The organism is Saccharopolyspora halophila (assembly GCF_039531955.1).
GTDB classification, from domain to species: Bacteria; Actinomycetota; Actinomycetes; order Mycobacteriales; family Pseudonocardiaceae; genus Saccharopolyspora; species Saccharopolyspora halophila.
Genome location: NZ_BAAARA010000002.1, coordinates 400,693 through 511,614 on the forward strand (window position 1 = coordinate 400,693; position 110,922 = coordinate 511,614).

Annotated in this window: 112 protein-coding genes, 4 tRNA genes and 1 pseudogene (1 of these 117 only partly in view); 68 read left to right on the top strand and 49 right to left on the bottom strand. The window is 69.5% G+C overall.

All coding sequences use genetic code 11. The annotated features are described in order from the left end of the window. From fbaA to ABD289_RS04735, 3 genes are all read left to right on the top strand, one after another. Positions 1-825, top strand: the 3' portion of a protein-coding gene (gene fbaA, locus ABD289_RS04725) for a class II fructose-bisphosphate aldolase (RefSeq protein WP_344126894.1). Its footprint begins 204 nt before the window's first position; the window shows 825 of its 1,029 coding nt (coding positions 205-1,029); the start codon falls outside the window, past its left edge; its stop codon occupies positions 823-825. A 143-nt stretch (positions 826-968) separates the two neighbouring features. Then, positions 969-1,379 (top strand): DUF3151 domain-containing protein, encoded by a 411-nt coding sequence (locus tag ABD289_RS04730; RefSeq protein ID WP_344126896.1) that lies wholly within the window; start codon positions 969-971, stop codon positions 1,377-1,379. Positions 1,380-1,502: 123 nt separating this feature from the next. Then, positions 1,503-2,582 (top strand): FUSC family protein, encoded by a 1,080-nt coding sequence (locus tag ABD289_RS04735; protein ID WP_344126898.1) that lies wholly within the window; start codon positions 1,503-1,505, stop codon positions 2,580-2,582. Between the two features lie 6 nt (positions 2,583-2,588). Here ABD289_RS04735 and ABD289_RS04740 read toward each other — a convergent pair whose 3' ends face one another. The 3 genes from ABD289_RS04740 to ABD289_RS04750 all read right to left on the bottom strand — a co-directional run bounded on the left by ABD289_RS04740 (position 2,589) and on the right by ABD289_RS04750 (position 4,517). After that, positions 2,589-2,831: a hypothetical protein gene (locus ABD289_RS04740; protein WP_344126900.1), complete on the bottom strand. Its 243-nt coding sequence runs from the start codon at positions 2,829-2,831 to the stop codon at positions 2,589-2,591. Between the two features lie 155 nt (positions 2,832-2,986). Then, positions 2,987-3,625 (bottom strand): HNH endonuclease family protein, encoded by a 639-nt coding sequence (locus tag ABD289_RS04745; protein WP_344126903.1) that lies wholly within the window; start codon positions 3,623-3,625, stop codon positions 2,987-2,989. Between the two features lie 181 nt (positions 3,626-3,806). Continuing rightward, the gene (locus ABD289_RS04750) at positions 3,807-4,517 is read right to left on the bottom strand and encodes a hypothetical protein (RefSeq protein WP_344126905.1); all 711 of its coding nucleotides are present in this window, start codon (positions 4,515-4,517) and stop codon (positions 3,807-3,809) included. 103 nt (positions 4,518-4,620) lie between these two features. On the opposite strand from ABD289_RS04750, the gene ABD289_RS04755 reads away from it, so the two are divergent. Next, positions 4,621-5,907 carry an adenylosuccinate synthase gene (locus ABD289_RS04755; RefSeq protein ID WP_344126907.1) on the top strand — a complete coding sequence of 429 codons (1,287 nt, stop codon included), beginning with the start codon at positions 4,621-4,623 and terminating at the stop codon, positions 5,905-5,907. A 241-nt stretch (positions 5,908-6,148) separates the two neighbouring features. Here ABD289_RS04755 and ABD289_RS04760 read toward each other — a convergent pair whose 3' ends face one another. Next, positions 6,149-7,252: a glycerophosphodiester phosphodiesterase gene (locus ABD289_RS04760; RefSeq protein ID WP_344126909.1), complete on the bottom strand. Its 1,104-nt coding sequence runs from the start codon at positions 7,250-7,252 to the stop codon at positions 6,149-6,151. A 189-nt stretch (positions 7,253-7,441) separates the two neighbouring features. Here ABD289_RS04760 and purD point away from each other — a divergent pair, with 189 nt between their 5' ends. The 3 genes from purD (at position 7,442) to ABD289_RS04775 (ending at position 10,205) form a co-directional block, all read left to right on the top strand. Further along, positions 7,442-8,704, top strand: coding sequence for a phosphoribosylamine--glycine ligase (gene purD / locus ABD289_RS04765; RefSeq protein ID WP_344126911.1), 1,263 nt, complete (start codon positions 7,442-7,444; stop codon positions 8,702-8,704). A gap of 17 nt (positions 8,705-8,721) precedes the next feature. Next, complete coding sequence (locus ABD289_RS04770; RefSeq protein WP_344126913.1) at positions 8,722-9,888, top strand: pyridoxal phosphate-dependent aminotransferase; 1,167 nt, start codon at positions 8,722-8,724, stop codon at positions 9,886-9,888. A gap of 152 nt (positions 9,889-10,040) precedes the next feature. Further along, positions 10,041-10,205 carry a hypothetical protein gene (locus tag ABD289_RS04775; protein ID WP_344126915.1) on the top strand — a complete coding sequence of 55 codons (165 nt, stop codon included), beginning with the start codon at positions 10,041-10,043 and terminating at the stop codon, positions 10,203-10,205. Positions 10,206-10,227: 22 nt separating this feature from the next. Here ABD289_RS04775 and ABD289_RS04780 read toward each other — a convergent pair whose 3' ends face one another. Together ABD289_RS04780 and ABD289_RS04785 are read right to left on the bottom strand one after the other, a co-directional pair. Then, the gene (locus ABD289_RS04780) at positions 10,228-10,815 is read right to left on the bottom strand and encodes an HAD family hydrolase (protein WP_344126918.1); all 588 of its coding nucleotides are present in this window, start codon (positions 10,813-10,815) and stop codon (positions 10,228-10,230) included. 9 nt (positions 10,816-10,824) lie between these two features. Beyond that, positions 10,825-11,847: a threonine aldolase family protein gene (locus ABD289_RS04785; protein WP_344126920.1), complete on the bottom strand. Its 1,023-nt coding sequence runs from the start codon at positions 11,845-11,847 to the stop codon at positions 10,825-10,827. Positions 11,848-12,018: 171 nt separating this feature from the next. Here ABD289_RS04785 and ABD289_RS04790 point away from each other — a divergent pair, with 171 nt between their 5' ends. The 3 genes from ABD289_RS04790 to ABD289_RS04800 are packed head-to-tail and all read left to right on the top strand — an operon-like array spanning position 12,019 to position 13,832. Then, positions 12,019-12,534, top strand: a complete 516-nt coding sequence (locus ABD289_RS04790) for a SigE family RNA polymerase sigma factor (RefSeq protein ID WP_344126922.1) — start codon at positions 12,019-12,021, stop codon at positions 12,532-12,534. Positions 12,535-12,545: 11 nt separating this feature from the next. After that, positions 12,546-13,205 (top strand): hypothetical protein, encoded by a 660-nt coding sequence (locus ABD289_RS04795; RefSeq protein WP_344126924.1) that lies wholly within the window; start codon positions 12,546-12,548, stop codon positions 13,203-13,205. A gap of 42 nt (positions 13,206-13,247) precedes the next feature. Further along, positions 13,248-13,832, top strand: a complete 585-nt coding sequence (locus ABD289_RS04800) for a TetR/AcrR family transcriptional regulator (protein ID WP_344126926.1) — start codon at positions 13,248-13,250, stop codon at positions 13,830-13,832. Positions 13,833-13,887: 55 nt separating this feature from the next. Here ABD289_RS04800 and ABD289_RS04805 read toward each other — a convergent pair whose 3' ends face one another. After that, a complete protein-coding gene (locus tag ABD289_RS04805) occupies positions 13,888-14,217 on the bottom strand; it encodes a hypothetical protein (RefSeq protein ID WP_344126927.1) in 330 nt (109 codons plus the stop codon). A 178-nt stretch (positions 14,218-14,395) separates the two neighbouring features. On the opposite strand from ABD289_RS04805, the gene purB reads away from it, so the two are divergent. Continuing rightward, positions 14,396-15,826 carry an adenylosuccinate lyase gene (purB, locus tag ABD289_RS04810; protein WP_344126928.1) on the top strand — a complete coding sequence of 477 codons (1,431 nt, stop codon included), beginning with the start codon at positions 14,396-14,398 and terminating at the stop codon, positions 15,824-15,826. Positions 15,827-16,000: 174 nt separating this feature from the next. On the opposite strand, the gene ABD289_RS04815 is transcribed toward purB, so the two are convergent. After that, positions 16,001-16,648, bottom strand: coding sequence for a TenA family protein (locus ABD289_RS04815; RefSeq protein ID WP_344126930.1), 648 nt, complete (start codon positions 16,646-16,648; stop codon positions 16,001-16,003). A gap of 77 nt (positions 16,649-16,725) precedes the next feature. Here ABD289_RS04815 and ABD289_RS04820 point away from each other — a divergent pair, with 77 nt between their 5' ends. Then, positions 16,726-17,619: a phosphoribosylaminoimidazolesuccinocarboxamide synthase gene (locus ABD289_RS04820; RefSeq protein ID WP_344126932.1), complete on the top strand. Its 894-nt coding sequence runs from the start codon at positions 16,726-16,728 to the stop codon at positions 17,617-17,619. A 157-nt stretch (positions 17,620-17,776) separates the two neighbouring features. Next, positions 17,777-18,517, top strand: a complete 741-nt coding sequence (locus ABD289_RS04825) for a DUF2334 domain-containing protein (protein ID WP_344126934.1) — start codon at positions 17,777-17,779, stop codon at positions 18,515-18,517. Here the strand turns inward: ABD289_RS04825 and ABD289_RS04830 are convergent, their stop codons facing one another. Further along, a complete protein-coding gene (locus ABD289_RS04830; protein ID WP_344126936.1) occupies positions 18,518-19,153 on the bottom strand; it encodes an MBL fold metallo-hydrolase in 636 nt (211 codons plus the stop codon). A gap of 127 nt (positions 19,154-19,280) precedes the next feature. Continuing rightward, a complete protein-coding gene (locus ABD289_RS04835) occupies positions 19,281-19,694 on the bottom strand; it encodes a hypothetical protein (protein ID WP_344126939.1) in 414 nt (137 codons plus the stop codon). Between the two features lie 246 nt (positions 19,695-19,940). On the opposite strand from ABD289_RS04835, the gene purS reads away from it, so the two are divergent. The 4 genes from purS (at position 19,941) to ABD289_RS04855 (ending at position 25,871) form a co-directional block, all read left to right on the top strand. Further along, on the top strand, positions 19,941-20,180 hold the full coding sequence (gene purS / locus ABD289_RS04840; protein ID WP_344126942.1) for a phosphoribosylformylglycinamidine synthase subunit PurS: 240 nt from the start codon (positions 19,941-19,943) through the stop codon (positions 20,178-20,180). Next, positions 20,177-20,854, top strand: coding sequence for a phosphoribosylformylglycinamidine synthase subunit PurQ (gene purQ / locus ABD289_RS04845; protein WP_344126944.1), 678 nt, complete (start codon positions 20,177-20,179; stop codon positions 20,852-20,854). The genes purS and purQ overlap by 4 nt, the downstream gene beginning before the upstream one ends. Then, complete coding sequence (purL, locus tag ABD289_RS04850) at positions 20,851-23,133, top strand: phosphoribosylformylglycinamidine synthase subunit PurL (RefSeq protein WP_344126946.1); 2,283 nt, start codon at positions 20,851-20,853, stop codon at positions 23,131-23,133. The genes purQ and purL overlap by 4 nt, the downstream gene beginning before the upstream one ends. Before the next feature lie 572 nt (positions 23,134-23,705). Further along, positions 23,706-25,871, top strand: coding sequence for a putative bifunctional diguanylate cyclase/phosphodiesterase (locus tag ABD289_RS04855; protein WP_344126948.1), 2,166 nt, complete (start codon positions 23,706-23,708; stop codon positions 25,869-25,871). A 136-nt stretch (positions 25,872-26,007) separates the two neighbouring features. Here the strand turns inward: ABD289_RS04855 and ABD289_RS04860 are convergent, their stop codons facing one another. Further along, a complete protein-coding gene (locus ABD289_RS04860) occupies positions 26,008-27,864 on the bottom strand; it encodes a glycoside hydrolase family 15 protein (protein WP_425564569.1) in 1,857 nt (618 codons plus the stop codon). Between the two features lie 196 nt (positions 27,865-28,060). Further along, complete coding sequence (locus tag ABD289_RS04865) at positions 28,061-28,630, bottom strand: type VII secretion system-associated protein (protein ID WP_344126952.1); 570 nt, start codon at positions 28,628-28,630, stop codon at positions 28,061-28,063. 207 nt (positions 28,631-28,837) lie between these two features. On the opposite strand from ABD289_RS04865, the gene ABD289_RS04870 reads away from it, so the two are divergent. From ABD289_RS04870 to purM, 6 genes are all read left to right on the top strand, one after another. Next, the gene (locus tag ABD289_RS04870; RefSeq protein ID WP_344126954.1) at positions 28,838-29,248 is read left to right on the top strand and encodes a PRC-barrel domain-containing protein; all 411 of its coding nucleotides are present in this window, start codon (positions 28,838-28,840) and stop codon (positions 29,246-29,248) included. A gap of 277 nt (positions 29,249-29,525) precedes the next feature. Further along, positions 29,526-30,701 (top strand): S8 family peptidase, encoded by a 1,176-nt coding sequence (locus ABD289_RS04875; RefSeq protein ID WP_344126956.1) that lies wholly within the window; start codon positions 29,526-29,528, stop codon positions 30,699-30,701. Positions 30,702-30,952: 251 nt separating this feature from the next. After that, positions 30,953-31,738 (top strand): DNA-binding response regulator, encoded by a 786-nt coding sequence (locus ABD289_RS04880; RefSeq protein ID WP_344126958.1) that lies wholly within the window; start codon positions 30,953-30,955, stop codon positions 31,736-31,738. Positions 31,739-32,115: 377 nt separating this feature from the next. Beyond that, positions 32,116-32,490 (top strand): sterol carrier family protein, encoded by a 375-nt coding sequence (locus tag ABD289_RS04885; protein ID WP_344126960.1) that lies wholly within the window; start codon positions 32,116-32,118, stop codon positions 32,488-32,490. A 183-nt stretch (positions 32,491-32,673) separates the two neighbouring features. Further along, positions 32,674-34,236 (top strand): amidophosphoribosyltransferase, encoded by a 1,563-nt coding sequence (purF, locus tag ABD289_RS04890; protein ID WP_425564570.1) that lies wholly within the window; start codon positions 32,674-32,676, stop codon positions 34,234-34,236. A 50-nt stretch (positions 34,237-34,286) separates the two neighbouring features. Continuing rightward, positions 34,287-35,411, top strand: coding sequence for a phosphoribosylformylglycinamidine cyclo-ligase (gene purM, locus ABD289_RS04895; protein WP_344126962.1), 1,125 nt, complete (start codon positions 34,287-34,289; stop codon positions 35,409-35,411). Between the two features lie 486 nt (positions 35,412-35,897). Here the strand turns inward: purM and ABD289_RS04900 are convergent, their stop codons facing one another. After that, entirely contained in the window at positions 35,898-36,086 is a 189-nt protein-coding gene (locus ABD289_RS04900) for a DUF3073 domain-containing protein (RefSeq protein WP_344127167.1), read from the bottom strand. Positions 36,087-36,482: 396 nt separating this feature from the next. Here ABD289_RS04900 and ABD289_RS04905 point away from each other — a divergent pair, with 396 nt between their 5' ends. The 6 genes from ABD289_RS04905 (at position 36,483) to ABD289_RS04930 (ending at position 41,988) form a co-directional block, all read left to right on the top strand. Further along, complete coding sequence (locus tag ABD289_RS04905; RefSeq protein ID WP_344126964.1) at positions 36,483-37,655, top strand: helix-turn-helix domain-containing protein; 1,173 nt, start codon at positions 36,483-36,485, stop codon at positions 37,653-37,655. A 692-nt stretch (positions 37,656-38,347) separates the two neighbouring features. Further along, positions 38,348-38,668: a hypothetical protein gene (locus ABD289_RS04910; RefSeq protein WP_344126966.1), complete on the top strand. Its 321-nt coding sequence runs from the start codon at positions 38,348-38,350 to the stop codon at positions 38,666-38,668. Positions 38,669-38,683: 15 nt separating this feature from the next. Further along, positions 38,684-39,640, top strand: coding sequence for an ATP-grasp ribosomal peptide maturase (gene tgmB, locus ABD289_RS04915; protein WP_344126968.1), 957 nt, complete (start codon positions 38,684-38,686; stop codon positions 39,638-39,640). Further along, the gene (locus ABD289_RS04920; protein ID WP_344126970.1) at positions 39,637-40,755 is read left to right on the top strand and encodes a methyltransferase domain-containing protein; all 1,119 of its coding nucleotides are present in this window, start codon (positions 39,637-39,639) and stop codon (positions 40,753-40,755) included. The genes tgmB and ABD289_RS04920 overlap by 4 nt, the downstream gene beginning before the upstream one ends. A 191-nt stretch (positions 40,756-40,946) precedes the next feature. Continuing rightward, positions 40,947-41,825, top strand: coding sequence for a DUF8083 family protein (locus ABD289_RS04925; protein WP_344126972.1), 879 nt, complete (start codon positions 40,947-40,949; stop codon positions 41,823-41,825). 10 nt (positions 41,826-41,835) lie between these two features. Then, positions 41,836-41,988, top strand: a complete 153-nt coding sequence (locus ABD289_RS04930; protein ID WP_344126974.1) for a hypothetical protein — start codon at positions 41,836-41,838, stop codon at positions 41,986-41,988. Between the two features lie 32 nt (positions 41,989-42,020). On the opposite strand, the gene ABD289_RS04935 is transcribed toward ABD289_RS04930, so the two are convergent. The 5 genes from ABD289_RS04935 to ABD289_RS04955 form a co-directional block, all read right to left on the bottom strand. After that, on the bottom strand, positions 42,021-42,830 hold the full coding sequence (locus tag ABD289_RS04935) for a methyltransferase domain-containing protein (protein WP_344126976.1): 810 nt from the start codon (positions 42,828-42,830) through the stop codon (positions 42,021-42,023). Between the two features lie 115 nt (positions 42,831-42,945). Next, complete coding sequence (locus ABD289_RS04940) at positions 42,946-43,875, bottom strand: asparaginase (RefSeq protein WP_344126978.1); 930 nt, start codon at positions 43,873-43,875, stop codon at positions 42,946-42,948. Next, entirely contained in the window at positions 43,872-44,432 is a 561-nt protein-coding gene (locus ABD289_RS04945) for an RsiG family protein (protein WP_344126980.1), read from the bottom strand. Before ABD289_RS04945 ends, ABD289_RS04940 begins: the two co-directional genes overlap by 4 nt. Before the next feature lie 158 nt (positions 44,433-44,590). Further along, positions 44,591-45,733 carry a CAF17-like 4Fe-4S cluster assembly/insertion protein YgfZ gene (gene ygfZ, locus ABD289_RS04950; RefSeq protein WP_344126982.1) on the bottom strand — a complete coding sequence of 381 codons (1,143 nt, stop codon included), beginning with the start codon at positions 45,731-45,733 and terminating at the stop codon, positions 44,591-44,593. Between the two features lie 27 nt (positions 45,734-45,760). Beyond that, positions 45,761-46,183, bottom strand: a complete 423-nt coding sequence (locus tag ABD289_RS04955) for a Fur family transcriptional regulator (protein WP_425564562.1) — start codon at positions 46,181-46,183, stop codon at positions 45,761-45,763. A 158-nt stretch (positions 46,184-46,341) separates the two neighbouring features. On the opposite strand from ABD289_RS04955, the gene ABD289_RS04960 reads away from it, so the two are divergent. Further along, entirely contained in the window at positions 46,342-47,190 is an 849-nt protein-coding gene (locus ABD289_RS04960) for an aminodeoxychorismate lyase (protein ID WP_344126984.1), read from the top strand. A gap of 34 nt (positions 47,191-47,224) precedes the next feature. Here ABD289_RS04960 and ABD289_RS04965 read toward each other — a convergent pair whose 3' ends face one another. Beyond that, positions 47,225-47,866, bottom strand: coding sequence for a heme-binding beta-barrel domain-containing protein (locus tag ABD289_RS04965; protein WP_344126986.1), 642 nt, complete (start codon positions 47,864-47,866; stop codon positions 47,225-47,227). A 331-nt stretch (positions 47,867-48,197) separates the two neighbouring features. Here ABD289_RS04965 and ABD289_RS04970 point away from each other — a divergent pair, with 331 nt between their 5' ends. Further along, positions 48,198-48,938, top strand: a complete 741-nt coding sequence (locus tag ABD289_RS04970) for a class I SAM-dependent methyltransferase (RefSeq protein ID WP_344126988.1) — start codon at positions 48,198-48,200, stop codon at positions 48,936-48,938. Between the two features lie 177 nt (positions 48,939-49,115). Here the strand turns inward: ABD289_RS04970 and ABD289_RS04975 are convergent, their stop codons facing one another. The 7 genes from ABD289_RS04975 to ABD289_RS05000 form a co-directional block, all read right to left on the bottom strand. Next, positions 49,116-49,415 carry a DUF1416 domain-containing protein gene (locus tag ABD289_RS04975; protein ID WP_344126990.1) on the bottom strand — a complete coding sequence of 100 codons (300 nt, stop codon included), beginning with the start codon at positions 49,413-49,415 and terminating at the stop codon, positions 49,116-49,118. A gap of 28 nt (positions 49,416-49,443) precedes the next feature. Further along, positions 49,444-50,283, bottom strand: coding sequence for a sulfurtransferase (locus tag ABD289_RS04980; protein ID WP_344126992.1), 840 nt, complete (start codon positions 50,281-50,283; stop codon positions 49,444-49,446). 33 nt (positions 50,284-50,316) lie between these two features. After that, entirely contained in the window at positions 50,317-50,757 is a 441-nt protein-coding gene (locus ABD289_RS04985; protein ID WP_344126994.1) for a DUF4395 domain-containing protein, read from the bottom strand. Positions 50,758-50,867: 110 nt separating this feature from the next. Next, entirely contained in the window at positions 50,868-50,972 is a 105-nt protein-coding gene (locus tag ABD289_RS25315) for a putative leader peptide (RefSeq protein ID WP_425564564.1), read from the bottom strand. Positions 50,973-51,016: 44 nt separating this feature from the next. Further along, positions 51,017-51,448, bottom strand: coding sequence for a TlpA family protein disulfide reductase (locus tag ABD289_RS04990; RefSeq protein WP_344126998.1), 432 nt, complete (start codon positions 51,446-51,448; stop codon positions 51,017-51,019). Next, positions 51,445-52,248, bottom strand: coding sequence for an LmeA family phospholipid-binding protein (locus ABD289_RS04995; protein WP_344127000.1), 804 nt, complete (start codon positions 52,246-52,248; stop codon positions 51,445-51,447). The genes ABD289_RS04990 and ABD289_RS04995 overlap by 4 nt, the downstream gene beginning before the upstream one ends. Further along, positions 52,245-53,033, bottom strand: a complete 789-nt coding sequence (locus ABD289_RS05000; RefSeq protein WP_344127002.1) for an alpha/beta hydrolase — start codon at positions 53,031-53,033, stop codon at positions 52,245-52,247. Before ABD289_RS05000 ends, ABD289_RS04995 begins: the two co-directional genes overlap by 4 nt. Positions 53,034-53,213: 180 nt before the next feature. Between ABD289_RS05000 and ABD289_RS05005 the strand changes: the two genes are divergently transcribed. The 6 genes from ABD289_RS05005 (at position 53,214) to pstB (ending at position 59,221) form a co-directional block, all read left to right on the top strand. After that, positions 53,214-53,978, top strand: coding sequence for a winged helix-turn-helix transcriptional regulator (locus ABD289_RS05005; RefSeq protein ID WP_344127004.1), 765 nt, complete (start codon positions 53,214-53,216; stop codon positions 53,976-53,978). A 125-nt stretch (positions 53,979-54,103) separates the two neighbouring features. Next, the gene (gene mshD / locus ABD289_RS05010; RefSeq protein WP_344127171.1) at positions 54,104-55,051 is read left to right on the top strand and encodes a mycothiol synthase; all 948 of its coding nucleotides are present in this window, start codon (positions 54,104-54,106) and stop codon (positions 55,049-55,051) included. A 221-nt stretch (positions 55,052-55,272) separates the two neighbouring features. Next, a complete protein-coding gene (gene pstS, locus ABD289_RS05015) occupies positions 55,273-56,388 on the top strand; it encodes a phosphate ABC transporter substrate-binding protein PstS (RefSeq protein ID WP_344127006.1) in 1,116 nt (371 codons plus the stop codon). A gap of 207 nt (positions 56,389-56,595) precedes the next feature. Next, entirely contained in the window at positions 56,596-57,522 is a 927-nt protein-coding gene (pstC, locus tag ABD289_RS05020) for a phosphate ABC transporter permease subunit PstC (protein WP_344127009.1), read from the top strand. Then, positions 57,519-58,433, top strand: a complete 915-nt coding sequence (pstA, locus tag ABD289_RS05025; RefSeq protein ID WP_344127011.1) for a phosphate ABC transporter permease PstA — start codon at positions 57,519-57,521, stop codon at positions 58,431-58,433. Before pstC ends, pstA begins: the two co-directional genes overlap by 4 nt. A gap of 11 nt (positions 58,434-58,444) precedes the next feature. Further along, the gene (gene pstB / locus ABD289_RS05030; protein WP_344127013.1) at positions 58,445-59,221 is read left to right on the top strand and encodes a phosphate ABC transporter ATP-binding protein PstB; all 777 of its coding nucleotides are present in this window, start codon (positions 58,445-58,447) and stop codon (positions 59,219-59,221) included. Between the two features lie 72 nt (positions 59,222-59,293). Here the strand turns inward: pstB and ABD289_RS05035 are convergent, their stop codons facing one another. The 8 genes from ABD289_RS05035 to ABD289_RS05070 form a co-directional block, all read right to left on the bottom strand. Beyond that, positions 59,294-60,148, bottom strand: a complete 855-nt coding sequence (locus ABD289_RS05035; RefSeq protein ID WP_344127015.1) for a helix-turn-helix domain-containing protein — start codon at positions 60,146-60,148, stop codon at positions 59,294-59,296. Positions 60,149-60,325: 177 nt separating this feature from the next. After that, on the bottom strand, positions 60,326-60,973 hold the full coding sequence (gene phoU, locus ABD289_RS05040) for a phosphate signaling complex protein PhoU (RefSeq protein WP_344127017.1): 648 nt from the start codon (positions 60,971-60,973) through the stop codon (positions 60,326-60,328). 101 nt (positions 60,974-61,074) lie between these two features. Continuing rightward, entirely contained in the window at positions 61,075-62,412 is a 1,338-nt protein-coding gene (locus tag ABD289_RS05045) for a hypothetical protein (protein ID WP_344127020.1), read from the bottom strand. 256 nt (positions 62,413-62,668) lie between these two features. Continuing rightward, on the bottom strand, positions 62,669-63,511 hold the full coding sequence (locus ABD289_RS05050; RefSeq protein ID WP_344127022.1) for a GGDEF domain-containing protein: 843 nt from the start codon (positions 63,509-63,511) through the stop codon (positions 62,669-62,671). 367 nt (positions 63,512-63,878) lie between these two features. Further along, complete coding sequence (locus ABD289_RS05055) at positions 63,879-64,256, bottom strand: hypothetical protein (RefSeq protein WP_344127024.1); 378 nt, start codon at positions 64,254-64,256, stop codon at positions 63,879-63,881. Positions 64,257-64,298: 42 nt separating this feature from the next. Beyond that, positions 64,299-65,453: a tRNA dihydrouridine synthase DusB gene (dusB, locus tag ABD289_RS05060; protein ID WP_344127026.1), complete on the bottom strand. Its 1,155-nt coding sequence runs from the start codon at positions 65,451-65,453 to the stop codon at positions 64,299-64,301. 134 nt (positions 65,454-65,587) lie between these two features. Continuing rightward, complete coding sequence (locus ABD289_RS05065) at positions 65,588-66,223, bottom strand: superoxide dismutase family protein (RefSeq protein WP_344127028.1); 636 nt, start codon at positions 66,221-66,223, stop codon at positions 65,588-65,590. A gap of 142 nt (positions 66,224-66,365) precedes the next feature. After that, positions 66,366-66,665 (bottom strand): YrhK family protein, encoded by a 300-nt coding sequence (locus ABD289_RS05070; protein WP_344127030.1) that lies wholly within the window; start codon positions 66,663-66,665, stop codon positions 66,366-66,368. 312 nt (positions 66,666-66,977) lie between these two features. On the opposite strand from ABD289_RS05070, the gene ABD289_RS05075 reads away from it, so the two are divergent. Next, positions 66,978-67,136 (top strand): hypothetical protein, encoded by a 159-nt coding sequence (locus tag ABD289_RS05075; protein WP_344127032.1) that lies wholly within the window; start codon positions 66,978-66,980, stop codon positions 67,134-67,136. 30 nt (positions 67,137-67,166) lie between these two features. Continuing rightward, positions 67,167-67,814, top strand: coding sequence for a response regulator (locus ABD289_RS05080; RefSeq protein WP_344127034.1), 648 nt, complete (start codon positions 67,167-67,169; stop codon positions 67,812-67,814). A 6-nt stretch (positions 67,815-67,820) separates the two neighbouring features. Here the strand turns inward: ABD289_RS05080 and ABD289_RS05085 are convergent, their stop codons facing one another. Beyond that, positions 67,821-68,084 (bottom strand): PLD nuclease N-terminal domain-containing protein, encoded by a 264-nt coding sequence (locus ABD289_RS05085; RefSeq protein WP_344127036.1) that lies wholly within the window; start codon positions 68,082-68,084, stop codon positions 67,821-67,823. Between the two features lie 171 nt (positions 68,085-68,255). On the opposite strand from ABD289_RS05085, the gene ABD289_RS05090 reads away from it, so the two are divergent. The 5 genes from ABD289_RS05090 (at position 68,256) to nhaA (ending at position 74,387) form a co-directional block, all read left to right on the top strand. Continuing rightward, the gene (locus ABD289_RS05090) at positions 68,256-69,398 is read left to right on the top strand and encodes a sensor histidine kinase (protein WP_344127038.1); all 1,143 of its coding nucleotides are present in this window, start codon (positions 68,256-68,258) and stop codon (positions 69,396-69,398) included. A gap of 234 nt (positions 69,399-69,632) precedes the next feature. After that, positions 69,633-70,538 (top strand): ATP-binding cassette domain-containing protein, encoded by a 906-nt coding sequence (locus ABD289_RS05095; RefSeq protein WP_344127040.1) that lies wholly within the window; start codon positions 69,633-69,635, stop codon positions 70,536-70,538. After that, positions 70,535-71,290, top strand: a complete 756-nt coding sequence (locus ABD289_RS05100; protein ID WP_344127042.1) for an ABC transporter permease — start codon at positions 70,535-70,537, stop codon at positions 71,288-71,290. The genes ABD289_RS05095 and ABD289_RS05100 overlap by 4 nt, the downstream gene beginning before the upstream one ends. 26 nt (positions 71,291-71,316) lie before the next feature. Then, on the top strand, positions 71,317-72,525 hold the full coding sequence (locus tag ABD289_RS05105; protein WP_344127044.1) for a histidine kinase: 1,209 nt from the start codon (positions 71,317-71,319) through the stop codon (positions 72,523-72,525). A gap of 644 nt (positions 72,526-73,169) precedes the next feature. After that, on the top strand, positions 73,170-74,387 hold the full coding sequence (gene nhaA / locus ABD289_RS05110) for a Na+/H+ antiporter NhaA (RefSeq protein WP_344127046.1): 1,218 nt from the start codon (positions 73,170-73,172) through the stop codon (positions 74,385-74,387). Positions 74,388-74,437: 50 nt separating this feature from the next. Here nhaA and wzt read toward each other — a convergent pair whose 3' ends face one another. Next, positions 74,438-75,193 (bottom strand): galactan export ABC transporter ATP-binding subunit Wzt/RfbE, encoded by a 756-nt coding sequence (wzt, locus tag ABD289_RS05115; protein ID WP_344127048.1) that lies wholly within the window; start codon positions 75,191-75,193, stop codon positions 74,438-74,440. A 160-nt stretch (positions 75,194-75,353) separates the two neighbouring features. Here wzt and ABD289_RS05120 point away from each other — a divergent pair, with 160 nt between their 5' ends. Beyond that, complete coding sequence (locus tag ABD289_RS05120; RefSeq protein WP_344127173.1) at positions 75,354-75,941, top strand: TetR/AcrR family transcriptional regulator; 588 nt, start codon at positions 75,354-75,356, stop codon at positions 75,939-75,941. Positions 75,942-76,444: 503 nt separating this feature from the next. After that, a complete protein-coding gene (locus ABD289_RS05125) occupies positions 76,445-76,690 on the top strand; it encodes a GNAT family N-acetyltransferase (RefSeq protein WP_344127050.1) in 246 nt (81 codons plus the stop codon). A gap of 227 nt (positions 76,691-76,917) precedes the next feature. Here ABD289_RS05125 and ABD289_RS05130 read toward each other — a convergent pair. After that, positions 76,918-76,993, bottom strand: a tRNA-Lys gene (locus ABD289_RS05130). A 396-nt stretch (positions 76,994-77,389) separates the two neighbouring features. Between ABD289_RS05130 and ABD289_RS05135 the strand changes: the two genes are divergently transcribed. Then, positions 77,390-77,932: a GNAT family N-acetyltransferase gene (locus tag ABD289_RS05135; protein ID WP_344127052.1), complete on the top strand. Its 543-nt coding sequence runs from the start codon at positions 77,390-77,392 to the stop codon at positions 77,930-77,932. Between the two features lie 15 nt (positions 77,933-77,947). Here the strand turns inward: ABD289_RS05135 and ABD289_RS05140 are convergent, their stop codons facing one another. Next, positions 77,948-78,433, bottom strand: coding sequence for a GNAT family N-acetyltransferase (locus ABD289_RS05140; RefSeq protein WP_344127054.1), 486 nt, complete (start codon positions 78,431-78,433; stop codon positions 77,948-77,950). Positions 78,434-78,578: 145 nt separating this feature from the next. Between ABD289_RS05140 and ABD289_RS05145 the strand changes: the two genes are divergently transcribed. Both ABD289_RS05145 and ABD289_RS05150 read left to right on the top strand, forming a co-directional pair. Next, entirely contained in the window at positions 78,579-79,790 is a 1,212-nt protein-coding gene (locus ABD289_RS05145) for a cobalamin-independent methionine synthase II family protein (protein WP_344127056.1), read from the top strand. Between the two features lie 85 nt (positions 79,791-79,875). After that, a complete protein-coding gene (locus ABD289_RS05150; protein WP_344127058.1) occupies positions 79,876-80,448 on the top strand; it encodes a phosphatase PAP2 family protein in 573 nt (190 codons plus the stop codon). On the opposite strand, the gene ABD289_RS05155 is transcribed toward ABD289_RS05150, so the two are convergent. Then, complete coding sequence (locus ABD289_RS05155; protein ID WP_344127060.1) at positions 80,348-81,481, bottom strand: DUF418 domain-containing protein; 1,134 nt, start codon at positions 81,479-81,481, stop codon at positions 80,348-80,350. The genes ABD289_RS05150 and ABD289_RS05155 overlap by 101 nt on opposite strands. Positions 81,482-81,590: 109 nt before the next feature. Between ABD289_RS05155 and ABD289_RS05160 the strand changes: the two genes are divergently transcribed. After that, positions 81,591-82,208: a TetR/AcrR family transcriptional regulator gene (locus tag ABD289_RS05160; RefSeq protein ID WP_344127062.1), complete on the top strand. Its 618-nt coding sequence runs from the start codon at positions 81,591-81,593 to the stop codon at positions 82,206-82,208. On the opposite strand, the gene ABD289_RS05165 is transcribed toward ABD289_RS05160, so the two are convergent. Continuing rightward, on the bottom strand, positions 82,187-82,807 hold the full coding sequence (locus ABD289_RS05165; protein ID WP_344127064.1) for a YigZ family protein: 621 nt from the start codon (positions 82,805-82,807) through the stop codon (positions 82,187-82,189). The two genes, ABD289_RS05160 and ABD289_RS05165, sit on opposite strands and share 22 nt — an antisense overlap. A 194-nt stretch (positions 82,808-83,001) precedes the next feature. Here ABD289_RS05165 and ABD289_RS05170 point away from each other — a divergent pair, with 194 nt between their 5' ends. After that, positions 83,002-83,130, top strand: a complete 129-nt coding sequence (locus ABD289_RS05170; protein ID WP_344127066.1) for a hypothetical protein — start codon at positions 83,002-83,004, stop codon at positions 83,128-83,130. Positions 83,131-83,180: 50 nt separating this feature from the next. Here ABD289_RS05170 and ABD289_RS05175 read toward each other — a convergent pair whose 3' ends face one another. Continuing rightward, positions 83,181-84,302: a 5-methyltetrahydropteroyltriglutamate--homocysteine S-methyltransferase gene (locus ABD289_RS05175; RefSeq protein ID WP_344127068.1), complete on the bottom strand. Its 1,122-nt coding sequence runs from the start codon at positions 84,300-84,302 to the stop codon at positions 83,181-83,183. A gap of 190 nt (positions 84,303-84,492) precedes the next feature. On the opposite strand from ABD289_RS05175, the gene ABD289_RS05180 reads away from it, so the two are divergent. Further along, on the top strand, positions 84,493-85,647 hold the full coding sequence (locus ABD289_RS05180; protein ID WP_344127070.1) for an FAD-dependent oxidoreductase: 1,155 nt from the start codon (positions 84,493-84,495) through the stop codon (positions 85,645-85,647). 70 nt (positions 85,648-85,717) lie between these two features. On the opposite strand, the gene ABD289_RS05185 is transcribed toward ABD289_RS05180, so the two are convergent. Then, positions 85,718-86,548, bottom strand: a complete 831-nt coding sequence (locus tag ABD289_RS05185; protein ID WP_344127072.1) for an aldo/keto reductase — start codon at positions 86,546-86,548, stop codon at positions 85,718-85,720. Positions 86,549-86,898: 350 nt separating this feature from the next. Continuing rightward, positions 86,899-88,110 (bottom strand): MFS transporter, encoded by a 1,212-nt coding sequence (locus ABD289_RS05190; protein ID WP_344127074.1) that lies wholly within the window; start codon positions 88,108-88,110, stop codon positions 86,899-86,901. A gap of 395 nt (positions 88,111-88,505) precedes the next feature. On the opposite strand from ABD289_RS05190, the gene ABD289_RS05195 reads away from it, so the two are divergent. Further along, the gene (locus ABD289_RS05195) at positions 88,506-89,951 is read left to right on the top strand and encodes an arylsulfotransferase family protein (RefSeq protein WP_344127076.1); all 1,446 of its coding nucleotides are present in this window, start codon (positions 88,506-88,508) and stop codon (positions 89,949-89,951) included. A gap of 59 nt (positions 89,952-90,010) precedes the next feature. On the opposite strand, the gene ctaD is transcribed toward ABD289_RS05195, so the two are convergent. Further along, positions 90,011-91,702, bottom strand: coding sequence for an aa3-type cytochrome oxidase subunit I (gene ctaD / locus ABD289_RS05200; protein WP_344127078.1), 1,692 nt, complete (start codon positions 91,700-91,702; stop codon positions 90,011-90,013). A gap of 172 nt (positions 91,703-91,874) precedes the next feature. Next, entirely contained in the window at positions 91,875-92,444 is a 570-nt protein-coding gene (locus tag ABD289_RS05205) for an SACE_7040 family transcriptional regulator (RefSeq protein WP_344127080.1), read from the bottom strand. A gap of 83 nt (positions 92,445-92,527) precedes the next feature. Between ABD289_RS05205 and ABD289_RS05210 the strand changes: the two genes are divergently transcribed. Genes ABD289_RS05210 through ABD289_RS05220 form a run of 3 tightly spaced genes read left to right on the top strand, consistent with a single transcriptional unit; the run spans position 92,528 to position 97,304 of the window. Further along, a complete protein-coding gene (locus ABD289_RS05210) occupies positions 92,528-94,141 on the top strand; it encodes a carboxyl transferase domain-containing protein (RefSeq protein ID WP_344127082.1) in 1,614 nt (537 codons plus the stop codon). 11 nt (positions 94,142-94,152) lie between these two features. Next, positions 94,153-96,144 (top strand): acetyl/propionyl/methylcrotonyl-CoA carboxylase subunit alpha, encoded by a 1,992-nt coding sequence (locus tag ABD289_RS05215; protein ID WP_344127084.1) that lies wholly within the window; start codon positions 94,153-94,155, stop codon positions 96,142-96,144. A 2-nt stretch (positions 96,145-96,146) separates the two neighbouring features. Then, entirely contained in the window at positions 96,147-97,304 is a 1,158-nt protein-coding gene (locus ABD289_RS05220; RefSeq protein WP_344127175.1) for an acyl-CoA dehydrogenase family protein, read from the top strand. A gap of 58 nt (positions 97,305-97,362) precedes the next feature. Here the strand turns inward: ABD289_RS05220 and ABD289_RS05225 are convergent, their stop codons facing one another. Further along, entirely contained in the window at positions 97,363-97,941 is a 579-nt protein-coding gene (locus ABD289_RS05225; protein WP_344127086.1) for a hypothetical protein, read from the bottom strand. A 567-nt stretch (positions 97,942-98,508) separates the two neighbouring features. On the opposite strand from ABD289_RS05225, the gene ABD289_RS05230 reads away from it, so the two are divergent. The 10 genes from ABD289_RS05230 to ABD289_RS05275 all read left to right on the top strand — a co-directional run bounded on the left by ABD289_RS05230 (position 98,509) and on the right by ABD289_RS05275 (position 104,447). Then, positions 98,509-98,751 carry a hypothetical protein gene (locus ABD289_RS05230; RefSeq protein WP_344127088.1) on the top strand — a complete coding sequence of 81 codons (243 nt, stop codon included), beginning with the start codon at positions 98,509-98,511 and terminating at the stop codon, positions 98,749-98,751. Positions 98,752-99,256: 505 nt separating this feature from the next. After that, a tRNA-Glu gene (locus ABD289_RS05235) sits at positions 99,257-99,329 on the top strand. A 23-nt stretch (positions 99,330-99,352) separates the two neighbouring features. Further along, a tRNA-Asp gene (locus tag ABD289_RS05240) sits at positions 99,353-99,429 on the top strand. A 29-nt stretch (positions 99,430-99,458) separates the two neighbouring features. Then, positions 99,459-99,532, top strand: a tRNA-Phe gene (locus tag ABD289_RS05245). 521 nt (positions 99,533-100,053) lie between these two features. After that, positions 100,054-100,647, top strand: coding sequence for a TetR/AcrR family transcriptional regulator (locus ABD289_RS05250; protein ID WP_344127090.1), 594 nt, complete (start codon positions 100,054-100,056; stop codon positions 100,645-100,647). A 140-nt stretch (positions 100,648-100,787) separates the two neighbouring features. Further along, a complete protein-coding gene (locus ABD289_RS05255; RefSeq protein ID WP_344127177.1) occupies positions 100,788-101,522 on the top strand; it encodes an NADPH-dependent F420 reductase in 735 nt (244 codons plus the stop codon). A 221-nt stretch (positions 101,523-101,743) separates the two neighbouring features. Next, entirely contained in the window at positions 101,744-102,436 is a 693-nt protein-coding gene (locus ABD289_RS05260) for a nitroreductase (RefSeq protein WP_344127092.1), read from the top strand. Between the two features lie 589 nt (positions 102,437-103,025). Beyond that, positions 103,026-103,439: an Nramp family divalent metal transporter gene (locus ABD289_RS05265; RefSeq protein WP_344127094.1), complete on the top strand. Its 414-nt coding sequence runs from the start codon at positions 103,026-103,028 to the stop codon at positions 103,437-103,439. Positions 103,440-103,538: 99 nt separating this feature from the next. After that, entirely contained in the window at positions 103,539-103,988 is a 450-nt protein-coding gene (locus ABD289_RS05270) for a hypothetical protein (protein WP_344127096.1), read from the top strand. A gap of 147 nt (positions 103,989-104,135) precedes the next feature. Then, a complete protein-coding gene (locus ABD289_RS05275) occupies positions 104,136-104,447 on the top strand; it encodes a hypothetical protein (protein WP_344127098.1) in 312 nt (103 codons plus the stop codon). Positions 104,448-104,803: 356 nt separating this feature from the next. On the opposite strand, the gene ABD289_RS05280 is transcribed toward ABD289_RS05275, so the two are convergent. After that, a complete protein-coding gene (locus tag ABD289_RS05280; protein ID WP_344127100.1) occupies positions 104,804-105,442 on the bottom strand; it encodes a TetR/AcrR family transcriptional regulator in 639 nt (212 codons plus the stop codon). A 326-nt stretch (positions 105,443-105,768) separates the two neighbouring features. Here ABD289_RS05280 and ABD289_RS05285 point away from each other — a divergent pair, with 326 nt between their 5' ends. Both ABD289_RS05285 and ABD289_RS05290 read left to right on the top strand, forming a co-directional pair. Continuing rightward, positions 105,769-107,121, top strand: a complete 1,353-nt coding sequence (locus tag ABD289_RS05285) for a lipase family protein (protein WP_344127102.1) — start codon at positions 105,769-105,771, stop codon at positions 107,119-107,121. 82 nt (positions 107,122-107,203) lie between these two features. Beyond that, a complete protein-coding gene (locus ABD289_RS05290) occupies positions 107,204-108,790 on the top strand; it encodes a GMC oxidoreductase (protein ID WP_344127104.1) in 1,587 nt (528 codons plus the stop codon). Between the two features lie 327 nt (positions 108,791-109,117). Here the strand turns inward: ABD289_RS05290 and ABD289_RS05295 are convergent. After that, a pseudogene (locus ABD289_RS05295) lies at positions 109,118-109,342 on the bottom strand (helix-turn-helix domain-containing protein); the annotation flags it as partial. Positions 109,343-109,787: 445 nt separating this feature from the next. Continuing rightward, positions 109,788-110,336, bottom strand: coding sequence for a hypothetical protein (locus ABD289_RS05300; protein ID WP_344127106.1), 549 nt, complete (start codon positions 110,334-110,336; stop codon positions 109,788-109,790). Positions 110,337-110,922 lie beyond the last annotated feature (586 nt).

A 110,922-nucleotide genomic window follows, 5' to 3' on the forward strand; every position in this document is an offset into this window, starting at 1 on the left:
GTCACCGGGGCCACCGCGCTCGCCGAGTACGCGCACGTGGTCGCGGACAAGTACCCGGTCAACATCGCGCTGCACACCGACCACTGCCCGAAGGACAAGCTCGACGGCTTCGTCCGGCCGCTGATCGACATCAGCCAGCAGCGGGTCAACCGCGGGCAGAACCCGCTGTTCCAGTCGCACATGTGGGACGGCTCGGCCATCGACCTGGACGAGAACCTGGAGATCGCGCAGGAACTGCTGGAGAGCTCGGCCAAGGCCAAGATCATCCTCGAGCTGGAGGTCGGTGTCGTCGGCGGCGAGGAGGACGGCGTCGCCAACGACATCAACGAGAAGCTCTACACCGCCCCCGGTGACTACGTGAAGACCGTCGAGGCGCTGGGCTCGGGCGAGAAGGGCCGCTACCTGCTGGCGGCGACCTTCGGCAACGTGCACGGCGTCTACAAGCCGGGCAACGTCAAGCTGCGCCCGGAGATCCTCAAGCAGGGTCAGGACGTGGCTTCCGAGAAGCTGGGGCTGCCCGCCGGATCGAAGCCGTTCGACCTGGTCTTCCACGGTGGTTCCGGCTCGTTGCTGGAGGAGATCCACGAGGCGGTCTCCTACGGCGTCATCAAGATGAACATCGACACCGACACGCAGTACGCCTTCACGCGGCCGATCGCCGATCACATGATGAAGAACTACGACGGCGTGCTGAAGATCGATGGCGAGGTCGGCAACAAGAAGACCTACGACCCGCGCAGCTACCTCAAGGTCGCCGAGCAGGCCATGGCCGAGCGCGTGCAGCACGGCTGCGAGGTCCTCAAGAGCGCCGGCAAGAAGCTCTGAGGTCCGCTTCGGGAGCCGTCCGGCGCGGATGAACCCGCCGGGGACTCCTCGAGCAGCGGTCGCGAGATCTCTTCGACACGGCCCGTCCGCCCGTCCGGTGGACGGGCCGTGTCCTGTTTCCGGTACCTGGAAGGATTGGGGTCATGACGAGGAACCTGTTGGAACCGCCGGAAACGCTGCTGCCGGAGAGCCCCGAGGCGCAGAGCGCCCTGGACGCCGGTACCGATCCGGCGAAGGTCGCCGCGCAGCACCCCGCGTTCAGCGCCGCGTGGGCGGCGCTGGCGCAGGCCGCGCTCGACTCCGGCGAGCACATCGCCGCCTACGCCTACGCCCGCACCGGCTACCACCGCGGCTTGGACGCGCTGCGCAAGGCCGGTTGGAAGGGCTTCGGCCCGGTCCCGTGGCGACACGAGCCGAACCGCGGCGTGCTGCGTTCGGTCGCCTGCCTGGCCAAGGCCGCCGAGGGCATCGGCGAAACCGAGGAGTACGAGCGCTGCCGCCAGCTCCTGGAGGACAGCGACCCGGCTTCGCTGGAAGCCACCGGCCTGGCCTGACGCGCTCTTCGCGCTGCAACCGTCCTTCCGGGACGCCCGTCTCGGCGGGACGGTTCCGGCGAAAGCTGCCGGACGTTCGCCCGGTGCGTGATGATGTCGGGTGTGTGGCGGTTTCGCGAGGAGTTGAGCCGGCGGTTCCGGCGGTTGTTGCGCACCGGGGTGCCGATCGTGCAGTGCGCGGTCGCGGCCGGGGTGGCCTGGTTCCTGGCTCACCAGGTCGTCGGGCATCCCACGCCGTTCTTCGCGCCGGTGGCGGCGGTGGTCTCGCTCGGCGTCTCGCTGGGGCAGCGGATGCGCCGGTCGCTGGAGCTGGTGGTCGGGGTCAGCATCGGCGTCGGTGTCGGCGACGTGCTGATCTATCACATCGGCAGCGGTGCCTGGCAGATCTCGCTGGTCGTTGCGCTGGCCATGAGCACCGCGGTGCTGCTGGACTCCGGCGGTGTGATCGTGCTGCAGGCCGCTTCGTCCTCGGTGCTGGTCGCGACCCTGCTGCCACCGGCGACCGCGGGCGGTCCGCTGCGAATGATCGACGCGGCCATCGGCGGACTGGTCGGTTTCGCGGTCGCGGCACTGCTTCCCGCCAATCCGCTCGCCGTGGCGCACCGCAACGGGCGCGTCGTGCTGGGTGCTTTGGCCGAGGCGCTGCGCGGGGTCGCCAGCGCCGTGGCGCACGCCGACGTCGAGGCGGCCGCCGATGTGCTCGCCCAGGCGCGCAAGAGCCAGAAGTCGGTGGAGGAGCTGCGGGTCGCGCTGGAGGGCGGTCGCGAGATCGCGCGGTTCGCGCCGATCCGCTGGCATCGCCGCCGAGATCTGGAGCGCTACGAGAACGCCGCCACGCCGATGGATCGCGCGCTGCGCAACACGCGGGTGCTCGCCAGGCGGGCGCTGGCCGCGCTCCGCGACGGTGAACCCGTACCGCGGCCGTTGCCCAGCATGCTGGAGGAGCTCGCGGGCACCGTGGCGCTGTTGCGCGACGAGCTCGCCAGCGGGACGGATCCGTTGCAGGCCAGGGAATCCGCCCGCTCGGTGGCGCGACGATCCACAGTGGAGATGCTCGGCGAGGGCGATTTCTCGATGCAGGTGGTGGTCTTGCAGGTCCGCTCCATCACCGTCGACCTGCTGCAGGCCACCGGCCTGACCCGCGAGGAGGCCAACGCGGCCCTCCCGCCGCTGCACCCCGAGGACGACGATTCCGAGGGCTGAGCGGCGTCAGGGCCGGTCGAGCACCGCGGCCAGCGCGTTGTGCAGGGGATCGTGGTCGCGCGGGTCGTGCAGGGTGCAGTCCGCGGCCGACAGCCGGTACCACTCGGCCGCACCCGCGTAGCGGATCGAGACCTGCACGGCGCCGTCCTCGCACGTGGTGGCCAGCTCGAGATCGCCGGTGATGACGCCGACCTCGTCGGTCAGCACGCCACCGGGCGGGGCGGTCAGCGCGGTGCGCAGCTCCGGCATCCGAACCTCCTGATCGTCGGGACCCCAGTGTCCCGCCGCGGCGGTGGTTCCGCCGGAGCGTGACAGTTTTGCCTAAAACTGTGAGGGCTCCGCGCCCGAGATGTCCGTGCAGTTTTAGGCAAAACTGTCAGTTGGCGAAACCGCCGCGGTCGGGATCAGCAGGTCGCCAGGGCCGACTCGAGGGCGGACTTCTCCGCGTCGGTGATGGTCAGGTCGTACTTGTGCTTGGTGCCGACCCACATCGAGGCGTACGTGCAGTGGTACTCGGTGCGCGAGGGCATCCACTCGGCGGGCGTCTGGTCGCCCTTCGACTGGTTGACGTTGTCGGTGACGGCGATCAGCTGCGGGCCCTCCAGGTCGTTGGCGAAGGCCTCCCGCTGGTCCCGGGTCCACTCGGCGGCGCCGGAGCGCCAGGCGGCGGCCAGCGGCACGATGTGGTCGATGTCCACGTCGGACGGCTGGGACCAGGTCTCGCCGTCGAACGGGCTGTACCAGCTCCCCGCGGTCGGGTAGCAGTCCGAGCCGACCTCGACGCCGTCGCCATCGCGCTTGAGGACCGACTCGCGGGTGTTGCAGTTGTCCGGGCCGCTGGACCAGTGCGGGAACTCGTCGCGGCTGTAGCCGTCCATCGAGCCCTCGGGGGCGACGGTCAGCTCGCCGAGCTCGGCCTGCGCGGTGGCCGGGTCCGGAATGCCGGGCGGTTCGGCCGCGGCGGGCGCGACCAGGCCGAGGCCGAGCGCTCCGGCGAGGGGCAGGGCGGTCAGGGCGGTGCGCAGAGAACGGCTGCCGATCATGGCTACCTCCGTTTTTGGCGTTCGACGCCTCAACGATTGCCCACGCGAGTGGCGACATCAATGCCGGAGAGTGACCGGAGGGTGACCTGACGAGAACACGCCACCAAGTGAATTCACAGTTTTGCCTAAAACTGCGCGGGCTCCGCGCCCGAGATGTCCGTGACAGTTTTAGGCAAAACTGTCACGTTGCTGGTCGGGCGAGGTGGAGGTCTTCGGTGTGGCGGTACCAGACCCACTTCTGGGCGGGCCTCGGGTGCGGGACGCCGTCCCGGGTGATCGTCGTTTCGTCGAAGGCGAGCTGGAGGGCGCGGCCCCGGGCCGTTTCGGTGCGCTTGCGCAGGAAGCTCCGGCGGGTGGTGGTGACCCGGAGGCCGTCGAAGCTGACGTCGAGATTGGTGCTCAGCGGATGGGCCGAGGACTCCGGTAGCGGTGCGGCGTCGGGGTCCGGGGAGGCCACCAGGCTCAGCGCCGGACCGTGCAGGACCTGCTGGTCGTCGCAGTAGGCCTGGCCGGTGATCGGTTCGATCCGCCCCTCGCCGAGCAGGATCCCGCCCGCGTCATCGCGCAGCAGCGGCGTCGGCCGCGGCTCGCCGTCCAGCGCCCGGGAGAAGTCGCCCGCTTCCAGGCCCCACAGCCGAGCCACCGGCGAGTCGGCGACCGGTACGTAGCCGACGGCCAGATCGCCCAATCGCTCCTTGCGCAGCATCCGCAGCACCACGGCAGCCAGGTCGGCGTCGGTGCCGTGCACCACCACGCGGCCGGAGGCCTCGGCGAGCAGCGGATCCACCTCGGCGCGCCCCGGTCGCTCGGGCAACTCGTGCCATTGCGCACGGTCACCGCGAGGACGCGCTGCGCGGTCGACGTTTCCGCAGCACAATGCGGTGGTACTCACGTTTTGCTCCTGGTTTACCCTGATCGATCGGCACTTCCCGTGGTGGGAGCGGGCGAAGCGTGCGGTCACGCTGGCGACCACCCAGTCCAGGTTGGAGTTTCACATGCCGGCGATCGTGCTGATCGGCGCCCAGTGGGGCGACGAAGGCAAGGGTAAGGCGACGGATCTGCTCGGTGAGCGGGCGCAGTGGGTCGTCCGCTACCAGGGCGGCAACAACGCGGGTCACACCGTGGTGTTGCCGGACGGGCAGGACTTCGCGCTGCACCTCATCCCGTCGGGGATCCTGACCCCCGGCGTGACGAACGTGATCGGCAACGGCGTGGTCGTCGACCCCGGCGTGCTGCTCGAGGAGCTCGCCGGGCTGGAGGAGCGCGGCGTGGACACCTCGCGGCTGCTGCTGTCCGCCGACGCGCACCTGATCATGCCGTACCACGTGGCCATCGACCGCGTCACCGAGCGCTACCTGGGCAAGAAGCAGATCGGCACCACCGGCCGCGGCATCGGGCCCTGCTACCAGGACAAGATCGCCCGGGTCGGCGTGCGCGCCCAGGACCTGCTCGACGAGAAGATCCTGCGGCAGAAGGTCGAGGCCGCGCTCGACTTCAAGAACCAGATCCTGGTCAAGGTCTACAACCGGCGCGCCATCGACCCGGAAGAGGTCGTGGACACCGTGCTGGGCCAGGCGGAGAAGTTCGCGAACCGCATCGCCGACACCAAGCTGCAGATCAACCAGGCCCTGGAGCGCGGCGAGACGGTGCTGCTGGAGGGCTCGCAGGGCACGCTGCTGGACGTCGACCACGGCACCTACCCGTTCGTGACCTCGTCGAACCCGACCTCCGGTGGCGCCAGCGCCGGCTCCGGCGTGGGTCCGACCAAGATCAGCAGCGTGGTGGGCATCCTCAAGGCCTACACCACGCGCGTCGGCGCGGGCCCGTTCCCGACCGAGCTCACCGACGAGGCGGGCGAGGACCTGCGCAAGCAGGGCGGCGAGTTCGGCGTCACCACCGGCCGCTCGCGGCGCACCGGTTGGTTCGACGCGGTCATCGGCCGCTACGCGACCCGCGTCAACGGCATCACCGACTACTTCCTGACCAAGCTCGACGTGCTCTCCGGGCTGGAGACGATCCCGATCTGCGTCGCCTACGACGTCGACGGCGAGCGGGTCGACGAGATGCCGATGACCCAGACCGGGGTGCACCACGCGGTGCCGGTCTACGAGGAGATGCCGGGCTGGTCCGAGGACCTGAGCAAGGCCCGGACCTTCGAGGACCTGCCCGCCAACGCTCGCGCCTACGTCGAGCGCATCGAGGAGCTCATCGGTGCCCGCGTGTCGGCGATCGGCGTCGGCCCCGGCCGGGACGAAACGATCGTGCGTCACGAGATCGGCTGATCGAGCGCTCCGGCGCATCGCACAGGCGAAAGGCCGCCGTCCCCGGGCAGGGGGCGGCGGCCTTCACTTTGGGCGGGCGGTGCAGGGGTGGCGACGGCCCGCCCGGTCTCACGGCTCGCTGCCGGTCCCGTCGCGCGCGACGGCGCGGGTGGCCGGACCCGGCCCGCTCGGCTCCGCGCGCGGGCGGCTGAGGGGCGTCTCGGCCGTTCTCGCCGAGCGGCCTGCCCGGGTCCGCATCCGCTCAGCCCTCCTCGCGGGCGGCGACGGCGATGTCCGGGTTGTCGCTGAAGATGCCGTCGATGCCGGTGGCGAACAGCGCCCGGAAGAAGCCGAACGCGTCGCCGTAGGCGTTCGGGTCGTCCGAGGAGCGGAAATCAGCGGGCAGGAAGGTGTTCTCGGCCCGCACGGTGTAGGGCACGACCTCCAGCCCGGCCGCGTGCGCGTCGTCGACCACGGCGGTCGGTTCGGTGCGGAATTCGTCGTCGTCGACCGGCAGGACGACCTCGGTGTCCGGCCCGATCACGTCCGCGTAGCCCGCGATCTCGCGCAGCCCCTGCGGGGTGACCATGTCCTCGTAGCTGCGCGGGTCACCGGCCTCGACGAAGTCCTGCGGCGCACCGCTGCTGCTGATCAGCTGCACCAGTCGCACGTTCAGCTCGGAGTCGAGCTGCTTGAGGTTGCTCACCTCGAACGACTGAACCACGACCTTCGACTTCAGCTTGTTCAGCCCGTTCTCGTCCAGCACGTCGACCAGCCGGGGCTCCAGGGGTAGCCCGATCGAGCGGAAGTAGCTCGGGTGCTTGGTCTCCGGCGCGATCCCGATGTCGCGGCCCAGCTCCTCGGACAGCCGATCGCGCAGGTCGATGACCTCTTGCAGCGTCGGGACCTGGAAGCGGCCGTCGTAGATGGTGTTCTGCTGGCGCACCTCCGGCAGGCGCTCCGCGGCGCGCAGCGTCTTGAGCTCGGCGAGGGTGAAGTCCTCGGTGAACCACCCGGTGTGCTCGGTGCCGTCGATGACCTTGGTGTTCTTGCGGTCGGCGAACTCCGGGCGCTCGGCGACGTCGGTGGTGTTGGTGATGTCGTTCTCGTGCCGGGCCACCAGCACGCCGTCCTTGGTCGGCACCAGGTCCGGCTCGATGTAGTCGGCGCCCATCCGGGCGGCCAGCTCGTAGGAGGCCAGGGTGTGCTCGGGGCGGTAGCCGGAGGCTCCGCGGTGGCCGTAGACCTCGATCTCGGCCCGCTCCTCCGGGGGCTCCGCGGCCGCGGTACCGGTGGTCGCCACGACCATTCCCAACATGGTCAGACCGGTCAGCGATAACGCGGTCAACCGTCCTCTGATGCCCATCTGCTCTCCCGTTCCTCCGGCGGCAACGCAGCGCGCGGCCTCGTCCACCATTCCGCGCTCGATCGACCTCTCGGGCAAGGCGGATCAACCGCCGGGTGAACGCTCGACGACGGCGGCAGGGCCGCTGCACCCGCCTGGACCCGGGGGCAGCGCGCGAGTGGCTCAACGCACGCTCTACGCTTCGGCCTCGTGCGAATCCTCGTGATCGGCGGCGGCGGCCGGGAACATGCAATCGTGCTGGCGCTCTCCCAGGACCCGTCCGTGACGGCTCTGGCCTGCGCTCCCGGCAACGCCGGTACCGCCTCCATGGCCGAAGCCCTGGCGGTCGACGTCGCGGAACCGGACGAGGTGGTCAAGGCGGCCACCGAGTGGCGGGCCGACCTCGTCGTGTTCGGCCCGGAGACCCCGCTGGTAGCCGGTGCCTCGGACGCGGTGCGCGCCGCGGGCATCCCCTGCTTCGGCCCCTCCAAGGCGGCCGCGCGCATCGAGGGTTCCAAGGCCTTCGCCAAGGACGTCATGCAGACTGCGGGCGTGCCGACCGCCACCAGCGAGATCGTGGACAACCCGGCCAAGCTGGACGCCGCGCTGGCCGGTTTCGGCCCCACCTGGGTGGTCAAGGACGACGGGCTGGCCGCGGGCAAGGGCGTCCTGGTCACCAGCGACTTCGACGCCGCGCGGGCGCACGCCATGAAGCTGCTCGACGGCGGGCACCCGGTGCTGCTGGAGTCCTTCCTGGATGGTCCGGAGGCCTCGCTGTTCTGCCTGGTCGACGGCACCACCGTGGTCCCGCTGCTGCCCGCGCAGGACTTCAAGCGGGTCGGCGACGAGGACGCGGGCCCGAACACCGGCGGGATGGGCGCCTACGCGCCGCTGCCGTGGGCCCCGGACGACCTGGTCGAGACCGTGGTCCGCGAGGTCGTGCAGCCCACCGTCGACGAGCTGGCCGAGCGGGGCTGCCCGTTCTCCGGCCTGCTCTACGCGGGCTTGGCGCTGACCTCCAACGGTCCGCAGGTCATCGAGTTCAACTGCCGCTTCGGCGACCCCGAGACCCAGGCGGTGCTGGCTCTGCTGCGCACCCCGCTTTCCGAGCTGTTCCGGGCGGTGGCCGAGGGAACGCTGGCCGAGCAGCCGCCGCTGGAGTGGGAGCCGGGCGCGGCGGTGACCGTCGTGCTGGCCGCCGAGGGCTACCCGGGCAGGCCGCGCATCGACGACGTCATCCAGGGCGGCGACGCCCAGGGCGTGCTGCACTCCGGCACTCGCCGCCGCGACGACGGCGCCGTGCTCTCGGCCGGAGGTCGCGTCCTGTCGGTGGTGGCCACCGGCGAGGACCTGGCGGCAGCCCGCGAAGAGGTCTACCGGCGCGTGGACGGCGTCCACCTGCCCGGCGCGCACTGGCGCACCGACATCGCCAAGCGCGCCGTCGACGGGGAGATCCGCGTCCCGAACACCTGAGCTGGCAAGCTGTGCCCATGGCGAGTCAGCATCCCGGGCTCGGCGTCGCGTCTCGTGCCGATGTCGATCCGTTCCAGGTCATGGAGGTCCTGTCCGCGGCGGCCGCGCGGCAGCGGAGCAAGGGCGACGTGGTGTCGCTGGCCGCGGGTCAGCCTTCCACGCCGGCGCCGAAGGCGGTTCGCGACGCGGCCGCTCGCGCGCTGGAGGAGAACGCGCTCGGCTACACCGAGCAGCTTGGCGTCCACGAGCTGCGCGAGGCCATCACCGGGCACTACCAGCGGACCTACGCCCAGAGCGTCGGCAGCGACGAGGTGGTGGTGACCACCGGCGCCTCCGGCGCGTTCCTGCTGGCGTTCCTGAGCGCGTTCGAGGCCGGTGACCGCGTCGCGCTGGCCTCTCCCGGGTACCCGGCCTACCGCAACATCCTGTCCGCGCTGGGCTGCGAGGTCGTGGAGCTGCCGTGCGACGCCTCGACGCGGTTCCAGCCGACCGCGGCGATGCTCGACGAGCTGGACGAGCCGGTGCGCGGGTTGATCGTGGCCAGCCCGGCCAATCCCACCGGCACCGTGCTCTCCCGCGACGAGCTGGCCGAGCTCGCGGGCTGGTGCGAGGCGAACGGCGCGCAGCTGATCAGCGACGAGATCTACCACGGCCTGTCCTACGGGGAGCCGCTGCACACCGCGCGGGAGTTCTCCAGCGAGGCGATCGTGGTGAACTCGTTCTCCAAGTTCTGGTCGATGACCGGCTGGCGGCTGGGCTGGATGCTGGTGCCGCCGCGCCTGCTGCGCGCGGTGGACACGCTGACCGGCAACTTCACGCTCTGCCCGCCCGCGCTCTCGCAGCAGGCCGCCGTGGCCGCGTTCTCCCCGGAGGCCTACGACGAGGTCGCCGCGCACGTCGACCGCTACCGGCACAACCGGCGGTTGCTCCTGGACGGCCTCGCCGACCTGGGCATCGAGGTCGCCCCCGCCGATGGCGCGTTCTACGCCTGGGCCGACATCGGCCATCTCACCGACGACGCCAAGGACTTCTGCCGCAGGCTGCTCGACGACACCGGGGTGGCAGCGGTCCCGGGCATCGACTTCGACCCGAGCCGGGGCAACCGATTCCTGCGCCTGTCCTTCGCGGGGAGCGCGGAGGACATCACCGAGGCGCTGGAGCGACTGCGCTCCTGGCTGGGATAGGGCGGTTCCCGGCGGGACCACCGGGGTGGACGCCCCGGTGGCTTCTCCCCGAGGACCCTGATTTTTCCCGGGTATCGGCCGCGAGCAGGTCACCTACCCCGTTCACCGTGGCACGCTGGGTGCTACAGGCTCCGGCGAGTGAGGTGGTCGAGATGGTGTGGAAGGTGATCGGCGGGTTGCTGCTGGTCTGGCTCGTGCTGTCGGTGGCCGGGGTCGTGATCAAGGGCCTGTTCTGGCTGGCCGTGCTCGGCGGCGTCCTGTTCGTCGCCACGGCCGCGATCGGCTGGGCCAAGGACCGCAAGCAGATCAAGCCCTGACCGCGCCGCGGCGGCGCCGCGGTCAGATCTCCTCGATCAGGCGCTTCGCCTCCGCTGCGGATTCCCAGAGGTGCGCGTCGATGCCCGCGGCGCGAGCGGCCGCGATGTTGTCCTCGCGGTCGTCGAAGAAGGAGCAGTCCTCGGGCGCGGCGCCGAGCGCGTCGGTGAGGATCCGCCAGATCCGCGGGTCCGGTTTGGCGATCCCGAGATCGCCGGAGAACAGCAGGTGCTCGAACCACGGCGCCCACGGCTGGCGCTCCACGGCTCGACCGAACGTCGAGGACGCGTTGGACAGCATGGCCAGCGGTACGCCCTGCCCGCGCAGCTCATCGAGGAGCGCGATGGTCGCCGGGTCGGTGTTCAGCCAGCCCTCGACGTCGCGGGTGGTCAGCCGCGCGACCAGGGCGTCATCGACGGTGCGGCCGACGCGCGCCGCGACCGCTCGCCAGTAGTCCGCGTCGGGCAGCCCCTGGTCGTAGCGATCGCGCTCGGCCCAGTAGGCGCGCTCGAAATCCTCCGCGCCGACCTGCAGCAGCGCCGCCAGGGAGGGCAACTCCGCGGTCCGCCGGCTGATCACCTCGCCGTAGTCGAAAACCACCCAGCGGCCCACGCGCACCTCCTAGATACCGGCCTGCCCGATCCGGCGCAGCACCTCTTCAACATCGTCCTCGGACACGTCCCGGTGCAGCACGAACCGCACCTGCCCGCTCATCGGCACCGCCAGCACTCCGACCGAGGTTAGGCGCTGCAACGTCAGCTGCACGTCCGGAACGGCCGCCAGCAGCATGTTCGTCTGCGGCTGCGCGACCTGCCAGCCCAGCTCGGCGAGCCCGCCGGCCAGCCGCCGGGCGTTGTCGTGGTCCTCGGCCAGCGACTCCACCCGGTCCAGCGCGGTCAGCCCGGCCGCGGCGACGACGCCGCCCTGCCGGACTCCGCCGCCGAGCATCTTGCGCACCCGCCTGCCCGCGGTGATGAACTCCTCCGGGCCCGCGAGCACCGACCCGACCGGGGCACCGAGGGCCTTGCTCAGGCACACCTGCACGCTGTCCACGCCGACGGTCAGCGCCTTGGGCGGCACGTTCAGCGCGGCCGCGGCGTTCCACAGCCGCGCGCCGTCCAGGTGAACCTTGAGCCCGAGCTCCTTCGCGGCGGCGGCCAGCTGGGCGTGCTCGTGCGGGGGCACCACCGAACCGCCGGCTCCGTTGTGCGTGTTCTCCAGGCACAGCAGCGTGGTGTGCAGCGCGTCGTAGGCGGCGGTGATGCGGGCCTTGGCGCGCACCGTCTCCGCGGTCGGCCTGCCCGGTCCGGCGTCCCAGTCGAGGGGATCGGGCATGCCGCCCGCGAGCCACGCCGCGGAACCGAGCTCGTGGTTGAGCACGTGCGCGCCGTGCGGTGCCAGGAAGCGGTCGCCGCGCTTGAGGTGCAGCATCAGCGCGATCAGGTTGCCCATCGTGCCGCTGGGCACCCACAGCGCGGAGGCGGTGCCGAGCAGGTCGGCGACGCGCTCCTCCAGTGCTCGCATCGTCGGATCGTGGTCGAGCACGTCGTCGCCGACATCGGCGGCGGCCATCGCCGACCGCATCTGCTCGTCGGGACGGGTCACCGTGTCGGAGCGGAGATCGATGGGTGCCGAACTGGTCACGAACAGATCACACCACATCGGCATCGGGGCGTGGCAATGGGCTTGTGGGAGGGGGAGAGTGACTCGGGTATCAAAGACGGGCAGGATCGGGGTTTGAGATCGGCGTGCAACGGTTGAACCCGGCGATTCCGTCTTAACGAGTGCAGGCGACGAACGAGCGGAGAGTTCCGCGTGGACCAGCGCGAGGAGCAGGAGTTCGCGGAGTACTTCACGGCTCGGCGGGAGGCGGTGCGTCGGATGGCGTACATGATGTGCGGTGACTGGCACCGCGCGGACGATCTCGCCCAGACCGCGTTCATCGCCCTGCACCGGCACTGGCGCAAGGTGCGGGACAAGGGCGCGTTGGACGCCTACGTCCGCCGCACGCTGACCCGTGCCGTGATCGATGAGTCGAGGCGGCCCTGGCGACGGGAGAGGGCCGCCGAGACGTTGCCGGACTCCCCGGCGGACGCACCGGACATGGACGACTCGGTGGCGACCAGGCACGCCCTCCTGGCGGGCCTGCAGCAGGTGCCGCCGAAGCAGCGCGCCGTGCTGGTGCTGCGGTTCCTCGAAGGGTTGGACGTGGCGGGGGTGGCCGCGGTCATGAAGTGCAGCGAGGGGACCGTCAAGAGCCAGTCCGCGCGCGGGCTGGCGGCGTTGCGGGAGGCGATGGGCGATGAGCTCGGGGATCTCAGGTCCGCATAAGGGGGTGCGTGGTGGACGAGCGCAAGCTCGAGGAGTTGTTCCGGGACACGGTGCGAACCGTCCCGCCGGCGTCGTTCGACGAGCAGGACGTGACGCGGCGGTCGCGCCAGATCACCGCGCGCCGTCGGCGGGTCGCGGTCGGCGGCACCGTGGCCGCTGCGGCGGTGCTGGCCGGAGGGGTCGGCATCGGATCGCAGGTGCTCGCGCCGTCCGCGGACAACGTGGCGGGCCCGCCGCCTGCGCAGCCGACGGCCGACGCTCCAGCCCCCCGCGTTCAGGGCGGGCCGTCCGTGCTCGAGGAGCGCTCCACCGGTTGTGCGCCGGACGCGCAGCTGGTCGAGGCGGTCACCGCCGAGCTGCCCGCCGCCGCGAACAGCAGCCCCAGCGCGCCCGCGAGCTGCCCGTCGGGGGCCAAGGCCGCCGCGTTCGAGCTGCGTGACGGCCAGGCAGCCGGACAGGTGACCGTGCTGGTCAGCCCGGCAGGCGCGATGTCGCCGCAGCAGGCCGCGCCGGGTGATGAGCGGTTGCCGGACGGCGCGCAGCGCTCGGTCCGCAAGGCCCGCAGCGGCAAGCTCGTGGTGGTGGTCAGCGAACCGGACCCGTCCTCGTCTGCGCCGCCCTACGGTGCTCGCGTCGCACCGCTGGCCGGAGATTTGGCGGCGCGGTTCTGACCCGGGCGTCGAACGGCGAGCGTCCGATTAGGATCGGGCGCCATGACGGCGGCCAGTACTCCCAAGGGTGAGCGCAGGCGGCAGGCGTTGGTGGCAGCCGCCGCCGGACTGCTTGCCGAGGGCGGTTTCGAGGCGGTCCGGCACCGGGCGGTCGCCGAACGCGCCGGTCTGCCCCTGGCCTCGACCACCTACTACTTCTCCTCCCTCGACGACTTGATCAGCGCGGCCGTCGAGCACGACGGCAGGCAGGAGCTGGCGGCCGGGCGAGCGCGGCTGGACGAGCTCGCCGACCAGCCGCGGGGCACCGACGCGGTCATCGAGCTGCTGCTGGACCTGCTGCTGGGCGTGGCTTCCAGGGATGGTGGCGCGGAACCGGTGCTGCTGCGCTACGAGCGCCTGGTGGGCTCGCCGCGCCGTCCCTACCTCGCGCCGCTGATGCGTCAGATGTCCGCTGAACTGCAGGAACTCCTCGCCGAGATCTTCGAGCGCAGCGGTATGCGGGTCAGCCGCGAGCGGCTGCTCGAGCTGATCGCCCTGGTGGACGGCGCCGTGGTCAACGCGCTGATCGAATCCGACCCGGACCCGCGCTCGGCGGCGAGGCGGATGCTGGCGGCGCAGCTGGGCTGATCGGCGTCCGGAGCAGGACCGCGTCCCGATCGCTCTGCGAACGGGACGCGATTTTTCAGAAATCCCAGTTCGTCTCCGCGAAATGGCGTCCGTGCGCTTTTCGCTGGCAATCCGCGCATCTTCCGGTGACCATCTTGGTCAGCGGTTCCCGGCCGAGCGGCGTCGGCTGCGGGATCTTGACCTGTCCGTCGCACAGCGATGGAATGCTCTGACCCGCGTAGACCGCTCCGGGGCGTGAGGTGGTGGCGTGTCGAACCGTTTGACCTGTGCCGACTATCCAGAAGACGTCCTGCTGCTCCTCGGGCGGCATTTCCGTGCCCATCACGCAATCCCCCTGCGGCGAGAAGAGCCGAGTGCGAAGGCCAAGAATATGGATCGCGCTCACCGGTAGTCCAGAATTCGGCGGGTTTTTACTTCGTTCGCCGCACGGGTCCCGGGGAACGCGATCACGAAAGGTGTCGCGCGGCGACGGCGCGCCCGTGTTGGTCGGACTGCGAGGCCGGCGCCCGTCCCGGGCGACCGGCCTTCGCCGGTCCACCTCGGGGTCCCCGTATCCTGGCCGCGTGAACAAGCCCAGCATTCCCAATGTTCTCGCCGGTCGCTACGCCTCTCCCGAGCTGGCCGAGCTGTGGTCGCCGCAGCACAAGATCGTCCTGGAACGGCAGTTGTGGCTGGCCGTGCTGCGCGCCCAGGCCGATCTCGGCATCGAGGTCCCGGAGCAGGCTCTGGCCGACTACGCGCGGGTGCTGGAGCAGGTCGACCTCGACTCCATCGCCGAGCGCGAGCGCGTCACGCGGCACGACGTGAAGGCCCGCATCGAGGAGTTCAACGCGCTGGCCGGCCACGAGCAGATCCACAAGGGCATGACCTCCCGGGATCTGACCGAGAACGTCGAGCAGCTGCAGGTGCGCCGCAGTCTCGAGCACGTCCGCGATCGCACCGTCGCCGTGCTGGTGCGGCTGGGCAAGCTCGCGGGGGAGAACGCCGAGCTGGTCATGGCCGGGCGCTCGCACAACGTCGCCGCGCAGGCCACCACGCTGGGCAAGCGCTTCGCCACCGCCGCGGACGAGCTGATGGTCGCGTTCCAGCGCGTCGAGGAGCTGCTGACCCGCTACCCGCTGCGCGGCATCAAGGGACCGGTCGGCACCGGTCAGGACATGCTGGACCTGCTGGGCGGGGACACCGGCAAGCTCGCCGAGCTGGAGCGCCGCGTCGCAGGCCACCTCGGCTTCGGCAGCACGCTGACCAGCGTCGGCCAGGTCTACCCGCGCTCGCTGGACTTCGAGGTGCTGAGCCTGCTGTCCCAGCTGGCCGCCGCGCCCTCCAGCGTGGCCAAGACGATCCGGCTGATGGCCGGGCACGAGCTGGTCACCGAGGGCTTCAAGCCCGGCCAGGTCGGTTCCAGCGCCATGCCGCACAAGATGAACACCCGCTCCTGCGAGCGCGTCAACGGTCTCGCCGTGGTGCTGCGCGGCTACCTGTCGATGAGCGGTGAGCTGGCGGGCGACCAGTGGAACGAGGGCGACGTGTCCTGCTCGGTGGTGCGCCGGGTGGCGCTGCCGGACGCCTTCTTCGCCTTCGACGGACTGCTGGAGACCTTCCTGACCGTGCTCGACGAGTTCGGCGCCTTCCCGGCCGTGGTCGGCAAGGAGCTGGACCGCTACCTGCCGTTCCTGGCCACCACGAAGGTGCTGATGGGTGCGGTGCGCGCGGGCGTGGGACGCGAGATCGCGCACGAGGCGATCAAGGAGAACGCCGTGGCCGTCGCGCTGGACATGCGCGAGAAGGGCATCGAGCGCAACGACCTGCTGGACCGGCTGGCCGCGGACGAGCGGCTCCCGCTGACCCGCGAGCAGCTCGACGAGCTGTTGGCCGACCGGCTGGCCTTCACCGGTGCCGCGGCCGCGCAGGTCGACCAGGTCGTCGCCGAGGTGGACAAGATCGCCGGCCGCTACCCCGAGGCCGCGGCCTACGCACCCAGCGACATCCTCTGACCACCGGCTAACGGGTCGTTTCAGCCCGCGGCAGCCGCCGTCTCAGGTGCGGAACGCAACCGGCACCCGTCACGTACATCAGGGCCGTGGCTACTCAAGTCGCGGATCCCGCAGCCCGGCGGCGTCTGAGGTTCCGCCACCGGCACTGCCACGCAGACGGCAACCCAACACCCCTCAATCCCAGTGGGCGTTGAAGAAGTCGACCTCGCACTGCGTGGCCTGCTGAAACAACCGCAGGCAGCGAGCTCGTTCGCGTTCGTCGAGGTCGGCGCCGATCCTGTCGAGCTCCTCCCGCAGCCAGCTCACCCAGCTCTCGAAGTCGGGGTTGCTGTGCAGCTCGATCCACTCGGCGTGCACGAAGCTCTCCGGCTTCGACGGGGCGCGCTCGGCCCACTCCAGGTAGGTCCACTCGGCGACGGTGAGCACGGTGAGGATCTCGGCGTAGCTGCCGTTGTCCTTGATGTCGCGCATCAGGTCGCGGAAGGCGACCGTGGCCGGGTCCAGCTCCGGGCCGACCCGGTCGGCCTCGGCGATGCCCAGCGCGTCGAAGGAGCGCTGGAAGTAGGTGTTCTCCTCGCTGGTGACCACCGCGATGCTGCCCGCGAGCGCCAGCCGGGAGGAGAAGCGGTCGGCGCGGGCCACGGCGGCGCCGAGCAGGGCCAGGAAGTCGTCCACGAACTGGTAGTCCTGCACCAGGTACGAGCTCATGTACTCGTCGGGCATCGATCCGTCGAACAGGGCGTCGGTGAACGGGTGCTCGACGACGGCCGTCCAGTTCGGTTCGCTGCGCTCGCGGAGCCAGTCGGTGAATTTCTCTGCCACGGGAACCCTCCTACCTCGCTTGCCCCTTCATCCCACCACGTGCGAGGCGTCAACCTGCGGTGGGAGACAATCGTGGCGTGGTTGCACTCTCGGATTACCCCCAGATCGCGGCGGGCAAGGTTCGCCAGCTGCACGCCGTGGACGACGAACACCTGCTGCTGGTGGCCTCCGATCGCATTTCGGCTTATGACCACGTGCTGGACACGCCGATCCCGGACAAGGGGCGCGTGCTCACCGCGATGAGCGTGTTCTGGTTCGAGCTGCTGGCCGACCTGCTGCCCAACCACCTGGTCGCGCACGACGACCCGCGCATCCCCGGCGAGGTCCGCGGGCGCGCGCTGCTGGTCGAGCGCCTGGAGATGATCCAGGTGGAGTGCGTGGCGCGCGGCTACCTGACCGGTTCCGGGCTGCTCGACTACCAGCGCACCGGCGCCATCTGCGGCGTCGCGCTGCCGGACGGCCTCGTCGAGTCCTCCCAGCTGCCGGAGCCGATCTTCACGCCGGCCACCAAGGCCGCGATCGGCGAGCACGACGAGAACGTCAGCTTCGACGCGGTGGCGGCCCAGGAGGGCGAGGCCCGCGCGAGCGAGCTGCGCGACCTGACCCTGCGGGTCTACGCCCGCGCGGCCGAGCACGCGCGGGAGCGCGGCGTGATCCTCGCCGACACCAAGTTCGAGTTCGGGTTCGGCGCCGACGGTTCGCTGGTGCTGGCCGACGAGGTGCTGACCCCGGACTCCTCCCGCTACTGGCCCGCCGAGGACTACCGGGCGGGCGAGGTCCAGCCGAGCTTCGACAAGCAGTTCGTGCGCAACTGGCTGACTTCGCCGGAATCCGGCTGGGACCGGAGCGCCGACGTCCCGCCCCCGGCGCTGCCCGAGGAGATCGTCCAGGCCACCCGGGACCGCTACGTCGAGGCGTACGAGCGGATCACCGGCCGGAGCTTCGCCGACTGGCCCTCGCCGGAGGCCTGATCCGCGCGCTCACCCGCTCGGGCTAAGTCGCGGCGGGTCTCTTTTGCCCTGATCGCCGGGCTGTCGAGGCTTGCTGCGTGGAGCTTCGGCGGAATTGTGTTCCAGGGACACCTGGTGGTCAGGTGGCGGTCATCCCGATCAGGCCGAATGGGATGCCGTGAGCACCCCGCTCGTCGTGTCGCTGTCCGGACTGGGTGACCCGGTCCTGGACCGCTGTGCCGATTTCGCCGCGGACCTGGACCGCCGCGGCGTCCCGCTGTCGTTGCTGATCTCCCCGCGCCCCGATGACCTGGACGACCGGGATCGGCGTTCACCCGTGCTTCGCTGGGTCGCCGAGCGGCTGGGCCATCGGGACACCGTCGGCCTGCACGGGTTCGTGCGCACCTCACCGGGGTTGCGCTCGCGGCTGGCTCCGGCTTCCGGGCTGCCCGCGCACGAAGCCGGGCTGCGGCTGGTCGCGGCAGCCGCCGTGCTGGAACGCGCCGGACTGAGCACCGAGACGTTCGTGCCGCCGCGGTGGCTGGCCTCGCCGGGCACGGTCGAGGCCGCGCAGCGCCGGGGCTTCGCGGTGTGCGCGGACGCGATGACGGTGCGCGAGCTGGGCACCGGCCGGGTGCACCGATCCCGGATCCGGGTGCTGGGGCCCGGCGAGGTCGCCGAGCCCTGGTGGTGCCGCGCGCTGGTGACCGGTGCCGGGCGCGCCGCTCGCCGGGGCCGCCCGGTCCGCTTGGCGGTGGACGCCGAACTGCTGGCCAAGCCCGCCGCCCGGCAGGCCGTGCTGGACGCCATCGACCTGGCCAAGCAGAACGGCGCCCAACCGGCCACCTACGCCACCTTCGCCAGGCCGCTGCCGGACCGGATCCCGAGCCCGCGCATCCCGCCCGAGGCACAGCCGTGATCAGAGCTCGGTCGGCGTCTTCTGCGGGATGACCTCGACGGTGGTGTCGTGCGGGCTGAGCTGGTCGAACATCCGGTAGTGCAGCTGCGGGACGGACAGCACCGCCTCGTGGATCGGCACCGCAGCGCGGGGCGAGACCGCGCGCATGAAGTCGACCGCCTCGGAGACCTTCAGCCAGGGGGCGGCGGTGGGCAGGCCGAGCACGTCGACCCGCTGGTCGGGCACGTAGAACGAGTCGCCCGGGTGGTAGAAGGCGCCGTGCTCGATCAGGTATCCGACGTTGTCGATGATCGGGATGTCCGGGTGGATCACCTCGTGCGCCCCGCCGACCACGTTGATCGCCGCGCCGCCCGCTTCGAGCGCGTCGCCGGGCTTGGCGGTGGTCGCGGTCAGCCCCTTCTCGGCGACATCGGCCGCCGATCCGGGATCGACGATCAGCTGCGCGCCGGGGTTGGCCTCCAGCAGCGCGGGCAGCCGGTCCAGGTCGAGGTGGTCGAAGTGCTGGTGGGTGATCAGCACGGCGTCGAGGTCCCGCACGTCTTCGAAGCCGCTGGCGAAGGCGCCCGGGTCCAGCAGCAGCCTGGCCGACCCGGTGTCCAGCAGCACGCACGAGTGTCCGAAGTGGGTGATCTGCACGGCGATCCCTCCATGATGAGCGTTTCCGGCCACCTTGCCACCGAACGCGAGCGGCGGCGGTCCCGCAGCACCCGCCGCCGCTCGCTCCCCCCGCGATCCCTCGCGATCCCTCGTGCCGGTGGCTCGCTCAGCGCACGGTGATCGCGATCGGCTGCGGGGTGCCGCCGCCGATCCGGGCGCGGATCTCGTAGCGGCCTGGCGGCACGTCGGCGATGGTGGCCTTGGCGTGGAAGTAGCCCAGGGTGTCGTTGTAGGGCACGGCCATGCCCTCGTCGAGGCCCATCGGGTGCGGCTCGTTGCGCACGAAGGCCGCCGAGGAGATCCAGCTGACCATCTCGCGACCGTGGTCGACGGTGATGTCCAGCCGTTCCCCGGGCCGCACGGTGTAGCGGTCCGCGGTGATCGGGCTCGCGGGCGTCTCGGTGGACACCGCGGGCGCCGGAGCGGATGTGGTGCCCGCCACGGCCGCGGGCGCGGCGATGCCGGTCAGCGCGAGGCCCGCCACGGCGGCCCCGGCGAGCAGGGTCTTGAAGTTGCGCATGTCGAAAATCCCCTCAGTGGTGTTGCATTGGGCTCTCTGCCGCCCTCCGCGTTCCGTGAGACGTCCCGGCGCCCGAGAGGTTCAGACCTCATCCCGACAAGTGGCGCACATCACTGAATCGTGGTGAGCCAGGCCGCACCTGCGACCCCTATTCGGGGAGTGAATGCCCAGCTCAGTTACGCTGCGCGGGTACTGCTGGCCATCCGCCGGACCGGCGGATCTGCACGGAAACCGGGAGCAGCCCCCGTGGCCCGAGTCGTAGTCGACGTCATGCCGAAGCAGGAGATCCTCGACCCGCAGGGACAGGCGGTGGCCAACGCCCTGCCTCGCCTCGGGTTCGACGGCATCGCCGAAGTCCGCCAGGGGAAGCGGTTCGAGCTGGAGGTCGGCGACGACGTCGACGACGCCACGCTCGAGCGCATCGCCGAGACCCTGCTGGCCAACCCCGTGATCGAGGACTTCGCCGTGCGCCGGGTGGACGCATGAGCGCCAAGATCGGAATCATCACCTTCCCCGGAACCCTCGACGACGTCGACGCCGCACGGGCCGTGCCCCGCGCCGGCGGCGAGGCGGTCGCCCTCTGGCACGCCGACCACGACCTCAAGGGCGTGGACGCGGTGGTCGTGCCCGGCGGCTTCTCCTACGGCGACTACCTGCGCTGCGGCGCGATCGCCAAGTTCGCACCCGTGATGACCGAGGTCATCGACGCCGCGGGCAAGGGCATGCCGGTGCTCGGCGTGTGCAACGGCTTCCAGATCCTCTGCGAGTCCGGTCTGCTGCCGGGCGTGCTGACCCGCAACGCCGGGCTGCACTACGTGTGCCGGGACCAGTGGCTGAAGGTGGAGAACAACTCCAGCGCCTGGACCACCCGCTTCGACGCCGGTGCCGAGCTGCTCATCCCGATCAAGCACGGCGAGGGCAACTACATGGCCGACGCGGCCGTCCTCGACGAGCTCGAGGGCGAGGGCCGGGTGCTGTTCCGCTACGCGGGCGACAACCCGAACGGCTCGCAGCGCGACATCGCGGGCATCACCGACGCGCGCGGCCGGGTGGCGGGCATGATGCCGCACCCCGAGCACGCGATCGACCCGCTGACCGGGCCCACCGATGACGGCCTCGGCATGTTCCTGTCCGCTCTGGATGCACTGGTGGCAGCGTGACCGACAAGATCGATAACGTCGAGACGGCGAAGTCCGCTCCGGATACCGACCAGCCCTACGCCGAGCTCGGGCTCAAGGACGACGAGTACCAGCGGATCCGGGAGATCCTGGGTCGCAGGCCGACCGAGGCCGAGCTGGCGATGTACTCGGTGATGTGGAGCGAGCACTGCTCCTACAAGTCCTCCAAGGTGCACCTGAAGTACTTCGGGCAGACCACCACCGAGGAGATGCAGTCCAAGATGCTCGCCGGTATCGGCGAGAACGCCGGTGTGGTCGACATCGGCGACGGCTGGGCGGTGACCTTCAAGCTGGAGAGCCACAACCACCCGTCCTACGTGGAACCGCACCAGGGCGCGGCCACGGGCGTCGGCGGCATCGTTCGCGACATCATGGCGATGGGTGCCCGGCCGGTCGCGGTCGCCGACCCGCTGCGGTTCGGTCCGGCCGATGCGCCGGACACCAAGCGGGTGCTGCCGGGCGTGGTCTCGGGCGTCGGCGGTTACGGCAACTGCCTGGGGCTGCCGAACATCGGCGGCGAGGTCGTCTTCGACGAGACCTACGCGGGGAACCCGCTGGTCAACGCCATGTGCGTGGGCGTGATGAAGGCCGATGACCTGCACCTCGCGCACGCCTCGGGGGCGGGCAACAAGATCATCCTGTTCGGTGCTCGCACCGGTCTGGACGGCATCGGCGGCGTGTCGGTGCTGGCCTCGGAGACCTTCGACGGCGAGGAGTCCGGCACCGGTCGCAAGAAGCTGCCCAGCGTGCAGGTCGGCGACCCGTTCGCGGAGAAGGTGCTCATCGAGTGCTGCCTGGACCTGTACAACTCGGGCCTGGTCGTGGGCATCCAGGACCTCGGCGGCGCCGGCCTGTCCTGCGCCACCTCGGAGCTGGCCGCGGCCGGCGACGGCGGCATGCGGGTGAACCTGGACCAGGTTCCGCTGCGCGCCACCGGGATGAACGCCGCGGAGATCCTCTCCAGCGAGTCGCAGGAGCGGATGTGCGCCGTGGTGGAGCCGTCCAAGGTGGACGACTTCATGCGGGTCTGCCGCAGGTGGGACGTCGAGGCCAGCGTCATCGGTGAGGTCACCGATGGCGAGAACCTCGAGATCTACTGGGAGGACGAGCTGGTCGTCGACGTGCCGCCGCGCACCGTCGCGCACCACGGGCCGGTCTACGAGCGCCCGGTCGAGCGCCCCTCCGAGCAGGACCTGATCGCGGCCGACAGCGCGAACACCCTGAGCCGCCCTTCCACGGCGGACGAGCTGCGGGAGACCGTGCTGCGGATGGCCGCCTCGCCGAACCTGGCTTCGCGCGCCTGGGTGACCGACCAGTACGACCGCTACGTCCGCGGCAACACCGTGCTGGCCCAGCCCGCCGACGGCGGCATGCTGCGCATCGACGAGGAGACCGGTCGCGGAATCGCGGTCTCCACCGACTGCAACGCCCGCTACACCCGGCTGGACCCCTACGCGGGTGCGCAGCTGGCGCTGGCCGAGGCCTACCGCAACGTCGCCACCACCGGTGCGACGCCGATGGCGGTCACCAACTGCCTGAACTTCGGCTCGCCGGAGGACCCGGGCGTGATGTGGCAGTTCCAGCAGGCGGTGCGCGGCCTGGCCGACGGCTGCGCGGAGCTGGGCATCCCGGTGACCGGCGGCAACGTCAGCTTCTACAACCAGACCGGTAGCCAGCCGATCCTGCCGACCCCGGTCGTGGGCGTGCTGGGCACCATCGACGACGTCACCCGCCGCATCCCCACCGGAATCGGTGGCGAGGAGGGCGAGACGCTGATCCTGCTCGGCGAGACCCGTGAGGAGTTCGGCGGCTCGGAGTGGTCCCGCGTGACGCACGGCCACCTCGGCGGGACGCCGCCGGAGGTCGACCTCGCCAGGGAGAAGCTGCTGGCCGAGATCATCCTGGCCGGTTCGCGCGACGGCATGATCTCCGCGGCGCACGACCTCGCCGAGGGCGGCCTGGCGCAGGCGCTGGTGGAGACGGCCCTGATCGGCGAGACCGGCGCGCGGGTAGTGCTGCCGGAGGGCGCCGACCCGTTCGTCGCGCTGTTCTCCGAGTCGGCGGGCCGGGTGCTGGTGGCGGTCCCGCGCAGCGAGGAGCTGCGCTTCACCGACATGTGCAGCGCTCGCGGCCTGCCGTGGGCCAAGGTCGGCGTCGCCGACGCCGGTTCGAACTCGCTGGACATCCAGGACATCGCCGAGATCCCGCTCGGCGAGCTCCGCGAGGCGTGGGAGGGCACTCTCCCGGCCCTGTTCGGCTGAGCCGGTCGTGAGGGGCGTCGTCGGTCCGCGATGGCCGGCGGCGCCCCTTTTCGTCTTTTCGTCACGCACCCGCGCGGGCGCTCGCGTGCATCGGCCCGGGCGCCCGCGACAGGCCCGGCGCGCGGCGTTGATCAGCGCGGACCGGGTGGGTGGCGGTGGCCGCGTGCATCGCGATCGTGGTTGCTGTGCGTGGTGTCCTGACGCCTGATCTGGCCCGAAAGTGTGGTCAAGTTTGGCCGTCCGGCGGAACGACTGTGTTAACTTCTGACGGAGTGGTTCGTGCGACGCCTTCGCTGGTGAAGGCGCCTATTTCGGCTGATCGCGAGTTCGGCGCAACCTCTTGGGGAGGGGTGGGCGGCTAGCGTCCGGCAGAGGAGTTCCGAATCCATCCGGTCGCGGACGGTAGCGGTATTTTGGTGGTGGCCATCCCGACGGCCGCCGTTGTCAGGTGAATTCTTGCGCCAGGTGCCGTAGTTGATATTCGACCGATGGAGTCAACCGGCCGTATGCTCCGAGCCGATGGCCAGGGCGGGAGACGGACGAGTGCGACGAGGAGTGGAGGGCGCCCAGGCATGACTGGCTGGACCGCGCCGGTTCCCAGCGCTCACGAGGTGACGGCCGAGGTGAGTCAAGCGGACCGCCGACGATTCGCCGCGGTGTGGGCGCAGGCCCTGATGGGCACCAGTTATGTCCCGATGACCAGCGCCGAGGTCGAGGGCAAGCTCTACGGCTACACCGATCGCCTGGTCGACGCGCTCGTCAGCGAGTCCTTCGACGCCTCCCCGGCCCGATCCGTCGGCGTCGACCTGGTGGGCGTGCACTTCACCAGCGCCGAATCCCTCGCCCGCACCGTCGAGATGATCGGCGACGAGATCCTCGACGTCCTGCACCTGGGCGAGGACCCGGTGTGGCGCGCCCGGGTGGCCGCGCTGCAGGGCGCGCTGTGCTCCGGCTTCGTGCAGGCCTCGCGCAAGCGAACCCTCGACGAGCAGGAGGCGATCCGGCAGGCCGTGCTGGACGCCCGCGACGCCGTCGAGCAGGCGCTGCGCACCAGCGAGGCCCGGTTCCGCGCGATCTTCACCGAAGCCGCCATCGGCATCGGCATCGCGGACACCCACGGCCGCATACTGGAGGTCAACGACTCGCTGAGCCGGATCATGGGTCGCCCGGCCGAAGAGCTCCGCCGGATGCAGGTCGACGACATGATTCACCCGGACGACCCGGAGTCGACCTGGCGGACCTACGAGGAGCTGGTGCGCGGTGACCGCGACCAGTTCCGGACGGAGAAGCAGTTCGTGCGGCCCAGCGGCAAGACCGTCTGGACCGAGTTGTTCGTCTCGCTGATCCGCGACGAGAGCGGCAAACCGATCTACCAGGTGGCGTTGATCGAGGACGTCACCGACCGCCGCGAGCTGCAGGAACGCCTGCGGTACCAGGCGATGCACGACCCGCTGACCAGGCTGCCCAACCGCGCGCTGTTCCTGGAACGGCTCGGCGCGGTGCTGGAGCGGCAGCGCCCGGAAGACCGCGTCGCGTTGTGCTACATGGACCTGGACGGGTTCAAGGTCATCAACGACAGCCTCGGCCACCACGTGGGCGATTCCCTGCTGGGAGCCGTCTCCGAGCGGCTGGACTCGATCGTGCAAGGCGACGACCGCCTGGTGGCCAGGATGGGTGGCGACGAGTTCGTCATCCTGATCGAGCGCTCGGCGGGCACCGAACAGGCCATCGAGATCGCCGACCAGGTGCTGTCCGCGATGACCGAACCGATCCGCATCGACGGCCATCAGCTCACCGTCGGCGCCAGCATCGGCATCGTGGAGCGCCCGGTCGCCGACCAGACCGCCGCCGAGCTGATGCGCGACGCCGACGTGACGCTGTACTGGGCCAAGGCAGGCGGCAAGGGCGGTTGGGCGCTGTTCGACCCGGAGCGCAACGCCAACGAGGTCGCCAGGATGCACCTGTCGGCGAGCATGCCGGCCGCGCTCGAGAGCGACGAGTTCTACGTGGACTACCAGCCGCTGATCGGGCTGCGCGACGACCGCGTGGTCGGCGTCGAGGCGCTGGTGCGCTGGTGGCACCCCGAATTCGGCAGGCTGGGGCCGGACAAGTTCATCGGTCTGGCCGAGGAGACCGGGCTGATCGTCCCGCTCGGCCGCTGGGTGCTGCGCCGCGCCTGCCAGCAGGCCAAGCGCTGGCAGGACATCTTCGGCGACGCCGCCCCGTTCGTCAGCGTCAACCTGGCCGTGCGCCAGTTCAGGGACCCGAACCTGGTGGCCGATGTGAGCGCGATCCTGGAGGAGACCGGGCTCGCGCCGCACCGGCTGCAGCTGGAGCTCACCGAGAGCGCGATCATGGGCACCACCGACGAGCCGTTCAAAGCGCTGCGCGCGCTGTGGCGGATGGGCGTGCGCATCGCCATCGACGACTTCGGCACCGGCTACTCCAACCTCGCCTACCTGCGACACCTGCCGGTCCACGAGCTCAAGGTCGCGGGCTCGTTCATGCAGGGCCTGCGCGATCCCGACCAGGCCGACCCGGTGGACGCCCGGATCGTCGGCACCCTCGTCGACCTCGCGCACACGCTCGGGCTGACGGTCACCGCCGAGGGCGTGGAGACTCAGGCCCAGGCCCGGCGGGTCGCCGAGCTCGGCTGCGAGACCGGCCAGGGATACCTGTACGCCAGGCCCGGAACCCCCCAAGCCACCACCGAGTACATCTCAGACCACCTGGAATGAGTTCTCGCGCTTCATCACCCTGCGCAGGTGGTGACACTTTTGCCTAAAACTGTGAGGCCTCGGTGCCCGAAATGTCCGGACAGTTTTAGGCAAAACTGTCACCGCCCCGCTGCGCGTGGCCGAGCAGCGACGGGGTTCAGGGGTGCTTGGTCTTGATCTGGTGGGATGTGCCTCTGCGGGACTTCTGCTCGCGGGTTCGGCCGCCGTAGAGGACCGCGGCCGAGTTGACCAGGGCCAAGTGGCTGAAGGCCTGCGGGAAGTTGCCCGTGAAGCGGGAGGACACGTCGTCGAACTCCTCGGCGTAGAGCCCGACGTCATTGGCCATCTCGAGCAGCTCGGTGAACATCTTCTCGGCCTCCTGCCTGCGGCCGGTGTAGACGAGGGCGTCGACCATCCAGAACGAGCAGGCCAGGAACGCGCCTTCGCGACCGACCAGGCCGTCGATCTCGTTGGTCGACTCGGTCGTCGAGTAGCGGTCGACCAGCACACCGCGCTGGAGCTCCCGGCCGATCACCTCGACCGTGCTGCGGACGCGCTCGTCGTCACCGCTCAGGAAGCCGACCGCCGGTATCAGCAGGGTGGCCGCGTCGAGGGTCTCGCCGCCGTAGTACTGGGTGAACGCGCCGATCTCCGGGTTCCACGCGTGCTCGAGCACCTCCGCGTGCACCGCGTGGCGCAGCTCGCGCCAGCGCTCGACGGGTCCCGGCAACCCGTCCTCCTCGGCCGCGCGGACCGCGCGGTCGAAGGCGACCCAGATCATCACGCGGGAGTGCGTGAAGTGCCGATCGGGACCGCGGACCTCCCAGAGCCCCTTGTCCGGCTGCTGCCAGATCTTCTCCAGGTGCCGCAGCATGCCGCGCTGCAGCGCCCAGGACTCCTCGCTCTCCGGCAGGCTGCGCTCGCGGGCCAGGTGCAGGGCGTCCATCACCTCGCCGAAGACGTCGAGCTGGGTCTGCCGGTAGGCGGCGTTGCCGACCCGCACCGGGCCGTTGCCCTGGTAGCCCTCCAGCCAGTCGACCTCCCACTCCACCAGGTGCCGCTCGCCGCCGACGCCGTACATGATCTGCAGGTCGGCGGGATCTCCGGCCACCGCGCGCAACAACCAGAGCCGCCACGCAGCGGCCTCCGAGGTGCAGCCGAAGTCGTCGAACGCGAGCAGCACGAGCGTGGCGTCGCGCAGCCAGCAGTAGCGGTAGTCCCAGTTGCGGTTCCCCGGGATCGCCTCGGGCAGCGAGGTGGTGGGCGCGGCGATGATCCCACCGGTCGGCGAGTAGGTCAGCGCCTTGAGCGTGGCCAGCGAGCGGCGCACCTCCGAAGCGTGCGGCCCCTCGTAGTCGATCTTGCTCGACCAGCCGAGCCAGTAGTCCGCGCACTCCTGCAGCTCCTGCACCGGGGCCATCGGCCTGGGCAGGTCGTCCGGGTCGGAGGCCCACTGCATCACCCAGGACATCCGCTGCCCGGCGGACAGGTGGGTGGTCAGCTCGTGCGCGCGCTCGTTCGGGCTCGGGTGCGGCAGTTCATCCCCGCGCAGCACCACGGTGTGCGGGCCCGCGATCGCGAGGACGTACTCGTCGAGGACCGGCGCGTCGGCGCGCACGTGGCGCACCCACGGCATGGAATCGGCGTAGGCGAACCGCAGCACCCAGCGCATCTCGAGATCGATCTCGCCGGACAAGCACTCGGCGATGCGCACCACGCACGGCTGATCGTCCTGGTTGATCTCGTGCGGCGGCATGAAGTCGGTCAGCCGCAGCACGCCTCCATCGGTGTGGAAGTCGGTCTCCAGCACCATCGACGCGTCCCGGTACCGGCGGTGCACCTCGCGCACCCCGGTCGGGGCGATCTTCCAGTGCCCGTCGCCCTCGTCGCCCAGCAGCCGGGAGAAGCAGGAGGCCGAGTCGAATCGCGGCAGGCAGAGCCAGTCGATCGACCCGTCTCGCCCGACCAGCGCGGCGGTTCGCAGGTCCGATAGCAGCGCGTAGTCCTCGATCATGCCGCTCACGCCGCCGACCCTACCGGTCGCACCACGTCGCGAGCGCTTTTCAGCTCGCGCCTCCGGCGGATGCGGGCACCGCTGGTAGCGGGCCCCGCGGCGGCGGTGACAGTTTTGCCTAAAACTGCGAGGTCTCGGTGCGCGAGATGCCCGTGCAGTTTTAGGCAAAACTGTCAGCCTGCGAAGGCTGGAGCGATCAGCCGCGTTCTTGCCCGGCTTGGGTGAGCACCGCGTTCGGGATCACCGCCTGGATCGCCTCGTGCAGGTTCAGGCCCAGGTCCAGGCCGCCGAGCACATCGGGCAGCCAGCTGCCCGGCACGCGCCGGAAGCCGGGCCAGTCCTCCGGCACCCGCTGCTCCGAGGTGCACGCGGGCACGAGCGTGGTGCCGTCGGACATCTCCGCGGAGTAGACCATCCGGTCGTCCTCCTCCGGGGCGTAGAGCAGCACCTCGGCGCCCAGCACCGCGGTCGGCAGATCGTCCTCCTGGCGCTGCCCTGCCGCGATCTCGACCAGCACGCGTTCCAGATCGTTCGTCGGCTCGAGGGGGTTGGCCGACATCTCCGAAGGCACGTACTGATCGTTGAACTGGAAGTCCTCGTCGATCTCGCCCTCGGCGTCGATGCGGTACGCGCCCACGACGCCCTCCGGCGGGACATCTCCGTCCTCGGCCGCGTAGCCGGGATCGGCGATGTAGAGCCAGCTGTTCGGGTTCTGCTTGGCGTGCTCGCGCATCTGCTCGGTGATCGGCGGGTTGGACTGTGCCATGCGGTTCGGACTCCGTCTGCTTTCGTCGCGGGTGCCCGGCCGACCGGCCGGGCGCATCGGACGAGGATCCCACGGGGCGCCTTCCGGCCCGAGTGGATGGTGCGAGTGTCGACGGTCACGATGCCGCGCATTCACCCCTTTTCCGAGGTGCCGTTCTCGACCGGTCCGAGGGAGACTGGTGGACGGCCGTCGGGGAGGGGAGCACCGATGATCGGTCAGCGGGAAGCATTGCGAATGTTCGGTTGCGAGGTGTTCGATCCCGCGGGGCATCGCATCGGGATGGTCGGTCAGCTGTTCGTCGACGACGACACGGACCAGCCCGCGTGGATCACCGTCCAAACCGGACTGTTCGGCACCAACGAGAGCTTCGTCCCGCTGGACGGCGCCGCTTTCGACGGGGACACGCTGACCGTGGCGGTGGGCAAGGAAGCGGTGCGCCAAGCGCCGCGCATCGACCTCGAACAGGGCGATCTGCCGCTGGAAGGCGAGCGCTCGCTCTACCGCTACTACGGCATGACGCACGGCGTCGCGGCGATGGATCCCGACGGCGCCGATGAGTCCGAGTACGTCGAATCGGTCCGGCTCCGCCTCCGCCGCTGGGTTGCCGCCACCCGATAGGACGACGCGCTCGTAGGCACTCTCCGTTACTATTCCCGCCCCCTCGCGGGCTGGGAGAGCTGTGCCCGAAGGGTGCGTCCGGGGGCTTGCGCGGATCGCTGTTTTGGCTGCTCATTACCGGTTACTCGGGGGTAATTGGGAACGCGTTCACCCCGATGTCCGATTGGTTGGCGCAAAATCGCCAACGTCGCCCAGAAGAGTGGGCTGACTAGTTACGTTCCGCTCCGGAATCTCCGCTCGGCCCCACCCGAGCGGAACCGCTGAAGGAGGGGAACGCATGAGGAAGCTGCTCTACGGCACCGGGGCAGGGGTCGCCGCAGCCGCGCTCGTGCTCGCCGGAGCTCCCGCCGGCGCGCAACCGCAGCCGGAGCTGGCTCCGCTGGCGATGCACCCGGAGGGTGCGTCCACCGCGGGCACTCAGGACGTCTACATCGTCAACCTCAAGGACGGCATCGCCCCCAAGGGCATCGCCAAGGAGCTGGGCGTGCAGGCCCGGCACACCTACAGCGCCTCGATCAACGGCTTCTCCGCGAAGCTGAACCAGGACCAGCTGGAAACGGTCCGCGAGAGCGACAAGGTCGAGAACGTCTCGCAGAGCTACCACGTCGAGGTCGAGCCGGGAGCCAAGCCCTCGGCCGCCGGTTCGTGGGGCCTGGACCGGCTGGACCAGCCGTCCCTGCCGCTGGACGACAACTACGCCCCCGCGGGCACCGGTGAGGGCGTGACCGCCTACATCATCGACACCGGCATCGACCCGAGCCACCCGGACTTCGGCGGTCGCGCCGAGGTCGGCTTCGACGCCACCGGTGGCGACGGCATCGACAAGCACGGCCACGGCACCCACGTCGCGGGCACCATCGGTTCGAATACCTACGGCGTCGCCAAGGGCGCGAACCTGGTTGGCGTGCGAGTCCTGGACGACCAGGGCAGCGGCACCACCGAGCAGGTCGTCGGTGGCATCGACTGGGTCGCGCAGAACCACCAGGGCCCGTCGGTGGCCAACATGTCGCTGGGCGGCCCGAAGGACCCGGCGATCGATGAGGCCGCGACCAGCCTGGTCGACAGCGGCGTCTTCCTGTCCGTCGCCGCGGGCAACGAGGGTCAGGACGCGGCCAACGTCTCCCCGGCCAGCGCCGAGGGCGTGTTCACCACCGCTGCGTCCGACCAGAACGACGGCTCCGCTTCGTTCACCAACTTCGGCGAGACCGTCGAGGGCTACGCCCCCGGCGTGGACATCGTCTCCACCGTTCCCGGTGGCGGCTCCGAGGCGATGAGCGGCACCTCGATGGCCAGCCCGCACGTGGCCGGTGTCGGCGCGCTCTACCTCGCGGCCAACCAGGGCGCGGCCCCGGCCGACGTGATCTCCGCGCTGCAGGGGCAGGCGGCGACCGACGTCGTCACCAACGCTCCGCAGGGCACCATCGCCGACCTGCTGCAGATCGGCGATCTGTGATCGGTTGAGCGGGAATCGCGATCGCGGGCCCTTCCCGGCTTTGGGGAGGGCCCGCGACGCTTCTGATCAGTTCGCAAGGGGGGCGGCCTGAATCGGCTGAACGAGCGTATTCGTGGGTTCGCGGGTTCCCATCCTGCGAAAGTCGGTTCCTGCGATCGATTCAGGTGGATACGTTGCCAGCAGCAGGGGAGTCCCGTGTCCGCGGAACCGCCGCGGTTCCGCCAGGGCACATCGAGGAGGGATGTGCCGTGATGCCCGGATACACCGAGGAGCTGACCCAGTCCGCTCCGGAGGTCCCCGAACCGGGGGAATCACCGGCGGAGTCGGTCGGCCAACGAGCGGTGCAGGCGCAGGTCGCCTCCGTCGCGCGCGCAGCGCGGGCGGGCAACGGCGGGGTGCTGCAGGTCGTGCACGGCACCAAGCGGGTGGGCTGGGCCGCCTACGAACTGCAGGCGAGCGCCACGCACCTGGTGCAGGGCGTGGCCAAACCGCCCTACGTGCAGACCGGAACGCTGGACTCCCTGGAGTCGCGCAAGCTCGCCGAGGGCGTGCGCTACCAGGTCCTCTACGACCGGTCGGCGTTGGCCAGGTCGCCGCAGCTGGACATCACCACCAAGCTCGTCGCGATGGGCGAGCAGGCCAGGGTGATCCACGTGGCGCCGACGAAGCTGATCATGGTGGACAACGAGATCGCGCTGCTGCCGCTGACGGTCACCGAGACCTCGGTGGAGAGCGCCGTGGTCGTGCGCAGCTCGGCGATGCTGGCCGCGATCGCGCGCATCTTCGAGGACCTGTGGCGCTACGCCGCTCCGTTCACCGCCGACGAGGACCTCGAGGGCAACGAGCTGGGGCCGACCGAGGAGGAGCGGTGGATACTCTCGCTGCTCGCTTCCGGGGCCACCGACGACACCATCGGCCGTCTGATGGGCTTCAGCGCCCGCACCGCTCATCGGCGGGTCCGCGAACTCATCTCCCGCCTCGGCGTGGAGACCCGCTTCCAGGCGGGCATGCAAGCGGTCAAGCTCGGCTGGTTGTGAATCGATTCGGACGCCGCTCTGACAGTTTTGCCTGAGGGGATTTCCAGTGCCGTGCGCGTGGCGGTGCCGGGAGCGGAACCTGACCCGCCGTGTGGCTGCGGGATCCGCTCCTCGAGCAGCCAACCTACGCGGCGTCGCGGCGGTCCTCGCCACACGACGCGTCAGAACCCGCGGCGGCGCAGGCCGAGTCCCACACCTGATACAGCGGCTGCTGCCGTATGCTGCAATGAAGCTGTGAGGCTCCGGCGCTCGAGGTCGTGGCTGCTCGAGTCGCGGATCCCGCAGCCCGGCGGCGTCCGAGGTTCCGCCACCGGCACCGCCGCGCGCACCGCAAACCGAAGCTCCGCTGGCGAAACTGTCAGACGTACGCTCTGGGCATGGCTCGTCGTGGGGTTGATCCCGGTGAGGTGCGGGAGGCCGTGCTGGCCGTGCGGGGGTGGCTCGAGGGTGGCGCCGAGCCCTCTCGGGCCGAGAAGGCCGCTGCGGTGCGGTCGAGCCTCCGGACGTTGGAGCAGGTGGCGCCCGGCAGCAGCGTCGAGGTGCGGGTGCCGCCGTTCGCGGCCGTGCAGTGCGTCGAAGGGCCTCGGCACACCCGGGGAACGCCACCGAACGTGGTCGAGACGGATCCGCGGACCTGGCTGCTGCTGGCCACCGGTGAGCTCTCCTGGGCCGACGCGACCGCCACCGGCGCCCTGACCGCATCCGGCGCCCGCGCCGACGTGTCGCCCTGGCTTCCGCTGGTCAGATTCTGAGCGCGGATGTGTTTCTCGGCACGTGCCGCGGGGGATACTGGGCGTGATGAGATGGCCGACACGCAGCGGGCGTGGGGTCGTGAGGTTTCGACCGTCTTACACTGAGGTGTAACTCCGGTTCCGTCCTCCAAGGAGTTCTCGGTGCACACCGACCGGCCGGCTGACCCCGGCACGACCACGGACCTGCCCTTCCCCACTATCGGCACATCCGCTGAGGCCCTCGAACGCGATGTTCCCCGCGAGGAATGCGGCGTGTTCGGCGTGTGGGCTCCCGGCGAAGAGGTCGCCAAGCTCGCCTTCTACGGCCTCTACGCGCTTCAGCACCGCGGCCAGGAAGCGGCCGGCATCGCCGTCGGCGACAGCTCCCAGGTCGTGGTCTACAAGGATCTGGGCCTGGTCAACCAGGTATTCAGCGAGCAGACGCTGGCCTCGTTGCACGGGCACGTCGCCATCGGGCACTGCCGCTACTCGACCACCGGCGGTGGGACCTGGGAGAACGCCCAGCCGACCTTCCGCACGAACAACGTCGGCCGCGGCCTCGCCGTCGGGCACAACGGCAACCTGGTCAACACCGCCGAGCTGTCCGAGCGGGTGGACGCGGAGAAGGGCGATCTCGCCAACGCCTCCACCCCGGCGGGCGGCTGCGACCGGGCCACCAACGATTCCGACCTGGTCACCGCGCTGCTGGCTGCCAGGTCCGCGGACAAGAGCGTGGAACAGGCCGCGATGGAGCTCTTCCCGACCGTGCGCGGCGGGTTCTCCATGGTCTTCTGCGACGAGGAGACGCTCTACGCGGTGCGCGACCCGCAGGGCGTGCGTCCGCTGGTGCTCGGCCGGCTGGAGCGCGGCTGGGTGATCGCCAGCGAGACCGCCGGGCTGGACATCGTGGGCGCGAGCTTCGTCCGCGAGGTCGAACCCGGTGAACTGCTCGCCATCGACGCCAGCGGGTTGCGCTCCCAGTCGTTCGCCAGCCCGAAGCCCAAGGGCTGCGTGTTCGAGTACGTCTACCTGGCGCGCCCGGACACCACGATCTCCGGCCGCTCGGTGAACAGCACGCGCACCGAGATCGGCCGCCGGCTCGCGAAGGAGCACCCGGTCGACGCCGATCTGGTCATCCCGGTTCCGGAGTCCGGTACCCCGGCCGCGATCGGCTACGCGCAGGCCTCCGGCATCCCGTACGGCAACGGTCTGGTCAAGAACTCCTACGTGGGCCGCACCTTCATCCAGCCCTCGCAGACCATCCGCCAGCTGGGCATCCGGCTCAAGCTCAACCCGCTGCGCGAGGTCATCCGGGGCAAGCGCCTGGTCGTGGTCGACGACTCGATCGTGCGCGGCAACACCCAGCGCGCGCTGGTGCGCATGCTGCGGGAGGCGGGCGCGGTCGAGGTGCACGTGCGCATCGCCTCGCCGCCGGTGAAGTGGCCGTGCTTCTACGGCATCGACTTCGCCTCCCGCGCGGAACTGGTCGCCAACGGCCTGGACATGGACGGGGTGCGTCGTTCGATCGGCGCGGACAGCCTCGGCCACGTGTCGCTGGACGGCCTGATCGCCGCCACCGAGCAGCCGGGTTCCCGGCTGTGCGCGGCCTGCTTCGACGGCGAGTACCCCATCCCGCTGCCCGAGGAAGAGCAGCTGGGCAAATACCTGCTGGAAGGCGTCGACGGCACCGAACGCGGCGTGTCCGGTCCCGCCGAGCCCGTGCTTCCCAGCGGTTATGGTGCGGCGGACGCGTTGCAGCGGCCTTGAGGGGCCATCCGTCGGCGGCGTCGCCCGGCGAAACCGATCAATAGCATGAGATGTGGAGCCCAGTCGTGTCCGAAGACCTGCTCTCAGGGTCTGAGCAAGACGAGACCCCGAAGGCCACCTACGCCGAAGCGGGAGTGAGCATCGAGGCGGGTGACGAAGCGGTCGACAAGATCCGCCCGTGGGCCGAACGCGCGACCCGGCCGGAGGTGCTCGGCTCCCTCGGCGGTTTCGCCGGGTTGTTCCAGCTGAAGCTGGATCGCTGGAAGGAGCCGGTGCTGGCTTCCTCCACCGACGGCGTCGGCACCAAGCTCGCCGTCGCGCAGGCGATGGACAAGCACGACACCGTCGGCATCGACCTGGTCGCCATGGTCGTCGACGATCTCGTGGTCGCCGGCGCCGAGCCGATGTTCCTGCAGGACTACATCGCCGTCGGCAAGGTCGTCCCGGAACGGGTCGCCGACCTGGTCAAGGGGATCTCCGAAGGCTGCGTGCAGGCCGGCTGCGCGCTGCTGGGCGGTGAGACCGCCGAACACCCCGGCATGATGGCGCCGGGCGAGTACGACATCTCCGCCACCGGCGTGGGTGTCGTCGAAGCCGACGGGATGCTCGGCCCGGACAAGGTCCGCGCCGGTGACGTGGTGATCGCCATGGGCGCCTCCGGTCTGCACTCCAACGGCTATTCGCTGGCCCGTCACGTGCTGCTGGACATCGCCCGGATGCCCCTCGACGGCCACGTCGAGGAGTTCGGCAGGACCCTCGGCGAGGAGCTGCTCGAGCCGACGCGCGTCTACGCCAAGGACTGCCTGGCGCTGGCCGCCGAGACCGAGGTGCGGACCTTCGCGCACGTCACCGGCGGCGGGCTGGCGCAGAACCTGGCTCGGGTGCTGCCCGCCGGTCTCATGGCCGAGCTGGACCGCGGCACCTGGACGCCGGACCCGGTGTTCCGGATGATCGCCCAGCGCGGCAGGGTCGATCCCGCCGAGATGGAGCAGACCTTCAACATGGGCATCGGCATGGTCGCCGTGGTGACCGCGGAGGACGTGGACCGCGCCCTGGCAGTGCTGACCGCGCGGCACGTGCCCGCGTGGGTGCTCGGTGAGGTCACCAAGCAGTCCGGCGAGGAGACCGGTGAGGACGAGCGCGTCGTGCTGCGGGGCGACCACCCCCGGTTCTGAGCGCGTGATCGACACGATCGAGTGATCGGGGGCGGGAATCATCCCCGCCCCCGGTTCGTTGTTCGGGGTGCCGGCGTCGTGCGCGTGCCCCCGGGCTCCAACTATCGCCTGCTGGGAATACCGTTCGGCTGGAGCCCAGCAGCGCCATCCGCCGAGAGGCGGCCCGCACGCGCCGGCCTTTATCGTCCCGTCCCGTGATTCGCGGGGCCGGCCAGCGGGAACTGAGATCTCGTCGCCGGCTCCGCGCCGGGCCGCGAGAACCCGCGTGGGTTCGATCGCTTGGGTTCGTTCCGCGACCGGTCAGCACCTCGCCGCTTCAGCTGCGCGGCTTCGGATGTGCGAACAGACACGAGTGGCGTTGCCGGTTGGCAACGCCACTCGTGTCATGCTCTGGCCGCTCACGCACCGGGTGAACGAACGACTCGTGACGCACCTCGCCATCGAGCGAACAGCGTTGAAAACCGCCGCTCTCCGTGGAGGTGTGGGTCAGCGTCGACCGTAGTCGTAGTCGTCGTACCCGTCGTCGTACGAGTCATCGCGGTCCTCGCTGGACCACTCGCCGGACTCCGAGGACGACAGCTCGCGCTGTAGTGCCTCGATGTCCATGTCCGGGGAACTGTACTTAAGCTCGCGGGCCACCTTCGTCTGCTTGGCCTTAGCCCGGCCGCGCCCCATGGCTCGACCCCCTCGCACAGGGTGTGCGGGGCGGACAGGGGAAAGTCGGCCCCGCATGATCTCGACAACGTTTCCTGTAACTACCGTACCGTGCCGAGGCGGTTGAACGCGACGTGGTGCCCGGAGTTGGACGTCGTGTCTTGGGTGACGTGGCACTCGTACCGCCGGAGCAGGGGTCGAGGCGCGTCCGCGATCAACGGTTTCCGGTACCACGAGGTCTGCCGCCCGGACCCGAACCCACCAAAGTCCGAGAGCAGACCTGGCCACCGGGAGGACCTGACAATCCTGTCCGGGCCTCGCGGTGTCTCGGTAGCCTGATCTCGCCTCCCGCCGGAGGAAGTGCCCCTCGGGCAGCCTGGGGCCTCGGCGGGAGAGCGGCGGGGAAGGTGCACACCGATGTCCGACTTCGGGCGCGTGCTGCGAGAACTGCGCACGCAACGCGGATGGACGCAGGCCGACCTCGCCCAACGCGCGCACGTCGGGCAGCCAGCCCTCAGCAAGTACGAATCCGGCCGCAACCAGCCCAGTCCGGAGGTCGTAGACGTGCTCGCCGACGTTCTGGGAGACCAACTGCGCATCGCCGCGACCACGCTCCCCGCTCCTGGCGGTGGGGCAGCTGACGAACTCGCCGCGATCGAACTCGCCCGCCGCGTCGAAGCCTCCGACGTCGGAAGCGCCACCCTCGTCCAGCTGGAGGAGGGCTTCGACCGGATGGCCATCGCTTACCCCTCCGCCGCGCCCGTCGAACTGCTCCCGCACGTCACCGGCTACCTGGGGTACGTCTCCGATCTCCTCGATGGCCCCAATCTGTCGCTGTCGGTGCACCGCAGGTTGGTCGCGGCCGGGGCCTGGTGCTCGCTGCTGGCCGCCACCCTTCACATCGACGTCGGCCAGAACACGGCTGCCACAGCCCGTCTCGACACTGCTGCGTCCCTCGCTCGAGAAGTCGGCCACGAAGAGGTCCGGGCGTGGGTTGCCGAAACCGAGGCGTGGCGGCAGCTCACCGCTGGGAACCTCCATCGCGCCCACGACCTCACCAAATCAGCCCGCGCCATCGCCCCGGCGGGCTCCTCGATCGAGGTCCAGGCCGCTGCGCAGCAGGGGCGCGTCCTGGCACGCCTCGGCGACGCGGAGGGCACCTACCGCGCCGTCGAAGCGGTGAACTCCCTGGCAGCCGACCTGCCGGTGCTCGACGCTGACGAGCGCGAGCACCACTACCGCTACGACGGAACGAAGCGCAACGCCTACACCGCCACCACCCTGTCCTGGCTCGGCGACCCCGCAGGAGCCGGCCACGCCGAGAACGTCATCGAGCAGCTGCGACCCCAGGCCGGGAAACCGGGCCGCTGGCCCCGGCGCCTGGCCAGCGCCTACCTGGACCTCGCGCTCGTGCAGGTCAAAACCGGCGACGTGTCGGCGGCGGCCGAAGCAGCGTTGACCGCGATGCGCACCGGCAGCGTGGTTCCCTCCAACCACTGGCGCGCCGCCGAGGTCGTGCGCGCCGTCACCGGGCGAGGAATGCCCCAAGCGCGTGAACTCCGCGAGGCATACCGGAATATGACCAGCTGAGAGCCGTATGCGCGATGCGCATACGAAGCGGGGAGATTCCCGTCCCGCGCATATCGATGCGCGAACCGTGGGTGTTCGAACACGTTAAGCGCATGCCCAGATCGATTCCGGTTCGTGCTGGTGACGGACTCCAGCCCGGAGGGACGTGGACCAGCCCGGACGGGCGCGTGCACATCCGCAACGCTGGAACTTTACGCACCTACTGCGGCCAGCAAGTCGGGGCTTGCGGAACCCGGCCCGCTGCGGGCTGCGATGCCTGCGTGACGGCCAGCATCAGCGACTACGCCGGCACCCTCGCGCAGCGCTGGAGCCTCCCCCGAGGGGGTGCGCTATGAGCGCGCCGACCACCACAGCAACGGAGTGCGCCGAGGTCTGGACCGCCCACGACGGGCAGGTTCACGAGCGGTCGCCGGAGGCGCCAGCTCGAACCCTCTGCGGCCTCAACGCGGGCACCTCGAACCGCGTGGTTTCCGCACGGGCCTGCCAGGACTGCGTCGCTGCCCGCCTGGAATCCGAAGGCTACTGAGACCGCCTCGCCTGGTGCGGAGAGGCCGAATCCCTCCACGGCCTGACCCCGGCCTCGCATCAGGCGAGGCATCCACCCCGTACATCGACCGGATTGGAGGTGCCGCACAACCGACACCGCCCAGCACGCTCACGACAACGGTTCGACCAGGTGAGGAGACCTGTAGATGACCGCGATGGTCGACAACGACACGTTCACCCGCGACCCGCTGGCCCCGTACTCCGGCCAATTCCCGCTGTCCCGCACGAACGCCACCGGTGGCAACACCGACAGCCCATCGGCGCCGGGCGTGCGCCCGTGGAATCTGCGGCACACGGAGCCGGTGCGCAGGCAGCTGGGGAACCGCCCCACCGGAACCTTTGATCCGCACCTCCAGTACTCGCTGGACGCCAGCGGCGCCCCGCTGGTCGCCGCGGACCCCACCGCCCACTCGGTCTCCGACCAGGACGGCGACGAGGGCGCCAACGAGGACTGGATCAACGACTAACCAGGAGAAACGACGATGTCGATTCTGATGCTGGCCGCCGAGGACGATCACACCGCTGATGCGATGGTGCGAGCGCTGACCGACCGGGAGGTGGTCGTGCACCGGATCGACACCGCCTGGTTCCCGCGCCAGCTCCGCCTTGAGGCGGAGCTGACGCGGGGCCGGTGGACCGGCACCCTAGCCATCCCGCACCGCACCGTCGAGCTTGGCAGCGTCTCGGCGATCTGGTACCGGTCGCCGGCCGCGTACCGGTTCCCGGAGGCCATGACCGAAACCGAACGCCACCACGCCGCCATCGAGGCCAAGTACGGGCTCGGCGGGGTTCTGGCGTCGTTGCCGGTGCTGTGGGTGAACCACCCCTCGCGGATGGCCGATGCCGCCTACAAGCCCGCCCAACTCGCACTGGCCGCCGCCTGCGGTCTGGACGTGCCGGACACGGTCGTGACCAACACCGAACGCGCCGTGCGCTCCTTCGCCACCGGCGGGCCGACCGTCACGAAGCTGATGGGCATGGGCTCGCTGGTAGAGGACGGGGTGCGACGGTCGATGACCACCCAGCCCCTGACCGCCGAGGACCTGGACGACCTTCGGGGCGTCGAGCACACCACGCACCTGTTCCAGCGATGGGCGCCGAAGAGCTTCGAGGCCAGGGTGATCGTTGTCGGGCACCGGTTGAACGCCTTCGGTATCTACGCGGGCAGCGATGCCGGACACATCGACTGGCGCGCTGACTACCCCACCAACCGGTACGAGGAGATCGAACTCCCCGCCGACGTCGCCACCGGAATCCGCGACCTGATGAAACGGCTCGATCTGGCCTACGGCGCCCTGGACTTCGTGATCGGCCCGGATGGGAAGTGGACGTTCCTGGAGATCAACCCGGCCGGTCAATACGGCTGGCTGCAACACCACACCGGTGTCGATATCACCGGACAACTCGCCGACCTGCTACTGACTGGGGAGACGCCGTGAGGGACTGGAACCGCGACGTGAACCGGCTCGCTGATGAGCTCATCGCCGCCGGGAAGCTGCACTCGCCAGCGTGGATCAAGGCGTTCACGCAAGTACCGCGCCACGTGTTCGTCCCTCACTTCTGGCTCCAGGATCCGGACGGCTGGCGGCAGGTCGATGCAAGCACCGATGAGGGCTGGGAAGCCATCTACTCGAACAAGGGCCTGTTCACTGCGCTCGACGACAACAAGCTCGGCATTTCGTCATCGTCGATGCCGGGGCTGATGACGCGGATGCTGGAAATCCTCGACGTCCAGGCAGGACACCGAGTTCTGGAGGTGGGAACCGGTACCGGATACAACGCCGCGTTGTTGTCGGCCTACCTCGGCGACAGCAACGTCTACAGCGTAGACATCGAGTTCGTCGAAGCCGCCGCCAACCGCCTGGCATCGCTGGGGATGCAGCCCACCCTGGACACCCGAGATGGGCGCGAGGGCTTCGCTGAAGCAGCGCCGTTCGACCGGATCATGGCGACCTGCGCTGTCTCGACGATCCCGGCCGAGTGGATCTCCCAGCTGGCTCCAGGCGGGATGATCCTCGCTGACCTGAAGGTCAACCGGGGTGCGGGCAACCTGGTGCTGCTGCACCGAACCGGCCCGGAGTCCGCCGAGGGCAGGTTCGTGCCCGGCTGGGCGGAATTCATGTCCATGCGCACCGAGAACACCACAGCACCCACCGCGCGGTCCGGGCGCGACGACGACAAGCTGCACCACACAACCACCCGCATCACCGGCCAGCCGTGGGGCCACACCGTCCCGTGGTTCATGGCATCGTTCGAGCTACCCGCTGGTGTGCAGGTCGGCCTGCGGATTCGCGAGGGCTACACCTGGTGGACCATCACCACCCCCGACGGCTCCCGCGCCGAGGTCTGCGAAACCGGCACCGGCAACCAACGCGACGTCATCCAATCCGGCCCCTGCAGGCTCTGGGAGCCCATCGAAAACGCCTTCGCCGAGTGGGAGAACGCGGGCAGCCCGGACTGGCCCCGGTTCGGGCTCACCGTCGAATCAGGAGCACACACCGTGTGTCTGGATGACCCGACCGGCACCCACAGCTGGAAGCGGGCCATCTCCTGACAGGCACCGGCTTGGACGAGTGACGCTCAGCTCGATCAACTCGGCGAACTCAGTGTCAGGAACCCACCCACACCTTCCCTCGGTCGCCGCCGGCATTTCGGAATAGCGCACGTGGATGTCGAGCATCGCGCTCCCGGGAGTGCGCGAGTCGGGCGTTCCCGCGGGTCGTCCCGCATGACACCATGCTCGCTGTGCCAGAGTCCTTCGTCGCCTATCTGCGCGTGTACGAGCCCCTGTCGTCGTTCGAGCAGCCGCTGCGGGACGAGCTAGCGGCCGCGCTGGAGAAGGGTCCGGTGGACCCCTTCGACGCGGGGAGCTGGGAGCAGGACCAGTGGCTGCGCAGCCAGCTCGCCGCGCCGCCCCGGTTGCTCCCCGGCGAGACCGCCGAGGGCAAGGGGCAGCGGACCAGCGGTGTCCTCGAGCTCGATCCCGAGGACGTGCCCACCGGCCCGGCCGCCTCCGTCGGCCCCGGTCCGCTCGTGTGTCCGATGGACGTGCGCGGTCGCGCCGCCGCCGCGCTGGTCGGGTTCCTGGGCGACTCGGACGTCCCGCTGCGGATGGCGGCGCTGCAGGTGTCCGCCGAGACCGCCAAGAACCAGGCGAACAAGGTGGTCACCGAGCTGTCCGACAGCGCGGTGCACGTGCTCTCGGCGACCTGGACGGTGCCGCTGCCCTGGTTCGTCGTGGTCGACCCGGAGGAGCGCTGCGTGTTCTCCGAGCCGGGACGCCGGCGGGTGTGCTGGCGGGCGGCGATGGCCGACGCCCGGCGCCGGGTGGCGCGCGCGCACGCGGTCTCCCAGCAGTCCATCGGTGACGACGGGCCGACCAAGATCCTGCACGAGACCGGCCGGTGGCTGGAGCGGTTCCACCCGCACAGCGCCGTCGAGCTCGATTACGGCGGGCTGGTGAAGCTGATGAGCGACGCCGACCTCGACGCCGACAGCTCGGCCGAGGACGTGCACGCCATCGTCGACGCGATGGAGGCCGAGGACGGCGAGGAGGTCGCTGAGCTCTACGAGCGCCTCCGCGACTTCTGGGCCGAGTTCGCGGCGCGAGAACGCCACAACTGATCCACTACCGATGGACCGCGGTTTCGGTCGCGCGGCGGTGCGCGTGGCCTCGGACGCTGCCGGGCTCGGGATCCGCGACGTGAGCATGGCTCGATGCGCGGCGCTGCTGCCGTCCTCGCCCGGCGACGTCCGAGACGCCGTGCGAGCTGAGTCCCGCACCTGAGCCGGCGGCCCCGCCGCATCACGAAACATCTCCTAGGCGCGGCAGCGGATCTCGCCGTTGAGCACGGCGAACCAGCCGTCCTCGGCATCCCGCCAGGCATGCCAAGCGATGGCCAGCTCTTCGAGCTCCTCCGGGGTCGTCAGGCCGTAGCCGACGGCCTGCTCGGCGAACGAGGACCTGCGGATCCGATCGGCCCACAGGTTGCCCCACCAGCTCCGCTCCTCGGGCGTGGTGAAGATCCACGCCGAGCCGCTGCAATCCACCTCGGAGAACCCCGCCCGCAGCGCCCAGGACTTGAGCTGCTTGCCGCCGTCCGGGAAGGCCCGGTTCTCCTGCGCCACGGCCCGGTACAGCTCCAGCCACCGGTCCAGCCCGGGGTTGTCCGGCGACCACCGCATCCCGCCGTAGTCGGCGTCGCGCGCGGCCACCACGCCACCGGGCAGGCACACCCGGCGCATCTCGCGCAGCGCCCGCACCGGGTCGGTGAGGTGCTGCAGCACCTGGTGCGCGTGCACGACGTCGAACGAGTCGTCGGCGCAGGGCAGCCGGTAGACATCCGCCTCGGCGAACTCGGCGTTGTCCAGGCCTCGTTCGGCGCTGGCCGCGCGGGAGATCTCCAGCGGTGCGCTCGAGTTGTCCACGCCGAGCACGCGGCCGGGGGCGACGAGCTCGGCGAAGTCCAGCGTGATCGTGCCCGGTCCGCAGCCGATGTCCAGCAGCGTCGTACCGGGGGCGAGGTCGTCGAGCAGGTAGGCAGCGGAGTTCCGCGCGGTCCGCCAGGTGTGCGACCGGAGCACGCTCTCGTGGTGTCCGTGGGTGTAGGTGTCCGACTGCGCGCCCATCTCACGACCTTCCCAGAATGTGGAAAATCCGTATCAGGATATGAGCGTACTCAGCGGAACGGTCGTTGAGAAGGCAGCACCGCGCCGACCGGGCGGCGCGGGGGGAAGTGGCGGCTCAGGACTCCAGGGCGCCCGGCAGCAGCCGCACCGAGCCGACCGGCTCACCGCCGCCGTAGACCGGGAGCTCGGCCAGGTCGTCGAGATCCCCGGAGGCCCCGAGGTGCCGCAGCACGCCCACGGCCACCGGCAGCCGGGCCCGGTCGGCCCCATCGGAGATCTTGATCGCGGCCGCCCGGCCGTCGGGCAGCGCGAAGGCGAAGACGCCCTCGGCGCCGATCTTGGACACCAGGCCGTCCACAGCGGGCATCAGCCGGGCGTCCTCCCGGCCGGTGCCGGACACCAGCCACGGGTGCGCCCGCATCGCCTCTGCCACCGGCCGGTGCGCGCCGACCAGGTTCTGGAACACCCTGGCCAGCCCGGTCAGCGAGACGGCGAACAGCGGAGCCCCGCAGCCGTCCACCGCGGTGTTGGCGATCGGTTCGCCGGCCATCTCGGCCACCGTGGAAGCGATCGTCCGCTGCAGCGGGTGCGAGATCGCCAGGTAGTCCGAAGTGGACCAACCGTTGCGCGCGCAGGCGGCCAGCATTCCGGCGTGCTTGCCCGAGCAGTTCATCGTGACGCGCAGCTTGGCGTCCCGGGCGTCCCGCGCCGCCTCGTTCATCGGCCAGTCCGGTGGGCACCGCAGGTCGGCGGTGCTCAGCTCGAACCGCTCCAGCAGGGCGCGCACGGCGGCCACGTGCCCCTCCTCGCCGCTGTGCGAGGCCGTGGCCAGCGCCAGGTCCTCGGCGGGGAGCTCCAGGCCCGCGCGCAGCATGCCCGCCGACTGCGCGGGTTTGAGCGCCGAGCGCGGGTACATCGGGGAATCGACGTCGCCCAGCGCGAGCCGCGTCGAGCCGTCGGGGTCGAGCACCACCACGTCGCCGTGGTGCATCCCCTCCCGGAGGCCGCTTCGGACGATCTCCACGAGGGGTACCGGATGGGTCACTGCTTGTCCCGCTCCTCCGCCAGCAACTGGTCCACCGATGCCGCACCTTCCCGGTAGCGACGCGCGATCTCGGCGTTAAGCCGGTCGACCACCTGCTGCACCTCGCGGCGGCGGCCGGAGACCGAGTCCTCCTCGGCCGTGTAGGCGCTCAACGCCCGATCGAGTTTCTCATCGGACAGCGACATCACGTCCGACAGGTCCACGTCGGACACCAGTGCTTCCACGTGCCTGCGGTGCGCTTCGGCCCGGGAGGGTTCGGTGGTCTGGTACCGGCCGGAACCGTTTGCCGGGCCCACCGCGTTGTCGCTCAGGATGGCGACCAGCTGCTCGACCACCGTCGCCGACCCGTTCTCCCCGCGGCGGCGCTGCTCGGCGCGCACGATGTCGATCCGCGCGTGCAGCACCCGGCGCAGGTAGGACAGGTCGGTCTCCTCCTGGGCGGCCTCGTCCCGCAGGTCGCGCACCTCATCCAGCGCGCGCCCCTCGATTTCGCTGGCGTACTCCGGGGACAGGACCCTGTCGATGCGGCGCCGTCCACCCGGGCGGACTTCGATCACGTGGCCATCCTCCGGCAATTTGGTCGAGCTAGCCAACATTTCGGGTGATGTCGTTACGACACTGGTGCGACGCAAGCCCCAAAATCGGGGTTCCCAATGTCCCCGATCGGGCGACGGTCGTGCCCCAATGAATACCCGCTGTGTCAACCGAGGGTGATTCACCGCCCGCGCAGCCGGTCCGCGGCCACTCGGCCGGGCGGTTCGCCACTGTCCGGCGGTACCGAATCGGGGTCGACCGCGGCGGCGACGGAGCGCTCCTCCTCCGGGTCGCCCGCCATCAGCTCGGCGTCCAGCGGTGCGGAGCGCTTGAGCAGCGCGAGCGCGATGGGCCCCAGCTCGTGGTGATGCACCACGCTGCCCACGCGACCGACCCTGCGCTCGCCGTGCAGCACCGGGTCGCCGTCCTCCGGGGTCACCTCGACCGAACCGTCCAGGTGCAGCAGGATCATGCGACGCGGCGGCTTGCCCACGTTGTGCACCTTCGAGACCGTCTCCTGGCCCCGGTAGCAGCCCTTGGCCACGTGCGCGGCGGTGTGCACCCAGCCGAGCTCGGCCGGGATCGCGCGGTCGTCGGTGTCCATCCCGACGCGCGGGCGCAGCGCCTCGACCCGCAGCGACTCGTAGGCCAGCGTGCCGGACGGGCGGATGCCCGCGTCGGTGAGCTTGAGCCACCAGTCGACCAGCGACTCGCGGGGAACGAGCAGGTCGTAGGTCTGCAACGAGCGGAACGGGACGTTGCGCACGAACCCGCCACCCGGCAACCCGCTGACCGCGTACGGCGCGGAGGGCACCTCGGTGAACCCGGCCAGGATGCCTGCCGCGTCCGGCCCGATCGCCGTCAGCACCGCGAACTCGGGGGTCGCCTCGCGCGGTTCGACCTTGGACCAGAAGCGCATCGCCTCGAGGTACTCGAACAGCGTCTGCTTGCCGTCCACCCCGATGGTGGGCAGCGCGCTGGTCGCGTGCGCCCCGCGATCGGTGTCGAGGTAGACCACCTCGTCGTGGTGGGCGACCATCATGTGGCAGTCCACCCGGCCGTGCGTGTCCAGCACCAGGGCCTCGGTGCCCTGCCCGTCGGGCAGCTCGGTGAGGTGCTGGGAGAGCACGAGATGCAGCCAGCTCAGCCGCTCCTCGCCCGGCACGGCGATGACCTCGCGATGCGAGCGGTCCACCAGCACCGCGCTGCGCGCCGCGGAACGCTGCTCCGCGAACGGGTCGCCGAAATGCCATGGCACGCCGACGTCCACCGCGTCCTCCGGCGCGGGTACCGCACCCGGTAGGTCGAGCAGGGGTGAACTCATTCGACGCTCCTTGATTTCGTGTCGCGTTCAGTCGGCCTCGCGGCAGTTCCGGCAGGTGCCGGACAGCGCGAGGTGCGTGGGGTCCAGCTCGAAGCCGCGTTCGGACATCAGCAGCTCGGCAAGGTCGTCGAGCAGTTCGATGGCCACCTCGTCGATGCGCCCGCAGCGGTGGCAGGCCAGGTGCACGTGCTCGTGCTCCTCGGCGGAGTAGGTCGGCGCGCCGTGGCCGAGATGGGTGTGCCGCACCAGGCCGAGCTGCTCCAGCAGGTCCAGCGCCCGGTAGACGGTCGTGATGTTGACCGTGGCTGCCGTGCCCTGCACCTTCTTGCAGATCTCCTCGGGGGTTGCGTGCCCCAGCTCGCGCACCGCGTCGAGTACCAGCTGGCGCTGTGGCGTCATGCGCATACCGCGTTCGTGCAAGGTGCTGCGCAGCGATCCCTGGTCGCTCAATGCCGGCTCCCATGCTCCACGCTCAACGACACTTCGATCGTAACTCCGCCGGGGTGGTGCCCGGCCCGGCGCGTTCGCCGGGCGCGGCTGCCGTTCGCCGCGCGAACTTCCCCGGGGCTCTCCGGTGATCAGCGCGGTGGAGGTTCTAGGCTTCCGGCATGCGTGTACTTGCGACTCTGGACGGAAACGTCGTCGATCATCGCTCCCCGCTGTTCCGGGCCGATGACCTCGGTGTGCTGCGGGGCGACGGGATCTTCGAAACGATCCTGGTCGTGTCGCGGCAGCCGCGCGAGTTGGGGCCGCACCTGGATCGGCTGGAGCGCTCGGCGCGGTTGATGCAGCTGCCGTTGCCGGAGCGCGCGAGCTGGGAGCGCGGGGCGCAGGCCGTGATCGACGCCTGGCCGTGGGACGAGCACCCCGAGATGGGGCTGAAGCTGGTGTGCACCCGCGGCATCGACGAGGGCGACGGCACGCCCAGCGCCTTCGCGATGGGCCAGGAGGTCGGCGCCGAGACCCGCCGCAAGCGCGACGAGGGCGTCCAGGTCGTCACGCTGGATCGCGGGGTCTCCACCGATCTGATGGACCGCGCGCCGTGGCTGCTGCTGTCGGCCAAGACGCTGTCCTACGCGGTGAACATGGCCGCGCTGCGCGAGGCCGAGAGCCGGGGCGCCGACGACGTCATCTTCACCTCAAGCGAGAGCACGGTGCTCGAGGGACCGACCTCGACGGTCGTGCTCGCCCAGGGCCGCAAGCTGCTGACCACGCCGCCCAGCTCCGGAATCCTGCAGGGCACCACGCAGGGAGCGCTGTTCCGCGCGGCCGAGCAGGCGGGCTGGAGCACCGAGGTGGTCGACTTCCCCACCTCGGCGCTGTTCGAGTCCGACGGCGTGTGGCTGGCCTCCAGCATTCGCCGGATCACCCGGGTGCACGACATCGACGGCACCGCGATCAAGGTCGACGAGGCGCTGAACGACGAGATCGTCGGGCTCTACGAGTCGAACTACTGATCCGCCGCGGGCCGGTCCGTCGTCGGCGGGCCCGTCAGCCGACGACGCGGTCCAGCTTGCAGGACAACCGGGGCTGCAGCTCGTGCTCGGAAGTCGCCCGCTCCTCGACGTAGGCCAGCGAGCCCTCGACGATGCCGTAGAGGCGGCTGGCCGCGGTGACCTCGTCGCTGGTCGGCGTGCGCATGATCGCGTCGGTGCCGAAGTGCCAGGTCGTCTGCCCCTGCGGCTTGCCGAAGAACATCTCGGTGTTGCCGGTCTGGTGCATGATCAGCAACTCGATGCTGTCGTCGGGCTGCGGGCGCCAGAAGCCGTACTCGCGGAACGCCGGGCCGACGACGTTGCCGCCCTCGCCGTCGAGGCGCCAGGCGCGGCTCTCGTAGGTCAGGAACGGGCGACCGTCGTGCGCGATCGTGATCTGCTGCAGGAAGCGGTAGCTCTCGTCCATCGACGGGTGGTTGGCCTCGCCCTCACCGCGCCACACGCCGACCAGCGGCAGCAGCGCCAGGCAGGCGTCGTTCAGCGACGGGCCCATCCGCAGGTTGGCGGTGTCGCCCTCGCCAGGCAGATCGTCGAACTCCGGCATGTTGCGGTGCGCGGTGCTCTTGGCTCGTTCCGCGGCGGCGGCCACTGCGGCATCGCCGCTGCCGGGCTGCGGTTGATTCGGCGTCTCGGTCATCGCCAGTAAGGCTACAACCTGCAAAAAGACGCGTTGAAACCAGTCTGGCGCACCGGGCGCCGCCCGGATCGCGCTGCGGCACGGGCCGGATCAGTCGTTGTACAGGCGGTACACCACGTAGCACGCGAACCAGAGGGTCGCGATAGCGGCGACGCCGACGAGAGTGACCAGGCCGTAGTGCAAGAAGTCCAGGAAATCCACGGGCAAAGGATAACCGCGACCCGTGCTCGTGCGACTGTGGCGTGCGGCATGATCTGGTCCGGAAGGCGGCATCGGGCCGCTGATCACCGGCGGAGGAACCCCGCCGGGCAGGAGTGTTGACGGGAATCACATGAACTTCGAGACGTTGCGGGAACGGGCGCTGGCCTACCGGGAGGAGCTGCTCGCGCGCAAGGACGGCATCGCTCCCCCCGACTTCGGCTGGTACCCGTACGACACGATGGCCAACATCTTCCACCTGGACGCCCTGCTCAGCGGCGACCGGCGGGAGATCTTCGGCGAGATCGCGGGAACCCGGATCGCGGACATCGGTGCCGCCGACGGCGACTTCGGCTTCTTCCTGGCCGATGAGCTCGGCTGCGAGGTCGACCTGATCGACAACCCGCCGACCAACTTCAACGGCCTGCGCGGTGCGCGCCGGCTGGCCGAGGAGCTGGGGCTTCCGGTCGAGGTGCACGAGTTCGACCTCGACTCGCAGTTCGCGCTGCCCGCGGAGCGCTACGGCGCGGTGCTGTTCCTCGGCCTGCTCTACCACCTGAAGAACCCGTTCCTGGCCCTCGAGCGCCTCGCCGGGCGAGCCGAGCTGTGCTTCGTGTCCACCCGGATCGCCCAGCAGGCCCCGGACGGCACGCCGATCGCCGATCAGCCGGTCGCGTACCTGCTGGACCCGACCGAGGCCAACGACGACGCCACCAACTTCTGGATCTTCAGCGAAACCGGCCTGCGCCGCCTCTTCGACCGCACCGGCTGGGAAGTCCTCGACTTCACCACGGTCGGCTGCCAGGAGGCCTCCAACCCCAGGGACCAGGACAAGGACCAAAGAGCCTTCGCCCTCCTCCGCACCAAGCACTGACCACCCCGAATTCCCTGGAATTCGGGGTCGCGTTTTCGAGGGTTCTGGTGGGTTTCAGCTGAAGTGGGGTCGTTCGGCCGTGGGGTGTCGGGGTCGAGCGGAGAGGAAGCCGGGGTGGACGCAGAAGTGGGGGCGGGCACCACCTGGTGCCGGCCCCCACTTCTCGCGTTGAGGTGGTCAGGCGACCGCGATGTCCACCGCGTGCACGCCGGTACTGCCCGCGCTGACAGCGGACTCGCCCTTGCCGCTGCGGTGCAGGGCGCGGACCGTCCAGTCGCCGGGAGCGGCGTAGAAGCGGTAGTCGCCCTCCTCGGAGCTCACGACCTCCGCGGTGAACTCACCGGAGGAGTCGAGCAGCCGGACGAAAGCCCCGCCGACCGGCTCTCCCCCTGCCCGGACCTTGCCTGCCACGACGACCTGGTCGGTGGCTTCGTCGACAGCGGTGGCCGACTGCTGCGGTGCTCCGCATCCATCCATCACGAAACTCCTCCTCGGGTTGCCTGGCTCAGGCCTCGGACGGGTTCTCGACCGGCACGCCCACCAGCGAGCCGTACTCGGTCCAGGAACCGTCGTAGTTCTTCACGTTGGTGTGACCCAGCAGCTCGCGGAGGACGAACCAGGTGTGCGAGGAGCGCTCACCGATTCGGCAGTAGGCGATGGTGTCCTTGGAGGTGTCCAGGCCGGCCTCGCCGTAGATCTCCTTGAGCTGCTCGTCGGACTTGAAGGTGCCGTCCTCGTTCGCGGCCTTGCTCCAGGGCACGTTGATCGCGCTCGGGATGTGGCCACCGCGCTGCGCGGCCTCCTGCGGCAGGTGCGCCGGGGCCAGCAGCTTGCCCGAGAACTCGTCGGGCGAACGCACGTCGACCAGGTTCTTGTTGCCGATGGCGTCGACGACCTCGTCGCGGAAGGCGCGGATGGAGGTGTCCGGCTCCTGGGCCTTGTAGTTCGTGGCCGAGCGGTTCGGCTCCTCCTTGGTCAGCTCGCGGCCGTCGAGCTCCCACTTCTTGCGACCGCCGTCGAGCAGCTTGACGTCGCCGTGGCCGTAGAGCTTGAAGTACCAGTAGGCGTAGGCGGCGAACCAGTTGTTGTTGCCGCCGTAGAGCACCACCGTGTCGTCGTTGCTGATGCCCTTGGCGGACAGCAGCTTCTCGAAGCCCTCGCGGCTGACGAAGTCACGACGGACGTGGTCCTGCAGGTCGTTCTTCCAGTCCAGCTTGATGGCCCCGGGGATGTGGCCGCCGTCGTAGGCGGTGGTGTCCTCGTCCACCTCGGCGAACACGACTCCGTCGGTGTTCAGGTTCTCTTCGGCCCACTCGGCGGAGACCAGGACCTCTTCGCGGCTCATCGAGCGACTCCTTCGTTGATCTTCAAGGATGGTTCAGCTGGGGTCTGTAGCGGCGGGGGCGAACCGCCGGATCAGCAAGTACATCTGGCAACCGAGGCAGTAGCCGAACACCGCGTTGAGCAGCGCCGCCACCAAGGCGAAGGCGTTGGCGACGATGCCGAGCGTCATCCAGCCCGCCGCGTAGCCGACGGTGGCCACCAGGGCGAACGCGAAACCGACGCCCTGCGAGAAGCGGACGGGCGCGGCGTCCTCGCGGTCCGCCTCGCTCATCGGTCCCAGCCTCGGCTGCACGGCCTTGCGGAAGAGGGTGCCCCACGGGTTGAGCTGCAGGCCGATGAACGCGCACAGGGCGAACAGCACCGTCTGCGCAGCCATCACCCGCCAGCTGCCGGTGACCAGGCCGATGGCCAGGATCACGCTGGTCATCGCGGCGGTGAAACGCACGCCTCTGTTGTCGAGCGTCGTGACAGACATTGCGGGGCCTTCCTGACGTCTGACTGGACTTCGGCTGCCGAGTCCGTCAGGCGGATGAGCGCGCAGCGTGTCGCGACGTGGACGTGCAAGTGGTGCGCGCTACCGCCCGGTCAGTGCCAGCAACACAGGCTGCTGCCCACGCGGCAGAGATCCACCGCGCGCCTACGGGTCAGCAGTACGTGCACGTCCCGGAGGTTACCGCGAAGACCGATCACCGGGAAGCGAGTTCACTAGGTGAGATGTCCGGCGCGTCGCGGAGTCAGCTCAGGTAGGGCTGGAGGGCTTCGGTGAGCGCCTGCGGTTTCGGGACCCCGCCGACGCGGAAGAGCTCGGTGCCCGCGGAGTCCAGCACCAGGGTGGTCGGCGTGGTGTGCACGCGCAGCGGCGTGGACCAGTCCGGGTGGTCGGTGAGATCGACCTCGACGTGCTGGACGCCTTCCGTGCGCTGGGCGTAGTCGGCCAGCACGATCCGGGTGTGCCTGCACGGCGCGCAGAACGTGGTGGACAGCTGCAGCAGCGTCACCCGCGCGTCGCCGTCCGCGGGCAGGCGTTGCCTCAGCCCCTCGGGGAACTGCGCCACCGTGACCTCCGTTCCGCTCGTGCGCACGGCGCCTTGCCGGGCGCGCCACAGCAGCCCGATCGCCAGCGCGATCGGCACCGCGATGAGCAACGCCCAGACGCCCGGACTCATCCCGTCTTCACTCCGCTGCCGGTCACCTCGACGTTGTCGGCGGTGCCCTCGACCACCAGCGCGCCGCGCTCGGCGCGCACTCCGGTCGGCTGGACCTCGAAGGGCAGCATGCCCGGGTCCAGCGTGGTCTTGAACTGCTCGAGCACCGAGCGCTCGAACAGCGGCGGCAGATCGATCTCGCCGAAGGTGCTGTTGTTCAGCTCCAGCTTGCGCGGCTCGATCTTCATCTTCTCGCCTGCCAGCGACAGCACCGAGATGACCTGCACCTTGTTGTCCGAGCCCGCGATGTTGACGGTGCCGGACAACCGCACCAGTGCCTTGGTGGGGTCGTCGCCCTCGGCGAGCTTCGCGTCGGCGGGCTTGACCTTGCCGTCGTCGTCGGCGAGCGCGTCCTTGGTGGCGGGCTCGATCGTCAGGTCCTGGATGCCGATCAGCCGCGCGACGTCCGAGGCGCGCAGCTTCACCCGGGCGACCAGGTGGTCGACCGTGACCTGGTCGGCGGTGCCCTGGATGAGCTGGGCGGTGGAGACCTTCGTGCCGTGCAGGTCGGCCTCGACGCCGAGCTGGTTGAACGGGCCGACCGGAACCGCGTCGGCCTTCATCCGCACGTCCCGGTAGTCGCCCGCGGCGACCTGGGTGAGGAACGGGAACCCGTTGATCTGGACTTCCGGGTTGTCCCGAAGCTTGAGCCGCTCCGCGACGCGCTTGGACACCTGGTACTCGGCGACCGCCGCCGAACCGAAGTCCGCGGCGACCAGCAGGGCGATGACCACGACCAGGGTGATCGCGAGCTTCTTCACGCGTGGGTCCGTTCTGTCGGGTCGGATCCTTGCGGCGTCGTGGGCGATCCACGATCGGGTGGTTCCACTGTATCCATCGCCCACTCCGCGATCCGGTCCACCAACTCCGGAGTGGTCGAACTCTCCGCGTGCCGCATTCCCTCGATCGGCCAGAACTCGCCGCCACCGGACTCGCTCAGCGCCCGGGCGTCGGCCAGCGGGAAGTAGTGGTCGTCGGTGCCGTGCACGATCAGCTGCGGCACCCGCACGCGGGCGGCCAGCTCGATCGGCGAGACCGGGACCGCCGGCCAGGGCCCGGCGAGGCGGACTCCCAGCAGCCGGGCGGTGAGCCTGCCGTGCGGCTGTTCCAGCAGCCAGTGCACCCGGCGCATCGCGGGGGTGTCGCGCACGAACCAGCGGGCCGGGCCGCTCACCGACACGACCGCGTCCGGCGGGGTCCCGAGCGCGGCCTGGCGCAGCACCACGCTCCCGCCCAGTGAGAACCCGAGTGTGACGATGCGCTCGTGTCCGAGCCCGCGCAGGTGCGCCACGGCGGCGTCGACGTCCATCGCCTCGTTCGGGCCGACGGTGCTGCGACCCGCGGATCCGCCGTGCCCGCGAAGATCGACTGCCAGCACCGGCGCCCGCCGGGAGAGTCGCGAGAGGACGCGTCGCACGCTGGGCTTTCCGATGTGGTTCGTGAAACCGTGGGCGAGCACGAAAGCGGGCGCGGACGTCCCGGGACCGGGGTGCAGCGCGCCGGAGATCCGCGTGCCGTCCTCGGCGGACAAGGTGACGTGACACACGCCCGTAACAAAGGGACCGTCGCTGTTCACAATTGTGATGCCCTCCGTCGGACCTGGGTTTTTCCGCGCAGTGTCGGTTATTCTCCTAGCCATCCAAAGGCAACGGCGCCGAGTTCTTCGCACGACGTGCGCTCCCTGATTTCGCTGCCGTCGCTGCCGCCTTGGAGATGGAGGGCCCAGATGAGCTCCGAGCTACTGCTACTGACCGGTGAGTCCGGATGCGAGGCGGCGCTGCCGGGGCTGGCGCTGCTGCCGCACCGCGTGCGCGTCCTGCCCGCAGACCCGGGGGCGATCCTGTCCGGTGGCACCCACGACGCCATCATCGTCGACGCCCGCGCCGACCTGGCGGGCGCCCGCAACTTGTGCCGACTGCTGGCCGCCGGGGACGTCCCGGTGATCGCGCTGGTGAACGAGGGCGGTCTGGTGACCGTCAACCCCGAGTGGGGCGTGAACGACATCCTGCTGCCGACCACCGGTCCCGCCGAGATCGACGCCCGGCTGCGCATGCTGCTGGGCCGCCAGAACAGCGCCGCGGGCAGCGGTGACGGATCGCTGACCGTCGGCGACCTGTCCATCGAGGAAGCCACCTACACCGCGCGGCTGAAGGGCCGGGCGCTCGAGCTGACCTACAAGGAGTTCGAGCTGCTGAAGTTCCTCGCCGGGCACGCGGGCCGGGTCTTCACCCGGGCTCAGCTGCTGCAGGAGGTCTGGGGCTACGACTTCTTCGGCGGTACTCGCACGGTGGACGTGCACGTCCGGCGGCTGCGCTCGAAGCTCGGCCCGGAGCACGACTCCATGATCGGCACGGTGCGCAACGTCGGTTACAAGTTCGTCCGGCCGTCGAGCCGCACCAAGCCCTCTACCACCTCCCCGATCGCCGCGGAGGAGGCCGACGAGCTGCAGCTCGCCGAGGCCGTCGAGCAGACCGAGACGGTCGGCCGGTAGCACCAGGCCCGCAGGCGGCCCCGATCGTTCGGTCGATCGGGACCGCTTTCGCGCGTGTGGGCTCCCTCTCGCCCGCCGCGCGGCGGTCCGCGCGGCTTCGCGTGGGTACCGTCTACGGCGTGCAGCTGACTTGGCGGAATGGACTGGACGGTAGCGAAGCCTCCGAAGTGATGCGGTTGCTCGACACGACCGAGGCGGCGGACGGCGTCGCACCGGTCGGGGAGCACGTGATCCTGCGGCTCAAGGCGCATCGGGATCTGAGCGAGCAGATCGAGCCGGTGCAGGCCGATGTCCGCTCGGAGCACTTCGTGGTGCGCGACGCGGGCGGGACGCTGATCGCCTACGCGCACCTGGACACCGAGCACGAGGACGCGGCGGGTCAGCTCGTCGCCGAGCTGGCCGTGCACCCGGAGCACCGGCGCCAGGGCGCGGGCACCCGCCTGGTCGAGGCGCTGCTGGAACGCGCCCAGCTCAGCGCGGAGCCGGCCGAGGACTCCGGGCGCCTGCGGATCTGGTCGCACGGCGAACACCCCGGGGCGCTGCGCCTGGCCGAGCGCTACGGCATGCACCGGCCGCGCGAGCTGTGGCGGATGGGACGCGAGCTGGCCGAGCCGGAACTGCCCGAGGCCGATCCGCCGGAGGGCGTGTCGATCCGCACCTTCTCGCCGGGCGAAGACGAGGCCGCGGTGGTGGCGGTCAACCACAAGGCGTTCTCCTGGCACCCGGAGCAGGGCGGCATGACCGAGGAGGAACTGCGGACCAAGGAGGGCGAGGACTGGTTCGATCCGGCGGGCTTCTTCCTGGCGGTCGACGAGCGGGCGCAGCTGCTCGGCTTCCACTGGACGAAGGTTCACCCGGACGGCACCGGCGAGGTCTACGTCGTCGGGGTTGACCCGGACGCTCAGGGCGGCGGCCTCGGTCGATCACTCACAGTGGCGGGCTTGCGGCACCTGCGAGACACTGGACGTAGTCGAGTGATGCTCTACGTGGAAGCCGACAACGTCCCCGCTGTACGGGTTTACCAGCGATTGGGCTTCGGCAAGTGGGACACGGACGTGCAATTCGGACGCTGAGCGTCCGTCGCTCTGAGTTAGCGGAGAAATTGATCTTCAAGTCATCGGTCGCCCGATGGAATGTGTTCCTGCTTACTTAGCGTGCCATGTTCACCTCTCGTTCACTTCGATGCGGGGGCATGTCCACTCGTACTGCTTAATGTCTCTTTCGGCGGCAAGCACGAGCCTGCGCGGCTCACGGCCGCGCACCCGCAATGTGTTTCTTTAGCTGGAGGAACGACGTGAAGATCAAGCGGCACAGAGCTGCGTACGCCATCCTCGCCGCGGGCGCGCTCGTGCTCGCCGGCTGCGGAACGGACCAGAACACTCCGCAGGGCGGCGGCAACCCGGCGTTGGACAACCTCCAGGTCGAGTGCGGGACCAAGGACCTCTCCGCAGAAGGCTCCTCGGCGCAGAAGAACGCGATGGACCTCTTCGCCCGGGACTACGGCCAGAAGTGCGAAGGCCAGACGGTCAACTACACCAAGTCCGGCTCCGGCAAGGGCGTCGCGGGCTTCACCGCGGGTCAGATCGACTTCGGCGGTTCCGACTCCCCGCTGAGCGTGGAGGACGGCGAGGTCGCCAAGGCCGCCGAGCGCTGCGGCGGCAACCCGGCCTGGAACATCCCGATGGTCTTCGGCCCGGTCGCGATGGCCTACAACCTGCCCGGTGTGGACAACCTGGTCCTGAACCCCGACCTGATCCGCAAGATCTACATGGGCGAGATCAAGACCTGGGACGACCCGGCGATCAAGGCGCTGAACCCGGACGCCAACCTGCCGTCCATCCCGGTCGTGCCGTACTACCGCTCCGACGAGTCGGGCACCACGTCCAACTTCCAGAAGTACCTGAGCACCGCCACCAACGGCGCGTTCTCCGGCGAGGGCAAGATCTTCCAGGGCGGCCCCGGCATCGGTCAGGGCCGGGACGGCTCCGACCAGGTGGCGCAGTCGGTCGAGGCAACTGAGGGCGGCATCACCTACGTCGAGTGGTCCTTCGCCCGTAACCTGGGCCTTGGCGTGGCCAAGCTGGACAGCGGCAGCGGCCCGGTCGAGCTGAACACCAAGACCGTCGGCAAGGCCATCGACGAGGCCCAGATCTCCGGTGAGGGCCACGACCTGCGCGTGAACCTGGAGTCGATCTACGGCAACCAGGACGCGGGCGTCTACCCGCTCGTGCTGAACACCTACGAGCTGGTCTGCTCCAAGGGCTACGACCCGGAGACGGCCAAGTCCGTCAAGGCGTTCCTGAAGGTGGCGGCGAACGCGGACCCGGCTCAGCTCGAGGAGGCCGGCTACGTCGCCCTCCCGGAGAACTTCAAGAAGCGGGTTCTCGACGCCGTCAACGCCATCTCCTGAGAGTGACCTGGTTCGCGCTCTACCTGGGCGAACACTGGGTCGAACGGATTTAGTGAGAGGCTGCAACCAGCAGTGACCGACTCTACGAGAGCCGATCAGCGCCCCGCGGACACCGACAACGGTGCGCTGCGGGGCGCTTCGGCGCCTAGTCCCGGACCGGAGGCCCCCATTTCCGCTCCAGAGATCTCCGCGGGCAAGAGGTTCCGCGTGGGAGACAAGGTGTTCTCCTCGCTGGCGACCGCCTCCGGCGCTTTCGTGGTGGCGCTCATCGCCGCGATCGGCATCTTCCTGCTGATCCGCGCGGTGCCCGCGCTGCGGGTCGACGAGGTGAACTTCCTCTTCTCCCGGGAGTGGAACACCCGGGAGGCCGAAAACCTGCGTTTCGGCATCCTCGACCTCGCCTGGATCACCGTGGCCAGCTCGCTGTTCGCACTGGTGATCGCGATGCCGTTGTCCGGCGGCATCGCCCTGTTCCTCACGCGGTACGCGCCGACCGTGCTGGCCCGGCCGTTCGCCTACCTCGTCGACCTGCTCGCCGCGGTGCCGTCGGTGGTCTACGGCCTGTGGGGCTTCATGGTGCTGGGCCCGTTCCTGTCGCCGCTGGCGGCGTGGCTCAACCAGAACCTCGGCTGGATCCCGATCTTCAGCGACGGCAACATCAACCAGCTCGGTTCCGGCAAGGACGTGTTCACCGCGGGCATCGTGCTCGCCGTGATGATCATCCCGACGATCACCGGGGTCACCCGCGAGGTCTTCTCCCGCACCCCCAGCGCCCAGATCGAGGGTGCGCTGGCGCTGGGCGCGACCCGCTGGGAGGTCATCCGGACCACCGTGTGGCCGTTCGGGCGCAACGGCTTCATCGGCGGTTCGATGCTGGGTCTCGGCCGCGCGCTGGGCGAGACGATGGCGCTGACCATCATCCTCAGCTACACCAGCGCACCGCCCGGGTACAGCCTCTTCGACGGTGGTGCGACGTTCGCCTCGAAGATCGCGCTGGGTGCCGCCGAGTTCAACCACAACCTCAAGGTCGGCGCCTACATCTCGGCCGGCCTGGTGCTGTTCATCCTGACCTTCGCGGTCAACGCGCTCGCCCGCTGGATCGAGAGCTCCGCCAGCGCTAAGGGGAAGTCATGAGGACCGACGCTGCGGATCTGGAGCAGCTCGCCACACCGCCCGCGTTCCAGAGCGTCGGACTCGGGCGGAAGCTGAAGAACAACCTGGCCACGGTGCTGTTCACCGTGTCCTTCGTGCTCGCGGTGATCCCGCTGCTGTGGGTGCTGTGGACGCTGCTGTCCCGCGGGCTGCAGCCGCTGTTCAACGGGACCTGGTGGACGCACTCGTTCAACGGTCTGCTGCCCAACGACTTCGGCGGCGGCATCTACCACGCCCTGGCCGGTACGGTGATGCAAGGGATCGTGTGCCTGGTGATCACCGTCCCGCTCGGCGTGATGGTGGGCATCTACCTCGTCGAGTACGGGCAGAACTCGAAGCTGGCCAAGGTCGCCACGTTCATGGTGGACATCCTCAGCGGTCTGCCCTCGATCGTGGCGGGCTTGTTCATCTACGCGCTGTGGATCACCACGATGGGCTTCACCCGCAGCGGTTTCGCGGTGGTGCTGGCGCTGCTGCTGCTGATGCTGCCGGTGGTCGTCCGCGTGACCGAGACGATGCTGCTGATCGTGCCGGACGAGCTGCGGGAGGCCGCCTACGCGCTGGGTCTGCCGAAGTGGAAGACGATCGTGCGGATCGTGCTGCCGACGGCGCTGTCGGGCATCCTCACCGGCATCATGCTGGGTCTTGCCCGAGTGCTGGGTGAGACGGCACCGCTGCTGATCTTGGTCGGGTACTCGTCCTCGATCAACTTCGACCTGTTCAACGGCGAGATGGCCTCGTTGCCGCTGACCATCTACATGGAACGGAGCACCGGCACGGAGGCCGGCGACTTCCGGATGTGGGGCGCGGCGCTGACCCTCGTGCTCGTCATCATGCTGATCAACCTTGGCGCGACCGCCCTGTCCAGGGTCTTCGCGATCAAGACGAAGTAGGGACTCCAACAATGGCCAAGCGTCTCGACGTAAAAGACCTGAACCTGCACTACGGCAAGTTCCACGCCGTGCAGGACGTGACCCTGCAGGTGCCCGCGCGCAGCGTCACCGCGTTCATCGGTCCGTCCGGTTGTGGCAAGTCGACCGTGCTGCGGGCGCTGAACCGGATGCACGAGGTGATCCCGGGGGCCAGGGTCGACGGCAAGGTGATGCTCGACGGCGAGGACATCTACGCCAACGAGGTCGACCCCGTGCAGGTGCGCAAGACCATCGGCATGGTCTTCCAGCGCGCCAACCCGTTCCCGACGATGTCCATCCGGGACAACGTGGTGGCAGGCCTGAAGCTGGCCGGCGAGAAGAACAAGAACACCCTCGACGAGGTCGCCGAGCGCGCGCTGCGCTCCGCGAACCTGTGGGAAGAGGTCAAGGACCGGCTGAACAAGCCGGGCGGCGGCCTCTCCGGCGGTCAGCAGCAGCGGCTGTGCATCGCGCGGGCCATCGCGGTGCAGCCGGACGTGCTGCTGATGGACGAGCCCTGCTCGGCCCTGGACCCGATCTCCACGCTGGCGATCGAGGACCTGATCGCTCGGCTGAAGCAGGACTACACGATCGTCATCGTGACGCACAACATGCAGCAGGCCGCACGCGTCAGCGATCAGACCGCCTTCTTCAACCTGCGCGCGGTCGGCGAGCCGGGCCAGCTCGTCGAGATCGACGAGACCGGCAAGGTCTTCTCCAACCCGACGCAGAAGGCCACCGAGGACTACATCTCCGGCCGGTTCGGCTGACCTCCCGACCGGACGCGGACGTGCGAGAGGGCTGGGGCTTCCCGAGGGAGGCCCCAGCCCTCTCGTCGTGGGTCAGGACAGTTCGTCGGCGATCGACGAGATGTACGCGCTGGAGTCCTTCGGGCTCAGCGCGCTCGTGCAGACCTGCTCGAAGGCCTTGAGGTACTGGGCGGTATCGCCCGCCTTGTCCAGGAAGCGGGAGTTGGCCGAGTCGCCCAGGTAGACGACCTGCGGGTCGGCGTCGTCCGGGAACGAGAAGACCGATACCCGGTCGCCGGTCAGCGGGTGGCCGCCCGCGGAGAACGGCAGCACCTGGACGGTCACGTTGCGCCGGTAGCCGAGCAGCACCAGGTGCTCGAGCTGCGCGCGCATCACTCCTGCGCCGCCGATGGTGCGCCGCAGCGCGGCCTCGTCCAGCACCGCCCACAGCTCGAGCGGGTTGTCCCCGAGCAGCCGCTGCTGGCGGGTCGTGGTGACGGTCAGCCGCTCGTCGAGCTCGTCGTCGGTGTAGACCTGGACATCGGTGGTCAGCAGCGCGCGGGTGTAGTCCGCGGTCTGCAGCAGTTCGGGCAGCGGGTCGGTCCCGTAGCAGCTGACCGCCTTGGCCGAGGTCTCCAGGCCCAGGTAGGTCTGCAGGCCCGGCCGCTGGGCGGTGCTCGGGTACTGCTGCCACCAGCCGCGCTGCTTGGAGTCCTGCGCGAGGTCCACCAGGGCTTCGAGCTGCTCACCGGTGGCGCCGTAGAACTCGGCCATCAGCCGCACGTCGGAGGTGCGCACCGGTACCCGGCCGAGCTCGATCTGGCTGATCTTGCCCTGCGAGCAGTCCAGGTGAGCGGCGACCTCGCGGTGCGTGCGGCCTGCGATCTCGCGGAGCCGCCGCAGCTCGCTGCCCAATCGACGTCGATGCACGGTCGGACTCTTACGCACCGCGCACCTCGGTAGGGCGGGTTCGGTTGCTTCTCACCCGAAAGAGCATGACACAGAATGATCAGCACGAACGAGTGCCGATACCGGTTATTAATACTCCCGATCGTCCGACCGTGACCAACCCGGCGGCCCAGCGCGGTTCCCGGGCGGGAACCGCGCGGCGCCCGATGGGTCGGATCAGGTGGAGGGCATCTTGCCGGTCACGATGAACTCGACCCGGCGCGCCACGGCGACGGCGTGGTCGGCGAAGCGCTCGTAGAACCGGCCGAGCAGCGTCACGTCGACCGCCGCGGCGACTCCGTGGCTCCACTCCGGGCTCATCATCACGGTGAACAGGTGCCGGTGGAGATCGTCCATCTCGTCGTCGGCCTCCTCGAGGCCGCGCGCGGTCTCCACGTCCTGCGAGCGGATCACCGAGCCGACGCTCTTGGCCAGCCGGACCGCGATGTTGCCCATCTCGGCGAAGTACGCCTGCACGTCGGTCGGCAGCACCGCGCTCGGATGGCGGCGGCGCGCGGCCTTGGCCACGTGCAGCGCCAGGTCGCCCATCCGCTCGAGGTCCTCGGCCGCGTGAATCGTGGCGATCACGGTGCGGAGGTCACCGGCCACCGGAGCCTGCAGCGCGAGCAGCCCGAAGGCGTGCTCCTCGGCTCGTGCTCGTGCCTCGTCGACCTGGGAGTCCTCATCGATGACCTGTTCGGCCAAGCTCAGATCGGTGTCCAGCAGCGCCTTGGTGGCGCGCTCCATAGCCGTGCCGACCATGGTCGACATCGAGGCGAGTTCCTCGGCGAGCTTGCCGAGCTGTTCCTGGTAGGCCTCACGCATGACCCCAGCCTACTGCCAGCGGGAATCGGACAGAATGACCTGCGGTGAACCAGGGGTGAACGACACGTGATTCACCTCGCCGACTCCGGGGAAGGCGCAGGTCATCCCCACATCAGGCCGATGGACAGGAACACGCTCAGCGAAACGACCACCGCCACCGCGAGCACGACCAGGTTGGTGCGCCGCTTGCGCTGCTTCTGCTTCCACTCCATGCGCGACTTGCCGCTGCGGTCCTCGCTGTCGTGGAAGTCGAACGGCATGTCGGTGCCGAGCTCGGGCTCCTTGCGCTTGGCGAAGAGCTTGCCGCGGCGCTTCTGCTCCTCGGCCGCGATCTCGTCGTGCACAGCGGAGAAGCGGGCGAGGGTGGCGTCGATCTGGTCGACGTCGTTGTTGCGCTCCTCGCGCTCGAGCTCCTCGCCGCCGTACTCGTCGTCATCGTCGAAGGCGTCGAGTTCGGCGTAGCCGTCGATGGCGGGACCGACTGCCGCGGTCTCCTCGGCGGGCGTCTCGGGTGCGGGCTTGGCCTTGGCGGGATCCGGGCGGGCCGGGGCGGCGGCCTCCTCCGCGGGCTGCGGCCTGGCCTGCTGCGGCCGGGCGGTCACCGGCGGGTGCTTGGTGGTGGCCTCCATGTCCGCGCCCGCGGCCGCGGGCGGGCGCACCGGGGCCGGCGCGGGGGCCGCGGGAGCGGGAGCCGGTGCGGCGGTGGCCGCGGCCGGTGGGCGCGGGCCGCGACGCGGAGGCGTTTCGGTGCTCACCGCTTGGCTGATCTGGGTGGCTTCGGCGTCCGAACCGTTGGTGCGCGGTGGCTCGGGCCTGCGCGGCGGCTCGCCGTTGAACGCGGCGGGCGCTGCCGGGCGCGGGTTGCGACCGGAATGCGGCGACACCGGACGCGGCGGTGCGGCGGCTGGCGTCTGGCTGGCGGCTGGTGGCTGGGCGGGGCGTTGTCCGGGGCCGGGAGGAGTCCATCCCGGCGGTGGGGTGTGCCCGCTCGGCGGTGGCGGCGTGGGGCGCGGGTTGCGGCCCGAGGGCTGCGCCGGCTGGGGCCCGGAGCCGGGAGTGGTCCAGGGCTGCGGCTGCTCGCCGGAGGGCGGTCCCTGCGGAGCGGGCGCTCGGCGCCCGGAGTGCTCTGCCTGCGGCGGCTGCGCCTGCGGTGGCTGCGGCGGCTGCGGAGGCGCTGGCGGCTGCTGGGGATGCGGGGCCTGCGCCTGTTCCGCCTGCGCCTGTTCCGCTTGAGCGGCTTCGGCGGCGCGCCGATGCCCGGAGTTCTGGGCTGCTTGGCTGGGGGCCTTGCCGTTCTTGGCCAGCAGGTCTATTACTCGGGTGCCGCCGGTGCCGTCCTCGGAGAGCGCGCGACGGCGGCGGCCGGTGCCGCTGATGCCGGAGTCCTCGTCGGAGGTACGCCGGTGCCCGAATTCGCCATGCCGGGGGTCCTGCGGCACGCGTCTTCCCTCCCACCTGCGTAAGTCACAACTGCTTCGCGAGTAATGCCGGCGCGCTCGATACTCCCCGACGTGTATCGCACGGCGCCCTAGAAATAGTACGGCCGATCGCCCGAACTGACGATAGGACTGACAACTTCTTTACGGTCTGTGCACGATCCCAGCTTACGGCTGGTCTGTCCCGATCAACCGTGATAGGCCATCTGGCCCACAAAATGCAAGGCATCTTCTACCCTGCGTCTTTGAGCGGTAGCGATCAGTAGCCGGCCGCCTTGCGCTCGGGTGAGCGAGATCTCCCCGCGGCTGCTCCGGCCAACCGGACTTCGGCGCCGTTTCGGAAGGCGACCGCGTTCCGGCCTGCGCGCTTTGCCGCGTAGAGCAGCGCATCGGCACTGATCAGCTGTTGCTCGGCGGAGACCCGGCCGACGTCGGCGCCGTCCTCGTGCGCGAGCCCGATGCTGATCGTCACGCTCAGCCCCGGGACCATCTGCGACCACGGGAACTGCTCCACCCGCTGCCGCGCCGATTCGCACACCTGCACCGCGAAGTCGGGCAGGCCGCCCGGCAGCACGAGGACGAACTCCTCCCCACCGTATCGAGCGCAGAAGGAGCGCTCGGGCAGCGCCTCTTGCAGCAGGTCGACCACGCGTTGCAGCACCCGGTCGCCGAGCAGGTGCCCGTGCTCGTCGTTGATCCGCTTGAACCAGTCCAGATCCACCAGCGCCAGCGCGAGGCCCTCGCCGGTAGCGGTGCGCTCGGTGAGCAGCTCGTCGAGCCGCTGGTCGAGGTAGCGGCGGTTGTAGCAGGTGGTGAGCGTGTCCCGCAGGCTCTGCTCGCGGGCCTCGGCGTGCTCCCGCCGCAGCCGGTTCACCTCGTGGCGCAGCTGGTCGGGCACGCGGAGCGTTTCGCCCGCGGTCATCAGGTCGAGCGCCGAGCGCAGGTGGTGATACGCCTGCCGCCACTGGTTGCGGGACGCGAGCAGCCGCGCGATCGACTCGTGCAGCTCGGCCATACCGGCTCCGCCGGTCAGGTCGTCGCGTGTGCGCTGCGCCGGAGGCGTGGTGTCCCAACCGGTGAAGCTCTTGCGCAGTCCGGCCATCCCACCCACCTCCCGTCGTTGGTGTCCTCAGGTGTGACGGAACGCTTGAGCCCGTCCGAGCGCCGAGCGGTCGGCGGGCGCCGATCGACTGGATCGATGACGGGTTGTCCAGATGTGTACCGGGCCGAGGGGTGGATGCGAAAGCGAATCGGGTCGGCCCCACCCGCACGGAGGAGCAAATCAGTGTCGGGTTCACGGTACGAGAGCGCAAACCGCCCCGAGCCATCGGGTGAATGCCTTGCGCGCGCAACCAATTACGTTCCCCGGCGGGCGGTCGGCGGTCGCTCGGAGGGCGGATGCGAACCCGCGTCGACGGGGGCTGCTTTCACCCGCGCGGGGCTGGCTTCCCGCCTGCTGGAGCCGGTTCTCAGCGCTTGGGGCAGGGCGCGAACCCGTATGTCTTGCCATCCAGCAGGACGAGGTGCTGTGACCCGATCTGATGACCGTTGGTGCTGCCGTCCGTTCGGGTCGTGACCTCGACGCCGACCGCCCAGATCCGTCCCCTCGGCACGCTGCCGTCCGGGGACCAGCCCGGGTCCGGGCGCAGCGTGGACATCGCGGGATCCAGCCGCACCGTGGTGTCGTCGAGATCGCAGTCGATCGGGTAGTCCGGGTGCTGGGTCCGGTCGAAGAACTCCTGCTGCGCGCCGGGGCCCTGCCGGGCGGCGGCGTTGTTCTCGGCGAAGTAGCGCTGGACAGCCCGTCGTGCGTCGGATTCGTCCGGTTGTGTGGAACAGGCGGACACCGCGAGTAGTGCCGCGAGAGCTACCGGCCCGATCCGCACGCCTCAGCCGCCGTTGGAGTCGATCTCCGCGCTGAACGGCACGGCGAGGTCGTCCGGGTCGTTCAGCCAGCCTTCCGGGAGCACCACCTTGCCCGCCGAGCCCTGACGGCCGCGCGGGCCCTCGGCCTCGGTCGGGAACGGCACGTCGTGGTCGAGCTTGCCGAGCAGATCGTCGAGCTGCGCGAGGCTGGAGACCTTCCCGAAGTCCTGCCGCAGGTCGGACCCGACCGGGAAGCCCCGCAGGTACTGCGCCATGTGCTTGCGCAGATCCCGGATGCCCTTCTCCTCGCCCATGTGGTCGGTGAGCAGCTCGGCGTGGCGGCGCAGCACGCGCGCGACCCCGCCCAGGTTCGGGCCCTCGGGGATCGGTTCGCCGCGGAAGGCGGCCTGCAGATCGCGGAACAACCACGGCCTGCCGAGGCACCCGCGGCCGACGACGACGCCGTCGCAACCGGTTTCGCGCATCATCCGCAGCGCGTCGTCGGCGCTGAAGATGTCGCCGTTGCCCAGCACCGGGATCTCGGTGACGTGCTCCTTGAGCTGCGCGATGGCCGACCAGTCGGCCGTGCCCGAATAGCGCTGCGCCGCGGTCCGGCCGTGCAGCGCGACCGCGGCCGCGCCGTTCTCCTGGGCGAGACGGCCCGCGTCGAGGTAGGTGATGTGCTCGTCGTCGATGCCGATGCGGAACTTGACGGTGACCGGGATTCCGGCGGGCTCGGCGGCCCGCACGGCTTCGCGCACGATGTCGGCGAACAGCCGCCGCTTGTACGGCAGCGCCGAACCACCGCCCTTGCGGGTGACCTTGGGGACCGGGCAGCCGAAGTTCATGTCGACGTGATCGGCGAGGTCCTCCTCGGCGATCATCCGCACCGCCTGGCCCATGGTCTTCGGGTCCACGCCGTAGAGCTGCATCGACCGCGGGTTCTCGTCCGGGTCGAAGGTGATCATCTCCAGCGTCTTCGGATGCCGTTCGACCAGCGCCCGGCTGGTGATCATCTCGCAGACGTAGAGCCCCGCGCCGTACTCCCGGCACAGGCGGCGGAACGCGACGTTGGTGATTCCCGCCATCGGTGCGAGCACCACCGGCGGATCGGCCTCGTGAGGGCCGATCCGCAACGTCCTCGCACCCGTGCTGGCGGGCAGGTCCACAGCGGTCATCGCCTCCATTGTTCCTGATGCCCGCTCGTGCTCGGTCGTGACCTGCATCGCGAGCTCGCGGCACCGGTGCGGTCCCGCCGCTCGGCGGCGGCCTCGGATCCGCCGCCGAGCGCGACGACCTGCGGAGGTGGGCCTCAGAAGTCCGCCGTGATGCAGGCGAGGCGGTCGCCCGCGTCGCCCGCCTGGCCCGGCTCCGAGCTGGTGGGTTGCGCGTGGATGACCACCGACTGGGCGTCGTCGCGGGTGGCCAGGCTCCAGTTGCCCTCGGCGGTGGCGTGGCCGTTGCCTTCGCCGTCGGTGTGGAAGTCCAGCCACACCTCGTTCTGCGGGTTGGCGAAGGCCGGGTCGACCGACGGCTTCACGGGATCGGGTTTCTCCTGGTAGTGCGGCCCCGATTCCTTGCTGTCCTGCCCGCACTTGTTGACGTGCACGTGGGCGCCGTAGTCGCGGTCGGGCTGCAGGCCCTGGACGTCGATGGTGACCTTGGACTTCCCGTCGGTGCTCTGCGAGTTCACCTTGATCCGCGAGCCGATCGGCACCTGATCGGGGTCGTAGGTGATCGCCGTGACGGTCGGCTGGTACGTCTGGAACGTCCCGGAGGTCTCCTTGACCGGCGCAGGAGCCTCGCTGGTCTGCTGCTCGGTCTGCTGCTGGTCGGTGGGCGGTTGCTGGCCGCCCGCGCCGCCCGCGTCGCCTCCGCCGCAGGCGACCAGCAACGCGCTCGCGGCGCACAGGCCGAAGATCGAACCGGGCAGGCGTGTCCGCTGCATGGGTATCCGTCCTTAGCGTTCGCCGACAACTGCCGCGCCGATTCTGCCCGCGATGACCGCTTCGCGCGGTGACCTCACCTGACCGGTGGGTCGTGGTCACGTGTTCGTGTCGCGTCTCGACGGTTCGTGGTCGAGCGGGCGCTCAGAAGTCCCGGGCGGTTTCGGCGGGCGTACCCGCGGAGATCCGGCGCAGCTTGACCCTGCGGTGCAGGCGGATGATGGGCCGGATCATCAGCTGGACGCTGCCGAGCAGGAACAGCCAGGTGCCTGCCTCGACCGTGGAGTCCCAGAAGAACAGCACGCTGCCGACCACGAACCACAGGGCGATGAGCAGGTCGTTGACGATGCTCAGCACCTCGTAGCGCTGGCGGATGACGAGCTCTTCGCGCCCGATGTGCAGGTGCACGGGCTCGGGGCGGTCGCCGGGCGAAGCATCGGACATGGATCTACCGTGCCACGCCGGAGAGCCCGCGATCAGTTCGGCGCGTCCCGCGCCACCGGAGAGCCGAGGCCGGACATCGCGCTGGTGGATATGCATCGCGATGCCCGGATCTCGCTGGGCATGATCACCACGACGACGCGGGACGGGCTGGTCCTGGTGTCCCCGATGCTCGGCGTCGTCCACCGCGCGCGGCCGTGGCTCCGGCACGCTCAGCCGAACGCCCGGAGGCCGATCTGGCCGCCAGCACGTGGTGGGCGGGGTTGCCGTGCTCCGCCATCGGCCACTGGATCGGCGAGGAGCGGCCGCGCGCCGGTGGCTGCCGTCCTCCTGCTCGCGGGGCTCGTTCTCGTGGTCACCGGTCTGGTCCTGGCACCCGTTCCGGAGGTCCGGTCGTCCCGCCGAGCGGCGATGGCGCCGGATGCTTCGGCCCGCATCGCCCCGGAATCGGCCGGTATACCGTTGTCCCGGTGAACTTCCCCAACTCGCGGACGTGGTGAACCGGTGCCCATCAAAGTGGCCCTGCTGGACGACGAGGACCTGGTGCGCAGCGGCATCCGGATGATCCTCGAAGCGGATCCGGACATCGAGATCGTCGCCGAGGCGGCGGACGGTTCGGACGTGGTGGACCTGGTGGCCCGGCACCGCCCGGACGTCGTGCTCACCGACATCCAGATGCCGGCCGTCGGCGGCTTGGAGGTGACCAAGCGCCTCACCGCGCTGCCCGATCCGCCCGCCATCGCCGTGCTGACCACCTTCGACCTGGACGAGTACGTCCACGCGGCGCTGCAGAACGGTGCCGCCGGATTCCTGCTCAAGGACACCAAACCGCGCGAGCTCGCGGCCGCCGTGCACACCCTCGCGGGCGGCGAGGCGATGTTGTCCCCGCGCATCACCCGGAAGCTGCTGTCGACGTTCTCCACCGGCGGCACCGCCGCGCAGGAGGCCAAGTCCAGGGTGGCGGAGCTGACCGCCCGGGAGCGCGAGGTCGCGGTCGCGGTCGCCCAGGGCGCGAGCAACGCCGAGATCGCCGCGACCCTCTACATGAGCCAGTCCACCGTGAAGGTCCACATCGGACGGATCATGAACAAGCTGGACGCCGCCAACCGGACTCAGGTCGCGATCATCACCCACGACGCGGGACTGGCGTAGCGCGACTCAGCCGACCGGGCGGCGCCGGTACGAATCTCCCCGGCCCACCACGAACCACAGCAAGCTGCCCAGGAACGGGGCCACGAAGGCGAACACCAGCCAGGCCAGCTTCATCCCGCCGGTGTGCGGCGAGCCGATGATGCTGATCAGGGCGGCCACGAACAGCACGAGCCAGGCGAGGGCCACCAGCCCGATCAGCCCGAAGGCGCCCAGCGCGAGGATCTGCTGCGGTTCGGCGAGAAAGTGCGCGTTCGACAGGGCCGGAGTCATCAGGTTCGTCTTCCTTCCGGGAGGTGCGTTCTGCTTTCGATGGAGAACGCTATGCCGCGAGGAGCCCGAGCGGCGTCCGTCTTCTCGCCCGCGAGGACTTGGCCGAAGGTCGTAGGCGCGTCGGCCGGTAGGCGAACGCCCGGGCGGTCTGCCAGGACTAGAGTCGGTCCGGTGCCCGCCCTCGACGACCGCGAACGCCTGCTGTCCTGGTGGGATGGGAAGGCGCGCTCCCTGCTCTTCGACCTGCTGGTGGCGGTGCTGGCCACCAGCGGTCTGATCCGGATCATCGATCCGCCGTCGGCCTGGCCGATCGGGCTGGCGGTGCTGTCCGGGATCGGGCTGGTGCTGCGCAGGCGTTTTCCGTGGATCGCGGTGCTCACCGCGATCGCGGTGCTGGCAACCGGGCAGCTGCCGGTGGTCCCCGCGCTGATCGCCCTCTACACCTTCGCCCGTCGCCGCGGGCCCGGCCGCTCGCTGTGGGCGGCCTGGGTGGTGACCATCGGGAGCCAGGTGGCCGCCGTGATGATCCCGCAGGGCGGTTGGCACGGATTCCCGATGCTGCTGGGAATCGCCGTGAACTGCGCGGTGTACAGCACTCCCGCCATGCTCGGGCTGTGGATGCACCAGCGCGGCGTCATGGTGTCGGCGGCGCGGGAGCGCATCGAACGCGCCGAGCGCGAACGCGAACTGCTCGCCGAGCGGGCCGTGGCCGAGGAGCGGCGGCGCATCGCCCGCGAGCTGCACGACGTGATCGCGCACCGGGCGAGCGCGATGTCGTTGCAGGCGGGCGCGCTCACCATGCACGCGCAGGACGAGGAAACCGCCGAGACGGCCGAGCTCATCCGGGACAACAGCGCCAAGGCCCTCACCGAGCTGCGCGGGATGCTCCGCGTGCTGCGCGACGGCCCGTCCGGCGCGAATGAGCCGGACACCGCGCCCACCGCGGGCGACATCGGGGGACTGGTCGGCGACGCGGTCGCGGCCGGAACCCCGGTGCGGCTGCACATGCCCGAGCGACTGCCCGAGACCTCGAGCACGACCGGCCGCGCCGCCTACCGGGTGGTGCAGGAGGCCTTGACGAACTCCGCCCGGCACGCGCCGCACGCCGAGGTCCGGGTCGACGTCGAGGCCACCGGCGAGGAGCTCGTCATCACCGCGGCCAACGGCCCGGGATCCGCACCCGGCGAGGCGGGGGCGGGCTACGGGCTGCTGGGGATGCGCGAACGCGTGAGCCTCGCGGGCGGTTCGTTGGAGGCGGGTCCGGCGGGTGACGGCTTCCGGGTGCGCGCCGTGCTCCCGCTGCGCAGCGGTTAGAGCTTTCAGCCCTGCCTGGCGTGGCGGTTCGGCCGTGCTCGCCCGACGACGTCTTGCCCCCGCGGCGTGCCGGTTGCGTCCCGCACCGCATGCGGCCGCCAGCGCCCTTGCTGAACGGGTACTGCCCGAAAGTCGTACTCGCTCGTGGCTGGAAGTCAGACGCTGCGGAGGGGCCTGGTCCGCGATTCTCGGTGAAGTGCGGGAACTCCATTCCGACTTCATCGAGGAGCAGGGTTGATCACCGTCCAAGGACTGACCAAGAGCTACGGCGACGAGATCGTCGTGCGCGACCTCAGCTGCACCGTGCGGCCCGGAGTGGTGACCGGATTCCTCGGGCCGAACGGGGCGGGCAAGTCGACGACCATGCGGCTGATGCTCGGGCTCGATCGCGGCGAGGGCAGCGTCACCTTCGGCGGCCGGACCTACCGGGAGCTGCCGAACCCGGTGCGCACCGTGGGCGCGCTGCTGGACGCCAGGGCCACCCACCCCGGACGCACCGCCCAGCAGCACCTGCGGATGGTCGCCGCCGGCGCCGGTATCGGCGAGCGGCGGGTCCGCGAGGTGCTCGCGCTGGTCGGGCTGGACGCGGCGCGGAACCGCCGGGTGGGCGGGTTCAGCCTCGGGATGCAGCAGCGGCTGGGCATCGCCACCGCGCTGCTCGGCGATCCGGAGCACGTGATCCTCGACGAGCCGACCAACGGTCTCGACCCGGAGGGCGTGCGCTGGATGCGCACCCTGCTGCGCGGCCTCGCCGACGAGGGGCGCACGGTCTTCGCGTCCTCGCACCTGCTGTCCGAGATGGCCCAGCTGGCGGACGATCTCGTGGTCATCGGGGAGGGCGAGCTGATCGCCGCCGAACCGGTGCGCGACTTCGTCGACGCGCACACCCGAACCCAGGTGATCGTCCGGACCCCGGAGGTCGCTCGGTTCCGGGAGTTGTTGCACCGGGCGGGTTTCCAGGTCCAGCAGGCGGAAGCCGACCAGCTCGTCGTGGAGAACGCCGACACGGACGCGATCAGCGCAGCGGCGCGGCAGGCGAACGCGCCGCTGCGCGAGCTGCACACCCGCCGCAGCAGCCTCGAGGAAGCGTTCCTGCACGCCACCGCCAACGCCACGACCTACCGGGGAGCAGCAGCATGAGCACGGAGACGATCGCCGACCGGGCGTCCTTGCCGCCCGCCGACCGCGCGCCGGGTTTCTCGCGCGCGCTCGCCCACGAGTGGGTGGCCACGCGGACCATGCGCTCCAACTGGCTGCTCATCGCCGCCGCCGTGGTGCTGCAGGTGCTCGTCACCGTGCTCGGGCACGACTCGCGGGACACCGGTGACATCACGTTCGAGAAGGTGGCCGGGGTGATGTGGCTGTTCGTGCCGATCATCGCTGCGATCGGGGTCAACTCCTTCGGGACGGAGTACCGGTACCGCACGATCACCACGACCCTGCTCACCGTGCGCCCCCGCGCGCACGTGCTGCTGGCCAAGGCGATCGCGGTCGGGGCCGTGGCGCTCGGCGCGCAGGCGATGCTGCTTGCGGTGAGCTGGCTGGTCCTGGCGCTGTCCGGAGCGGCGCCGACGGCGCCGACAACGCTGGTGATCGGTGTCGGAGCGCTGGTGTACGCGGTGCTGTCCGCGCTGATCGGGCTGGCGCTGGCCGGGCTGGTGCGCGCTGCCGTGCTGCCGATCGCGCTGCTGGTGGTGTGGCCGCAGGTCGAGATGTTCCTGATCAACCGGTTGGAGCTGCCGGAGTGGGCGCTCGTGGTGCTGGAACCCTTCTACTCGGCGCGCAGGCTGATCACGACGGATCCGCAGTGGCACCTGGGCTTGCCGATGCTGGTGCTGGCGGCGATCCTGCTGGGCGCAGCGGCGGTCCTGCTGACCCGTCGGGACGCGTGACCGGCTGCGCTCGTAACGTGCTCGGGATGTCGGTGAATCAGCAGCGCTCGTGGTTGCAGTGGTGGGGCGGCTCGCCGCGGTCCCTGCTGTTCGACCTCGCCGTGGCGGCTGCCCCGGTCGCCGGGGAGTTCTACTCGCACGGCGGTCGGCTGACCGACACCTCACCGATCGCGCTGGCCTGCCTGGTGGTCGGGTTCTGCGCGCTCTTGGTGCGACGGCGCTTCCCGTTCCCGGTCGCGGTGATCGCGGCCCTGGTGGGGATCCCCACCGGACGGAGCGCCTTGGGGGTCACCGAGATCGCGCTGTACACCGTGGCGAGCCGGCGCGGGCCTCGGGCGGTGACCTGGGTGGCCGCGGGCGTGCAGGTGACCGCCCTGCTGCTCACCATCGCACCGCCCGAGGCCCTCCACGCCAGCCCCGGCTTCGGCACGAGCATCCTGCTGCTCGCGATCGGCGTGCCGCTGCTGCTGGGCCTGTGGGTGTTCGGGCGGGTCAGCGCGCTCGCCGACTACCGGGAGCGCGCCGAGCAGGCCGAGCGGGAGCGGGAACTGCTCGCCGAACGCGCGGTCACCGAGGAGCGGCGCGAGATCGCCCGGGAGATGCACGACGTCGTCGCGCACCGGATCGGCATCGTCTCGCGGCACGCCGAGGCCCTGGCTGCCAACGCGTCGGACGAGCGCAGCGGTGAGCTCGCCGAGACCATCCGGGACACCAGCGTCACCGCGATGTCCGAACTGCACGACATGCTGCGCGCGCTGCGCGATGATCCCGAGGACGAACCCGCGGCGGCACCGGCCCTTGCCGGGATCCCCGATCTCGTCGACGACGCCGTGCGCGCGGGCGGGAACGTCCGGCTCGACATGCCCGAGCCGGTTCCGGAGGTGGCTCCCGTCGTGGGGCGCGCCGCGTACCGCGTGGTGCAGGAGTCCCTCACCAACGCCGCCAAGCACGCCCCGCACGCGGCGGTGCGCGTCGAGGTGACCGAGGACGCGGACGGGCTCGTGGTGACCGTGACGAACCGGCGCAGCCCGCGCGCGCACGCCGTCGCGCTGCCGAGTTCGGGCTTCGGCCTGGTCGGCATGCGGGAACGGGTGGCCACGGCCGACGGGAAGCTGCGCGCGGAGCACACCGACGACGGCGGCTACCGCGTGCGCGCGGTGCTCCCGCTGCACCCGGACGAGGAGCTCGCGGACCCGAGCGATTCCGGCCGGGACCCCGAAGCGGGCTCGGACTAGGTGCTGCTCCGCGCGCCGCCGCATCCCGCGCCGTGGTAGCGCGGCGGGGTGAACAACGGGTGCGCGTTCGCGGGACCGGCCATGATGGGACCCGCGGCCGCGCTTCTGACAGTTTTGCCTAAAACTGTTGCATGATCATGTCCGTTTTGCCCGGACAGTTTTAGGCAAAACTGTCAACCTGCCGAGGCGCGGTCAGGGGAGGAGTGTGCCGACCGTCACTCGGAAGGGGTCAAGTTGGGGCGGGGTATTGGTACCGTGGTGACGTGTTTATCCACCGGAGGCCGTTACGTCCCGCACACGACGTGCGGAAACGACGCGTTTCGGTCCGGTCCCGGAAGCACGATCCCGGGATGCGGTGGGTGCTGAAGCGCCCCGAGGGCGTGTTGCGCCACCCGGGGACCAACGGGTGGTTGAGCTCGTTCGGCAACATCGCGCACGGTGAGCTGCCGGGATGCCCGCCGCCACAGCGGAGTCGCTGACGCCCGACCGGCGTCGCCCCTCGTTCCCCGTTGGTTTCGCCCCGCTGCGCCGGGGCCGGTGTGCGGCCGCTCTGCGGGCCGCCGGTGAGGTTGTGTCTTGATCATGTTCGTTGATGCGCCGCGGGCGCTTCGTGTCGCGGGTCCGATCGTGCCGGGAGGTATCACGTGAAGGGCTTGCTGGATGCGCTGCGGCGCGATGCGGTGGGCGGATTCCTGCTGATCGGTGCGGCCGTGCTGGCCGTGCTGTGGGCGAACTCGCCGTGGGCGGGTTCCTACGAGGAGGTCCGGCACTTCTCGTTCGGGCCGGAGGCGCTGCACCTGAACCTGTCGCTGCAGCACTGGGCCGCGGACGGGCTGCTGACGCTGTTCTTCTTCATCGTCGGCAACGAGCTCAAGCAGGAGTTCGTCAACGGCGAGCTGCGCCACCCGAGGCGCGCGATGCTGCCGATCGTCGCAGCGCTGTGCGGTGTCGTGCTGCCCGCGGGAATCTTCGCGGTGATCAACTTCGGGCAGGGCCCGGCGCTCAGCGGGTGGGGCATCCCGATGGCCACCGACATCGCCTTCGCGGTGGCCGTGCTGGCGGTGATCGGCAAGCACCTGCCACCCGCGCTGCGCACCTTCCTGCTCACCCTGGCGATCGTTGACGACCTCGCGGCGATCGTTGTGATCGCCGTGTTCTACACCGATGACCTCTCCTGGCTGCCGCTGCTCGGCGCGATCGCCCTGCTGGTGGTGTTCGGCCTGCTGCAGCGCAGCTCGAAGTGGCTGGGTTCGCGGGTGCCGAGCTGGGCGGTCTTCGTGCCGCTGGGCGTGGTCATCTGGGCTCTGATGCACGCCAGCGGGGTGCACGCCACCATCGCGGGCGCGGCGATGGGCATGCTGATGCGCACCTCGATGCAGGCGAACGAGCAGGTCGACCCCAGTCACCGCGCCGAGAACGCCCTGCGCCCGTTCGTGATGGGCCTGGCGCTTCCGGTGTTCGCCCTGTTCTCCGCGGGAGTCGTCTTCGCCGACCTGGGCAGCATGCTGACCGACACGGTCTCCATCGGGATCATCGCCGGCCTCGTGGGCGGCAAGCTCCTGGGCATCGCGGGCGGATCATGGGTGGCCACCAAGATCACTCCGGCGGAGCTGAACCCCACGCTGAGCTGGATCGACATCGTGGGAATGTCCCAACTGGCCGGCATCGGGTTCACGGTCTCGCTGCTGATCAGCGAGCTCTCCTACCCGGACAACCCGATAATGCTCGAACACGGCAAGTCGGCCGTCCTCATCGCCTCGGCCCTGGCCACCCTGCTGGCGATCGTGGTCCTCGGCCCCCGAAGCGCCCACTACCGCGCCAAGGCCCAATCCACAGCCCCCGAGAGCACCCCGCACGAGTAACCCACCAGCCGGGACCCCGCCCACCCCGGCGGGGTCCCGGCCCGGGCCACTCACCCGCCGCGCCCGTACGGTTCGTGCCCCTTGTAGGCGGTGACGACGTGCACGGACCCGCGCATTCGGATCGATCCCTCGTCCATCCAGATCGCCGTGGTGCACAGCTCCAGCAGGAGTTCGTCGGAGTGCGAGGCGAACACCAGCATCCCCGAGCGGTTGACCAGGTCGACCAGACGTCGCCGGGCCTTCGCGAGGAAGGCGGTGTCAACGGCGCCCAGGCCTTCGTCGAGGATCAGGATCTCCGGGTCGATCGTGGTGACCACGCCGAGGGCTAGACGAACTCGCATGCCTGCGGAGTAGGTGCGCAGCGGCATGTGCAGGTAGTCGCCGAGTTCGGTGAACTCAGCGATGTCGTCGGCGCGTTGCTGCATCTGCTTGCGGGTCATGCCGAGGAACAGACCGCGGATGATGATGTTCTCGTGCCCGGAGACCTCGGGGTCCATCCCGATGCCGAGGTCGAAGACTGGCGCGACCTTCCCTTGGATCCGGGCGGTGCCGCGGGTGGGTTCGTAGATTCCCGACAACAGGCGCAACAAGGTCGATTTGCCCGCGCCGTTGTGCCCGACCAGGGCAACTCGGTCCCCGGCGCTCAGCGACAGCGTGATCTCGCGCAGCGCTTCGATGATCGTTGTCTTCGCTCCGGTACCGATCTTGCCGCCCACTTTCCCGAGGACCCGCTTCTTCAGAGATCGCGTCTTCGCGTCGAAGATCGGGAAATCGACGTAAGCGTCGCGCACCTCGATGTTCACCATGTTCCGGACTCGCTCTCGCCAAGGATGCGAATGGAAATTATCATTCGCATCTGCTGGGGCGGCGGCGGGTCGCCAGGCGCGCGGTAGCGTCGTGCCGATGAGCGCCCAGCCCGGATTCCGTCCTCCGCAGCAGGCCCGTAGTCGAGCGTCCTTGGAGAAGGTGCTGCTCTCGGCCGAGCACGTCCTGAGCGTTGGCGGTATCGACGACTTCACCGTTGCGGGAGTCGCCGAGCACGCGGGTATGTCCGTCGGGGCGATCTACCGTCGCTTCAGCGGTAAGGAGCAGCTCCTCGGGGCCGTGAAGGACCAGCTGCTCGAACAGCTCGAAGCCGATGTCGACGAAGCCCTGCGCACGGCGGAGCCGAGTCTCGGTGGCATCGTCGAAGCCTTCGTCCGAGCGATGGCGCGTACCTTTTCGGCCCGCACTCGGGTCTTCCCCGAGCTGCTCAGCGGCCAGCCCGCGGAAGGCGTCGAACGCGGCCTGCAGGCGCTCGACACGATTCAACGCGCGTTCATCGACTCCGCCGAGCCGCACTTGGACGAGATCGCCCGGCCCCGCCCTCAGGAAGCCGTCGGCTTCGCCGCGCGCAGCATCATCGGCTCATGCGTGCACCGCGCCGCCAGCTGCGACGCCTGGCCGGACGACCTGACCTGGACCACCTGGGCACGCGAAACCACGGAAATGACCACCACCTACTTGACTACGAACCCCACAGGCCAATTTCGGCAGACTGACAGTTTTGCCTAAAACTGTCGCAGCCGACCGGACGCGCTCACGCGACAGTTCTAGGCAAAACTGTCAGAAACCCCGGAAGACGCTGCCCGCGCCCACGGAGCTCGTGAAGTCCTCCCCGTCCATGTTCGCCAGGCCGTGGTAAGGCGCCCACGTGCATGAAATGCCCACACCGTTCTTTGATCTTTGTCATGATGCCCAGTGCGTAGCGGGGCACGCCAGGACGCGTCACGGGGATGGGGGACAAGGGTGCTACTTCGCGATGTTGAGCCCAGCGACGTCGAGATCTATGTCCGGATACAGTGCGATCCATCCACGATGACCGACCTCGGTGGACCGTTACCCGTGAAGGTATCGAGGCAAAGGTCCGTCGCCATGCCTACGAGGCAGCATCCGATTCCGCATGGATAAAGATGATTCATCCCTGATGAGGCCACTCCTGGAGTGGTAGCCGGAAACGTGACGCTCTGTCGCGCGAATCCGGAGCAGGCAGCGATCCTGTATCTGAGATCGGCTGGATGGTGCTACCCGAGTTTCAGGGCCGCGGATTCGCCAAGCGGGCAACGCGCATGCTGCTCGAACGAGCTCGCGACGATGGCCGTTGGGGACTCGTGCACGCGTTCCCTGCTGTGACGAACGGTCCGTCGAACGGCATCTGCCGCGCTCTCGGGTTCACCCTTGTAGGACAGCAGAATGCGCCGTTTGCCGATCGTGTGCTGCGAACCAATCGTTGGGTGATCGACCCGAGCGTTGACCTGGCCTGAGCCGTTCGAAATCCCGGAAACGTTGACCGCGCGCCTGATCGCCGACCGGCTCGGTCATCGCGGCCTTCGATGACGCAGGATGTCTATATGGGCCGCACGGGTGTCAGCCGTCAGGCTGCGGAGGCGCTGGAGGGAGCGCTGCCGGAACAACCCCGGATCGTTTAGTGCACGTAAGGTGCACGCGCGATCTTGGCGCGAAACAACCCCAGGCCTTCGACCTGGGGTTTTGGTGGGGCGCCAGGGGATCGAACCCTGAACCCGCGGATTAAAAGTCCGCTGCTCTGCCAGTTGAGCTAACGCCCCGCGCGGTCAAGGCTACAAGGTCTCGATGATCTTCGTCGGCAAGGTCTGCGCAATCCGGGCGCGTGTCACACCGACGCGATGATCATGGCTCAACGAGGTGCGCGAACGGGCTCGCCGCCCGGCTGACCGGCTGACTCGGCCCTTTCCTCGTGCGACCGGTCGCACCCACGGCCTCCCTCGGGCCGCCGACTGCACCCGCGGCTTTGAAGTCACCCCTCAAGCCTCATCGCTGGTCACGGTCACGGTCACGGTCGCTGGGGTTCGGGGTTCGGGGTTCGGGGTTCGTGACAGTTTTGCCTAAACCTGTGGGTCCGTGTCCCGTGTGCTTGGACAGTTATAGGCAAAACTGCCACGACCGGCGGTCGGGTGGGGTGCCTTCGGCGGTGGGTGTGGTAGGTGTCCGGGGTGCTTGCGGGTGAGAAGGCTTCGGAGTCCTATCGGTGGCGGTTGGCCACTCGAGCGGATCTGCCTGCGATCGTGGAGATCTACAACTCCGCGATCCCGGATCGATCTGCTACCTGCGATCTGGAGCCGGTCAGCGTCGAGTCGCGGGAGACGTGGTTCGCCGAGTCCAATCCGGAGCGCCGGCCGATCTGGGTCGGGTACGAGGCCGGGGAGCCGGACGCCGTGGCCGGGTATCTCTCGTTCGAGCCCTTCCTCAACGGGCGTCGCGGCTACGACCCGACCGCCGATCTCGCGCTCTACCTCCACCCCGAGCACCGCGGGCGGGGGCTCGGGGGCTTCCTGCTGGCCGAAGCCATCGCTCACGCACCGCTTCTCGGTGTGCGGGTGCTCGCGACCACGATCTTCGCGAGCAACACGCGGAGCCTGCGGCTGTTCCACAACCACGGCTTCGCCGAGTGGGGGCGGATGCCCGCGGTGGCCGATCTCGACGGTGTCATCCAGGACGTCGTCCTGGTCGGTCGTTCGGTCGCCTAGGGCGACGGTGCCCGATCAGCGGAGCCGCTTCTCGAAGAGGGTGACGCTGAACCAGCCGTGGTCGAAGTCCTTGCGGCCGACCTCGGTGAAGCCCCGGCTGCGGTAGTAGGCGCGCAGGGCTTCGTTGGTTTCGCCGCAGTCGAGGCGGAGGCGCTCGGCTCCTTCAGCCGTGCTCCGCTGGGCGGCCCAGCGGAGCACGGCCTCGCCGAGTCCTCGGCCGGCCGCCGCGCGGTCGACCATGAGTCCGTGGACGTACCGGGCCGAAGTCTCGTCCTGGCCCCAGATCTCGCGGTCGGCGCGCAGGAAGCGCAGTGCGGCGTCGATTCCCGCGCCGTTGCGCAGGACGTGCCATTCGCCGCGGGCGATCTGGGCCGCGACCTCGGCTTCGGTCACCTCTCCCGGGATCCACTGGTCGACTCCCTCGGCTCGCAGCCAGTCTTCGAGGCTTCGACGCAAGCGGTGCAGGGCGCGGGAGTCCGCGGCGGTCGCCGGTTCGAGCATGTGGTGAGTCTAAACCCTTGCCGCGCAGTGCGTTTCGATTCGTCTTCCGGGTGGCGAATCGTGCCGTTGACCGCCCTCGCGGGCGCTGGAAGGGTCGGTTCGCGGTTGTCGGCGCCCAGCCAGCGCTGCCGGAAGGGAGAACCGCGTGAACGACAGGATCCTCGCCACGCACACCGGAAGCCTGATCCGCCCGAAAGAACTCCTGTCCTACCTGGCCAAGAAGCACCAGGGCGTCGAGGTCGACGAGGACGCCTACCGCAAGTGCCTGACCGGCTCGGTCGCCGACGTGGTCCGCGGGCAAGTGGAAGCGGGAATCGACGTCGTCGACGACGGCGAGATGGGCAAGGCCAGCTGGATCACCTACCTCTACGAACGGGTCAGCGGCCTGGAAGCGCGCGCGGTCGACATCGAGGGCGACAGCGTCCTGCCGCCGAGCCGGGACCGGCAGGCGTTCCCGGGCGCCTACGCCGAGCTGGACGCGCTGACCGAGGACCAGAACCGGCAGAGCAACGCCGCCGTGCTCGACGCCGAGGACGGGAGCTCCGCATCGGACGCCGTGTCCTGGTTCGTCACCGGACCGCTGCGCTACGACCGGACCGCCGTCGATCGCGACATCGCGAACATGAAAGCCGCTGTGGCGCAGCACGACGGCGTCGAGGGCTTCCTGCCGGTGGTGGCTCCGGCGAGCGCCTACTGGTTGTCCAACGACTACTACGACACCGAGCAGGAGTTCGTCTTCGCGCTGGCCGACGTGCTGCGCGAGGAGTACCGGGCGATCGTGGATTCCGGCCTGATGCTGCAGGTCGACGACGCGGTGCTGATGCACGAGTGCGACACGATCCTGTCCCGGGGCGGTTCCTACGACGACTACCGGCGCTGGGCCGAGCTGCGGGTGCGGGCGCTCAACCACGCGCTGGACGGCTTGCCGGAGGATCGGGTCCGCTACCACGTCTGCTTCGGCAGCTGGCACGGTCCGCACGCCTACGATCCGCCGCTGCGCGACGTCGTGGACATGATCCTCGAGGTCAAGGCCGGTTACTACGCGATGGAGCAGGCCAATCCGGCGCACGAGCACGAGTGGAAGGTGTGGGAGGACGTCAAGCTCCCGGACGGCAAGAAGCTGATCCCGGGCGTGGTCACCCATCACACCAACGTGGTCGAACATCCCGAGCTCGTCGCCCAGCGGCTGGTGCGGCTGGGCGACCTGGTCGGGCGGGAGAACGTTCTCGCGGGCACCGACTGCGGCTTCGCCCAGGGCGCGTTCGTCTCCCGGGTCCACGAGGAGATCCAGTGGGCCAAGCTGAGGTCGCTGGCCGAGGGCGCCCGGTTGGCCAGCGGGAAGCTCTGGCGCAGGTGAGCGCGGGTGGTGCGCCGGCCCGGGACCGGCGCACCACGACGTCGAGACCCTGCGCGCTGGGCGGCCGTCCGTATTCTGGGGCGCTATGGAGCTCAGCGGTGCGGTGTACTTGGTGATCGCGGGCTGGGGAGCGGCCTCGCCCGAGTGGGTCCAGTGGTCCGCGCTGTTCGCCACGGACGCGATCCTGGTCGCCTTCGCCGTGCTCGCCTGCGTCGTGTGGTGGCGGGTCGACCGGCGGCTGCGCGCCCTGGTCGCGATGCTCGCGGCCGGGGGTGCGGCGTGGTACGCCGCTGACCTGGTCAAGCGGGTCTTCCTGGCGGAGCGCCCGTGCCGGGCGCACGTGGTGGAGACCGTCGAGAACTGCGCCGAGGTCAGCGTGTGGTCGTTCCCCAGCGGTCACGCGGCCACGGCGGGCGCGTTCGCGGTCGCCGCGGCGATGTTCTGGCGGCGCCTGATCTGGCCCGCCGTGCTGCTGGCGGTGCTGGAGGCGTTCCTGCGGGTGTTCATCGGCGTGCACTACCCGCACGACGTGCTGCTCGGTCTGCTGTTCGGTGCGGTCATCGGGCTGATCGTTGCGGCAGCAGGTAGGCCCGGTGCCAGGCGGCCTCCAGCGGTCCGCGCCGGTGATGCCGCAACCACCACGTCGACAGGAGCATGAACGCCGCGCTGATCGCCGCCCACGCGACGATCGTCCACCACGGGCGCCAGGCGTCCAGCCGCACCGCGAGGCCCAGTCCCCAGCCGTAGCAGAGCGCGGCGGCAGCCAGGTTCTGGAGCACGTAGCAGCTCAGCGCGGTGCGCCCGACCGAGGTCATGCCCCGCAGCAGCGGTCCGGAACCGCGCACCGCGCTCGGGATCAGCCCGAGCAGGCCCAGCGCGACCAGCGGCGGCAGCACGTAGCGGTCCACCATGAACCAGCCGGGCCCGGCGAACGCGGTCAGCAGGTTCAGCGGCGCGCCGATGCCGAAGCCGATGATCATCAATCGGTTGCGCAGCCGCTGCCCCTCGGGCGCGAACGCTCCGGCGCGGTGCAGCTTCGCGCCGAGCAGGAACAGCGCGATCGACATCGGCACGACGAAGATCGCTTCCGCGCGGTAGACGAGCCAGTCGTCGATCCGCGCCGCGACCTGCTGCGGCCAGCTGCCGTGCGCGTACAGCGCCGTCGGTTCGGTGCGCAGCGAGGCGTTGCCCGCCAGCAGCGCGCCGGTGATCAGGGCGATGAACAGCAGGTGCACCGCGGTCGTCACACCGATCCACCAGCTCACGGCCCGTTCGCTGCGGCCGACCAGGTGGGCCACCAGCAGCGAGGTCACGGCGTAGCTCATCAGCACGTCGAACTCGAAGATCAGCAGGTAGTGCAGCAGGCCCTCGACGAACAGCAGCGCGGCGCGCCACAGGTACCAGCCGGGCCAGCGCCCGCCGCGGCGCAGCGCCGAGCGGTACTGCAGCTCCAGGCCAACCCCGAACAGCAGCGTCAGCAACGCGAGGAACTTGCCGTTGGCCAGTGCGCGCAGCGTGGTTTCGACGGCGCCTGGGAGCGTCGTCGGATCGGTGGCGGGCAGGAAGGATGCTGGCCCGTTCGGGTCGGTGAAGATCCAGATGTTGGTGCCCAGCGTGCCGAAGATGGCCACGCCGCGCAGCACGTCGAGGGCACCGATGCGCGAGTCGGGTGTTGCCTGAAGCTGCGTCACGAGTCCCCCCAGTGGACCGCATCCGTCATCACGGAAGGTTACGATGCAACTGCATGGTAAACAGCCGCGGCGCAGCGTTGCAATGCGATCGCATTGGAAAGGTTGGCAGTTGCCCAAGCAGGTGGACCACGAGGCCAGGCGGGCCCAGATCTCCGAGGCTCTGATGCGCCTGGCCAGCAGGGGTGGGCTGGAGGCGGTGAGCCTGCGCGACGTCGCCGCCGAGGCCGGCGTGTCGATGGGGGCGGTGCAGCACTACTTCAAGAGCAAGGACGACATGCTCGAGCACGCCATGGCGCACGTCTACGACCGCGCCGAGCGGCGCATCCGGGCGCGATTCGCAGCCGTCGAGCGGGCGCCGCGACCGCGCGAGGTCATCCGGGTGCTGATGCTGGAGATGCTGGCGCTCTCCGAGGAGAGCAGCGCGGAATTCCTCACCGCGGTCTCGTTCTTCGTCCGCGCGCTCGGCTCGCCCCGGCTGGCCGAGATCTACCGCAGGGATTGGCCGGAGCTCGAGCAGTGGGTGGCCGCGGAACTGCGCCGCGCGCAGGAGGCGGGTGAACTGCCCGCCGATCGCGATCCCGAGTGGGAGGCGGAGCTGCTGGTCACCGTTCCGGACGGGCTGTCCTTCGGGCTGCTGCTCGGGCATCGGACCCCCGAGCGGGCAGTGGCCGTCATCGACCACTACCTGGACCGGCTCTTCGGCGCTCAGGCGGGGAGTTCGGCGTAGATCAGGTCGCCCTCGACGGCGGATGCCGCGCCGCCGGTCGTCTCGGCCAGCCACTCGTCGAAGCGCGTCACGTCCTCGACCGGGACGTTGACGTGGAAGGTCACCGAGGCGTCGTAGGAGGTGTCGGCGACCTGGTAACCGGCCGAGCGCAACTCGTTGTCCAGGCTTCCGCCGAGCACGTAGTCGGCCTCGACGGACATCACCCGAACCGGCTGCCGGACCAGCAGGTCCACCTCGGCGAGCGCCTCGGTCACCGCGCCGCCGTAGGCGCGGACCAGCCCGCCCGCGCCGAGCTTGATCCCGCCGAAGTAGCGGGTGACCACGGCTACCACGTTGGTCAGCTCGTTGCGCCGCAGCACCTCGAGCATCGGCACGCCCGCCGTTCCCGCCGGTTCGCCGTCGTCGCTGGACTTCTGGATCTCGCCCGCGTCGCCGAGCACGAACGCCGAGCAGTTGTGCCGGGCGTCGTGGTGCGCCTTGCGGCGCTGCTGGATGAACTCGCGGGCCTGCTCCTCCTCGGTGACCCGCGCGAGCGCGCAGATGAACCGGGACTTCTTGATCTCGATCTCGTGCTCGCCCGGCCGCTTGATGGTGCGCAATCGGCCCCCTCTCCCGTCGGGTATTCTCCCATCATTCGGTCATCGCAGGTCGATGTGGTGATTTCCATATAAATGGAAGGCGAGTTCCATCCCCGAGGCTCGGGCACGTACCGTCCACCCTCATGGAGCAATCATCGAGCCCGTTTGAACCAGGCGTGCGGGTGCGTGCCACGTTCGGCCGGTTCCGTGATCAGGTGGGCACGGTGGTGGAAACGGCCACCGGTCTGCCCGAGGTCTTCGAGAGTCCTTGCCTCTGGGTGCGCTTCGACGGCGCCGAGGAGCCGGGCCTGGTGGCCGGGCGCTTCCTGGAACAGGCAGCTTGACCGCGGGTGGTTGTGACCGCACGAGCAGCCACAACCACCCGAAGCGATGATCAGCCCCAGACCTCCGCGGCGGTCTCGACGATCAGCCGCAGCTTGGCGACCTCGTCGTCGAAGGTGAGCGAGTTCCCGTCCTTGGTGGAGGCGAACCCGCACTGCGGCGACAAGCACAGCTGGTCCAGGTCGACGTACTTGGCGGCCTCGTCGATCTTGCGCTTGAGATCGTCCTTGGATTCCAGCTCACCGCGCTTGGTGGTGACCAGGCCGAGTACCACCTGCTTGCCCTTCGGCACGTACCGCAGCGGTTCGAAGGTGCCCGAGCGCTCGTCGTCGAACTCCATGAAGAACCCGTCCACCTGGAGCTCGTTGAACAGCGACTCCGCCACGAAGTCGTAGCCGCCCTCGGCGACCCAGGACGAGCGGAAGTTGCCCCGGCACATGTGCGTGGTGACCGACAGCGTGTCCGGCCGCTCCTTCAGCGACTCGTTGATCAGCCGGATCGTCTGCAGGTGCGCGTTCTCGGCGTCCTCGCCCCGGTCGCGCAGCATCTCGCGCTGCTTGGGGTCGTTGAGGTAGGCGAGGCTGGTGTCGTCGAGCTGCAGGTAGTGGCAGCCCAGGTCGGCCAGCGCGCGCACCTCGGCCCGGTAGGCCGCGGCCAGGTCGGCGCGGAACTCCGCCAGGTCCGGGTAGACCTCGGAATCGATGGCCGCGCGGCCACCGCGGTAGTGCAGCATCCCGGGCGACGGGATGGTCAGCTTCGGGGTGGCCGTGCCGACCTGCTTGCTCAGGTAGGTGAAGGCGTCGGCGAAGATCGTGCCGTTGAGCTTGATCTTGTCGGTGACCCTCAGGTCCGGCGTGACGAACTCGATGTCGCCCTCGGCGTTGTGGAACTGGACCTTGAGGTTGGCGTCGTCGACCCGCTCGACGCCGTCGAGCTGGTAGAAGAAGTCCATGTGCCAGGACGAACGGCGGAACTCGCCGTCGGTGGCGCTCTGCAGGCCGACCTCTTCCTGGGTCCGGACGACGGAGGTGATCGCCTCGTCCTCGATACGATGCAGTTCGGCATCGTCGATGCTGCCCGCGGCGTGGTCCTCCCGGGCCTGGAGGAGGTGCTGCGGGCGGAGCAGGCTGCCGACGTGGTCGGCGCGGAACGGTGGTGCAACGCGTGGGCTCATGGCAGGGAACATAGTTCGCCCGCAGGGACGTGCAAAGGTGCCCTTTCAACATTCGGAAAGAGGGTTGCTCGAGGTTTCGAACGCTGTTCGCGCTGGTCGTCCACGCCGTGTGACCAAGGACAATTCGGTACATCCGGTCTGGTGGATAAAATCGCGTGGGCAGCAGCGTCGGGGATGACGGATGGAGACGATGCGGGTTCTCGTAGTCGGGGCCGGAGTCGGCGGACTCGCCATCGCCAGTGGTTTGCTCGGTAGTGGCCATGACGTGCAGGTTTACGAGCACGCCGAGGCGCTGCGCACCACCGGTGCGGGTATCACGGTCTGGAGCAACGGCACGGCCGCGCTGCGCGAGCTCGGCGTCGACATCGAACCGCACGGCAGGCCGCTGCGCAGCCTGCGGTCGCTGACCGATTCGGGGCGGCTGCTCTGGGAGGCCGACCTCGACGAGGTCACCGAGCGCCTGGGCTCGCCCACCGTGCAGATCCCGCGGCGCAAGCTCATCGCCGAGATGGCGGCGGTGCTGCCCTCCGAGCGCCTGCACTTCGGGCGCCGCTGCGTGTCGGTCACCGAGCACTCCGATCACGTGGTGGTCGAGTTCGCCGACGGCAGCACCGCCACGGGTGACCTGCTGATCGGTGCCGACGGGCAGCGTTCGGTGGTCCGCCATCAGGTGCTGGGCGGGGAGCCGGCCAAGCCCACCGGCTGGGCCAGCTGGCAGGGCCTGACCCGCAGCGACCTGCCGGTCGCCTACGGCAACCAGACGCTCAACATCGCGGGCCGCAACGCGCACTGCGGGCTGATCCCGACCGGTGACGGTCTCCTGCACTGGTGGTTCGACATGCCCTGGCAGGAGGGCGACCGGGTGCACACCGTCGCCGAGCTGCGCGAGCACTTCCGCGGCTGGCCCGCGCCGGTGGAGGGCTTACTGGCCTCGGTCACCGACGACGACCTGGGCTTCTTCCCGCACATCCGGCACAAGGTCCCGCAGGTCTGGGGCGGTGCCCGCAGCACCCTGCTCGGCGACGCGGTGCACGCGATGCCGCCCGCGGTCGCGCAGGCCGCCAACCAGACCCTCGAGGACGCCTGGTTGCTGACCCAGTACCTCGGACACGTCGACGGCGCGCCCGCCGACCTGCTGCGCGCCTACGAGCGCGAGCGCCGCCCGCGCGCGTTGAAGGTCTCCCGCACGGCCCTGTTCACCTCGGCCCAGCGCAAGACCCCCATCCAGCGCCTGGCGGTGTTCCCGAAGTGGCTGGCCACGCACAGCCAGGTCGTCTCGCTGCGCTCGGGCAGCAACGTCCTGCGGGCGCTGACGCCACCCCGTCCCGGGATGAGCATGGCCTGATCGGCTCGCTCAGCAGAACACCCCGGCGAAACGGGATGTTTCACCGGGGTGGTTCGCGCAGCGGTCGTGCTCAGGCGCCCAGTTCGTCCGGGTTGGGGCCGACCCGCTCGCCGGTCTCCAGGGCGGTGATGGCGGCGATGTCGTCCTCGGCCAGCTCGAAGTCGAAGATCGAGATGTTGTCCTCGATCCGCGACGGGGTGACCGACTTCGGGATCGTGACGTTGCCCAGCTGGATGTGCCAGCGCAGCACGATCTGGCCCGGCGTCTTGTCGTACTTCTCGGCCAGGTTGGCGACCGTCGTGCTGTCCAGCAGCCCGTTGTTGCGGCCCAGCGGGCTCCACGCCTCGGTGGCGATGCCGTGCTCGGCGTGGAAGGCGCGCAGCTCGGCCTGCGGCAGGTTCGGGTGCAGCTCGATCTGGTTCAGCGCGGGCACCACGTCGGTCTCCTCGAACAGCCGACGCAGGTGGTGGATCTGGAAGTTCGAGACGCCGATGGCCTTGGCGCGGCCGCTCTTGTAGATCTCCTCGAAGGCCTTCCAGGTCTCCACGTAGAGGTCCTTGCCCGGGACCGGCCAGTGGATCAGGTACAGGTCCACGTAGTCCAGGCCCAGCCGGTTCAGGCTGTCGTCGAAGGCCTTGAGGGCGCTGTCGTGGCCCTGGTCGTCGTTCCACAGCTTGGTGGTGACGAACAGGTCCTCGCGGTTGATCCCCGATTCGGCGATCGCCTTGCCCACGCCCTCTTCGTTGCCGTACACCTTCGCGGTGTCGATGCTGCGGTAGCCGGCGTCCAGGGCGGCGCGGACCGGGGTGACGACCTCGTCCGCGGGAACCTGGAAGACGCCGTAACCGAGCTGCGGGATCGACGCGCCGGTGTTCAGCGTGATGTTCGGAACCTGTGTCATGTGGGTGTTTTCCTCCGCCGATTTCGGGAATGTCTGGCCACGCGGGCCCCACGTCCGGCTGGAACCGATTCAGCGGCACCAGCATTCCAAGCTCACCGTGTGACCAAGGAGATACTTCAGTTTGGAGTTCGCGCGGTGCGGGGAGCGGAACCTCGGACGCCGTCGGGCTCCGGGGTCTCCGCGACTCGAGCGGCACCTGCGCGGCGCCGCGGCCGTCCTCGCCCGACGACGTCTGCGAACCCGCGGCGGTGCGGGCCGAGCCCCACACCGCATCCGGTTACCGCCGCGTGCTGCCAAGGACTCCCAAGACAACCGCGCGGGGCAACCGTATGTGGCCGCGGAACGCGGTGCTACCCGAGCGTGGGCGCCGAGTCCGCGCTCCGGGACGCCTGGTGCGAGGCGACGAGCTTGCCGCCCCGCGGCCCGCGGTCCATCCGGCCCGAGGTCAGCGCGAAGCCGAGGCCGACCAGGGCCAGCAGCGCACCGACCCAGCTGGGCGAGACGAGCCCGAACCCGGCGGCGATCACCAGGCCGCCCAGGTAGGCGCCAAGCGAGTTCGCGATGTTGAACGTCGACTGGATGCTCGCCGAGCCCAGCGCGGGCGCGTCCTTGGCCTTGTCCAGGATTCGCGCCTGGATGCTCGGGATCGCGGTGAAGCCGCTCGCGCCGATCAGGAACACCATCACCGGAGCCATGATCGGGCTGGAGGCGGTCAGCGCGAACACCACCAGCGCCACGGCCAGCGAGGACAGCCCGGCGTAGAGGGTCTTCATCGGGGACTTGTCGGCGAGCCGGCCGCCCAGCGCGGTACCGACCGTCATGCCCACGCCGAACACCGCCAGCAGCGGGGTGACCGCGGTGGGGCTGAACTGGGTGACCTCGGTGAGCACCGGCTTGATGTAGCTGTAGAAGGAGAAGATCGCGGCGAAGCCGAAGACCACCACGCCGAAGGCCATCCACACCTGGGGGTGGCGGAAGGCTCGCAGCTCGCCGCGCAGGCTGGCCTCGGTGGGCTTGGCCTGCTTGGGCACCAGCGCGGCCACCGCGGCCAGCGCCACCACGCCGATCACCGCGACCAGGGCGAACGCCCAGCGCCAGCCGAGCGAGTGCCCGAGCTGGGTGCCGACCGGGACGCCGACGATGTTGGCCACGGTCAGGCCGAGGAACATCATCGAGATGGCCTGGCCGCGCTTGTCGGTGGGCACCAGGCTCGCGGCCACCACCGCGCCGATGCCGAAGAACGCGCCGTGCGGCAGGCCCGAGATGAATCGCGCGACCAGCAGCATCTCGTGGCTGGAGGAGAACGCGGAGAACAGGTTCCCCGCGGTGAACAGCACCAGCATGCTCAGCAGCATCGCCTTCCGGCGAGCGCGCATGCCCGCGATGGTCAGCAGCGGTGCGCCGATGACCACGCCGAGCGCGTAGAGCGAGATGTAACCGCCCGCGTCCGGAATGGACACGTGCAGGTCGGAGGCTGCTTCGGGCAGCAGCCCCATCATCACGAACTCGGTCGTTCCGATCCCGAATGCGGCGATGGCCAGGGCCAACAGGGCAATGGGCAACGAAGTCTCCCGTGTGAAGTGGGTGGGTGCTGCGCGCGCTTCGGTGCACGGCCAGCGGTGCGGTCCTCGTGGGGCGACGGGCGGCGGAATCGATTCAGTCACGCCGCCGTCAATCTTGCTCCCGGTCGGTTGCAACGTTACAAGAGCCCGGCGCTGTTCCTCTCCCCGATATGAACCGCACCACTGCGCGCTTCGCCCGTTTGGGTCAACAAGGTGCGAAAACGGTCAGTCCAATGTGGAATTGATCGCTGCGGTCCGCGCAGCGGCACGCGGGTGGGATCGATCGGCGCTCGGGCACACCGAGGCGTGGAAACTTCTCGCAACTCGCTGGTCTGGAACCGCTCGGCCGTTTAGATCTCTAGCCGGGGGTCCCGCCTCGGTGGACGGAGAGTCCGATGCGAAGTTCAGGTTCCCGGGTGCTGGTCGGCGTTCTGCTCGCCGTGCCCGCACTGCTCGCGGGCGTGCTGCCCGCCACCGCCGCGCCGCCCGTCGCGGAGGCCCCGCCGCAGCCCGCCGAGTTCGTCAGCCGACCCGACCTGAGTCCACCGGTGGTGCGGATCGATCGGGGCCCCGGTCGGACCGAGCCCGGCCAGATCTTCGTCGCGCCGCACGGCACCGACACCCACAGCGGTCCGATGATCCTCGACGAAACCGGTCAGCCGGTCTGGTTCCAGCCGGTCGGCGACGGTGACCGGCACTTCACCATGGACTTCAAGGCCCAGCGCTACCAGGGCGAACCGGTGCTGACCTGGTGGCAGGGCGCCCCGCACCCGGGTTACGGCTCCGGCGAGTACGTGATCACGAATCAGGCCTACGAGCAGGTCGCCACCGTGCGCGCGGGCAACGGCCTGGAGGCTGACCTGCATGAAATGGTGATCACGCCGCGCGACACCGCGCTGATCACGGCTTATCACACGGTCCAGCTGGACCGGCCGGTCGTCGAGGGGGTCGTGCAGGAGATCGACATCGCCACCGGTGAGGTGCTGTTCGACTGGCGCAGCCTCGACCACGTCGCGCCCGCGGAATCGACCGCGCCGGTGCCCGAGGACCCGGCGGCCCCGCACGACTACATCCACCTCAACTCGATCACCGAGGACGCCGCGGGCAACCTGCTGATCTCGGCGCGGCACACCGACGCGCTCTACCAGGTCGACCGCGGCAGCGGCGAGATCATCTGGCGGATGGGCGGTACGAACAGCGACTTCGCGGTGGATCCCGAAGCGGCCTTTGCCCGCCAGCACGACGCTGGGTGGCTGCCCGACGGCAGGATGAGCCTGTTCGACAACGCGGCGAGCGAACCGGGCCCGATCTCGCGCGGCCTCGTCCTCGACGTCGATCAGCAGGCCCGCACCGTCGGTCTTGCGGAGTCCTACGAGCATCCCGGCGGTGCCACCAGCGTCAGTCAGGGCAATCATCAGGTGCTTGCCGGTGGCAACCACTTCGTTGGCTGGGGATCGGTTCCCGAGTTCACCGAGTTCGGCCCCGCAGGTGAGGTGCGGCTGCACGGTTCGCTCGGTGACGGGATGGAGTCCTACCGCGCGTTCAAGCTGAACTGGTCCGGTGCTCCCACCGACCAGCCGGCCGCGGCGATGCGCGACGAGACCGGGGGCCGCGCGATCTACGCGAGCTGGAACGGCGCCACCGAGGTCCGGTCTTGGCGGATCCTCGCTGGTCAGAGCGCCGACGGTTTGCGCCCGGTCGTGGAGAACGTCCCGCGAGAGGCGTTCGAGACGCGAGCGGTGCTGCCGTCGGCGGAGCCCTACGCGGCGGTGGAGGCGCTGGACACCGACGGCCGGGTCATCGGCCGCAGCCCGGTGATCGAGCCGTCGGCGCGGTCATAGGGGCGTTTCAGTTCGGTGTGCGCGGTGGTTCGGTTGGGCCGAGCCGCGGCCGCTCGTCGCTAGCGGCGGCGCAGGCCCGTGTGGGCTTCGGCTTCCAGCCGCTCCGCCATGTGCGGGTAGTGCAGCTCGAAGGCCGGCCGGATCGAGCGGATCCGCGGGATCTCGGTGAAGTTGTGCCGAGGTGGCGGGCACGTCGTCGCCCACTCCAGCGAGTTCCCGTGACCCCACGGGTCGTCCACCTCGACGACCTGGCCGAAGCGGTAGCTGACGAACACGTTGTACAGGAACGGCAGCATCGAGGCGCCCAGCACGAACGCGCCGATGGTCGAGATCAGGTTCAGCGTGGTGAAGCCGTCGGTGGCCAGGTAGTCGGCGTAGCGGCGCGGCATGCCCTCGTTGCCCAGCCAGTGTTGCACCAGGAACGTCAGGTGGAAGCCCACGAAGGTCAGCCAGAAGTGCATCTTGGCCAGCCGTTCGTCCAGCATCCGGCCGGTGATCTTCGGGAACCAGAAGTACACCCCGGCGAAGACCGCGAACACGATCGTGCCGAACAGCACGTAGTGGAAGTGCGCGACCACGAAGTAGGTGTCGGTGATGTGGAAGTCCAGCGGCGGTGAGGCCAGCAGGACCCCGGTCAGCCCGCCGAGCAGGAACGTCACCAGGAACCCGATCGAGAACAGCATCGGCGACTCGAAGGTGAGCTTGCCGCGCCACATGGTGCCGATCCAGTTGAAGAACTTGATCCCGGTGGGCACCGCGATCAGGAACGTGGCGAAGGCGAAGAACGGCAGCAGCACCGCGCCGGTGGCGAACATGTGGTGCGCCCACACCACGGCCGACAGGCCCATGATCACCAAGGTGGCGAACACCAGTCCGGTGTAGCCGAACAGCGGTTTGCGGCTGAACACCGGCAGGATCTCGGTGACGATCCCGAAGAACGGCAGCGCCACGATGTAGACCTCGGGATGCCCGAAGAACCAGAACAGGTGCTGGAACAGGATCACGCCGCCGTGCGCCGGGTCGAACACGTGCGCGCCGAGATGCCGATCGGCCAGCAGCCCGAACAGCGCCGCGGTCAGGATCGGGAAGGCCATCAGCACCAGGATGCTGGTGGCCAGGATGTTCCAGCAGAAGATCGGCATCCGCCACATCGTCATGCCCGGGCAGCGCAGGCAGACCAGCGTGGTGATCATGTTGACCGCGCCGAGGATCGTTCCCAGCCCGCTGACGATCAGCCCCGATGCCCACAGGTCGCCGCCGAGCCCCGCGCTGAACATGCTCCGCGACAGCGGGGTGTAGGCCGTCCAGCCGAAGTCCGCGGCCCCGCCGGGCAGCAGGAACCCGCTGATCACGATCAGCCCGCCGAACAGGAACAGCCAGTAGGAGAAGGCGTTCAGCCGCGGGAAGGCCACGTCCGGGGCGCCGATCTGCAGCGGCAGGATGATGTTGGCGAACCCGAACACGATCGGCGTCGCGAACAGCAGCAGCATCACCGTGCCGTGCATGGTGAACAGCTGGTTGTACTGCTCCTGGGAGAGGAACTGCATTCCGGGTTGGGCGAGCTCGCCGCGGATCAGCAGCGCCATCGCCCCGCCGAAGATGAAGAACCCGAACGAGGTGATCAGGTACAGCACCCCGATGGTCTTCGGATCGGTGCTGCGCAGCCAGGGAGCCAGCCGCTCGCCCTTGCGCGGGCGCCCGTGCTGGGATCGAGTGGGGACCGCAGTGGGTGTGATCCCGGTGGTGGCCATACCGCCTCCAGCCGCGTCATCGCAGCTCAACCGCCTGCCCCAAGTCTTGTTCCGGTTGGGTGGTGCCGCAACTGGCCACCCGGGCCACGTCGGGGGGCAATGGGGCCGTCGTGGTCGCACCCCGCAACTTCCCACGAAACGGCGGTCTTTTCGCGCTGAGCGCGGCCGGTCGTCAGGCCGCCGCGATGGCTCCGTGCGCCATGTGGTCGAGCAGCTCGGCCATCTGCCCCTCGTCCAGGTGAGCGCTGAACGGCGTCGAGTTGATCAGGCCGAACACCGCGTGCGCGGTCGCCCGCGCGGTCGCGGGCTCCAGCGCGGGCCGCGCGCGGCACAGCGCCTCCACCCACACCTCGACGTAGCTGCGCTGCGACTCGCGCACCCGGTGCCGATCCGGCTCGGGCAGGCTGTCCAGATCGCGCATGTGCAGCGTGATCAGCGACGGGTTGCGCAGCGCGAAGTCGACGTGCCAGCGAACCAGGCCGTGCAGCGCCTCCTCGGGGTCCGAGGCGGCGCCGACCCGCTCGCGCCCGCCGTGCAGCAGCCGATCGCTGATGCCGGTCAGCAGCTCCGCGAGCATCGCGTCCTTGCTGCGGAAGTGCCGGTAGAGGGCGGGGCCGGACACGCCCACCGCCTTGCCGATGTCGTCGATGCCCACGCCGTGGAAGCCGACGCGGGCGAACCGTTCCGCCGCCGCGGCCAGGATCTGCTCGCGGCGGGTGGGCGTGGCTCCTTCGGTGGACATCGGGACAAATCCTAGACGAAGTCGGTTAGTCGTCGTTAACATCCTGACTAAGTTAACGATGACTAACACCGGAAGGTGTGCCCATGGATGCGCCCACCCTGCGCTCGGCCGTGGATCTGGCCGGGCCCGAGTACGCGCGCAACGCCGAGCAGCACGCCGAGCTCGTCGCCGATCTCAACGCGCAGCTTGACCGGGTCCGCCTGGGCGGGCCGGAGAAGGCGCGCGTCCGGCACGTCGAGCGAGGCAAGCTGCTGCCCCGGGACCGGGTCGACGCGTTGCTGGATCGCGGTTCGCCGTTCCTCGAGCTCTCCCCGATGGCCGCGCACGGCCTCTACGACGACGAGGCCCCCTCGGCGGGAATCATCGCCGGCATCGGGCGGGTCTCCGGGCGCGAATGCGTGGTGGTGGCCAACGACGCGACGGTCAAGGGCGGCACCTACTACCCGATGACCGTCAAGAAGCACCTGCGCGCCCAGGAGGTCGCGCTGCACAACAACCTGCCGTGCATCTACCTGGTGGATTCCGGCGGGGCGTTCCTGCCCAGGCAGGACGAGGTCTTCCCGGACCGCGAGCACTTCGGCCGGATCTTCTACAACCAGGCCACCATGTCGGCGCGCGGCACCCCGCAGATCGCGGCCGTGCTCGGCTCCTGCACGGCGGGCGGTGCCTACGTCCCGGCGATGAGCGACGAAGCGGTGATCGTCCGCGAGCAGGGCACCATCTTCCTGGGCGGGCCGCCGCTGGTGAAGGCGGCGACCGGGGCCGAGGTCACCGCCGAGGAGCTCGGCGGCGGCGAGCTGCACTCGCGCACCTCGGGGGTCACCGACCACCTGGCCGTCGACGACGCCGACGCGCTGCGCCGGGTCCGCAACATCGTGAGCACGCTGGGCCCGCGCGAAATCCGGCCGTGGGACGTGGAACCCAGCGAGGAGCCCGCCGTGGACCCGGCAGGGCTCTACGGGGTGGTGCCCACCGACTCGCGCACTCCTTACGACGTGCGCGAGGTGATCGCGCGGATCGTCGACGGCAGCCGGTTCAACGAGTTCAAGCACGACTACGGCCAGACGCTGGTGACCGGCTTCGCCCGCATCCACGGGAACCCGGTGGGCATCGTGGCCAACAACGGCATCCTGTTCGCCGAGTCGGCGCTCAAGGGCGCGCACTTCATCGAGCTGTGCGACAAGCGCTCGATCCCGCTGGTGTTCCTGCAGAACATCTCCGGGTTCATGGTCGGCAAGGAGTACGAGGCCGGTGGGATCGCCAAGCACGGCGCCAAGATGGTCACCGCCGTGGCGTGCGCGCGGGTGCCCAAGTTCACCGTGGTCATCGGCGGTTCCTTCGGCGCGGGCAACTACTCGATGTGCGGACGGGCGTACTCGCCCCGGTTCCTGTGGATGTGGCCCAACGCGCGGGTCTCGGTGATGGGTGGCGAGCAGGCCGCCTCGGTGCTCGCGACGGTCCGGCGCGAGCAGGTCGAGGCGCGCGGCGAGGAGTGGCCCACCGCCGACGAGGAGGCGTTCAAGGAGCCGATCCGCGAGCAGTACGAGACCCAGGGGCACCCGTACTACGCGACGGCGCGCCTGTGGGACGACGGCGTGATCGACCCGCTGCAGACCCGCAGCGTGCTGGGGCTGGCCATCTCGGCAGCGGGCAACGCGCCGCTGGAACCGGTCTCCTACGGCGTCTTCCGGATGTGAGGGGTGTGGGCATGTTCGACACGGTTCTGGTGGCCAATCGCGGTGAGATCGCGGTCCGGGTGATCCGGACGCTGCGCGGGATGGGCATCCGGTCGGTGGCGGTGTTCAGCGATGCCGATCGCGGCGCGCGACACGTCGCCGAGGCGGACACGGCCGTCCACATCGGGCCGAGCCTCGCTTCCGAGAGCTACCTCAACGGCGAGCGGATCCTGGACGCCGCGCGGGAGACCGGCGCCCGGGCCATTCATCCCGGGTACGGATTCCTCTCGGAGAACGCGAAGTTCGCAGCGGACTGCGCGGAGGCGGGGATCGCGTTCATCGGCCCGCCCGTTTCGGCGATCGAGTCGATGGGCGACAAGATCCGCGCCAAGCAGGTGGTGACCTCGGCGGGGGTTCCGGTGGTGCCGGGGCGCAGCGATCCCGGCCTGACCGACGCCGACCTGCGCGCCGCCGCGCTCGAGGTCGGGCTGCCGGTGCTGATCAAGCCGTCGGCGGGCGGTGGCGGCAAGGGCATGCGCCTGGTGCACGACGAGTCCGAGCTGACCGAGCAGATCGCCTCGGCCCGCCGGGAGGCCGCCGCCGCGTTCGGCGACGACACCCTGTTCCTGGAGCGCTTCGTCACCCGGCCCCGGCACATCGAGGTCCAGGTGCTGGCCGACACCCGCGGATCCGTGGTGCACCTGGGCGAACGCGAGTGCAGCCTGCAGCGCAGGCACCAGAAGATCATCGAAGAGGCCCCGTCGCCGCTGCTGGACGCCGAGACCCGCGAGCGCATCGGTACCGCGGCGGTCGACGCCGCCCGGGCCGTCGGCTACACCGGCGCGGGCACGGTGGAGTTCATCGTCTCCGCGGACGCGCCGGACGAGTTCTTCTTCATGGAGATGAACACCCGCTTGCAGGTCGAGCACCCGGTGACCGAGCTGGTCACGACCGTCGGTGGCGGCCGCGGTGTCGATCTGGTCGAGCAGCAGGTCCGGGTCGCCGCGGGCGAACCACTGCCCTGGGCGCAACCGGACCTCGGCCTGGAGGGGCACGCGGTCGAGGCGCGCGTCTACGCCGAGGACCCGGCGCGCGGCTTCCTGCCCACCGGCGGTGAGCTCCTCGCCGTGCACGAACCCGCGGGCGTCCGCGTGGACTCCGGGATCCGGGCGGGTGATCGCGTCGGCTCGGACTACGACCCGATGCTGGCCAAGGTGGTCGCCTGGGCCGGCGAGCGCACCGACGCGCTGCGCAGGCTCGACGCCGCGCTGGCCGACACGGCCGTGCTCGGCCTGCGCACCAACGTCTCGTTCCTGCGCGCGCTGCTGCAGCACCCGGAGGTCGTTTCCGGGGAGCTCGACACCGGCCTCGTCGAGCGCGACCTGCACGAGCTGACCGCCGCAGCACCGGGCGAGGACGTCTACGTCGCCGCGGCTCTGGAGCGCCTGATCGCCGCGCAGCCCACCGGGGCGGTCGTCGATCCGTGGGAGATCCCGAACGGCTGGCGTCTCGGCGAGGCGGCCTGGAGCAGCTGGCGGTTCGCGGCTCCGGACGGCGAACGCGAGGTCCTCCTGCGCGGAACTCCGCAGGAGGCCGAGGTCGCCGTGGAGTCCGGCACGCACCGGGCCACCGCCAGCAAGGACGGCGACGAGCTGACCGTGACCTACCGGGGCCGTGCTCGCCGGTACCGCTGCGCACACGTCGGGGGCACCACCTGGCTCGCCGCCGCGGGCCACACCTGGGACCTCGCCGAGAAGAAGCTGCTCACCGAACGCACCGGCAGCGGTGGCGCGTCCGACGGCGTGGTCACCAGCCCGATGCCCGGAACCGTCCTGGCCGCCGACGTCGCGCAGGGGCAGCGGGTCGCAGCTGGGCAGAAGCTGTTCGTCGTCGAGGCGATGAAGATGGAGCACACCATCACCGCTCCGCTCGACGGCGTCGTCACCGAAGTGCACGCCACCAAGGGGCAGTCGGTCGGGCTCGACCAGTCGCTGGCTGTCCTGGAATCCCGGCAGGAGGCTTGACGATGGTGGACCACCGGCTCAACGAGGAGCACGAGGCGCTGCGCGAGAGCGTGCAGAACTTCGCCCGCAAGGAAGTGGCCCCGGTCATCGGCGACTACTACGAGCGGGAGGAGTTCCCCTACCCGCTGGTGCGCAAGATGGGCGAGATGGGCCTCTTCGGCCTGCCGGTCCCCGAGGAGCTCGGCGGAATGGGCGGGGACTACTTCGCGCTGTGCCTGGCTCTGGAGGAACTGGCTCGCGTCGACTCGTCCGTTGCCATCACCCTCGAGGCGGGGGTGTCGCTCGGGGTGATGCCGATCCTGCGATTCGGCACCGCGGAGCAGCAGAGCACCTGGCTTCCCGAACTGGCCTCCGGTGAGGTGCTGGGTGCCTTCGGGCTCACCGAACCCGGCGGCGGTTCGGACGCGGGCGCGACCCGCACCACCGCGGTCCTCGACGGCGATCAGTGGGTGATCAACGGCTCCAAGGCGTTCATCACCAACTCCGGCACCGAGATGACCGGCTTCGTCACCGTCACCGCCGTCACCGGGAGTCGTCCCGACGGCGGCAAGGAGATCTCCACGATCCTGGTTCCCTCGGGCACTCCGGGCTTCGAGGTCGCCAAGAAGTACTCGAAGGTCGGCTGGAACGCCTCGGACACCCACGCCCTGTCCTTCGACGACTGCCGGGTCCCCGCCGCCAACCTGGTCGGTGAGCGCGGCCGGGGCTACGCCCAGTTCCTCGCCACCCTCACCGAGGGCCGGGTCGCGATCGCCGCGGTCGGCGTGGGGCTCGCCCAGGGCTGCGTCGACGAGTGCTTGCGATACCTGGGCGAACGGGAGGCGTTCGGTCGCAAGATCGGTGAGTACCAGGCGATGCAGTTCAAGCTCGCCGAGATGGAGCTGCGCGCGCACACCGCTCGCCTGGCCTACTACGACGCGGCTTCGCGGATGCTGCGCGGCGAGCCGTACAAGAGGCAGGCCGCGATCGCCAAGCTCGCCTCGTCCAACGCGGCGATGGACAACGCGCGCGACGCGACCCAGATCTTCGGCGGCTACGGCTTCATGAACGAGACGCCGGTCGGCCGCTTCTACCGGGACGCCAAGATCCTGGAGATCGGCGAGGGCACCAGCGAGGTTCAGCTCATGCTCATCGCCCGCGAACTGGGGCTGGCCGCCTGAGACGACAGAAGGCCGTGGTCGCGATCGGGGTATCGCGGCCACGGCCTCCTGCGCGGTCCTACTGGAAGCGCCCGTGCGGGACGGTGATCTCCTCGGTCCGTTCGACGTCGGAGGGCTGTCCCTGGCTCAGCGGTCCGGGCGGTGGCGGCACGGGGGCCGCCGGTGCCGGGCCGGCCTGCAGGCCGGGGTGCATCGTTTCGGGGTTGGGCTGGAACGGATCGGGAGCTCCAGCGTAGGGATCGGGGTCGGGGGTGATGTCGTGCTGCACGGTCTCCTCACCGGGCCACGCAGGCGGCAGCTGGTCGTGCTGCCGCGGCTGCTGGGGCTGCGGTGCGGGGTCGGGTGCCGGGGTCGGCTCCTGCTCGACCGTCTCGAGGTGCTGCATCACCCAGTCGCGCGCGAGCGCGGCCGGGGACGTGCCTTGCTTGAAGGCGAGTTCCTTGAGCCGTTCGTTGGCCATCAGCGGGAGTCGTAGCTGGTAGACCTCCGCCGCTCCGAAGCGACGTCCGGAGCCGGTGGATTCGAGGCTGTCCTCCGGCTCCAGTGCAGCCAGGTACGACTCGAATTCGGGGTCGGGTTCGGCTTCCTCGGCGGCGGGCTTGCGCTGCCGATTCGCCTTGATGCGTCCTAGAGCCACGCGCACACGATAACGGTTGTGTTGCGGCGTGCCCATCTCCAGCGTCCGGATTGTCCGCTCGCCCTTGGTGCGGGGTTCGTTCCCGCGGCGGCTCGCGCGCGGCACTCGTGGAGGAAGCGTTGTGCTGGGCAAACGGCTCTGAAGTGCGGAAGGCCCCCGCGCCAGGGGGAATAGCGCGGGGGCCGGAGGGGATCTCCACAGGTGCTGACCGGGGGTGTGTCAGCGGGTGCGATTGTGGCACGCGTCCCACTCGTTTGGGGAGTGCCTGTTCACGATTAGTGCTCAGGGTGACTGTGAAGCCGGTTTTGTCCGGTTGCCTCCCCCGGTGGCTCCCGGCAACGGGCTGGCGGATGAACCAAGCCCTTCGAGGGGGTCCAACGGCAGCGGGCTCGTCCGGCTCTGCGGGCGGCGGGTGCGTCATCGACGATGTGAGCCGCGCAATATCCAAAGTGGATCACCTGCAGGCGTGTGATTACTCAGAGTTGAGTCCGAATCACTCTCTGGGGGGCTGCGACTGTTGAGAACCTGTGGATAACCTGCGGCCGGAACCCGAGCCTGGGAGGCGCAATGTACGGGTCGCTGGACGTACGAAAGTTCTTGTGGCAGCAGGAAGACGGGCAGGCGCGGCAGTCGTCCGCGGTGCCCGGGCAGCGCGCCGGTGAACCCTCGCGCGTCTCTGAAGAGCAAGTACACCGCGCGAGAGTCGCGGTTGCTCGCAGCGCGCACAGCGCTGAGGACTGCAGGTTGCTGCTGGACATGCTGGGGCTGGTCCCGGACGAGGGTGGCGGCGAGCCGCCGGTCAGCCGCTGACCTGGGATGCGGCGCGTGATCGGCCGCTGCGCGGAGCGCTCACCGAACGTGTGAGAGCGGCATCTACCGCCGAGCGGAAGGCTGGCCTCCGTGATGACGTGCCGTGGCGATGGTGATCAGTCGTTCGGGTGGTTGGCCACGCGCGCGATCGGCATCCCGCCTCGCCGCACGGTGCGGCCCGCTCGGCCCAAATCCTGAGGCTCAGGTCACAAAAACGACCTTGAGTGCGATTTGTCCGTTTCCGGCCCTCGGGGGTCGACTCGGAGCGGTCGAGGCGGCGCCGGACGGCTCAGCGTCCGGGTTGGCGTTTTACCAGTTCAGGTGACTATGCTCGGGCTCGAGCGCGAACGCCTGCTGCCGTCCGCGGGGGCCGTGACGCCCAAAGGGGACCCCCCTGTTTGGGCGCGGTTCAGGCATGTCGTAAGCTTTAATCACTGCCAACGGGGCGCTCCCGAAAGGGGAAAGCCGGTTGGAGGCAAGGCCGGGTCGGTTCCGAATCGGCCAAGCCCCCATCGTCTAGCGGCCTAGGACGCCGCCCTTTCAAGGCGGTAGCGCGGGTTCGAATCCCGTTGGGGGTACGAACAACTGAAGAACGAAGCATGGCCCAGTGGCGCAGTTGGTTAGCGCGCCGCCCTGTCACGGCGGAGGTCGCGGGTTCGAGTCCCGTCTGGGTCGCCAAGGCGAACGGCTACGAGCCGGACGCTATCGGCCAGGTAGCTCAGTTGGTACGAGCGTCCGCCTGAAAAGCGGAAGGTCGGCGGTTCGACCCCGCCCCTGGCCACCGCTCAGACCTGCAAAAAAGCCCCTCCGGACTCCGGAGGGGCTTTTTTGGGTCTCAGTTTGGGTCTCAGTTGGGTGTTGGCGATGGAGGGACACCCCGCCCACGGCCAGTACGGTGACTTGTGACAGGCCAGTTGTTCTTGACACAGACTCCGTCTGGACCAGGCGTTCGACGCTGGCAGCTGCGCTGATGCGCGAGGCCGACCTGACCAACAAGGGTCTGGCCAAGCGCATGACCGATCTCAGCAACATCGACGGCGGCGACCCGATCGCGCCACGGCCGAGGAGATGGCGTGGGCCCGCCCACACGGCTGGACCTGGAACCTCGCGCGCTTTCTCCCGGGTCGGGTCGGTAACCATCGAGGATGGATAGCCACCGCGGCTGATCTGACCGTGCGGCTCAAGATCTTCTCAACCAGGATCTCTCACTTGACCGGAGGCATCCTCCGTTTTACGCTGAACCCTGTTCGGAGGAAGCCTCCGTTTTGTTGTGGTCGGCGGCCACGTGGGTCGGGAGGATGTATGAGTCCTAAGCAGCAGCGGCGTCGGCCCCGTTCGGACGTCCAGCGCAACCGGGCGGCCCTGCTGGAAGCGGCGCAACGTCACTTCCTGCAGCAGGGGGTTGGCACCTCTCTGGAGGCTGTGGCCAAGGAGGCCGGTGTTGGGGCTGGCACGTTGTACCGGCACTTTCCGACCCGGGAGGCGCTGCTGGCGGCGGTGCTGCAGACGCGTTCGGAGGAGTTGGAAGCCCGTCGGGCGGACATCGCCCAGATCGACGATGCGTCCGAGGCGCTGCGGCAGTGGTTGCGGGCCATGGAGGAGTACTTCAGCGCCTTCAGCGGGTTGCCGGAACCGCTCATGGCTGCGGCGAGGGAGCAGCAGCCCGACAACCCGCTGACCGTGCCCTGCGAGAACCTCATCGCCACTACCGACGAGTACGTGCGGGCAGCGCAGGGCGCCGGGCAGGTGCGCCCGTCGGTACGGGGCTATGACTTGTTCCTCTCGGCGGTGTCCGTGGCCTGGACGATGGGCGCCGGTGCCACCGATGAGGCATCGCTGGACCGTCTCCGCGCACTCATCGAAAGCGGATACCGCCAGCAGAACGATGAAGAGTAGGTACCGGTACCGGCCGCTCCTTTTTTCGCAGCGGGTGGCCGGCACCAGAGAGCCGTCCGGAAGTTCCGACGGTGTTCTTCGCACTCTCATCACACCAGGCCGCCCTTTCCCCGATGGCGCGACTTCGAGAAGGACGAATCATGAGAATTGGCGTTATCGGTACGGGACCGATTGGGACAACGTTGACACGCAAGCTCAGCGCGGGTGGACACGACGTTGCCGTGGCGAACTCCCGGGGTCCCGAGACCATCGACGCTGAGACTCTGGAATTCGGGGCGCACGCGGCGACCGCCGATGATGCCGTCCACGATAAGGACGTGGTCGTGCTGTCCGTCCCGTTCGGGCGGATCCCGGCGGTGGCGGCCTTGTTCACCTCGGTGCCCAACGAGACCGTGGTCATCGACACGTCCAACTACTTTCCACACTTGAGCGGCGCTATTGAAGCGGTGGACAACGGTCAGGTCGAGAGCCTGTGGGTCACGGAGCAGCTGGGGCGACCCGTGGTCAAGGCGTGGAACGCCGTGCTGTCAGAAACCTTGCAGACCAAAGGTGTTCCGGTGGGCACCCCGGGCCGCATCGCGCTGCCGGTCGCGGCCGACTCCGATGAGGCGCGGCGCGTGGGCATGAGCCTGGTGGACGAAACCGGCTTCGACCCGCTCGACGCGGGTGTGCTGGCCTTTTCCTGGCGCCAGCAACCGATGACCCCCGGCTACTGCACCGAACTCGGACTCGACGACCTGGGCCGGGCGCTGGAAGCGGCCGACCGCGCCGAAACCCCACGCAACCGTGACCACCTGCTGGACCGCTTCGGCGCCTTCACGTCCACGCCCACGCTGGAGGAGCTCGTCGAGCTCAACCGCTCCCTCCACCGCTGACCCTGACGCTGTCGCCTCCCGTACGCGGGTACGACAGCGCGGCCGCGGCGGCCTGCGCAACTCAGCAACGACAGGACTAGCACCCTGTCGGCGCCCCCTGCGGCCTACAAGCTCGACACCAACGAAAGCCCGTCGCTGCAGTCGCACTATGCCGCGTTCTGCAGCCACCCCGTCCATCGCAACCGCGATGACAGGAATAAGCACGATCGAGAGGAATCGCTTTGACCGACACCGCCTTACCCTTCAGCGACGTCGTGCGGGGCCGGCGCTCCGCCCGGAGTTTCCTGGCCACCCCGCTGTCCGAATCGGACATCCGCGCCGTGCTGGAGGACGCGCAGACCGCCCCGTCGAACTGCAACACCCAGCCCTGGACGGTCCACGTCGTCTCAGGTGAACAGCGCAACGCCCTGAGCAAAGAGCTGCTCCGCGCCGATGACGAGGGGCGTTTCTCCGCCGATTTCACGTTTGATTACGCCGATTTCGGCGAGGGCACCTACCTCGACCGGGCGCACCACCACGCCGCGTCGTTCTACCAGGCACGTGGTGTGGAGCGCGAGGACCGAGAAGGCAGGAAAGCCGTGGTCCGCGAGAACTTGGAATTCTTCGGTGCTCCGCACGTCGCGTTCCTGTTCATGCCGGTGTTCGGTGACGCTGTGCGGGTGGCCGGAGATATCGGCATGTACGCGCAGACCTTCCTGCTCTCACTGACGGCCCGCGGGTTCGACGGCATCCCGCAAACCGCGCTCGGCTTCTACGCCGACGTCGTCCGCGACGCCCTGGGCGTGCCCGAGGAGCTCAAGCTTCTGTTCGGTATCTCGTTCGGCACAGCCGACGAGAGCGCTCCGGTCAATGCACTCCGCATGGGACGAGTCCCGCTTGAGCAGAACGTGATCCTGCACGGTCTCTCGGAATAGGCGCTCTCCTCTGATAAGGAATCGCAGTACGCACGTTTACGGCAAATCCCGCCCCGAGAAGCTTTCCGCAGGTCACTTCTGTAAAGCAAACCGTTTCCGCGCCAATGTCACGCTGTCGGACCTTCGCAAATACAGTCCAGGCCATGCGGATCGGCTACGGGCGGGTCTCCCTCCGCGATCACCGCCCCGAGGCACAGCACGATGCCTTGACCGCGGTGGGCTGTTATGAGGTCTTCGTTGAACAAGGCCTCCGGCACGCTGACCCAGCCTCCTAGCTGGACAAGGCCCTGTCAGCCAACCGTTTCGACCACGCCCGAATTTCCGAAGGCGCCATCAACGGCCTCGAATAGGCTCTTCTGCCGTCAGCTTGCTTCGGACGCTGCCGCATCCGCAGAACTCCGGCGTTCCTACCGGAACACCGGTCCTTTCCTAGGGGACCGGAGTTCACGTGTCAGCTTGCGGAAGCGGGATCGCTGCGGGCGATCCGGGGCGATCGTGGACGACATCGGTGTTACTCCCTTGCACGACGTTGTGGTCGGGCGAAGCTTTCGGTGGGGTTGGGTTGGTGACCGGACCTACAGAACGGGCGATGTCCTCAAATAAGTCGCCAGATGAGCCGCAAGTTGTCCGGCGGGACGACCCATACCAGCTCACTCCGGAAGGAATCCAGGAACCTCCCACGACCTGGCGTGCCACTCTGCGCCAGATTGGTCCCGGCCTCATTATCAGTGCGGAGATCGTGGGCTCTGGTGAGCTGATCGCCACAACCGCCCTGGGCGCTCAAGCAGGATTCGCCCTGCTGTGGATGGTACTTGTGAGCACCTTCGTCAAGGTAGCGATTCAGGTCGAATTCGCGCGCTGGACCATATCTACGGGCCAACCTGCGATCACGGGTTTCAACAAAGTACCCCCGAGTTCGGCCGCACCGGTTGGATCAATTTTCTCGTGGTCCTGCTGTTTTTGGCGAAGATGCTTCAGTTCGGAGGCATCATCGGGGGCGTAGCGGCCGCCTTGAGCTTCCTGATGCCTATCGGTGGTGAGCCACTGGGATTCACCTCCCTCTTGCTCTGGACCACCGTTGTGGCCGGGCATTAGTATCGTTTTGATCTACTCCAACCGGTACTCGTTGGTCGAGCGTGGGGCCGTCATCCTGGTAATGGTCTTCACGCTGCTCACGATAGGCATCGCTGTCGGCCTGCCGTTTACCCCGTTTGCTTACGGCACAGAAGACCTCCTCAGCGGCTTTGGGTTCCAAATCCCAGCGGGAGCTCTGGGCATCGCCATCGCCATGTTCGGGCTCACCGGAGTGGGTGCGAACGAGATCATGGCCTACACCTACTGGTGTGCCGAAAAAGGCTATGCTCGCTGGGTAGGACCGCCGGACGGCAGCGACGAATGGGTACGACGAGCCAACGGCTGGATCAAGGTGATGTATAAGGATGCCTATCTTGCCTGGGGCGTCTACACCATCAGCACGCTAGCGTTCTTCCTCATGGGCGCCGCCGTTCTGCACCCACAAGGCCTCGTGCCCGAAGGCAACGAGATGATTTAGACCCTTTCGCATATCTACACCGACACCCTCGGTGAATGGGCCGGTGTCGTCTTCCTCATCGGTGCTGTTGGAGTTCTCGGTTCGACTTTGTGGGCTGCCTTGCCAGGATTTGCGCGAATTTTCACCAACCTGCTAGGTGTCTTCGGCGTGCTGGACTGGAACGACACTCAGAAGCGCTTGCGCTGGATCCGGATCTTCACGGTCGCTCTACCGATCATCTGGGGAGCATCGTATCTGTTTTTCACGAGTCCGGTTGCCATGATCGTGATCGGCGGCATCGTGAACGGTCTCTTCCTGATGGCGGTTGTGGTGGCGGTATGGTATCTGCGCCGCACCGAGGTCGATCGACGCCTGTACGGCGGCGCCATGTTCAACACCCTCCTGATCACCAGCAGCATCGCCATCGGATTGTTGGCTGTCTATACAATCCTTGACGCTGTTGGAGTCACGATCGGCTAAGGAACGTCCCAAAAACAGTCGCGACAACAGGTGTCCTCGCCCCAATGTCGATTGGGGCGAGGACACCTACGTTGGCGGGGCGCAGATCTGAACATCGCAGGTGCAAGACAACGCAAGAAGGAGTGGCCCACAGCTTGATTTGGCAGGACTTACTGTCTCAAATTGTTTCTAGCCACTGGCACTGGCAGTGAACGTTTTCCACTTGGGCTCAGCTTGTGTTGATGACGCTTCGGACGGCGTCGACGAGGCGGGTCGCCACCCGTGGGCTGGAACGGATCTTTCGGAGGATCTTCCAGGGCTTGAGCTGGTCTTTCGCGCGTTGGTGTTACACCGCGCTTGCCCCAGGGGTTGTCCTGTTAGTAGGGAAGGCTTTCCGTTGCTGCTCTTAGGGCTTTGCGCAGGGACGTCGTGATTTCTTTGGTGCCTGCGTGCTCGTCGGTGGCGTAGCGCTGTGCGAAGTCCTCCGCTGCGGCGCGGAGGGCGCCGTTGATGGTGGCCGCGTGGACCTTGAGGCGGAGGTCGTCGGGGTTTTCGCCCGAGCGGTCGGCGAGGAGTTCGCAGATCACCGGGAGGGCGTCGTCGTGGGCCTGCAGCCAGACGGCCCGCAGCGCCGGTTCGGTGCGCGTCATGCGGATCAGGTTCAGCACGGCGGGCTCGGCCTCGGGCAGGGTGCCGTGCTCGCAGGAATCGACGAAGTAGTCCAGCAGGCCGACGTCCGGCGGCCAGTGGCGCAGTTGTTCGGTCGCCGCCTCCAGGCTCGCGGCCAGCAGTGGTCGAACGCAGCTCTCCTTGGTGGGGAAGTGCCGCCACAGCGTGCGAGTCGAGATGCCGACGGCCTGCGCGATCTGCTCGCCCCTGGTCCCGGCGACGCCTCGCGAGTTGAACAGGGCGACCGCGTGCCGGGCGATGTCCAGTCGTAGAGCGGCTTTTCGCCGGTCGTTGAGCGAGGGCTTGGCCCGCTCCTCGTCGTCGCTTCCGGATGTCGCCTCGGTCACCGCTGCTCACCGTTCCTGTCCCGCCGGTCGCCGGAGTATACGTGCCCGAGCGAATTGGCACAGAAAGACGTCTTGTCACTGACTGCCACCTGTGTCTAGGCTCACGCAGGTGACTCGCCAGTAACCCAGGACGTCACCCGGTCGGCGATCGACGTCGACGACACGTCATCGGGCACGTGGCCACGAACCGCGGGCCCACCGGCGCGTTCGGTTCAGAAGCGCATCACTCGCGCACCGGCCGGACGCCCCGGCGGTGCGCGGGTACCGACCGCGGACCACCGGCTTGCGCAAGTTCGCACCATCCAATGACGCAGGAGCGATCCCGCATGTACCGATCCGTCCTCCGCCAGCGCTCGTCGCCCGCGCGCCTGCGCGGCATCTTCGCCGCCGGTGCCGCGGCGCTGTTGCTCGTCGGTGTCGCCTCGGCGCCCGCAGCGGCGGAAACGCCCAGCTCGCCGGGCATGGTGAACCCGGACTTCTACGATCCTCCCGCGGAACTCCCGCGAACCGACGGTGCGCTGGTGCGCACCGAACCGCTGCCGCTGGCGGTGAGCCTGCCCAGCATCGGCGGGAAGCGGTTGCCGGGAACGGCCACCCGCCTGATGTACAAGACGACCGATTCCAACGGTGAGCCCGCCGCCGTCACCGGCGCCTACATCGAACCAGCTGCGCCGTGGCGCGGAGGGGGAGAGCGTCCCCTGGTCGCGCTGGCGCCCGGAACCATGGGTCAAGGCGACCAGTGCGCGGCGTCGATGGGGCTGGAACGCCCGATCGCGCTCAGCGACGACTCGGTGTCGGTCGGCTACGAGGACATCGCGATCTACCGGCTGCTGACCAGAGGAGTGGGCGTGGTCGTCACCGATTACGTCGGGCTGGGCACGACCGACCGGCTGCACACCTACGTCAACCGGGTCGACGGCGGACACGCGCTGCTCGATGCGGTTCGCGCGGCGCGTTCGCTGCCCGGAACGTCGATCACCGCCGAGTCCCCCGTCGGTCTCTACGGCTACAGCCAGGGCGGTGGGGCCAGTGGTGCTGCGGTCGAGATGCAACCCGCCTACGCCCCGGACGTCCGGTTGGCCGGAGCCTACGTCGGCGCACCGCCCGCCGACCTCGTTGAGGTCATCGAGGGCATCGACGGCAGCGCGCTGGCCGGGGCGCTCGGCTGGTCGCTGAACGGATTCCTGCAGGCGGAGCCGGACTTGCGGCTCATCGCCGAGGAATACCTCAACGACGCGGGCGCATCCGCGCTGGAGGACCTGTCCACGATGTGCGTCGGCGACGGGATCTTCGGGCACGGTTTCGCCCGCAGCTCCACCTGGACGTCCACCGGGCAGACCCTCGGCGGGATCGTGCAGACGGAACCGCGGATTCGCGAGGTGCTCGACGAGCAGCGCCTCGGGACCGAAAAGCCCTCGACCGCGGTGCGCGTCGCGACCGGAGCGCAGGACGACATCGTGCCGCACGCGCAGGTCCAGCGGCTCGCCGCCGACTGGTGCGCTCGCGGCGCGGAGGTCACCTACGTCCCCATCCAGCTGCCCGACCTCGGCGAAGGGCTGCTGACCAACCACCTGGCCCCGCTGCTGACCGACCAGGACCAGGCCATCTCCTGGCTGATCGATCGCCTCGCGGGAGAGCCCGCGAGCACGAACTGCGCATCCGCGTCCGGCCAGGCCTGACCAGATCACGCGACCACGTCCTGCGCGCGACCGCGATCGCGCGCCGCGGACACTTCCCAACGCCGGTAGGAGACAGCACTTCATGACCACCACCAGGCGCTCCCTGCTCGGAGGAATCGCCGGAATCACCGCCACCGGTCTACTCGGCGCGGGCACCGCCGGCGCGCGCGTCCGGTTCACCCGGGAAGAACACCGCGCCATCGTCATCGGATCCGGCTTCGGCGGCGGCGTGGCGGCGCTGCGTCTTGCCCAAGCGGGTGTTCCGGTCACCGTGCTGGAGCGCGGACGTCGCTGGCCGTCCGGGCCGAACGCGGAGACCTTCCCGCGAGTGTCCGGTCTGGACAAACGAGCGATCTGGCACGGAACCGTTCCGGACGCGATCAAGCCTCTCGCGAGGCTCGCGGGCGCTCCGCTGGACTTCGATCCGCACGTCGGGCTCCTGGAGCCGGTGCTGGGGGAGAACATCCTGGCCATCTGCGCCGCCGGGGTGGGCGGGGGATCGCTCGTCTACCAGGGCATGACGTTGCAGCCCTCGGAAGAGGTGTTCAACACGTGGCTGCCCGAGGGGCTCGACTACCACCGGATGGACCGGCTCCACTACCCGAGGGTCGCGCGCATGCTCCGGACCGCCACGGCCCCGAACGCTCTCACCTCCTCGCCGAACTACTTCGCCGCGCGGGTCTTCGCCGAACGGGTGCGGAAGGCGGGCTACGAGCTCGAGAAGATCCCGATGCCGATCGACTGGGACTTCGCCCTGGCCGAGCTGCGCGGTGAGATGAAACCGTCCTACAGCAACGGGGATTGCGCGCTCGGGGTGAACAACGGCGGCAAGAACTCGGTCGACGTCACCTATCTCGCGGAGGCCGAGCGGACCGGCAATGTCACCATCGCCACCCACCACAACGTCACCGCCGTCGCTCGCGCGCGGGATGGCCGGTGGGAGGTGCACGTCGACCGGACCGACGACGGCGGTCGCGTGCTCGAGCGGAAAGTGCTCACCACCAACGCCCTGATCATGGCCGCGGGCAGCCTGGGCACCAGCAGGTTGCTGGTGCGCGCCCGGGAAACCGGTGCGATCCCCGGCCTACCGGACGGCCTCGGCGGACAGTGGGGCACCAACGGCGACCGCATCTACGCCTGGACCGACCTGGAGCAGGACCTGGGAGCCGTCCAAGGCGGTCCCGTGGTCTACGGCAGCAAGGAGTGGAACGACCCGGCCACGGCGAACACCGTCATTCAGGCGTCGCTACCACCGCTGGGCATCAACACCAGAACGACAATGCTGGTCGGCTTCGGTGTGAGCGCCGACCGCGGACACTTCGCCTACGACTCGCGCACCGACTCCGTGTCCCTGCGCTGGCCCCGGAATGGCGACACCGCCAGCTACCGGAACATCCATCGGCGCGTCTCCGAGATCTCCTCGGAGACAGGCACGCTCACCGACACCAACGACATCGTCAACAGCACCTGGCACCCGCTCGGCGGCGCGCCGATGGGCGCGGTGTGCGATCTGGACGGCAGGGTGCACGAGCAACCCGGACTGTACGTGCTCGACGGAGCCTTGATCCCCGGCACGACCGGAGCCTGCAACCCGTCTATGACGATCGCCGCGGTGGCCGAGCGCGCGATGGACAACATCGCCGCGCAGGACGTCCAGCGGGTCATCTGACGCGGCCGATCGACGCCCGATCCGCACGGATCGGGACGCCGAGGGGGTCGGTGAGACGGGGCCGTGAGCGCGCGTGCGAGCTCACGGCCCCGTCTCGCGACGACACCCGTCATCGCTGCTCGCGTTGCGCTCAGGCGAGTGGGAAAACGGGAAGCACCGTGCGCTTGAAGGTCGTGTTGATCACGGCTGCGAACGAGGCGTACCAGGCGACGATCGCGGTCAGCAGGCCGAGGTAGCCGCCGAGCTTGCTCGCGGCGTCGATGCCCGCGAGGTCGCCGACGGGAGGAACGCGAAGGTCAGGAATAGCAGCCAGAACCCCGGCCACTCGACTGCCTCCGCCAGAGGTGAGGCCATCGCGGCGAGCACGTCGAGGGCTTCACGGATATAGCGGAACACCGTCGCGAACCCGATCCCGAACCAGCACGCGAGAGCCGCGTAGGTCTCGCTTTTACGCAGGTAGGCCAACACCAACAGCGCCTGCCGTCCCGCCTCGAGGCGTCGCCAGCGGGTTCGGCGTGCTCGTCGTTCCTGGCGTAACGCGTCAGCCAGCACGTTGAACCGTTCCCGGTCGCTACGAGGTCGAGCGACCCCAACAAGGTCTTGGCCGCCGAACACGCCGTGGTGCGCCTCGAGCTCGAAGCACGGATCAGCGAGGCCGGGTTCAAAGACTCCGGCCTCAACATCGACCCGCACCACATCACCACCGCTTACAACGAGCTGCGACATAACGCGCACCCCTATTCCGGGCGTGCCGGACCGAGGTGCTCGCGCAGGCGCAAGGGTCCGCGGCTACATCAGGACCCCGGGGGCGCGGGGTCTGGTGTCTGGGGGTGGCCGACCGGCGAGCAGCGAAATGCAAGAGGTGCTGTGGCCCCCGCGCCGTGCCGAGAGGCCTAACGCTGGACCCGATGGACCTGCGGTACCGGCGCTCGCGCTCGCGGGCTTGGGCCAGCACCACGTCCACGTACGCGCCGGGCAGGTCGGTGGTCCAGTGGCGTCAGGAGTGCAGGGCGTACGAGGCGTGGGCGGCATGGGCTTCCATCCGGCTGGCCAGCTTGTTGGTCACGTGGCGGATCTCGTCGTCGGCGGTGGTCTTCCAGCCCAGGGTGCCGAGGTCGCGCACCGCTTCGGCCACCTCGCGCAGGATCGCCGCGCCCGTGGACGGCTCCGCCCCGACCGCGCGGTCGCCGAGCACCAGGCTCTGGGTCGCTGTGCGAACCGCCTTCGCCGCGCTCAGCGCATCGCCGAGGGGCTCGTCCGGTTCGGCCGGTGCTTGCCCGGACTGGGCGTAGTCGCTGTAGCCGGGGGGCGGGCCGTAGACGCCGTGCGGGCTGGGGGTACTGGAAGCACGCGGCCGCGGCGACGGCTCGTGCTTCCAGCAGAACCCGCTGGCCCCGGCCTGCATCGCGCAGGCGGCCCCGCCCGCCAGCACCACGCCGCAGCGCCGGTCGGGGTCATGGATGTGGCACAGCCCGGAATCGTCATCGGCGCCGATCATGCAGAAGCGGCCCGAGCGCGTACGTGCGGCACAGGAAGCTGAGGTCATCGCCCCAGCATCACCCGTCGCGCCGCGCCCGGGAGGAAGCGAAACCGCCGGTCAGCGCGGGAACGGCACGAACGGGGAAAACCTCATGACCGGCGATGTGCGCGGCCCGCGTTGGTCTCGACACGATCACTTCGCTTGTAACCGTTCGAGGACACGATCAGGCCACCTCTTCGCGGAAGGCCTCCGCGGAATCCCTGGCCCGTCGGCAAGGGCGGTGAATTTCCGCGATGAGGCACTTCAGAGCCTATCGAGACGACGATTACAGGACGAGCGCCTGAGTGGACGCCTCGTGAGCCGGGCTGGTGAGTTGAAAAGGCCCTCGTTCTGCATGGGATCGCTTTCAGCGATCCCAACCTCGGCCGCATCGCCTCCCAGGGCCTCCAGCTACGGGAAGAAAAAATCTCCCAAAGTGCGCTTCCACGGAGAGGCGTGGGGATGTACTACGACGAGCAGGATCCTGGCCGCGTGTCAGTCCGCGCGTGCCTGGGTCAGGTGGGTTTTCGCCGCCTGTTCGAGGTGCACGATGTCTCCGGCGACGGTGGCGTAGGTGTAGCCCTGGTCGAGTCGGCGCTTGGCCTCTTCTCCG

Excerpts from the sequence above, each read along its gene's own strand:
- ABD289_RS05180 (WP_344127070.1), top strand. The coding sequence starts at position 84,493 with ATGCGGGTTCTCGTAGTCGGGGCCGGAGTCGGCGGACTCGCCATCGCC.
- purQ (WP_344126944.1), top strand. The coding sequence starts at position 20,177 with ATGAGCGCCAAGATCGGAATCATCACCTTCCCCGGAACCCTCGACGAC.
- ABD289_RS04740 (WP_344126900.1), bottom strand. The coding sequence starts at position 2,831 with ATGCCGGAGCTGCGCACCGCGCTGACCGCCCCGCCCGGTGGCGTGCTG.
- ABD289_RS05150 (WP_344127058.1), top strand. The coding sequence starts at position 79,876 with ATGGAGCTCAGCGGTGCGGTGTACTTGGTGATCGCGGGCTGGGGAGCG.
- ABD289_RS04760 (WP_344126909.1), bottom strand. The coding sequence starts at position 7,252 with ATGGGCATCAGAGGACGGTTGACCGCGTTATCGCTGACCGGTCTGACC.
- pstA (WP_344127011.1), top strand. The coding sequence starts at position 57,519 with ATGAGGACCGACGCTGCGGATCTGGAGCAGCTCGCCACACCGCCCGCG.
- ABD289_RS05065 (WP_344127028.1), bottom strand. The coding sequence starts at position 66,223 with ATGCAGCGGACACGCCTGCCCGGTTCGATCTTCGGCCTGTGCGCCGCG.
- ABD289_RS04930 (WP_344126974.1), top strand. The coding sequence starts at position 41,836 with ATGGACCGCGGTTTCGGTCGCGCGGCGGTGCGCGTGGCCTCGGACGCT.
- ABD289_RS04970 (WP_344126988.1), top strand. The coding sequence starts at position 48,198 with ATGAACTTCGAGACGTTGCGGGAACGGGCGCTGGCCTACCGGGAGGAG.
- ABD289_RS05050 (WP_344127022.1), bottom strand. The coding sequence starts at position 63,511 with ATGGCCGGACTGCGCAAGAGCTTCACCGGTTGGGACACCACGCCTCCG.
- ABD289_RS04875 (WP_344126956.1), top strand. The coding sequence starts at position 29,526 with ATGAGGAAGCTGCTCTACGGCACCGGGGCAGGGGTCGCCGCAGCCGCG.
- ABD289_RS05070 (WP_344127030.1), bottom strand. The coding sequence starts at position 66,665 with ATGTCCGATGCTTCGCCCGGCGACCGCCCCGAGCCCGTGCACCTGCAC.
- ABD289_RS05005 (WP_344127004.1), top strand. The coding sequence starts at position 53,214 with ATGAGCTCCGAGCTACTGCTACTGACCGGTGAGTCCGGATGCGAGGCG.
- ABD289_RS05125 (WP_344127050.1), top strand. The coding sequence starts at position 76,445 with ATGGTGCTACCCGAGTTTCAGGGCCGCGGATTCGCCAAGCGGGCAACG.
- pstB (WP_344127013.1), top strand. The coding sequence starts at position 58,445 with ATGGCCAAGCGTCTCGACGTAAAAGACCTGAACCTGCACTACGGCAAG.
- ABD289_RS05185 (WP_344127072.1), bottom strand. The coding sequence starts at position 86,548 with ATGACACAGGTTCCGAACATCACGCTGAACACCGGCGCGTCGATCCCG.
- ABD289_RS05285 (WP_344127102.1), top strand. The coding sequence starts at position 105,769 with ATGTACCGATCCGTCCTCCGCCAGCGCTCGTCGCCCGCGCGCCTGCGC.
- ABD289_RS04730 (WP_344126896.1), top strand. The coding sequence starts at position 969 with ATGACGAGGAACCTGTTGGAACCGCCGGAAACGCTGCTGCCGGAGAGC.
- ABD289_RS04910 (WP_344126966.1), top strand. The coding sequence starts at position 38,348 with ATGACCGCGATGGTCGACAACGACACGTTCACCCGCGACCCGCTGGCC.
- ABD289_RS04770 (WP_344126913.1), top strand. The coding sequence starts at position 8,722 with ATGGCGAGTCAGCATCCCGGGCTCGGCGTCGCGTCTCGTGCCGATGTC.
- phoU (WP_344127017.1), bottom strand. The coding sequence starts at position 60,973 with ATGCGTGAGGCCTACCAGGAACAGCTCGGCAAGCTCGCCGAGGAACTC.
- ABD289_RS05085 (WP_344127036.1), bottom strand. The coding sequence starts at position 68,084 with ATGACTCCGGCCCTGTCGAACGCGCACTTTCTCGCCGAACCGCAGCAG.
- ABD289_RS05250 (WP_344127090.1), top strand. The coding sequence starts at position 100,054 with ATGAGTCCTAAGCAGCAGCGGCGTCGGCCCCGTTCGGACGTCCAGCGC.
- ABD289_RS04835 (WP_344126939.1), bottom strand. The coding sequence starts at position 19,694 with ATGCGCAACTTCAAGACCCTGCTCGCCGGGGCCGCCGTGGCGGGCCTC.
- ABD289_RS04900 (WP_344127167.1), bottom strand. The coding sequence starts at position 36,086 with ATGGGGCGCGGCCGGGCTAAGGCCAAGCAGACGAAGGTGGCCCGCGAG.
- purM (WP_344126962.1), top strand. The coding sequence starts at position 34,287 with ATGTGGAGCCCAGTCGTGTCCGAAGACCTGCTCTCAGGGTCTGAGCAA.
- ABD289_RS04800 (WP_344126926.1), top strand. The coding sequence starts at position 13,248 with ATGACGGCGGCCAGTACTCCCAAGGGTGAGCGCAGGCGGCAGGCGTTG.
- ABD289_RS04775 (WP_344126915.1), top strand. The coding sequence starts at position 10,041 with ATGGTGTGGAAGGTGATCGGCGGGTTGCTGCTGGTCTGGCTCGTGCTG.
- ABD289_RS04990 (WP_344126998.1), bottom strand. The coding sequence starts at position 51,448 with ATGAGTCCGGGCGTCTGGGCGTTGCTCATCGCGGTGCCGATCGCGCTG.
- ABD289_RS04985 (WP_344126994.1), bottom strand. The coding sequence starts at position 50,757 with ATGTCTGTCACGACGCTCGACAACAGAGGCGTGCGTTTCACCGCCGCG.
- ABD289_RS05215 (WP_344127084.1), top strand. The coding sequence starts at position 94,153 with ATGTTCGACACGGTTCTGGTGGCCAATCGCGGTGAGATCGCGGTCCGG.
- ABD289_RS05105 (WP_344127044.1), top strand. The coding sequence starts at position 71,317 with ATGTCGGTGAATCAGCAGCGCTCGTGGTTGCAGTGGTGGGGCGGCTCG.
- ABD289_RS05220 (WP_344127175.1), top strand. The coding sequence starts at position 96,147 with ATGGTGGACCACCGGCTCAACGAGGAGCACGAGGCGCTGCGCGAGAGC.
- ABD289_RS05265 (WP_344127094.1), top strand. The coding sequence starts at position 103,026 with ATGTCCTCAAATAAGTCGCCAGATGAGCCGCAAGTTGTCCGGCGGGAC.
- ABD289_RS04865 (WP_344126952.1), bottom strand. The coding sequence starts at position 28,630 with ATGGCACAGTCCAACCCGCCGATCACCGAGCAGATGCGCGAGCACGCC.
- ABD289_RS04960 (WP_344126984.1), top strand. The coding sequence starts at position 46,342 with ATGCGTGTACTTGCGACTCTGGACGGAAACGTCGTCGATCATCGCTCC.
- ABD289_RS05300 (WP_344127106.1), bottom strand. The coding sequence starts at position 110,336 with ATGACCTCAGCTTCCTGTGCCGCACGTACGCGCTCGGGCCGCTTCTGC.
- ABD289_RS05195 (WP_344127076.1), top strand. The coding sequence starts at position 88,506 with ATGCGAAGTTCAGGTTCCCGGGTGCTGGTCGGCGTTCTGCTCGCCGTG.
- ABD289_RS05100 (WP_344127042.1), top strand. The coding sequence starts at position 70,535 with ATGAGCACGGAGACGATCGCCGACCGGGCGTCCTTGCCGCCCGCCGAC.
- ABD289_RS04975 (WP_344126990.1), bottom strand. The coding sequence starts at position 49,415 with ATGGATGGATGCGGAGCACCGCAGCAGTCGGCCACCGCTGTCGACGAA.
- ABD289_RS04870 (WP_344126954.1), top strand. The coding sequence starts at position 28,838 with ATGATCGGTCAGCGGGAAGCATTGCGAATGTTCGGTTGCGAGGTGTTC.
- ABD289_RS04905 (WP_344126964.1), top strand. The coding sequence starts at position 36,483 with ATGTCCGACTTCGGGCGCGTGCTGCGAGAACTGCGCACGCAACGCGGA.
- ABD289_RS04745 (WP_344126903.1), bottom strand. The coding sequence starts at position 3,625 with ATGATCGGCAGCCGTTCTCTGCGCACCGCCCTGACCGCCCTGCCCCTC.
- ABD289_RS05140 (WP_344127054.1), bottom strand. The coding sequence starts at position 78,433 with ATGCTCGAACCGGCGACCGCCGCGGACTCCCGCGCCCTGCACCGCTTG.
- ABD289_RS04965 (WP_344126986.1), bottom strand. The coding sequence starts at position 47,866 with ATGACCGAGACGCCGAATCAACCGCAGCCCGGCAGCGGCGATGCCGCA.
- ctaD (WP_344127078.1), bottom strand. The coding sequence starts at position 91,702 with ATGGCCACCACCGGGATCACACCCACTGCGGTCCCCACTCGATCCCAG.
- ABD289_RS04935 (WP_344126976.1), bottom strand. The coding sequence starts at position 42,830 with ATGGGCGCGCAGTCGGACACCTACACCCACGGACACCACGAGAGCGTG.
- ygfZ (WP_344126982.1), bottom strand. The coding sequence starts at position 45,733 with ATGAGTTCACCCCTGCTCGACCTACCGGGTGCGGTACCCGCGCCGGAG.
- wzt (WP_344127048.1), bottom strand. The coding sequence starts at position 75,193 with ATGGTGAACATCGAGGTGCGCGACGCTTACGTCGATTTCCCGATCTTC.
- dusB (WP_344127026.1), bottom strand. The coding sequence starts at position 65,453 with ATGACCGCTGTGGACCTGCCCGCCAGCACGGGTGCGAGGACGTTGCGG.
- ABD289_RS05230 (WP_344127088.1), top strand. The coding sequence starts at position 98,509 with ATGTACGGGTCGCTGGACGTACGAAAGTTCTTGTGGCAGCAGGAAGAC.
- ABD289_RS04885 (WP_344126960.1), top strand. The coding sequence starts at position 32,116 with ATGGCTCGTCGTGGGGTTGATCCCGGTGAGGTGCGGGAGGCCGTGCTG.
- ABD289_RS04880 (WP_344126958.1), top strand. The coding sequence starts at position 30,953 with ATGCCCGGATACACCGAGGAGCTGACCCAGTCCGCTCCGGAGGTCCCC.
- ABD289_RS05175 (WP_344127068.1), bottom strand. The coding sequence starts at position 84,302 with ATGAGCCCACGCGTTGCACCACCGTTCCGCGCCGACCACGTCGGCAGC.
- ABD289_RS04980 (WP_344126992.1), bottom strand. The coding sequence starts at position 50,283 with ATGAGCCGCGAAGAGGTCCTGGTCTCCGCCGAGTGGGCCGAAGAGAAC.
- ABD289_RS04855 (WP_344126948.1), top strand. The coding sequence starts at position 23,706 with ATGACTGGCTGGACCGCGCCGGTTCCCAGCGCTCACGAGGTGACGGCC.
- ABD289_RS04860 (WP_425564569.1), bottom strand. The coding sequence starts at position 27,864 with ATGATCGAGGACTACGCGCTGCTATCGGACCTGCGAACCGCCGCGCTG.
- ABD289_RS04755 (WP_344126907.1), top strand. The coding sequence starts at position 4,621 with ATGCCGGCGATCGTGCTGATCGGCGCCCAGTGGGGCGACGAAGGCAAG.
- ABD289_RS05255 (WP_344127177.1), top strand. The coding sequence starts at position 100,788 with ATGAGAATTGGCGTTATCGGTACGGGACCGATTGGGACAACGTTGACA.
- ABD289_RS05205 (WP_344127080.1), bottom strand. The coding sequence starts at position 92,444 with ATGTCCACCGAAGGAGCCACGCCCACCCGCCGCGAGCAGATCCTGGCC.
- ABD289_RS05210 (WP_344127082.1), top strand. The coding sequence starts at position 92,528 with ATGGATGCGCCCACCCTGCGCTCGGCCGTGGATCTGGCCGGGCCCGAG.
- ABD289_RS05290 (WP_344127104.1), top strand. The coding sequence starts at position 107,204 with ATGACCACCACCAGGCGCTCCCTGCTCGGAGGAATCGCCGGAATCACC.
- tgmB (WP_344126968.1), top strand. The coding sequence starts at position 38,684 with ATGTCGATTCTGATGCTGGCCGCCGAGGACGATCACACCGCTGATGCG.